The organism is Streptomyces sp. NPDC053542 (assembly GCF_044544685.1).
Lineage (GTDB): Bacteria > Actinomycetota > Actinomycetes > Streptomycetales > Streptomycetaceae > Streptomyces.
This window is the reverse complement of sequence record NZ_JBITXL010000006.1, coordinates 1-113,660: the sequence shown is the minus strand read 5'-3', so window position 1 is coordinate 113,660 and position 113,660 is coordinate 1. Positions and strand designations below refer to the sequence as shown.

The 113,660-nt window shown below is 72.4% G+C and carries 100 protein-coding genes and 1 tRNA gene (1 of these 101 running past the window's edge); 72 read left to right on the top strand and 29 right to left on the bottom strand.

What is annotated here, in order from left to right; all coding sequences use genetic code 11:
- Window positions 1-457, bottom strand: the 5' portion of a protein-coding gene (locus tag ACIGXO_RS18350; RefSeq protein ID WP_399787404.1) for an ABC transporter ATP-binding protein. Its footprint begins 326 nt before the window's first position; only the first 457 of its 783 coding nucleotides appear in the window; the start codon lies at window positions 455-457; its stop codon lies beyond the left edge, outside the window.
- A gap of 427 nt (window positions 458-884) precedes the next feature.
- On the opposite strand from ACIGXO_RS18350, the gene ACIGXO_RS18345 reads away from it, so the two are divergent.
- The 5 genes from ACIGXO_RS18345 (at window position 885) to ACIGXO_RS18325 (ending at window position 6,110) form a co-directional block, all read left to right on the top strand.
- Window positions 885-966: transfer RNA gene (locus tag ACIGXO_RS18345), tRNA-Leu, on the top strand.
- 218 nt (window positions 967-1,184) lie between these two features.
- Window positions 1,185-1,757 carry a MarR family winged helix-turn-helix transcriptional regulator gene (locus tag ACIGXO_RS18340; RefSeq protein WP_399787401.1) on the top strand — a complete coding sequence of 191 codons (573 nt, stop codon included), beginning with the start codon at window positions 1,185-1,187 and terminating at the stop codon, window positions 1,755-1,757.
- Window positions 1,754-4,351, top strand: a complete 2,598-nt coding sequence (locus tag ACIGXO_RS18335; protein ID WP_399787398.1) for an MFS transporter — start codon at window positions 1,754-1,756, stop codon at window positions 4,349-4,351. Before ACIGXO_RS18340 ends, ACIGXO_RS18335 begins: the two co-directional genes overlap by 4 nt.
- Before the next feature lie 230 nt (window positions 4,352-4,581).
- Complete coding sequence (locus ACIGXO_RS18330) at window positions 4,582-5,166, top strand: ScbR family autoregulator-binding transcription factor (protein WP_399787395.1); 585 nt, start codon at window positions 4,582-4,584, stop codon at window positions 5,164-5,166.
- A complete protein-coding gene (locus ACIGXO_RS18325) occupies window positions 5,163-6,110 on the top strand; it encodes an NAD-dependent epimerase/dehydratase family protein (RefSeq protein WP_399787392.1) in 948 nt (315 codons plus the stop codon). Before ACIGXO_RS18330 ends, ACIGXO_RS18325 begins: the two co-directional genes overlap by 4 nt.
- Before the next feature lie 34 nt (window positions 6,111-6,144).
- Here ACIGXO_RS18325 and ACIGXO_RS18320 read toward each other — a convergent pair whose 3' ends face one another.
- On the bottom strand, window positions 6,145-7,278 hold the full coding sequence (locus ACIGXO_RS18320) for an IS701 family transposase (RefSeq protein WP_399787389.1): 1,134 nt from the start codon (window positions 7,276-7,278) through the stop codon (window positions 6,145-6,147).
- A gap of 393 nt (window positions 7,279-7,671) precedes the next feature.
- Between ACIGXO_RS18320 and ACIGXO_RS18315 the strand changes: the two genes are divergently transcribed.
- From ACIGXO_RS18315 to ACIGXO_RS18205, 23 genes are all read left to right on the top strand, one after another.
- Complete coding sequence (locus tag ACIGXO_RS18315) at window positions 7,672-8,259, top strand: TetR family transcriptional regulator (protein WP_399787386.1); 588 nt, start codon at window positions 7,672-7,674, stop codon at window positions 8,257-8,259.
- A 301-nt stretch (window positions 8,260-8,560) separates the two neighbouring features.
- A complete protein-coding gene (locus ACIGXO_RS18310; RefSeq protein ID WP_399787384.1) occupies window positions 8,561-9,562 on the top strand; it encodes a ScbA/BarX family gamma-butyrolactone biosynthesis protein in 1,002 nt (333 codons plus the stop codon).
- 282 nt (window positions 9,563-9,844) lie between these two features.
- The gene (locus ACIGXO_RS18305) at window positions 9,845-10,915 is read left to right on the top strand and encodes a sensor histidine kinase (RefSeq protein ID WP_399787381.1); all 1,071 of its coding nucleotides are present in this window, start codon (window positions 9,845-9,847) and stop codon (window positions 10,913-10,915) included.
- 27 nt (window positions 10,916-10,942) lie between these two features.
- On the top strand, window positions 10,943-11,644 hold the full coding sequence (locus ACIGXO_RS18300; RefSeq protein ID WP_399787378.1) for a response regulator transcription factor: 702 nt from the start codon (window positions 10,943-10,945) through the stop codon (window positions 11,642-11,644).
- 219 nt (window positions 11,645-11,863) lie between these two features.
- Complete coding sequence (locus ACIGXO_RS18295; RefSeq protein ID WP_399787375.1) at window positions 11,864-13,615, top strand: acetyl/propionyl/methylcrotonyl-CoA carboxylase subunit alpha; 1,752 nt, start codon at window positions 11,864-11,866, stop codon at window positions 13,613-13,615.
- Window positions 13,616-13,905: 290 nt separating this feature from the next.
- On the top strand, window positions 13,906-14,505 hold the full coding sequence (locus ACIGXO_RS18290) for a hypothetical protein (protein ID WP_399787372.1): 600 nt from the start codon (window positions 13,906-13,908) through the stop codon (window positions 14,503-14,505).
- Complete coding sequence (locus ACIGXO_RS18285; RefSeq protein WP_399787369.1) at window positions 14,502-15,371, top strand: hypothetical protein; 870 nt, start codon at window positions 14,502-14,504, stop codon at window positions 15,369-15,371. The genes ACIGXO_RS18290 and ACIGXO_RS18285 overlap by 4 nt, the downstream gene beginning before the upstream one ends.
- Before the next feature lie 80 nt (window positions 15,372-15,451).
- Window positions 15,452-16,924 carry an FAD-dependent monooxygenase gene (locus ACIGXO_RS18280; RefSeq protein ID WP_399787366.1) on the top strand — a complete coding sequence of 491 codons (1,473 nt, stop codon included), beginning with the start codon at window positions 15,452-15,454 and terminating at the stop codon, window positions 16,922-16,924.
- 49 nt (window positions 16,925-16,973) lie between these two features.
- Window positions 16,974-17,303 (top strand): TcmI family type II polyketide cyclase, encoded by a 330-nt coding sequence (locus ACIGXO_RS18275; protein WP_030265807.1) that lies wholly within the window; start codon window positions 16,974-16,976, stop codon window positions 17,301-17,303.
- Window positions 17,300-18,571, top strand: coding sequence for a beta-ketoacyl-[acyl-carrier-protein] synthase family protein (locus ACIGXO_RS18270; RefSeq protein WP_399787362.1), 1,272 nt, complete (start codon window positions 17,300-17,302; stop codon window positions 18,569-18,571). Before ACIGXO_RS18275 ends, ACIGXO_RS18270 begins: the two co-directional genes overlap by 4 nt.
- On the top strand, window positions 18,568-19,782 hold the full coding sequence (locus ACIGXO_RS18265; protein WP_399787359.1) for a ketosynthase chain-length factor: 1,215 nt from the start codon (window positions 18,568-18,570) through the stop codon (window positions 19,780-19,782). The genes ACIGXO_RS18270 and ACIGXO_RS18265 overlap by 4 nt, the downstream gene beginning before the upstream one ends.
- 59 nt (window positions 19,783-19,841) lie before the next feature.
- Window positions 19,842-20,105, top strand: coding sequence for an acyl carrier protein (locus ACIGXO_RS18260; RefSeq protein WP_363261464.1), 264 nt, complete (start codon window positions 19,842-19,844; stop codon window positions 20,103-20,105).
- Between the two features lie 104 nt (window positions 20,106-20,209).
- On the top strand, window positions 20,210-20,995 hold the full coding sequence (fabG, locus tag ACIGXO_RS18255) for a 3-oxoacyl-ACP reductase FabG (RefSeq protein WP_399787355.1): 786 nt from the start codon (window positions 20,210-20,212) through the stop codon (window positions 20,993-20,995).
- A 38-nt stretch (window positions 20,996-21,033) separates the two neighbouring features.
- Window positions 21,034-21,969 carry an aromatase/cyclase gene (locus tag ACIGXO_RS18250; RefSeq protein ID WP_399787352.1) on the top strand — a complete coding sequence of 312 codons (936 nt, stop codon included), beginning with the start codon at window positions 21,034-21,036 and terminating at the stop codon, window positions 21,967-21,969.
- Between the two features lies 1 nt (window position 21,970).
- Window positions 21,971-24,274, top strand: coding sequence for an SDR family oxidoreductase (locus ACIGXO_RS18245; protein WP_399787349.1), 2,304 nt, complete (start codon window positions 21,971-21,973; stop codon window positions 24,272-24,274).
- A gap of 123 nt (window positions 24,275-24,397) precedes the next feature.
- Entirely contained in the window at window positions 24,398-25,792 is a 1,395-nt protein-coding gene (locus ACIGXO_RS18240; protein ID WP_399787346.1) for an MFS transporter, read from the top strand.
- On the top strand, window positions 25,789-26,292 hold the full coding sequence (locus tag ACIGXO_RS18235; RefSeq protein ID WP_399787342.1) for an acyl carrier protein: 504 nt from the start codon (window positions 25,789-25,791) through the stop codon (window positions 26,290-26,292). Before ACIGXO_RS18240 ends, ACIGXO_RS18235 begins: the two co-directional genes overlap by 4 nt.
- On the top strand, window positions 26,289-27,035 hold the full coding sequence (locus tag ACIGXO_RS18230; RefSeq protein ID WP_399787339.1) for a 4'-phosphopantetheinyl transferase family protein: 747 nt from the start codon (window positions 26,289-26,291) through the stop codon (window positions 27,033-27,035). The genes ACIGXO_RS18235 and ACIGXO_RS18230 overlap by 4 nt, the downstream gene beginning before the upstream one ends.
- 127 nt (window positions 27,036-27,162) lie before the next feature.
- Complete coding sequence (locus ACIGXO_RS18225) at window positions 27,163-28,668, top strand: acyl-CoA carboxylase subunit beta (protein WP_399788468.1); 1,506 nt, start codon at window positions 27,163-27,165, stop codon at window positions 28,666-28,668.
- A gap of 10 nt (window positions 28,669-28,678) precedes the next feature.
- Window positions 28,679-28,885: an acyl-CoA carboxylase subunit epsilon gene (locus tag ACIGXO_RS18220; protein WP_399787336.1), complete on the top strand. Its 207-nt coding sequence runs from the start codon at window positions 28,679-28,681 to the stop codon at window positions 28,883-28,885.
- Between the two features lie 27 nt (window positions 28,886-28,912).
- Window positions 28,913-29,044 carry a hypothetical protein gene (locus ACIGXO_RS18215; protein ID WP_399787333.1) on the top strand — a complete coding sequence of 44 codons (132 nt, stop codon included), beginning with the start codon at window positions 28,913-28,915 and terminating at the stop codon, window positions 29,042-29,044.
- A gap of 111 nt (window positions 29,045-29,155) precedes the next feature.
- Window positions 29,156-30,067: an alpha/beta hydrolase gene (locus tag ACIGXO_RS18210; protein WP_399787329.1), complete on the top strand. Its 912-nt coding sequence runs from the start codon at window positions 29,156-29,158 to the stop codon at window positions 30,065-30,067.
- Entirely contained in the window at window positions 30,064-31,347 is a 1,284-nt protein-coding gene (locus ACIGXO_RS18205; protein WP_399787326.1) for an MFS transporter, read from the top strand. The genes ACIGXO_RS18210 and ACIGXO_RS18205 overlap by 4 nt, the downstream gene beginning before the upstream one ends.
- A 183-nt stretch (window positions 31,348-31,530) precedes the next feature.
- On the opposite strand, the gene ACIGXO_RS18200 is transcribed toward ACIGXO_RS18205, so the two are convergent.
- On the bottom strand, window positions 31,531-32,307 hold the full coding sequence (locus ACIGXO_RS18200) for a response regulator transcription factor (RefSeq protein WP_399787323.1): 777 nt from the start codon (window positions 32,305-32,307) through the stop codon (window positions 31,531-31,533).
- A 230-nt stretch (window positions 32,308-32,537) separates the two neighbouring features.
- Window positions 32,538-33,206, bottom strand: coding sequence for a TetR/AcrR family transcriptional regulator (locus ACIGXO_RS18195; RefSeq protein WP_399787320.1), 669 nt, complete (start codon window positions 33,204-33,206; stop codon window positions 32,538-32,540).
- Window positions 33,207-33,383: 177 nt separating this feature from the next.
- Here ACIGXO_RS18195 and ACIGXO_RS18190 point away from each other — a divergent pair, with 177 nt between their 5' ends.
- The 7 genes from ACIGXO_RS18190 to ACIGXO_RS18160 all read left to right on the top strand — a co-directional run bounded on the left by ACIGXO_RS18190 (window position 33,384) and on the right by ACIGXO_RS18160 (window position 39,308).
- The gene (locus ACIGXO_RS18190; RefSeq protein WP_051831754.1) at window positions 33,384-33,710 is read left to right on the top strand and encodes a VOC family protein; all 327 of its coding nucleotides are present in this window, start codon (window positions 33,384-33,386) and stop codon (window positions 33,708-33,710) included.
- A 64-nt stretch (window positions 33,711-33,774) separates the two neighbouring features.
- Entirely contained in the window at window positions 33,775-34,464 is a 690-nt protein-coding gene (locus ACIGXO_RS18185; RefSeq protein WP_399787317.1) for a YitT family protein, read from the top strand.
- A complete protein-coding gene (locus tag ACIGXO_RS18180) occupies window positions 34,461-35,717 on the top strand; it encodes an MFS transporter (protein ID WP_399787314.1) in 1,257 nt (418 codons plus the stop codon). Before ACIGXO_RS18185 ends, ACIGXO_RS18180 begins: the two co-directional genes overlap by 4 nt.
- A 40-nt stretch (window positions 35,718-35,757) precedes the next feature.
- Window positions 35,758-36,363: a DsbA family protein gene (locus ACIGXO_RS18175; RefSeq protein WP_399787311.1), complete on the top strand. Its 606-nt coding sequence runs from the start codon at window positions 35,758-35,760 to the stop codon at window positions 36,361-36,363.
- Window positions 36,364-36,550: 187 nt separating this feature from the next.
- Complete coding sequence (locus tag ACIGXO_RS18170) at window positions 36,551-37,135, top strand: NADPH-dependent FMN reductase (protein WP_399787308.1); 585 nt, start codon at window positions 36,551-36,553, stop codon at window positions 37,133-37,135.
- A 102-nt stretch (window positions 37,136-37,237) separates the two neighbouring features.
- On the top strand, window positions 37,238-38,164 hold the full coding sequence (locus ACIGXO_RS18165) for an LLM class flavin-dependent oxidoreductase (RefSeq protein WP_399787305.1): 927 nt from the start codon (window positions 37,238-37,240) through the stop codon (window positions 38,162-38,164).
- Between the two features lie 277 nt (window positions 38,165-38,441).
- Window positions 38,442-39,308 (top strand): Bax inhibitor-1/YccA family protein, encoded by an 867-nt coding sequence (locus tag ACIGXO_RS18160; protein WP_399787302.1) that lies wholly within the window; start codon window positions 38,442-38,444, stop codon window positions 39,306-39,308.
- Window positions 39,309-39,441: 133 nt separating this feature from the next.
- On the opposite strand, the gene ACIGXO_RS18155 is transcribed toward ACIGXO_RS18160, so the two are convergent.
- Window positions 39,442-39,672 carry a DUF4287 domain-containing protein gene (locus ACIGXO_RS18155; protein WP_399787300.1) on the bottom strand — a complete coding sequence of 77 codons (231 nt, stop codon included), beginning with the start codon at window positions 39,670-39,672 and terminating at the stop codon, window positions 39,442-39,444.
- A 98-nt stretch (window positions 39,673-39,770) separates the two neighbouring features.
- Between ACIGXO_RS18155 and ACIGXO_RS18150 the strand changes: the two genes are divergently transcribed.
- Entirely contained in the window at window positions 39,771-40,091 is a 321-nt protein-coding gene (locus ACIGXO_RS18150; RefSeq protein ID WP_399787297.1) for a hypothetical protein, read from the top strand.
- Between the two features lie 69 nt (window positions 40,092-40,160).
- Here the strand turns inward: ACIGXO_RS18150 and ACIGXO_RS18145 are convergent, their stop codons facing one another.
- From ACIGXO_RS18145 to ACIGXO_RS18135, 3 genes are all read right to left on the bottom strand, one after another.
- On the bottom strand, window positions 40,161-41,051 hold the full coding sequence (locus tag ACIGXO_RS18145) for a hypothetical protein (RefSeq protein ID WP_399787294.1): 891 nt from the start codon (window positions 41,049-41,051) through the stop codon (window positions 40,161-40,163).
- Between the two features lie 275 nt (window positions 41,052-41,326).
- A complete protein-coding gene (locus ACIGXO_RS18140) occupies window positions 41,327-42,547 on the bottom strand; it encodes an acetyl-CoA C-acetyltransferase (RefSeq protein ID WP_399787291.1) in 1,221 nt (406 codons plus the stop codon).
- Window positions 42,548-42,729: 182 nt separating this feature from the next.
- A complete protein-coding gene (locus tag ACIGXO_RS18135; protein WP_399787288.1) occupies window positions 42,730-43,758 on the bottom strand; it encodes an SGNH/GDSL hydrolase family protein in 1,029 nt (342 codons plus the stop codon).
- Window positions 43,759-43,961: 203 nt separating this feature from the next.
- Between ACIGXO_RS18135 and ACIGXO_RS18130 the strand changes: the two genes are divergently transcribed.
- Window positions 43,962-45,353, top strand: coding sequence for a cystathionine beta-synthase (locus ACIGXO_RS18130; protein WP_399787287.1), 1,392 nt, complete (start codon window positions 43,962-43,964; stop codon window positions 45,351-45,353).
- Between the two features lie 281 nt (window positions 45,354-45,634).
- On the opposite strand, the gene ACIGXO_RS18125 is transcribed toward ACIGXO_RS18130, so the two are convergent.
- Window positions 45,635-47,074, bottom strand: a complete 1,440-nt coding sequence (locus ACIGXO_RS18125; RefSeq protein WP_399787284.1) for a purine-cytosine permease family protein — start codon at window positions 47,072-47,074, stop codon at window positions 45,635-45,637.
- A 190-nt stretch (window positions 47,075-47,264) separates the two neighbouring features.
- Between ACIGXO_RS18125 and ACIGXO_RS18120 the strand changes: the two genes are divergently transcribed.
- Window positions 47,265-48,137 carry a MurR/RpiR family transcriptional regulator gene (locus ACIGXO_RS18120; protein ID WP_399787281.1) on the top strand — a complete coding sequence of 291 codons (873 nt, stop codon included), beginning with the start codon at window positions 47,265-47,267 and terminating at the stop codon, window positions 48,135-48,137.
- A gap of 33 nt (window positions 48,138-48,170) precedes the next feature.
- Here ACIGXO_RS18120 and ACIGXO_RS18115 read toward each other — a convergent pair whose 3' ends face one another.
- The gene (locus ACIGXO_RS18115) at window positions 48,171-49,562 is read right to left on the bottom strand and encodes an APC family permease (protein ID WP_399787278.1); all 1,392 of its coding nucleotides are present in this window, start codon (window positions 49,560-49,562) and stop codon (window positions 48,171-48,173) included.
- An 86-nt stretch (window positions 49,563-49,648) separates the two neighbouring features.
- On the bottom strand, window positions 49,649-51,001 hold the full coding sequence (locus ACIGXO_RS18110) for a diaminopimelate decarboxylase (RefSeq protein WP_399787275.1): 1,353 nt from the start codon (window positions 50,999-51,001) through the stop codon (window positions 49,649-49,651).
- 132 nt (window positions 51,002-51,133) lie between these two features.
- Between ACIGXO_RS18110 and hutU the strand changes: the two genes are divergently transcribed.
- The 4 genes from hutU (at window position 51,134) to hutI (ending at window position 56,595) form a co-directional block, all read left to right on the top strand.
- The gene (hutU, locus tag ACIGXO_RS18105) at window positions 51,134-52,798 is read left to right on the top strand and encodes a urocanate hydratase (protein ID WP_399787272.1); all 1,665 of its coding nucleotides are present in this window, start codon (window positions 51,134-51,136) and stop codon (window positions 52,796-52,798) included.
- A gap of 17 nt (window positions 52,799-52,815) precedes the next feature.
- Window positions 52,816-54,003: an allantoate amidohydrolase gene (locus tag ACIGXO_RS18100; protein WP_399788465.1), complete on the top strand. Its 1,188-nt coding sequence runs from the start codon at window positions 52,816-52,818 to the stop codon at window positions 54,001-54,003.
- The gene (locus ACIGXO_RS18095) at window positions 54,000-55,340 is read left to right on the top strand and encodes a formimidoylglutamate deiminase (protein ID WP_399788462.1); all 1,341 of its coding nucleotides are present in this window, start codon (window positions 54,000-54,002) and stop codon (window positions 55,338-55,340) included. Before ACIGXO_RS18100 ends, ACIGXO_RS18095 begins: the two co-directional genes overlap by 4 nt.
- An 88-nt stretch (window positions 55,341-55,428) precedes the next feature.
- The gene (gene hutI, locus ACIGXO_RS18090) at window positions 55,429-56,595 is read left to right on the top strand and encodes an imidazolonepropionase (RefSeq protein WP_399787268.1); all 1,167 of its coding nucleotides are present in this window, start codon (window positions 55,429-55,431) and stop codon (window positions 56,593-56,595) included.
- 155 nt (window positions 56,596-56,750) lie between these two features.
- Here hutI and ACIGXO_RS18085 read toward each other — a convergent pair whose 3' ends face one another.
- Window positions 56,751-57,683: an RNA polymerase sigma factor SigF gene (locus ACIGXO_RS18085; RefSeq protein WP_399788459.1), complete on the bottom strand. Its 933-nt coding sequence runs from the start codon at window positions 57,681-57,683 to the stop codon at window positions 56,751-56,753.
- 264 nt (window positions 57,684-57,947) lie between these two features.
- Here ACIGXO_RS18085 and ACIGXO_RS18080 point away from each other — a divergent pair, with 264 nt between their 5' ends.
- From ACIGXO_RS18080 to ACIGXO_RS18055, 6 genes are all read left to right on the top strand, one after another.
- A complete protein-coding gene (locus ACIGXO_RS18080; protein ID WP_399787265.1) occupies window positions 57,948-58,319 on the top strand; it encodes an STAS domain-containing protein in 372 nt (123 codons plus the stop codon).
- Window positions 58,320-58,515: 196 nt separating this feature from the next.
- Window positions 58,516-59,013: an ATP-binding protein gene (locus ACIGXO_RS18075; protein ID WP_399787262.1), complete on the top strand. Its 498-nt coding sequence runs from the start codon at window positions 58,516-58,518 to the stop codon at window positions 59,011-59,013.
- A gap of 182 nt (window positions 59,014-59,195) precedes the next feature.
- Complete coding sequence (locus tag ACIGXO_RS18070; protein ID WP_399788456.1) at window positions 59,196-59,876, top strand: LPXTG cell wall anchor domain-containing protein; 681 nt, start codon at window positions 59,196-59,198, stop codon at window positions 59,874-59,876.
- Between the two features lie 6 nt (window positions 59,877-59,882).
- Window positions 59,883-60,773: a FixG Ig-like domain-containing protein gene (locus ACIGXO_RS18065; RefSeq protein ID WP_399787259.1), complete on the top strand. Its 891-nt coding sequence runs from the start codon at window positions 59,883-59,885 to the stop codon at window positions 60,771-60,773.
- A complete protein-coding gene (locus tag ACIGXO_RS18060; protein ID WP_399787256.1) occupies window positions 60,770-61,780 on the top strand; it encodes a hypothetical protein in 1,011 nt (336 codons plus the stop codon). The genes ACIGXO_RS18065 and ACIGXO_RS18060 overlap by 4 nt, the downstream gene beginning before the upstream one ends.
- Window positions 61,780-63,192, top strand: coding sequence for a hypothetical protein (locus ACIGXO_RS18055; RefSeq protein WP_399787253.1), 1,413 nt, complete (start codon window positions 61,780-61,782; stop codon window positions 63,190-63,192). The genes ACIGXO_RS18060 and ACIGXO_RS18055 overlap by 1 nt, the downstream gene beginning before the upstream one ends.
- A gap of 56 nt (window positions 63,193-63,248) precedes the next feature.
- Here ACIGXO_RS18055 and ACIGXO_RS18050 read toward each other — a convergent pair whose 3' ends face one another.
- Window positions 63,249-64,223: an alpha/beta hydrolase gene (locus tag ACIGXO_RS18050; protein WP_399787250.1), complete on the bottom strand. Its 975-nt coding sequence runs from the start codon at window positions 64,221-64,223 to the stop codon at window positions 63,249-63,251.
- A 130-nt stretch (window positions 64,224-64,353) separates the two neighbouring features.
- Complete coding sequence (locus tag ACIGXO_RS18045; protein WP_399787246.1) at window positions 64,354-65,877, bottom strand: peptide MFS transporter; 1,524 nt, start codon at window positions 65,875-65,877, stop codon at window positions 64,354-64,356.
- Between the two features lie 440 nt (window positions 65,878-66,317).
- On the opposite strand from ACIGXO_RS18045, the gene ACIGXO_RS18040 reads away from it, so the two are divergent.
- Entirely contained in the window at window positions 66,318-66,998 is a 681-nt protein-coding gene (locus ACIGXO_RS18040; protein WP_030265943.1) for a response regulator transcription factor, read from the top strand.
- 38 nt (window positions 66,999-67,036) lie between these two features.
- Window positions 67,037-68,317, top strand: coding sequence for an ATP-binding protein (locus tag ACIGXO_RS18035; protein ID WP_399787243.1), 1,281 nt, complete (start codon window positions 67,037-67,039; stop codon window positions 68,315-68,317).
- Here ACIGXO_RS18035 and ACIGXO_RS18030 read toward each other — a convergent pair.
- Both ACIGXO_RS18030 and ACIGXO_RS18025 read right to left on the bottom strand, forming a co-directional pair.
- Window positions 68,303-68,821: a GtrA family protein gene (locus ACIGXO_RS18030; protein ID WP_399787239.1), complete on the bottom strand. Its 519-nt coding sequence runs from the start codon at window positions 68,819-68,821 to the stop codon at window positions 68,303-68,305. The genes ACIGXO_RS18035 and ACIGXO_RS18030 overlap by 15 nt on opposite strands.
- Window positions 68,822-68,972: 151 nt before the next feature.
- Window positions 68,973-69,410 carry a protease inhibitor I42 family protein gene (locus ACIGXO_RS18025; protein ID WP_399787237.1) on the bottom strand — a complete coding sequence of 146 codons (438 nt, stop codon included), beginning with the start codon at window positions 69,408-69,410 and terminating at the stop codon, window positions 68,973-68,975.
- Between the two features lie 137 nt (window positions 69,411-69,547).
- On the opposite strand from ACIGXO_RS18025, the gene ACIGXO_RS18020 reads away from it, so the two are divergent.
- From ACIGXO_RS18020 to ACIGXO_RS18005, 4 genes are all read left to right on the top strand, one after another.
- Complete coding sequence (locus ACIGXO_RS18020) at window positions 69,548-70,687, top strand: 5-(carboxyamino)imidazole ribonucleotide synthase (RefSeq protein ID WP_399787234.1); 1,140 nt, start codon at window positions 69,548-69,550, stop codon at window positions 70,685-70,687.
- The gene (gene purE, locus ACIGXO_RS18015) at window positions 70,684-71,226 is read left to right on the top strand and encodes a 5-(carboxyamino)imidazole ribonucleotide mutase (RefSeq protein ID WP_399787230.1); all 543 of its coding nucleotides are present in this window, start codon (window positions 70,684-70,686) and stop codon (window positions 71,224-71,226) included. The genes ACIGXO_RS18020 and purE overlap by 4 nt, the downstream gene beginning before the upstream one ends.
- Window positions 71,223-72,443 carry a dipeptidase gene (locus tag ACIGXO_RS18010; protein WP_399787227.1) on the top strand — a complete coding sequence of 407 codons (1,221 nt, stop codon included), beginning with the start codon at window positions 71,223-71,225 and terminating at the stop codon, window positions 72,441-72,443. Before purE ends, ACIGXO_RS18010 begins: the two co-directional genes overlap by 4 nt.
- Window positions 72,444-72,568: 125 nt before the next feature.
- Window positions 72,569-73,822, top strand: a complete 1,254-nt coding sequence (locus ACIGXO_RS18005; protein ID WP_399787223.1) for a dipeptidase — start codon at window positions 72,569-72,571, stop codon at window positions 73,820-73,822.
- Between the two features lie 82 nt (window positions 73,823-73,904).
- On the opposite strand, the gene ACIGXO_RS18000 is transcribed toward ACIGXO_RS18005, so the two are convergent.
- On the bottom strand, window positions 73,905-74,273 hold the full coding sequence (locus ACIGXO_RS18000) for a VOC family protein (RefSeq protein ID WP_399787220.1): 369 nt from the start codon (window positions 74,271-74,273) through the stop codon (window positions 73,905-73,907).
- A gap of 74 nt (window positions 74,274-74,347) precedes the next feature.
- On the opposite strand from ACIGXO_RS18000, the gene ACIGXO_RS17995 reads away from it, so the two are divergent.
- Window positions 74,348-74,896 (top strand): CGNR zinc finger domain-containing protein, encoded by a 549-nt coding sequence (locus tag ACIGXO_RS17995; RefSeq protein WP_399787217.1) that lies wholly within the window; start codon window positions 74,348-74,350, stop codon window positions 74,894-74,896.
- Between the two features lie 129 nt (window positions 74,897-75,025).
- Here the strand turns inward: ACIGXO_RS17995 and ACIGXO_RS17990 are convergent, their stop codons facing one another.
- Window positions 75,026-76,366 carry a UDP-glucose dehydrogenase family protein gene (locus ACIGXO_RS17990; protein ID WP_399787214.1) on the bottom strand — a complete coding sequence of 447 codons (1,341 nt, stop codon included), beginning with the start codon at window positions 76,364-76,366 and terminating at the stop codon, window positions 75,026-75,028.
- A 178-nt stretch (window positions 76,367-76,544) separates the two neighbouring features.
- Here ACIGXO_RS17990 and ACIGXO_RS17985 point away from each other — a divergent pair, with 178 nt between their 5' ends.
- Window positions 76,545-77,702, top strand: coding sequence for an acyl-CoA dehydrogenase (locus tag ACIGXO_RS17985; RefSeq protein WP_399787211.1), 1,158 nt, complete (start codon window positions 76,545-76,547; stop codon window positions 77,700-77,702).
- Between the two features lie 75 nt (window positions 77,703-77,777).
- Here ACIGXO_RS17985 and ACIGXO_RS17980 read toward each other — a convergent pair whose 3' ends face one another.
- Entirely contained in the window at window positions 77,778-79,073 is a 1,296-nt protein-coding gene (locus ACIGXO_RS17980) for an LCP family protein (RefSeq protein WP_399787208.1), read from the bottom strand.
- Between the two features lie 277 nt (window positions 79,074-79,350).
- Between ACIGXO_RS17980 and ACIGXO_RS17975 the strand changes: the two genes are divergently transcribed.
- Window positions 79,351-79,905, top strand: coding sequence for an acyl-CoA thioesterase (locus tag ACIGXO_RS17975; protein ID WP_399787205.1), 555 nt, complete (start codon window positions 79,351-79,353; stop codon window positions 79,903-79,905).
- 18 nt (window positions 79,906-79,923) lie between these two features.
- Here ACIGXO_RS17975 and ACIGXO_RS17970 read toward each other — a convergent pair whose 3' ends face one another.
- Window positions 79,924-81,366 carry an LCP family protein gene (locus tag ACIGXO_RS17970; RefSeq protein WP_399787202.1) on the bottom strand — a complete coding sequence of 481 codons (1,443 nt, stop codon included), beginning with the start codon at window positions 81,364-81,366 and terminating at the stop codon, window positions 79,924-79,926.
- A gap of 143 nt (window positions 81,367-81,509) precedes the next feature.
- Between ACIGXO_RS17970 and ACIGXO_RS17965 the strand changes: the two genes are divergently transcribed.
- Window positions 81,510-82,556 carry a glycosyltransferase family 2 protein gene (locus ACIGXO_RS17965; protein ID WP_399787199.1) on the top strand — a complete coding sequence of 349 codons (1,047 nt, stop codon included), beginning with the start codon at window positions 81,510-81,512 and terminating at the stop codon, window positions 82,554-82,556.
- 73 nt (window positions 82,557-82,629) lie between these two features.
- Here the strand turns inward: ACIGXO_RS17965 and ACIGXO_RS17960 are convergent, their stop codons facing one another.
- The 4 genes from ACIGXO_RS17960 to ACIGXO_RS17945 form a co-directional block, all read right to left on the bottom strand.
- On the bottom strand, window positions 82,630-84,279 hold the full coding sequence (locus ACIGXO_RS17960) for an LCP family protein (protein ID WP_399787195.1): 1,650 nt from the start codon (window positions 84,277-84,279) through the stop codon (window positions 82,630-82,632).
- A 99-nt stretch (window positions 84,280-84,378) separates the two neighbouring features.
- Window positions 84,379-86,139, bottom strand: coding sequence for an LCP family protein (locus tag ACIGXO_RS17955; protein WP_399787192.1), 1,761 nt, complete (start codon window positions 86,137-86,139; stop codon window positions 84,379-84,381).
- A 218-nt stretch (window positions 86,140-86,357) separates the two neighbouring features.
- Window positions 86,358-87,617, bottom strand: a complete 1,260-nt coding sequence (locus tag ACIGXO_RS17950; protein WP_399787190.1) for an LCP family protein — start codon at window positions 87,615-87,617, stop codon at window positions 86,358-86,360.
- Between the two features lie 222 nt (window positions 87,618-87,839).
- A complete protein-coding gene (locus tag ACIGXO_RS17945) occupies window positions 87,840-88,592 on the bottom strand; it encodes a TIGR03089 family protein (protein WP_399787187.1) in 753 nt (250 codons plus the stop codon).
- A 128-nt stretch (window positions 88,593-88,720) separates the two neighbouring features.
- On the opposite strand from ACIGXO_RS17945, the gene ACIGXO_RS17940 reads away from it, so the two are divergent.
- From ACIGXO_RS17940 to ACIGXO_RS17930, 3 genes are all read left to right on the top strand, one after another.
- Window positions 88,721-90,073: a peptidoglycan recognition protein gene (locus ACIGXO_RS17940; protein WP_399787185.1), complete on the top strand. Its 1,353-nt coding sequence runs from the start codon at window positions 88,721-88,723 to the stop codon at window positions 90,071-90,073.
- Window positions 90,074-90,233: 160 nt separating this feature from the next.
- A complete protein-coding gene (locus ACIGXO_RS17935) occupies window positions 90,234-91,316 on the top strand; it encodes a sugar phosphate nucleotidyltransferase (protein WP_399787182.1) in 1,083 nt (360 codons plus the stop codon).
- A gap of 58 nt (window positions 91,317-91,374) precedes the next feature.
- Window positions 91,375-92,283, top strand: coding sequence for a DNA-3-methyladenine glycosylase family protein (locus ACIGXO_RS17930; RefSeq protein ID WP_399787179.1), 909 nt, complete (start codon window positions 91,375-91,377; stop codon window positions 92,281-92,283).
- Window positions 92,284-92,453: 170 nt separating this feature from the next.
- Here ACIGXO_RS17930 and ACIGXO_RS17925 read toward each other — a convergent pair whose 3' ends face one another.
- From ACIGXO_RS17925 to ACIGXO_RS17915, 3 genes are all read right to left on the bottom strand, one after another.
- Window positions 92,454-93,854 (bottom strand): coenzyme F420-0:L-glutamate ligase, encoded by a 1,401-nt coding sequence (locus ACIGXO_RS17925; protein ID WP_399787176.1) that lies wholly within the window; start codon window positions 93,852-93,854, stop codon window positions 92,454-92,456.
- Window positions 93,851-94,807: a 2-phospho-L-lactate transferase gene (gene cofD / locus ACIGXO_RS17920; protein WP_399787173.1), complete on the bottom strand. Its 957-nt coding sequence runs from the start codon at window positions 94,805-94,807 to the stop codon at window positions 93,851-93,853. The genes ACIGXO_RS17925 and cofD overlap by 4 nt, the downstream gene beginning before the upstream one ends.
- Window positions 94,808-94,871: 64 nt before the next feature.
- The gene (locus tag ACIGXO_RS17915; RefSeq protein ID WP_399787170.1) at window positions 94,872-95,408 is read right to left on the bottom strand and encodes a cysteine dioxygenase; all 537 of its coding nucleotides are present in this window, start codon (window positions 95,406-95,408) and stop codon (window positions 94,872-94,874) included.
- 677 nt (window positions 95,409-96,085) lie between these two features.
- Here ACIGXO_RS17915 and ACIGXO_RS17910 point away from each other — a divergent pair.
- From ACIGXO_RS17910 to ACIGXO_RS17900, 3 genes are all read left to right on the top strand, one after another.
- Window positions 96,086-96,349, top strand: coding sequence for a WhiB family transcriptional regulator (locus ACIGXO_RS17910; RefSeq protein WP_030266018.1), 264 nt, complete (start codon window positions 96,086-96,088; stop codon window positions 96,347-96,349).
- Between the two features lie 382 nt (window positions 96,350-96,731).
- A complete protein-coding gene (locus ACIGXO_RS17905; protein ID WP_399787167.1) occupies window positions 96,732-100,532 on the top strand; it encodes a glycosyltransferase in 3,801 nt (1,266 codons plus the stop codon).
- Entirely contained in the window at window positions 100,529-102,052 is a 1,524-nt protein-coding gene (locus tag ACIGXO_RS17900; protein WP_399787164.1) for a DUF5719 family protein, read from the top strand. Before ACIGXO_RS17905 ends, ACIGXO_RS17900 begins: the two co-directional genes overlap by 4 nt.
- 51 nt (window positions 102,053-102,103) lie before the next feature.
- On the opposite strand, the gene ACIGXO_RS17895 is transcribed toward ACIGXO_RS17900, so the two are convergent.
- Window positions 102,104-102,586 carry a metallopeptidase family protein gene (locus ACIGXO_RS17895; RefSeq protein WP_399787162.1) on the bottom strand — a complete coding sequence of 161 codons (483 nt, stop codon included), beginning with the start codon at window positions 102,584-102,586 and terminating at the stop codon, window positions 102,104-102,106.
- 282 nt (window positions 102,587-102,868) lie between these two features.
- On the opposite strand from ACIGXO_RS17895, the gene ACIGXO_RS17890 reads away from it, so the two are divergent.
- The 7 genes from ACIGXO_RS17890 (at window position 102,869) to ACIGXO_RS17860 (ending at window position 110,594) form a co-directional block, all read left to right on the top strand.
- A complete protein-coding gene (locus ACIGXO_RS17890; RefSeq protein WP_078601067.1) occupies window positions 102,869-103,297 on the top strand; it encodes a DUF3499 domain-containing protein in 429 nt (142 codons plus the stop codon).
- A gap of 276 nt (window positions 103,298-103,573) precedes the next feature.
- Window positions 103,574-105,190, top strand: a complete 1,617-nt coding sequence (locus ACIGXO_RS17885; protein WP_399788453.1) for an L-lactate permease — start codon at window positions 103,574-103,576, stop codon at window positions 105,188-105,190.
- 164 nt (window positions 105,191-105,354) lie between these two features.
- Window positions 105,355-106,713 (top strand): phosphomannomutase/phosphoglucomutase, encoded by a 1,359-nt coding sequence (locus tag ACIGXO_RS17880; protein WP_399787159.1) that lies wholly within the window; start codon window positions 105,355-105,357, stop codon window positions 106,711-106,713.
- Window positions 106,714-106,848: 135 nt separating this feature from the next.
- A complete protein-coding gene (locus tag ACIGXO_RS17875) occupies window positions 106,849-107,031 on the top strand; it encodes a Trm112 family protein (protein WP_030266038.1) in 183 nt (60 codons plus the stop codon).
- Window positions 107,032-107,098: 67 nt separating this feature from the next.
- Window positions 107,099-108,244, top strand: coding sequence for an SIS domain-containing protein (locus ACIGXO_RS17870; RefSeq protein WP_399787155.1), 1,146 nt, complete (start codon window positions 107,099-107,101; stop codon window positions 108,242-108,244).
- 96 nt (window positions 108,245-108,340) lie between these two features.
- Window positions 108,341-109,555, top strand: coding sequence for a mannose-6-phosphate isomerase, class I (gene manA / locus ACIGXO_RS17865; RefSeq protein ID WP_399787151.1), 1,215 nt, complete (start codon window positions 108,341-108,343; stop codon window positions 109,553-109,555).
- A 91-nt stretch (window positions 109,556-109,646) separates the two neighbouring features.
- Window positions 109,647-110,594: a cation diffusion facilitator family transporter gene (locus tag ACIGXO_RS17860; RefSeq protein ID WP_399787149.1), complete on the top strand. Its 948-nt coding sequence runs from the start codon at window positions 109,647-109,649 to the stop codon at window positions 110,592-110,594.
- A 107-nt stretch (window positions 110,595-110,701) separates the two neighbouring features.
- On the opposite strand, the gene ACIGXO_RS17855 is transcribed toward ACIGXO_RS17860, so the two are convergent.
- Window positions 110,702-112,690 carry a fructose-specific PTS transporter subunit EIIC gene (locus ACIGXO_RS17855; protein ID WP_399788450.1) on the bottom strand — a complete coding sequence of 663 codons (1,989 nt, stop codon included), beginning with the start codon at window positions 112,688-112,690 and terminating at the stop codon, window positions 110,702-110,704.
- A 786-nt stretch (window positions 112,691-113,476) separates the two neighbouring features.
- On the opposite strand from ACIGXO_RS17855, the gene ACIGXO_RS17850 reads away from it, so the two are divergent.
- Window positions 113,477-113,660: adenosylhomocysteinase (locus ACIGXO_RS17850; RefSeq protein ID WP_399788447.1), on the top strand; the 184-nt coding region annotated here is incomplete at its 3' end.

The window sequence follows — 113,660 nt, the reverse complement described above, 5'->3', positions numbered from 1 at the left end:
GGTGCTTGAGCCGCCCGGAGAGGCCGACCGTTTCCACGACCCGGTCCACCCACTGCTTGTCGGGCTTACGGCCCGCGATGTCCATCGGCAGGGTGATGTTCTCCAGCGCGCTGAGCGTCGGCAGCAGGTTGAACGCCTGGAAGATGAAGCCGATCTTGTCGCGCCGCAGCTGGGTGAGCTTCTTGTCCTTCAGGCCGGTCAGCTCGGTCTCGCCGATCCGGGCCGAGCCGCGGGAGATGGTGTCCAGCCCCGCCATGCAGTGCATCAGCGTGGACTTGCCGGAGCCGGAGGGGCCCATGATCGCGGTGAACTCGGCCTGCCGGAATTCGACGCTGACGCCGTCCAGGGCGACCACCTGGGTCTCGCCCTGTCCGTAGACCTTGGTGAGATCCGTGGCGCGGGCGGCCACCGCGGTGGCGCGGGTGGCGGTGGGAACGCCGGAGTGGAGGGTGGTCACGGGATGGTGCTCCTGTCGGATGTAGGGGCCGTGTGAACGGTCGGATTCCATCGTCGGGGAGCGGATCGGGCCGGACGTCAGTCCCTGCGCCGGTCTCTCGGGGGGCCTGCGGTCGGACCCGGGGCGCCCCGGGTCCTCCTTGGGGATGAGGGCGACCCCGAGGCGCTGACGCGGCGGCGGGAGCGGCGGGAGGCCGCGGTGCGGGGCTCGGGAGGCATCGAGTTTCCGTCAATCCGGGGGTTGCGGCGCCGGTGGGGCGTGAGCGGGGCGGTTCGGCCCTGGGCATGTGCCGAAGGCCAGTACCACGTGCTGATGCACCCTCAGTTGCCAATAAAATAAGACAACCTCGTGCCTACCTGCCGCTGTTCGAGTGGCGCTGCGGGCTAGGCTCGTGGTGCCGTCTTCGTGACGGCGTGGGGGGTTTCGGGCCCGGATGGTGGAATGCAGACACGGCGAGCTTAAACCTCGCTGGCCTTCGGGCCGTGCCGGTTCAAGTCCGGCTCCGGGCACGCTCCCGGCCCCGCCCCCTCGTGATCGCCGAGCGGCGACGTACTCTCCGTGGCCCCGCCGACGCGCCTCGTGAGGCGCGATCCTGCCTGACGGGCCGTCACAGTAAAGGTTTCACCAGTTGTGCCCGGGCGGTCCCGAATCGACTTGCTGCATACAAGCAATATCCCCGACACTCTATTGGTAGCTGCAAGCAACCAATGAACAGGGCAACGCAGACATGACTGGGGGAAGGGCGACGGGTACCGACACCCACGCCCGGGAGAGCGCCGCCGCCGTGGGCGGCGCCGCGTCGAAGCTGAACGAGGCGGCCGCCGAGCTGGGCACGCAGATCGTACGTTTCGGACGGCTGATCACCACCTGGCGGCGGAAGGCCAAGACGGACGCGGGAGCCGCGGACCGGGTACTGCTCGCCAAGCTCGTGAACCACGGGGACCGGCGCGCCACCGACCTGGCCGCCGATGCCTTCCTCGATCTCTCGACCGTGAGCCGCCAGGTGCGCTCGCTGGTCGACCGGGGACTGGTCGAGCGGTATCCGGACCCCGAGGACCGCAGGGGGACGCTGCTGCGCGCCACCGACGCCGGGCACGCGGCGTTCCAGGTGTACCGGCAGCAGCGCGACAGCAAGCTGGCCGCCCTCCTGGAGCGCTGGCCCGAGGAGGACCGGGACCATCTGGTCCGCCTGCTGGGCCGGCTCAACGACGACCTGGAAGAGGCCCGGCACGCCGGCCTCCCGCCCCATCCCCCGGAAAGCCGGGACACCGCCGTGAAGCAGAAAGACACACCAGCGTGAGTAGCACGAAAACCCCCGAGATAGCGGGGACGGCGCCGACAGCCGGGACGGGGGCCCTCAGTCACCGGCAGATCCTGACCATCCTCAGCGGACTGATGCTGGGCATGTTCCTGGCGGCGCTCGACCAGACCATCGTCAGCACCTCCATCCGGACCATCGCGGACGACCTGCACGGCCTCAGCCAGCAGGCGTGGGCGACCACCGCCTACCTGATCACCTCGACGATCGCCACGCCGCTCTACGGCAAGCTGTCCGACCTGCACGGCCGCAAGCCGTACTACCTGGCGGCGATCAGCATCTTCGTCGTGGGCTCGGTGCTGTGCACCTTCTCCACCTCGATGACCGAACTGGCCGTCTTCCGGGCGGTCCAGGGCCTCGGCGCCGGCGGCCTGATGTCGCTGGCCCTCGCGATCATCGGTGACATCGTCCCGCCGCGCGAGCGCGCCCGGTACCAGGGCTACATGCTCGGTACGTTCGCCACCTCCAGCGTGGCCGGGCCGCTCATCGGCGGCGCGCTGGCCGGCCAGGCCACCCTGCTGGGCATCACCGGCTGGCGCTGGGTCTTCCTGGTCAACGTGCCGGTCGGCATCATCGCGCTGTTCGTGGTCGGCAAGGTACTGAACATTCCGCACACCCGCCGCGACCGGCGCATCGACTGGTGGGGCGCGCTCACCATCGCCATCGGCGTGGTCCCGCTGCTGCTCGTCGCCGAACAGGGCCGCGAGTGGGGCTGGGACTCGACGCGGTCGCTCTCCTGCTACGTCATCGGCGCGCTGGGCATCATCGCCTGGATCTTCGTCGAGCGGCGGATCGGCGACGACGCGCTCATCCCGATGCGGCTCTTCCGCAACGGCACCTTCAGCAAGACCAGCCTGCTGTCCGTGTTCATCGGCATGGGCATGTTCGGCGGGATGATGATGATCCCGCAGTACCTGCAGATCGTGAAGGGATCCAGCCCCACCAAGTCGGGCCTGGAGATGCTGCCGCTGATGGCGGGCATGATGATCGCCTCGATCGTCACCGGCCAGATCACCTCCAAGACCGGCAAGTACAAGATCTTCCCGATCATCGGCACGGCCCTGATGGTGGCGGCGCTGCTGCTCTTCCACTTCCGGGTCCAGTGGGACACCCCGCTGTGGCAGACCATGGTCTACATGGTCGTCTTCGGCCTGGGCCTCGGCTCCTGCATGCAGACGCTGGTCCTCGCGGTGCAGAACGCGGTGCCGCCGGGCGACATGGGCGTGGCGACCGCCTCGTCCACCTTCTTCCGCCAGATGGGCGCCACCGCCGGTACCGCGATCTTCCTCTCGCTGCTCTTCAGCACCGTCGGGGACAAGATCGCCTCGGCGTTCCGGACCGCGGCCTCCACCGACCGCTTCCAGGCGGCGCTGCACGACCCGGAGGTGCTGCGCGACCCGGCCAGCAAGCCGGTGCTGGACATGCTCCAGCACCCGGGCGGGGGCGGCGGTTCGACCTCGGTACTGAGCGACTCCTCGTTCATTCAGCAGCTCGACCCGCGGCTGGCCGAGCCCTTCCAGCGCGGCTTCACCGACTCGATGCACGGCGTGTTCCTGCTGGGCGCGATCATCATCGCGGTGGCGTTCGTGCTGGTGCTCTTCGTCAAGGAGGTGCCGCTGCGGCAGGTCTCCGGCCTCCAGGCACGCGCCTCCGAGGAGGAGGCCGCGACGGCCGGCCCGGCGGAGAACGAGGCCGCGGCCGCGGCGGCGGCCGCGCCGGTGGACATGGCGAAGGACGCGCCGGCCGCCGCGCCCGGTACGCAGACCGCGGACACCGGTACGGACCTCGCGGACCGTGCCGAACCCGTCGCGGGCCCCGGCATCAGCGGACAGGTGCGCGACGGCCAGGGCCTCCCGCTGGCGGGCGCCGCGGTGACCCTGATCGACATCGGCGGCCGGCAGCTCGGCCACGCCCGTACCGCGCGGGACGGCAGCTACGCCCTCGCCGCGCCGGGGGCCGGGACGTACGTGCTGATCGCGGCCGCCGGTACCCGGCAGCCGCAGGCGGCGACCGTGGTCGTGGGCGACGAGGTGGTCCCGTACGACCTCGCGCTCAAGGGCGCGGCCGGGCTGACCGGTCAGGTGCGCGACAGCCGGGGCGCCGTCCCGGTGCCGGGCGCGCTGGTCGTGGCGACGGACCTGCGCGGTGACGTGGTGGCCTCGGCCGTGGCCGGCCAGGACGGCGAGTTCGCCTTCGGCGACCTGGTCCCCGGCAGCTACACGCTGGCCGTCAGTGCGGCGGGCCACCGCCCCGCCGCACTCCAGGCCGAGGTCGGCTCCGGCGAGGCCAATTGGTACGAGGCGCGGCTCGCGCCCTGCGCCCGGATCTGCGGCACCGTACGGACCGGGCAGGGCGAACCGCTCGCCGACGCCCGGGTGACCCTGCTGGACCCGGCGGGCAACACGGTGCTCTCCGTCATCACCGGTGAGGACGGTGCGTACGCCTTCACGGACCTCGACGGCGGCCAGTACACGATCATCGCCAGCGGTTACGCGCCGGCGGTCGCGTCGCTGCGGCTGGAGGACGGCGGCCGCACCGGCTTCGACATCGATCTGGCGCACGACACCGTGTCCTGACGCGCGGGACCGGCAACGCTCCGGCCCGGCACGCTCCTTCAGGGGCGTGCCGGGCCGTGTTGCTGTGTTCCGGCAATTGTGCGGGTGTGGTGTGGAGCGTCCCGGCGGGGATTTCGGGTAAGTGGACGGGCGGTAACATAGAGGTCAGTCGTTTTCTTTGCTCAAGTGGGCTGGAGTACCGCGTGGCACGAGTGAGGCAGGACCGGGCGATCCGTACGCGAGGTGTCATCTTGCGTGCAGCCGCCCAGGTGTTCGATGAGTACGGTCTTGCCGGTTCGAGCATCAGCAAGATCATGACGCGGGCCGGCACGACCCAGGGGGCGATGTACTTCCACTTCAAGTCCAAGGAGAACCTCGCCCGCGCGGTCATCAACGAGCAGGCCGCCGACCTGTCGCTGCCGGAGCGGCCGGACGGGCTGGCGCAGCTGATCGGGCTGACGTTCTTCCTGGCCCGCGAGATGCAGAGCAATGTGCTCTTCCGCGCGGGCGTGACGCTGGCGGTCGAGCAGGGCCAGGTCGGACTGCGGGACTTCAGCCCGTACGACATGTGGGCGGACCTGTTCCGCGGTGAGCTGGAAGCGGCCCGCAGCAAGGGCGAGTTGCAGGACGACGTGGACGTCGCCGAGGTCGCGCAGCTCCTCGTCGCGGCGTACACCGGCTCCCAGGTCATGTCGAACCTGCTCACCGGCCCCGACCGGGCCGACCTGCCCGAGCGCATCGGCCGGATGTGGCGCTACATCCTCCCGGGCATCGCCCAGCCGGAGCGGCTGGCGGAGCTGCGGGAGGTCGCCGAGCGCACCGGGCCGGCGGCGTGACGCCGCGCACGGTGCTGCTGAGCGGGGCGAGCGGCTTCATCGGCTCCGCCGTGCTGGCCGCGCTCCGGGAGCACGGTGCGGACATCACCGTACGGGCGCTGTCCCGTACGGACGGCCCGGACTCGGTGCGCGCGGACCTGACCGACCCGGACTCCCTGCGGGGCGTGGCCGAGGGCGCCGACGTCCTCGTGCACCTGGCCTCCAAGGTGTCCGGCGAGGAGGAGGCGTGCCGGGCGGTGAACATCGTCGGTACGCAGGCGCTGATGCGGGAGGCGCGGCAGGCCGGGGTGGAGCGGATCGTCCACCTCTCGACCGCCGCGGTGTACGGGCTGGGGCCGCACCGCGGGATCGCCGTGGACGAGATCGCACCCGCCCCGGTGTCGGCCGCGAGCCGTACCCGGCTGGCGGGGGAGCGCACGGCGCTGGACGCGGGCGCCGTGGTCCTGCGGCCGTACCTGATCACCGGCGCCGGCGACCGCTGGGTCGTGCCCGCCCTTGCCGAGCTGGTCCGCCGGGTCCCGGCGCGGTGGGACGGCGGGCAGGCGCGGCTGTCGCTGGTCGACGTGCGGGACCTCGCGCGGCTCGTCGCGGAACTGGCATGCGGCGAGGCGGAGGTGGCGAGCGGTGTGTACCACGCGGCGCACCCCGAGCCGGTGCGCCTCGACGCCCTGCTGGACACGCTCGCCGGGCACGGCGTGCTCCCCGAGGTGCCGCGGGAGGCATGGGACTGGCAGCGGTGTCTGGACCGGCTGCGGGAGTACCCGGGCGCCATGAGTGAGCGTCAGTTCGAGCTGATGGCACGCGAACACTGGTACCGCAGCGAGGAGATCTGGCGGCTGGCGGGCGTGCCGGCCGGCCCGGGCCCGCTGCACCGGCTCGCGGAGTCGGCTCCTTGGTACGCGGAGTACCTGGCGGGGGCGGCGGCCGGCGCCGGCGGGGCCTGAGCCGCCCGGCGATGCCGGGCGGCCCCGCGGCCGTTCAGGCCGCCTGCTGCCAGGTGGCGGCCATCCGTACATGGTGTGCGTGCGCCGCGGAGACGAGCGTCATGTGGCGGTGCCAGCCCGGGTAGGAACGGCCCTCGAAGTCGTGCAGCCCGTGGTCCAGCAGCGTGTCCGGAGCGGGCGCGAGGGGGACGGTCAGCAGGTCGGCGAGGGCGGCGAGCCGCGCGGCCGGCAGGTCGGTGAGCCAGATGTGGCGCGGTCCGCCGTCGGCCGGCCACGTGACGACGGGCTGCAGCGGGCGCGGGCTGCCCGGAACGTGCACCAGCGCGGGCGCGAGGCGCAGTTGACCCGCGGCCGGGCCCAGCGGCGTGGTGGCCGCCCGCCCGAGGCGCTGCAGCAACTGCCGGGCGGGGAGCGCCCGAGTGGGCTGCGGCCCGCGCACGTGGCGGGTCGGGCGCAGCAGGCCGATGGTGACCGGCGTGGTGGACGGGACGCGCAGCGCGAAGCCGTGGCCGCGCGCGGTGAGCGCGGTCAACAGGGGCTGCACGCCGGTGTGGTGGGCGGCGGTGGCCAGGACCGGCACCTCGTGGGCGACGGGGAGGCCGAGCAGGTCCAGCGTGAGGTCGTGCGGTGCGCGGGCGCGTGCGGACTCGGGCACGCAGACGCGGGCGCGCAGCCGCGCGTCCTCGCTCCAGCGGCCCGGCAGGTGCAGCCGCCAGTCGAGCGGCGTGGTGCCGTACTCGGTGGCCAGGAACAGCCCGAACGCCCACTGACAGCCCACGGTCCGGCCGCTGGCGGGGTCGAAGCGCCGGTGCACTCCGACGGAGTGCTGGCCGCGCTTCGGGATCAGGACGGGCGCCGGGATGAGGGCGCGCGGCGGAAGCTGCCGCGCGCACCAGTCGGCGAGGCGCCTGCGGACCGGCTCCCACCGCCAGGTGCTTGCGTTGACGATCTGGTGCAGGGACTGCCACGCGGTGTCCGAAGTGCTCACCGTCCAGGCCATGTTGCGTACGGACTTCTTGCCCGGGGTCGAGCAGAGCCCCCTGAGATAGGCGGTGGCCCACCGGCGCTGGTCGGCGCGCGGGAGGTCCTGGAACAGGTGCCGAGCCAGGTCGTCGGCCGGGTGGTGCGGCACCGGCCGTACCGGGCCGCTCCCGTGAAGCTCGGTCATGGCGGCTCCCTTCGAACATGCGGGCAGGGGTGTCGGTGAAAAAAGAATAGCGAACAACCTCTATGTTTTTGAAGAGGCGGTCCGCCGGGACGTCCGTCGGGCAGTCGGTCGGGTGGTTCGCCGGGGGATGTCGTGGTGGTCCGCCACGCCCGGCGGTGCGCCGTCCCGGTGGCCGGTGACCTGCCAAAGACGTCACGGGGCCGCGTAGTTGGGTGCTCGTTGGCGTGTACAGCCGGTTAACGTCTCTTTCCACGGGGATTGCGGTGAGGACGTGTGACCGGCCGGCCGGCCGGTGTACTCAGCGGCACCCCGTCCGAAAGCCCCCGATCCCCCTTCAGGCCCGGCCCGCCGAGCGGCGGCCCCGGGTGAGGTTTGTCGAATTGGTGGCATCAGATGAAGCAGGAACGCGCCGTGGTCACCCGGGGACGTCTGACGCGTGCGGCGGCCGGGGAGTTCGCCAGGCAGGGTTACGCAGGTACCTCACTGCAGGTCGTGTGCAAGGAGGCGGAGGTCTCCATGGGCGCGCTGACCTTCCATTTCCGGGCCAAGAGCGAGCTGGCCGAGGCGGTCGCCGAGGAGGCGGTCGCCGAGACCGGCGCCGTGGTGGCCGAGGCGAAGGGCTGCGGCGGCGATCCGCTGGCGGCCATGTCGGGCCTCGCCTGCGACCTGGCGGATCTGCTGGCCCGCAGCCCCGCCGTCCGCGCGATGGTGCGGCTGGAGGAGGAGCGGGTCATCGCCGCCGGCGGGTGGCAGGCGGCCTGGGAGCCGGCCGTACGCGCCATGCTGGAGTGCGCGCGGCAGCGCGACGACCTGACCGCCGAGATCGAGGTGGAGACCGTGGTCCAGCTCGCCGCGCACCTGCTGAACGGCACCGCCGTCACCCTGCACGCCCGCCCCGAGTCCGACGAGGTGGCGGCGCTCGCGCACATCTGGGCCGCGGTCATGCGGGGCATCCGCGCGTCAGCGGCGGCGGCGCACTGACGGTGCGCGCGGTGGCGCGTCGACGGTGCGGCGCCCGCGCGCTGACGGTACGTCATCGGGCCTGGTGGCGGGCGCATTTCAGCGCGATTTTTCCGTCGGACGACCGGAGTGTTCCCTTCCGGAAGTAGGCCACAGAAAGTCTTGATGTGGCAGGGACGCTGGTCACGGATGGTGCGCGCGGGAGAGCGGGTCATCGGTGAGGCGGCCGGTGGTCGACAAAAAAAAGAATGCCCTCTATGTTATGCCGTGCCACGGCCCAGTGCCTTGTGCGGCCACGCACAACGAGGGAAAGGATGCTGACGTGCCCCGATTTGCCACCGTCCCGGACGCCACTGCTCGCTACGAGGTCATCCCGCAGCAGTTCGTGCACAAGCTCGACGCGGACGAGGTGCTGCTCACCGGTTGGCGGAAGACCGGACCGGACACCTACGAGGTGACCGCCCGCCTGCCCCACGTCCACAGCTTCTACCTGAGCGGCAACGGCGGGTACGACCCGCTGCTGTTCGCCGAGACCGTCCGCCAGCTCCTTCCCCTGCTCTCCCACGCCGCCTACGGCGTGCCGCTGGGACACCAGCTGATCTGGGACGACTTCACCTACAGCATGGATGCCGCCGCCCTGGACTCGGTCGTCGCCGGGATACCGGTCCGGCTGGTCGTCCGCTGCGCCGCCGTCACCCGCCGCGGCAGCGGCCACGCGTCGGCCATCGTCCTGCACGCCGAGGCGTACCAGGGCACCCGCCGCCTGGGAGAGGCCCGCACCCGCTTCACCGTGCACAGCCGCGCTGTTTACCAGCGGCTGCGCGGCGCCTACGGTGACGCGCAGCGCGCCATGGCCAACGCCGTGCTTCCCGGACTGCCCCTGCCGGCCCGGCGGGTGGGCCGCGTCTCGCCCTACGACGTCGTCCTCTCCCCGGATGCCGCGACCGGACGGTGGCAGCTCTGTGTCGACACCGGCCACCCGGTCCTCTTCGACCACCCGGTCGACCATGTGCCCGGCATGCTGCTCCTGGAGGCCGCCCGCCAGGCGACGCAGGCCATGGCCGACCCGCTGCCGGTCGTCCCGGTGACGATGCACACCGAATTCCACCGCTACATCGAGCTGGACGCCCCTTGCTGGGTCGAGGTCGAGGCGCTGCCCGCCGACCCGTCGGGCCGCTGCCGGGTGCGGGTGAGCATGCGTCAGCACGAGACGGTCTGCTTCGTCGCGGACGTCTCCGTGGAGCGTGCCCCGGGCGCCTTCCCGCTGCCCGTGCTCGCCTCGCGCGAAGCGCGGGCGCACGCGCCCGCCCCCGCCCTCGTCTGACCGGCGGGCCCCTCGCGCGGACACCGTCGGCGTCGTCCCTCTCCCACCCTCACCGGGCCGTCCCGGACCCTTCACCGTGCGCCCTCTTTTCCTGTGCCCTTTCCGTGGTGAAAGGGGTGCGCGGCAGTGTGCACCAGGACGCCGCCACCCCTGCCCGGCCGGTGCTGCGCCCCCCTGTCCGGGGCGCGCACCGTCCTGGGCGTTTTTTTCTCTCCCGAAAACATAGAGGTTGTTCGCATTGTTTCGCGAGCGTTAACAACCCGTCGTGCAAGAGGAGTAGCCATGACCGCCGCCTCCACCCTGCTGGCGGACGTCTTCACCCACGCCCTCACGGAGGGCCTCAGCCGCGCGTCCGCCCCTCGCGTGCGCCCGGTCGCCGCCGTACCCGACGACATCGGCGCCCCGCGCCGGGGGCCCCGGCGCGGGGGCCCGGCGCCGGACCCCGTCGACGCCGCGCTGCACCGCTTCACCGGCCTGCTGGGCTCCCGCTCGGCCCAGCTGCCCGGGGGCCGGCCCGACGAGGAGGAGGCCCGGTACCTGCGGGAACTGGCCGGGCACGCACTCGGACGGACCGCGAGCCGGCCCGCCGCACCGGCCGCCGGCCGCCCCGCGCCGGACCAACTGCTCGTCGCCGCCCTGCTGTTGACCGAATGCCTGCTCCTTCAGGGGCTGGACGCCGGTGCGGCGCTCCCGCTCCTGCACGCCGTCCGGGAGACCTTCGCCGCCGCGGCGGGCCCGCACCCGCGGGCCGTCGACGCCTGGCAGGGCCGCCGGGCGCTCGCCCGGGACGTCCACGACCGCGTCGCCACCCCGCTGGCCGCCGCCCTGGACCGGCTCGGCGCGGAAGCCGGTACCGTACGCGCCTCCGAGCAACTGACGGCGGCGCGCGACCTGTTGGTACAGGCAGCCGAGAGCAGCCGCGGCATCGTGGCCGGACTGCACGAGCGCACGCCGGTACCCCGCCTGCGCGAAGCCCTGGAGGAGTTCCTGCGCGGCCTGCCCGAAGGGCCGGCGGTGCGTTGGCACCAGTCCGGGGACGAGACCACCCTGCCCGAACTCTTCCGGCGTGAACTGCTGCTCGTCCTGCGGGAGGCGGTGCTCAACGCCCGTACCCACGCCGCGGCGGACACGGTGTCCGTCACCGTCCGGACGACCCGCAGATGGGCCCACGCCCAGGTCTGTGACGACGGACGGGGCTTCGACGTCGCGCACACGCTCTCCGCGCGGCCCGCGTACGGCCTGCGGGCCATGTCCGAGCGCATCGAGTCGGTGGGCGGCCGGCTGGCCGTCACCAGCCGCGCCGGCGACGGCACCCGCGTCGACGTCCACCTGCCCCGCTACCAGGCCGGCTGAACCGCCGAAAGAGAAGGGGAAACGACCATGCCACGTATCACCGCCGTCATCGCCAGCGAGAACGCCCTGCTGCGCGACGCCCTCACCGCGCTGCTGCACGCCCAGCCCGGCATCCGCCTCCTCGGCCAGGCCACCGGCGAGCACGAGGCGCTGCGCAAGGCCGTCGCGCTCCACCCCCAAGTGATCCTCCTGGAGCCCTGGTCGGTGCCGGGCGCCACCGTGCGCACCGTACGTTCGCTGCGCCGCCTGGCACCCGAGACCGCCGTACTGGCCCTGCCGGGCGGCAGCACGCGGACCGACCACCACGCCCTGCGCGCCGCCGGTGTGCACGGCTACCTGCCGCGGCACGCCGGAAGCGAGGCGCTGCTCGCCGCGCTCGGCGCGCTCTTCCCCGCGGCGGTGCAGGGCGCCGGACGCGTACCGTACGCCGCCCTGTCCCGGCGCGAGCGGGAGGTGCTCAGCGGCGCGGCCGCCGCCATGACCAACCAGCAGATAGCCCGCGGGCTGGGCATCACCACCGGAACCGTCAAGCGGCATCTGCACACCACCTTCCGCAAGCTGGACGCCGTCTCCCGGCTCGACGCGGTGGCCAAGGCGCTCGCCGCCGGACTGATCAGCGCGCCGGGCCCGGCCCGGCCACTGGAGCCGGACGGGCCGTCAGACCCGGCCGCGCCACCGGAGCCGTCCGGTGGCGCGGCCGGCCGGCAGTGGGCGGCCCGGGCGGCGTGACCGGCCGTGGGCCTGCATTTGTCATTCCGCTGACATTCCCCGCGCTTTCTTGAGATCCCTTACCGAACCCTTCAAATGCATGCCTTGTGCGGCGGGCTTTCCGTGCAGAAAGGTGGTGGCACGACCCGGTGCATTGATGCGGAACCGCTTGGATGCGGAACCGCTTGCCAGGAAGGCGCGGAGCACCGGTACGAGAATTCCTGTCGAGGGGGAGCCATCGTGCGCAAGGTGCTCATCGCCAACCGTGGCGAAATCGCTGTCCGCGTGGCCCGGGCATGCCGGGACGCCGGAATCGGGAGCGTAGCCGTCTACGCCGACCCGGACCGGGACGCTCTGCACGTCCGTGCCGCGGATGAGGCATACGCCCTGGGCGGTGACACTCCTGCCACCAGCTACCTGGACATCGCCAAGGTCCTTGCGGCCGCCGCCGATTCGGGCGCGGACGCCATCCACCCCGGCTACGGCTTCCTCTCCGAGAACGCCGAATTCGCCCAGGCCGTCCTCGACGCCGGGCTGATCTGGATCGGCCCCCCGCCGCAGGCGATTCGCGACCTGGGCGACAAGGTCGCCGCCCGCCACATCGCCCAGCGCGCCGGCGCCCCGCTGGTCGCCGGCACCAAGGACCCGGTCTCCGGCGCCGCGGAGGTCGTGGCCTTCGCCGAGGAGCACGGCCTGCCCATCGCCATCAAGGCCGCCTTCGGCGGCGGCGGCCGCGGCCTCAAAGTCGCCCGCACCCTCGAGGAAGTCCCCGAGCTCTACGACTCCGCGGTGCGCGAGGCGGTGGCCGCGTTCGGCCGCGGCGAGTGCTTCGTCGAGCGCTACCTGGATCGCCCGCGGCATGTGGAGACCCAGTGCCTGGCCGATAAGCACGGCAACGTGGTCGTCGTCTCCACCCGCGACTGCTCGCTGCAGCGCCGTCACCAGAAGTTGGTGGAGGAGGCTCCGGCGCCGTTCCTTTCCGAGGAGCAGAACGCCGAGCTGTACCGGGCGTCGAAGGCGATTTTGAAGGAGGCCGGTTACGAGGGCGCCGGGACGTGTGAGTTCCTGGTCGGCCAGGACGGCACCATCTCCTTCCTGGAGGTCAACACCCGTCTGCAGGTGGAGCACCCGGTCACCGAGGAGGTCACCGGCCTGGACCTGGTCCGGGAGATGTTCCGCATCGCCGACGGCGAGGAGCTGGGCTACGACGACCCGCCCGTGCGCGGCCACTCCTTCGAGTTCCGCATCAACGGCGAGGACCCCGGCCGCAACTTCCTCCCCGCCCCTGGCACCGTCACCAAGTTCGAGGCCCCCGCCGGCCCCGGCGTGCGCCTGGACGCGGGCGTCGAGTCCGGCTCGGTCATCGGTCCGGCCTGGGACTCCCTGCTGGCCAAGCTCATCGTCACCGGCGCGACGCGGCAGCAGGCCCTGGAGCGGGCGCGGCGTGCGCTGGCGGAGTTCACCGTCGAAGGCATGGCCACCGCCATCCCCTTCCACCGCGCCGTGGTCGAGGACGAGGCGTTCACCGCGGACCCGTTCGCCGTGCACACCCGCTGGATCGAGACCGAGTTCAAGAACGAGATCGCCCCGTTCACCGCACCGGGCACGGATGAGACCGAGGGCGACAGCCGCGAGGCCGTGGTCGTCGAGGTCGGCGGCAAGCGCCTGGAGGTCTCCCTCCCGTCTTCTCTCGGCATGCCGCTGGCCCGTGCCGCGGTCGCAGGCGGCGCCAAGCCCAAGCGCAAGGCGGCCAAGAAGTCCGGCTCCGCCGCCTCCGGCGACGCCCTCGCCTCGCCCATGCAGGGCACCATCGTCAAGATCGCGGTCGAGGACGGCCAGGAGGTCAAGGAAGGCGACCTGGTCGTCGTCCTGGAGGCCATGAAGATGGAGCAGCCGCTGAACGCGCACCGCTCCGGCACCGTCAAGGGCCTGACCGCCGAGGTCGGCGCCTCCCTCACCGCCGGCGCCGTCATCTGCGAAATCAAGGACTGACCCGAAAACAACGGATGAAAAGCCGGCCCGTCGGTGTCGCGAAGACCTGACGCAAGTTGACATTCATCTGACACGGAATGCCTTGAGCGGCACGGCTCGGGCGGCGAAAATAGAGATATCAGCCGCCAGGGAAACGCAGGAAATGCCGCGGGCCGCTCGAGAAGAATTAACCCGGTATTTTCCCGGGAAATCCGGAGCGAATTTCCGAGGCCGTTACTCCCCGCCAAGAGAGAGGGCAGCAAAAAATGCTGTGTCACCCGACCCTCCCGGACATACGCCACGCCGGGGCCGTGGCGGTGTTCGTCAGCCACTGGTACACCGCTGACCGCACCACGGCCCTGAAGGACCTGGACGAGGTCACCGCCCAGTGGGAGACCGCCGAGTGGCCGGACGGCATCCTCTCCTTCAGCAGCTACCTCAGCGTCGCCGGCGACACCGTACTGACCTACGCGCAGTGCGCTTCCCCCGCCGTCTATCGCCCCTTCACCCGGGCCCTGGCCGGGCCCGCGGCCGCGGAGGCGGTGGAGTACCGGCTGCACCGCAGCTACGTACCGGACGGCGCCGCCGCCGAGCCCCCCGGCTGCATGGTCGCCGCGTCCTTCGACACCGACGGCCCGCTCCGTCAGCGCCATGTGATCGAGGAGATCATCGGCACCGTCGGGCGCGAAGGCCCGCACGCGAAGGACGGGTTGCTCGGTACGCACTTCCACACCAGCGTGGACGGCACCCGGGTGCTCAACTACGCGGAGTGGACCACCGACGAGGCCCACGAGGTCTTCCTGCGCGACGCCTGCTCCGGCCGGGCCCGCGCGTCCTACGAGGCCATCCCCGGGGTGCGGCCCATCGGCTACACCCGCTACCACCTCCACCACAGCGCGGTGCGCCCGTGACCGCCGACGCCACTCCCGCCAACCGCTGCCAGTTCTACCTCAACTCCCTGCACTCGCTGTACTACTTCACCCCCGACCTCGACGAGAACCTGGCGGCGCACGGCGTCGACGACCCGATGGCCGGGTACTTCGCCGCCCGCACCGCCGCTCTGGGCCCGGTCGGCCCCGGTGCCCTCACCGCCGTCACCAACGGCTTCCACCACGGGCTGATCGCCGGGCACTTCCCCGCCCTGTGGGAGCGCGTGGCCCCCGCCAAGGTGCTCGCGGAACGGCTGCGCGCCGCCGACACGACGCTGCGCCGCTGCCTGGGCGAGGAGATCGCCGAGGCGCCCGAGGTCGCCGAGGCCGCCGAGCTGGCCCTGCGCGCCGCGGAGGGCTGCGAACGGGCCGGCCGCCCGCTGTACGCGGCCCACGCCGACCTCCCCGTACCGGACCAGCCGCACCTGGCCCTCTGGCACGCCGCGACCCTGCTGCGGGAGTACCGGGGCGACGGGCACTTCGCGGTGCTGAGCCACGCGGGACTGGCCGGCCTGGACGGGCTCGTCTCGCACTCCGCCGGGCCCGGGGGCATGCCCCGTGCCTTCGTGATGACCAAGCGCGGCTGGACCGACGAGGACTGGTCCGCCGCCGAGGAACGGCTCCGCGACCGCGGCCTGCTGGACGCCGCGGGCGCACTGACCGCCCGCGGTCTGGAACTGCGCGCACAGGTCGAGCGGGACACCGACCGCCTGGACGCCGCTCCGTACGCACACCTGGGCGCCGAAGGCGTCGCCCGGCTCACCGCCCTGTGCCGCCGCCTGGTGAACACCGCCGCCGGCACCGGGGTCTTTCCCGCCCCGCTGCTGCCGGTCTTCGCCGACGCGTGACCGCGGCCGCCCACCGCCGTACCCCGGCGCGAACCGTCGCGCGCGACGGGACAACCCGCCCACCCAAGGAGAAAGAGGCAATGGACGCTGCAGTGATAGTTGTGGGGGCCGGCCCGGCCGGCCTCATGCTCGCGGGAGAGCTGCGGCTCGCCGGGGTCGACGTGATCGTCCTGGAGCGCCTGCCCGAGCGGACCGGTGAGTCCCGCGGGCTGGGCTTCACCGCGCGCACCATGGAGATCTTCGACCAGCGGGGGCTGCTGCACCGCTTCGGCGACATCGAGACCAGCAACGTCGGCCACTTCGGCGGCCTGCCCGTCGACTTCGCCGTACTGGAGGGCGCGCACCAGGCCGCCAAGACCATCCCGCAGTCCCAGACCGAAGCGGTCCTGGAGGCGTGGGTGAACGAGCTGGGCACCGACCTGCGCCGCGGCCACGAACTGGTCTCCTTCGCCGACAAGGGCGACGCGGTGGAGGTCACCGTCCGCACGCCCGGCGGGGACACCCAGACGCTGCGCACCGGCTACCTGGTCGGCTGTGACGGCGGACGGAGCACCGTCCGCAAGGCGGCGGGGTTCGACTTCCCCGGCACCGCGTCGACGCTGGAGATGTTCCTCGCCGACGTCAAGGGCCTGGACCTGGACCCGCGCATGATCGGCGAGACCTTCGACGGCGGCATGGTGATGGTCGGGCCGCTGCCCGGCGGCATCACCCGCCTCATCCTCTGCGAGCGCGGCACCCCGCCGCAGCGCCGCACCAGCGCCCCCTCGTACGAGGAGATCGTCGCCGGCTGGAAGCGCGTCACCGGCCAGGACATCTCGCACGGTGAGCCGGTCTGGGTCAGCTCCTTCGGGGACGCCACCCGCCAGGTCACCGAATACCGCCGCGGCCGTGTCGTGCTCGCCGGCGACGCGGCCCACATCCACCTGCCGGCCGGCGGCCAGGGCATGAACACCAGCATCCAGGACGCGGTCAACCTCGGCTGGAAGCTCGCCGCCGTCGTCCAGGGACGCGCCCCCGAGAGCCTGCTGGACACCTACCACGAGGAGCGGCACGCGGTGGGCCGGCGGCTGCTGATGAACACCCGGGCCCAGGGCCTGCTGTTCCTCTCCGGCGCCGAGATCCAGCCGCTGCGCGACGTCCTGAACGAGCTGATCGGCTACGAGGACGTCAGCAAGCACCTCGCCGCGATGGTCAGCGGGCTGGAGATCCGGTACGAGACCAGCCGCGGCACCCACCCGCTGCTCGGCCGCCGGATGCCCGACCTCGAACTGACCCGCCCCGACGGCCGCACCACGGGCAGCACCGCGCTGCTCCACGCCGGCCGCGGCGTCCTGCTCGACCTTGCCGACAACGCCGTCCTGCGGGGCCGCGCGGCCGGCTGGTCGGACCGCGTCGACATCGTCACCGCCACCGCCACCCCGGCCGAGGGCAGCGACCTGGCCGGCACCACCGCCGTCCTGGTCCGCCCCGACGGCTACGTCGCCTGGGCCGCGCCCGGCAGCCACGACGACCTGCCCATGTCCCTGGAGCGGTGGTTCGGCCCCGCCCGCTGAGCCACGCCCACAGCGCCGGATCCCACCGGCCGACAAGGAGATCCCACCAATGCACAGCACCCTCATCGTCGCGCGGATGAACCCGCAGTCCGCCGAGGACGTCGCCCGCCTCTTCGGGGAGTTCGACGGCACCGAGATGCCCCACCGCATGGGCACGCGGCGCCGCCAGCTGTTCTCGTACCGCGGCCTCTACTTCCACCTCCAGGACTTCGACACCGACAACGGTGGCGCGCTCATCGAGGAAGCGAAGACCGACCCCCGCTTCGTGCAGATCAGCGACGACCTCAAGCCCTTCATCGAGGCGTACGACCCGGCCACCTGGCGCTCGCCCTCCGACGCGATGGCGACCCGCTTCTACAACTGGGAGGCGTCCGCGTGAGCGCCCGCCGCGTAGCCATCACCGGCATCGGGGTCCTCGCCCCGGGCGGTGTCGGCACCAAGAACTTCTGGAGCCTGCTGAGCGAGGGCCGCACCGCGACCCGCGCCATCACCTTCTTCGACGCCTCCTCCTTCCGCTCCCGGGTGGCGGCGGAGATCGACTTCGACCCCGAGCTGCACGGCCTGTCTCCCCAGGAGATCCGCCGGATGGACCGGGCCGCCCAGTTCGCCGTCGTCGCGGCCCGCGAGGCCCTCGGCGACAGCGGCCTGGAGTTCGCGGACCTCGACCCGTTCCGCACCGGTGTCACGGTCGGCAGCGCCGTCGGCGCCACCATGGGCCTCGACACCGAGTACCGCACCGTCAGCGACGGCGGCCGGCTGGACCTGGTCGACCACACCTACGCCGTACCGCACCTGTACGACTACCTGGTCCCCAGCTCGTTCGCCGCCGAGGTCGCCTGGGCGACCGGCGCGCAGGGCCCGGCCACCGTGGTCTCCACCGGCTGCACCTCCGGCATCGACTCGGTCGGCCACGCCGTCGAGCTGATCCGCGAAGGCAGCGCCGACGTCATGATCGCTGGCTCCTCGGACGCCCCGATCTCGCCCATCACGATGGCGTGCTTCGACGCGATCAAGGCGACCACGCCCCGCCAGGACAGCCCCGAGACGGCCTCCCGGCCCTTCGACAACACCCGCAACGGCTTCGTACTGGGCGAGGGTTCGGCCTTCTTCGTCCTGGAGGAGCTGACCGCGGCGCAGGCGCGCGGCGCGCACATCTACGCCGAGATCGCCGGCTACGCCACCCGCTCCAACGCGTACCACATGACCGGCCTGCGCCCGGACGGCGCGGAGATGGCCGAGGCCATCCGCGTGGCCATGGCCGAGGCGCGGCTGAACGCCGAGGACATCGACTACATCAACGCGCACGGCTCCGGCACCAAGCAGAACGACCGCCACGAGACCGCCGCGTTCAAGCGGAGCCTGGGCGACCACGCCTACGCCACGCCGGTCAGCTCCATCAAGTCCATGGTGGGCCACTCGCTGGGCGCCATCGGCTCCATCGAGATCGCCGCCAGCGCGCTGGCCATGGAGCACCACGTCGTGCCGCCCACGGCCAACCTGCACACCCCCGACCCCGAATGCGACCTGGACTACGTCCCGGTCACCGCGCGCGAGCAGCGCACCGACGCCGTGCTGACCGTGGGCAGCGGCTTCGGCGGCTTCCAGTCCGCGATGGTGCTCGCCCGGCCCGAGAGGAGCGAGGCATGACCACCTCCGTGGCAGTGACCGGCCTGGGAGTCGCCTCTCCCAACGGCCTCGGCACCCAGGACTTCTGGGCGGCCACCCGGATCGGCAAGAGCGGCATCGGCCGCGTCACCCGCTTCGACGCCTCGTCCTACCCGGCGACGCTGGCCGGCGAGGTGCCCGGATTTGACGCCGCCGCGCACCTGCCGAGCCGGCTGATCCCGCAGACCGACCACATGACCCGCATGGCGCTGGTGGCGGCGGACTGGGCGCTGGCCGACGCCGGCATCGTCCCCGGTGAGCAGCCCGAGTTCGACATGGGCGTGATCACCGCCAGCTCCTCCGGCGGCTTCGAGTTCGGCCAGAACGAGCTCCGGAAGCTGTGGAGCCAGGGCAGCCAGTACGTCAGCGCGTACCAGTCCTTCGCCTGGTTCTACGCCGTCAACAGCGGCCAGATCTCCATCCGCAACGGCATGAAGGGCCCCAGCGGCGTCCTCGTCAGCGACCAGGCCGGCGGGCTCGACGCGCTCGCCCAGGCCCGCCGCCAGATCCGCAAGGGCACCCCGCTCATCGTCTCCGGCGCCGTGGACGCCTCGATCTGCCCCTGGGGCTGGGCCGCCCAGCTCACCAGCGGACGCCTGTCCACCAGCGACAACCCGGACCGCGCCTACGTGCCCTTCGACGCGGCCGCGAGCGGCCACGTGCCGGGCGAGGGCGGCGCCCTCCTCGTCATGGAGGACACCGAGGCGGCCCGCGCCCGTGGCGCCCGTATCTACGGCGAACTCGTCGGCTACGCCGCGACGTTCGACCCCAAGCCGGGCACCGGCGGGGAGCCCGGGCTGCGCCGCGCCATCGAGCAGGCCCTCAGCGAGGCCGACTGCGCCCCGCAGGACGTGGACGTGGTCTTCGCCGACGCCGCCGGGACCGTGGAGCTGGACCGGGCCGAGGCGGACGCGCTGCGCGCCGTCTTCGGCGCCCGGGGCGTACCGGTGACCGCGCCGAAGACCATGACCGGCCGGCTGTACTCGGGCGCCGCTCCGCTGGACGTGGCCGCCGCCCTGCTCGCGATGGACGAGGGCCTCATCCCGCCCACCGTGCACACCGACCCCGATCCCGCCTACGGCCTCGACCTGGTCGTCGGCCAGCCGCGCACCGCCGAGGTCCGCACCGCGCTGGTGCTGGCCCGCGGCCACGGCGGCTTCAACTCCGCCGTGGTGCTCCGCGCCGACGGCTGACCTCCCACCGTGTCCCGCAACGGCGCGGGACACCCGTGAACCGAACCGAAGGAACGCACATGTCTGCTGCATTCACCCTGGACGACCTCAAGCGCATCCTCCTGGAGGGCGCCGGCGCCGACGAGGGCGTCGACCTGGACGGCGACATCCTCGACACCGACTTCGAGGAGCTGGGCTACGAGTCCCTGGCCCTGCTGGAGACCGGCGGCCGCATCGAGCGCGAGTGGGGCATCACGCTGGACGACTCCGCGCTGACCGACGCCGCCACGCCGCGCGCGCTCATCGAGACGGTCAACGCCCACCTGGCCCTCTCCGCGGCCTGACGCCGCTCCCGGGGCGGCCGCGCTCGCCCGCGGCCGCCCCGGACCCGGCCCCTTCTCCCTCTCCACCCGGCACCGCCCGGGCACTGACACAAGGAGTCCCTCTCATGTCCCGTACCAACGGACGCCTCGCCCTCATCACCGGCGGCACCAGCGGCATCGGTCTGGCCGCGGCGCGCCTGCTGGGCGAGCAGGGCCACACCGTCTTCCTCGGCGCCCGCAACGCCGAGAACGTGGCGCGGACCGTCAAGCAGCTGCGCGAGGACGGCATCGAGGCCGACGGCGCCGAGCTGGACGTCCGCGACGACGCGAGCGTGCACGCCTTCGTGCAGGCCGCCGTCGACCGCCACGGCAGCGTCGACGTCCTGGTCAACAACGCCGGCCGCAGCGGCGGCGGCGTCACCGCCGACATCGCCACCGAGCTGTGGCACGACGTCATCGACACCAACCTCAACAGCGTCTTCCGCATGACCCGCGAGGTGCTCAACACCGGCCGGATGCGCCACAAGAGCCGCGGCCGCATCATCAACATCGCCTCCACGGCGGGCAAGCAGGGCGTCGTCCTCGGCGCCCCGTACTCGGCCTCCAAGCACGGCGTCGTCGGCTTCACCAAGGCCCTCGGCAACGAGCTGGCCCCGACCGGCATCACCGTCAACGCCGTGTGCCCCGGCTACGTCGAGACCCCGATGGCCCAGCGCGTCCGCCAGGGCTACGCCGCGGCGTACAACGCCACCGAGGACGCCATCCTCGAGAAGTTCCAGTCCAAGATCCCGCTCGGCCGCTACTCCACCCCGGAGGAGGTCGCGGGCCTGGTCGGCTACCTCGCCTCCGACACCGCCGCCTCCATCACCTCGCAGGCGCTCAACGTCTGCGGCGGCCTCGGCAACTTCTGATCCCGCTTTTTCCCGAGCCTCTTCCCAAGGAGTTCCACATGACGGTCCGTGAGGTCGAGCACGAGATCACCGTGCAGGCCCCCGCCGCCGAGGTCTACCGCCTGCTCGCCGAGGTGGAGAACTGGCCCCGCATCTTTCCGCCGACCCTCTACGTCGACCACGTCGAGCAGGGCGGCAACGAGGAGCGCATCCGGATCTGGGCCACCGCCAACGGCGAGGCCAAGAACTGGACGTCGCGCCGCACCCTCGACCCCGAGGCGCTGCGCATCACCTTCCGCCAGGAGGTGTCGGCGCCGCCGGTCGCGGCGATGGGCGGCACCTGGATCATCGAGCCGCTCGGCGCGGACGAGTCCAGGATCCGGCTGCTGCACGACTACCGCGCGATCGACGACGACCCGGCCTCCCTGGAGTGGATCGACCAGGCCGTCGACCGCAACTCCCGCTCGGAGCTGGCCGCGCTGAAGACCAACGTCGAACTGGCCCACGCCTCGGCGGAGCTGACCTTCTCCTTCGAGGACACGGTCCACATCGCCGGCTCCGCCAAGGACGCGTACGACTTCATCAACGAGGCCCACCTCTGGCAGGAGCGGCTCCCGCACGTGGCGTCGGTGCGCCTGGAGGAGGACACCCCGGGGCTGCAGAGCCTGGAGATGGACACCCGCGCCAAGGACGGCTCCACGCACACCACGAAGTCGTACCGGGTCTGCTTCCCGCACTACAAGATCGCCTACAAGCAGGTCACGCTCCCGGCGCTGATGACCCTGCACACCGGCCGGTGGACGTTCGAGGAGACCGCGGACGGCGTGGCCGCGACCTCGCAGCACACCGTCGTCCTGAACACCGAGAACATCACCAGGATTCTCGGCCCCGAGGCCGGCGTCGCGGAGGCCAAGGAGTACGTGCGCACCGCGCTCAGCACCAACAGCCGGGCCACGCTGGGGTACGCCAAGGACCACGCCGAGGCGCGTCGCTGACATGGCCGCACTGGACACCCAGGTCATCGTCGTCGGGGCGGGTCCCGTAGGGCTGATGCTCGCCGGGGAACTGCGGCTGGGCGGTGCCGAGGTCGTCGTGCTGGAAGCGCGCACGGCCCCCACCACCGAGTCGCGGGCCTCGACCCTGCACGCCCGCACCATGGAGATCCTCGACTCCCGCGGTCTGCTGGAGGAGCTGGGCACCCCGCCCAACGAACCGCGCGGCCACTTCGGCGGCATCCCGCTGGACCTGACGCTCGACAGCACCCACCCCGGCCAGTGGAAGGTCCTCCAGCACCGCACCGAGGAACTGCTGGAGAAGTGGGCCCGGTCGCTCGGCGCCGACATCCGCCGCGGGCACGAGGTCCGCGGCCTGTCGGTCCTCGACGACCGCGTCGAGGTCGAGTCGGTGAAGGGGGACGGCACCACCGTCACCCTGTCGGCGCTGTGCGTGGTCGGCTGCGACGGCGAGAACAGCACGGTGCGCCGGCTGGCCGGATCGGAATTCCCCGGCCGGGACGCCACCCGCGAGCTGCTGCGCGCGGACGTGGCGGGTCTGGACATCCCCAACCGGCGCTTCGAACGGCTGGAGAAGGGGCTGGCCATCGCCGCCCGGCGGGACGACGGCGTCACCCGCGTCATGGTGCACGAGTTCGGCCGGCCGGCCGGCACGCGCACCGGCGACCCGGACTTCGCCGAGGTCGCGGCGGTCTGGGAGCGGGTCACGGGGGAGGACATCAGCGGCGGTACCCCGCTGTGGGTGAACTCCTTCGGCGACGCCGACCGGCAGGCCACCGCCTACCGCGACGGGCGCGTCCTGCTGGCCGGTGACGCCGCGCACCAGCAGATGCCCATCGGCGGGCAGGCGCTGAACCTGGGGCTCCAGGACGCGGTCAACCTCGGCTGGAAGCTGGCCATCCAGGTCCGCAGGCTCGGCAGCGAGGGCCTGCTGGACAGCTACCACGACGAACGGCACGCGGTCGGCGCCCGCGTGCGCTCCAACATCCAGGCGCAGGCGTTGCTGCTGCTGGGCGGCCCCGAGGTGGAGGCGGTGCGCTCCGTACTGGCCGAGCTGATCGCCCAGGAGCCGGTACGCGCCCACCTCGCGGGGATGATCTCCGGCCTGGACGTCCGGTACGACGTCGGTGCCGACGGCCACCCGCTGCTGGGCGCCCGGCTCCCGCACACCCCGCTGCTCCGCGCCGACGGCAGCACCACCGCCGCCGCTGCCCTGCTGCGCACCGGCCGCGGCCTGCTGCTGGACCTGTCCGGCGCGCAGGACGCCGAAGCGCCGCTGCGCCGGGCGGCCGAGGGCCGCGAGGACCGGGTCACCGTGCTCGCCGCCCGCCTGGCCGGCGACGCGGACGGCCACCCGCTGGCCGGGGCCGGCGCCGTCCTGGTCCGGCCCGACGGCCACCTCGTGTGGACGGGACGGACGACCGACGGCCTGGACGCCGCGCTGTACCGCTGGTTCGGCCTGACCGGGCCGGCCGCACCACTGACGAACCCGGCCGCGTCCGCGGCCGCGCACGGAGGGAACACCATGGGCAGGCTCAACGGAAAGACGGCACTGGTCACCGGCTCCAGCCGCGGCATGGGGCGGGCCACCGCCGTGCGGCTGGCGCGCGAGGGCGCGCTGGTCGCCGTGCACTACACGAGCAACAAGGAGGCGGCCGCCGAGACCGTCGCCGCCATCGAGACGGAGGGCGGCCGGGCCTTCACGGTCCGCGCCGAGCTGGGCGTGCCCGGCGACGTGCACGAGCTGTTCCTCGCCCTGGAGGCCGGCCTCAAGGAGCGGACCGGCGGCACCGACCTGGACATCCTGGTCAACAACGCGGGGGAGATGGGCGGCGTCTCCGTCGAGGACACCACCCCCGAGAAGTTCGACCGGCTGGTCGCCGTCAACGCCAAGGCGCCGTTCTTCCTCATCAAGCGCGCGCTGAAGAACATGCCGGACGGCGGCCGCATCATCAACATCTCTTCGGGGCTCACCCACTTCGCCAACCCCGAGGAGATCGCCTACGCGATGACCAAGGGCGCGGTCGAGCAGCTCGCGCTGCACTTCGCCAAGCTCCTGGGGCCGCGCAACATCACCGTCAACAGCGTCGCGCCGGGCATCACCCGCAACGGCAACCCGGTGTTCGACATCCCCGAGGCGGTGGAGCAGATGGCACAGCTCTCCGCGTTCAACCGGGTCGGTGAGCCCGAGGACGTCGCCGACGTCGTCGCCTTCCTCGCCAGCGACGACGCCCGCTGGGTCACCGGCGCCTTCCTCGACGCCAGCGGCGGCACCCTCCTGGGGTGAACCGGACGGGCCGGCGCGGCCGCCCTCTTCGGCCGCGGGGTCCGGACGCCGGGCGTCCGGACCCCGCCCCAGGACCAGCCACCTCTCCCAGGGAAGACCACCATGACGTCTACGACTCCTTCCGTGCCCCGCCCCGCAGCGGCCGCCGCCGGCACCCGGCCGTGGGGCCTGCTGACCGTCCTCGCCGGCAATATGCTCATCGACGCCCTGGAGGTGTCCGTACTGGTCGTGGCGGCGCCCGCCATCGGCGCCGAGCTGCACCTGGCGGCGGCCGGAACGCAGTGGACCATGAGCGGTTTCGCCCTGGGCTTCGCCGGTCTGCTGCTGCTCGGACCGCGGCTGGCCGCCCGCTGGGGCAGGCGGCGCCTGTACTTGGGCGCGCTGGCCGTCTTCGCCGTCGCGTCCCTCGTCGCGGGGATCGCCACCGATCCGGTACTGCTGGTGGCCACCCGTTTCGTCAAGGGCGGCTGCGCCGCGCTGACGGCGCCGATGGGGCTGGCCATCATCATGTCCGTCTTCCCCGAAGGCCCGGTGCGGCGGCGCGCGATCTCCGTGTACACGCTCTTCGGGGCCAGCGGCTTCGCCACCGGTCTGCTGCTCTCCGGGCTGCTGACCGGCTGGGACTGGCGGTACACCCTGGCCTTCCCGGCCCCGGTGGTGGCCGTGCTGTTCGTCGCCGGGCTGCGCCTCATCCCCGCGCAGGACCCCGCGGCGCCGCGGCAGCCGCTGCCCCTGGCGCGGGTCCTGCTGCTCACCGCGGGCACCGCGGCCCTCGTCGGCGGGATCGCTTGCGTACCCACCGACGGCTGGACCGGCCCGCGCACGGCCGGCCTGCTGCTGACGGCCGCGGTCCTCTTCGTCCTGCTGGCCGTACGGGAACGCCGCTCGGCGGCCCCGATACTGCCCGCCTCCCTACGCACCAGCGCCGCGCTGCGCCGGTCGGCGCTGGGCGCCGCCTGCCTCAACGGGTCCTACCTGGGCATGCTGTTCATCGCCACGCTCCAGCTCCAGGACGAGCTCGGCTACAGCCCCCTGGGGACCGCCCTGGCCTTCCTGCCCGCGAGCCTGCCGCTGGCCCTGACCGCCCTGCACTCCGGGGCGATGGTCGAGCGCTTCGGGGCCCGGCCGCTCATCGCCCTCGGGTCGCTCGCCGCGTTCGCCGGGTACCTCCTGCTGCTGCGGGAGGACACCTCGTACGTCACCGGGCTGCTGCCCAGCCTGCTCCTGGTGGGCGCCGGCTTCGTGCTGGCCTTCACCGCCCTGAACACCCAGGCCGTCTCCGAGGCGGCCGGCGGCGACAAGGCCGTCGCGGGCGCCGCGTACCAGACGGCCGTCCAGGCCGGTGCCGCGCTGATGCCGGCGCTGGCCGCCGCGCTGCTGACGACCGGCAGCGGAACGCCGGACCACCGCGCAGCGCATCTGCTCGTCGCCGCCGTCGGCCTGCTCGGCGTGGTCACGGCACTGGCCGGCCTCGCCCGTCCCACCACCGTCCGCCACTCACCGAAGGAATCCGGATGACTGTCCAAGACAGCCGTATGGCCTGGGACGTCGACACCTGGGACCTCGACGCCTGGGACGTCGATGCCTGGGACGTCGACGGCTGGGAGTTCGACGACGACGCCGACGACTCGCTGCTCGGGCCGGAGGTCGCGGTGCCCGGCCGGTCCGTGATGGTGACGCTCTCCCTCGAAGAGCGCACCCGCATCATCGACGCCTACATCCGCCGGGAACTCGCCCGCGTCCTGCTGGTACCCCCGCGGGACATCGAGGTCTCCGGCCGCACGATGAACAGCCTCGGCGTCGGCTCCGTCGCCGGCCTCCAGCTGCAGAACCGCATCGAACGCGCGCTGGACGTGGAGGTCAACCTCCAGATGCTGCTGCTGGCCAACAGCGCCCAGGAGCTCATCGACTGCCTCGCAGGGCAGCTCGGCCCCGAGGGCCACCGGGGCGGTCACGACAACGGTCACGGCAACGGTCACGGCAACGGTCACGGCCACCGCGTCAGGCAGCACGCATGAACGGTTTCCTCGACGCCTGGCTGCTCCGCCTGCCCCGCCCCGACCAGCTCGGACCGCTGCTCGACCACTCGGAACTGGACGCGCGCGAACAGGCCCGCGGCCGCTCCTTCACCCGGCCCGACGACGGCGTGCTGTACGCCTCGGCACACATCGCCCTGCGCCGGGTCCTCGGCCACTACCTCGGACTCGCCCCGGAACGGGTGCCGTTCGTCCGTGAACCGTGTCCCGGCTGCGGCGAGCCCCACGGGCGCCCCGCCGTGGCCCACCCCGACCCGCCGCTGCACTTCTCGCTCTCGCACAGCAGCGGCATGGTGCTCGTCGCCGTCGCCTCCGAGACCGTCGGCGCCGACGTGGAGCGCCGGCCCCGCCCCGGCACCGTCGAGGTGTGCACCCCCTCGCTCCACCCGGCCGAACGCGCCGAGATCGAGGAGGTGCCGCCTCCCGGACACTGCGCCGCCTTCGGCCGTGTCTGGACGCGCAAGGAGGCGTACCTCAAGGCCCTGGGCACCGGGCTCAGCCGCTCGCCGGCCGCCGACTACCTCGGCGCCGACGTCCAGCGGCGCCCGCCGGGCTGGTCCGTCCTGGACCTCGACTGCGGCCCGCACCACGACGGTGCGATCGCCTACCGGGGCGCGGCCGAAGCGCCCCGCGCCGTGCACCGGCTGCCCGCCGCCGTACTGCTGCCCGGCGGTGCGTCCGTGCCGGCCGCCACCGGCATCCCGGCCCTGGAGCCCGCCGCCTGACCGGCGCGCCCACGGCCCGACGTACCCCACCGACCCGCAAGAGGAGATCTCAGTGACCGTCACCGATGTCACCCCGACCGTGCTGCCGCCCGAGGCCCACCTGGCGGAGCTGGAAACGCTCAAGGAGATGGCCCGCCAGGGACCGGATCCGGCCGCCACCGAGCGGCAGCACGCCCGGGGCAAGCTCACCGCGCACGAACGCATAGAACTGCTCCTGGACGAGGGCTCGTTCACGGAGGTCGAGCCGCTGCGCCGGCACCGCGCGACCGGCTTCGGCCTGGAGGACAAGAAGCCCTACACCGATGGCGTGATCACCGGCTGGGGCACCGTGCACGGCCGTACCGTCTTCGTTTACGCGCACGACTTCCGGATCTTCGGCGGCGCGCTCGGCGAGGCCCACGCGCAGAAGATCCACAAGATCATGGACATGGCCCTCCAGGCCGGTGCGCCGCTGGTGTCGCTCAACGACGGTGCCGGCGCACGTATCCAGGAAGGCGTCTCCGCGCTCGCCGGGTACGGCGGCATCTTCCAGCGCAACACCAAGGCGTCCGGCGTCATCCCGCAGATCAGCGTCATGCTGGGCCCCTGCGCCGGTGGCGCGGCCTACTCGCCGGCCCTCACGGACTTCGTCTTCATGGTCCGCGACACCTCGCAGATGTTCATCACCGGGCCGGACGTGGTCCGCGCGGTGACCGGCGAGGAGATCACCCAGAACGGGCTGGGCGGCGCCGACGTGCACGCCGAGACCTCCGGCGTGGCCCACTTCGCGTACGACGACGAGCGGACCTGCCTCGAAGAGGTCCGCTACCTGCTCTCGCTGCTGCCCTCCAACAACCGCGAACTGCCGCCCTCCGCACCGGCCACCGACCCCGTCGACCGGACGTGCGAGGAGCTGCTGGACGTGGTGCCGGCCGAGCCGGGCCGTACGTACGACATCCGCCAGGTCATCGAGGCGATCGCCGACGACGGCGAGTACTTCGAGGTGCACCCGGGGTGGGCGGGCAACATCGTGTGCGCCCTGACCCGCTTCAACGGCGAGGTGGCCGGCATCGTCGCCAACCAGCCCGCCCACTTCGCCGGCGTGCTGGACATCGAGGCCAGCGAGAAGGCGGCGCGCTTCGTACAGTTCTGCGACGCCTTCAACATCCCCCTCGTCACGCTCGTGGACGTGCCCGGCTTCCTGCCCGGCGTCGACCAGGAGCACAACGGCATCATCCGGCGCGGCGCGAAGCTGCTGTACGCGTACTGCAACGCCACGGTCCCGCGGATCTCCCTGGTACTGCGCAAGGCGTACGGCGGCGCGTACATCGTCATGGACTCCCGCTCGATCGGCACCGACCTCGCGCTCGCCTGGCCGAGCAACGAGATCGCCGTGATGGGCGCAGAGGGCGCCGCCAACGTCATCTTCCGCCGGGAGATCGCCGCCTCCGACGACCCGGAGGCGACCCGCGCCCAGAAGATCCGCGAGTACCGCGAGGAGCTGATGCACCCCTACTACGCCGCCGAACGCGGCCTGGTGGACGACGTCATCGACCCGCGCAGCACGCGCCAGGTCATCGCCCGGTCGCTGGCGATGCTGCGCAGCAAGCACGCCGGCCTGCCCTCCCGCAAGCACGGCAACCCGCCCCAGTAAGGAGTACCGAGTGAGCGAAGCACGCGATGTGATCCGCGTGGAGAAGGGCTCGCCCACCCCCGAGGAGCTGGCGGCCGTCACCGCCGTCCTGCTCAGGGTCATGGCCGCCGCTCCCGAAGACCCCGCGCCGCTCCGGCCCGCCGCCGCGCGCTGGCGCCGGCTGGAGCGCGCCGAGCGCGGCCCCGGCCCGCGCAGCTGGCAGGAACTGGCCGCGTAGCGCCGAGCCGTACGAGGAGGAAACACCGTGACCGTGACCCAGGAAGCTCCCGGCACCGTCGAGGACAGCGGCCCGCAACGGGCCGGGTGGCAGCTGCCGCCCCTCGAGGCCGAGGACGACTTCGACGCTGAACCGCACATCATCCGCGGTACGGACTGACCGGCCGCATCCCGGGCGGGCGCCGCTACCCCGGCGCCCGCCCGCGCACGTCCGCCTCCCCTCCCCCTTCCCTGCCACCGCCGGGCACCCCACCCGACTTGGAGTACTGCCATGCCCCAGCTGCTGCCGTCCGAGGCGCCGCCCACCCCGCCGGACGATCCGGTCCGGGCCGTCGAGGTCGAGGCGGGCCCGCTGCGCCTGTCCGGCCTGCTCGCCCTGCCCACAGGAGTCCCGCCGCGCGCCGTGCTCGTCGCGCTGCACGGCGGCGGCATGCGGGCCGGCTACTTCCACGGCCGGGCCGACCCGGCCACCTCGATGCTCTCGCTCGCGGCCTCCTGCGGGTACGCGGCGCTCGCGCTGGACCGGCCCGGGTACGGGAGTTCGGCGGCCGCGCTGCCCGACGGCCTGCCGCTGGCCGAGCAGGCCGGATACGTCCTGGCGGCCCTGGAGAGCTATGCGCGCGAGCACCCGGTGGGCGCCGGCTTCTTCCTGCTGGGGCACTCGATGGGCGGGAAGCTCGCCCTGATGACCGCGGCCCGGGACGGCGGCGACGGCGACGGCCAGCGGCTGCTCGGCATCGACGTGTCCGGCATCAGCGACCGCTGGGCCGTCGGCTCCGACCGGCTGGCGGACCCCGCCGGCCGCCGCAGCCACCGGCTGCACTGGGGCCCGCTGGCCCTCTATCCGCCGGGCACCTTCCGGATGGCCGAGCCGCTGGTGGGCCCGATACCCCGCAACGAGCTGCGGGACGTGCCGTGCTGGCCGCGCACCTATCCGTCGGTGGCCCGCGAGGTCCGGGTGCCGGTGCGCTTCACCTTCGCCGAGCACGAGCAGTGGTGGCGGTCCGACCGGTGGACGGTGGAGGCGATGACGGCCCGGCTGGCCGCGCCCCTCGTCCGCGTCGACCGGCTGGCCTGCGCGGGCCACAACATCAGCCTGGGGCGGACGGCGCGCGGCTACCACCTGGGCGTCCTGGCGTTCCTGGAGGAGTGCGTGGCGCGTGCCGAAGGGGGCGCACCGTGAGCGGCGGCGCCGTACTGCGCGGCATGACCGCGTCGCTGCGGGTGCGCAACTTCCGGCTGTTCACGCTGGGGCAGCTGGCCTCGGTGACCGGCACCTGGATGATGTTCACCGCGCAGGACTGGCTCGTGCTGCGGCTGACCGGGAATTCGGCCGCCGCGCTGAGCGCCGTCACCGCGGCCCAGTTCGCCCCCGTCCTGCTGCTGACGCTGCTGGGCGGCCGGCTGGCGGACCGGTACGACAAGCGCCGGCTGCTGCTCGCGGCCAATCTCGCCTCCGCGGTACTGGCCTGCCTCCTGGCGGCCGCGGCACTCAGCGGCGGCCTGCGGCTGTGGCACATCATCGCCTGTGCCGCGGGCCTGGGCGTGGTCAACGCGGTGGAGATACCGGCGCGGATGTCCTTCGTCAGCGAGATGGTCGGCGGTGAACTGCTGCCGAACGCCTCGGCTTTGAGCGCCGCGTACTTCAACACGGCCCGGGTGCTCGGGCCCGCCGCCGCGGGCGCGCTCATCAGCGTGTGGGGCGCCCCGGCGGTGATGCTGATCAACACCGTCAGCTACCTGGGCACGGTGGTCGCGCTGGCGCGGATGCGCCCGCAGGAGCTGCACCGGGGCACCGCCCGCGCGGCCCGCGGCGGCGTCGTGGCCGGGCTGCGGTACGTCGCCGCGCGGCGCGACCTGCTGCTGCCGCTCGCGCTGGTGGCCCTGGTGGCGCTGGTCGGGTTCAACTTCCAGGTGACGCTGCCGCTGCTGGCCAGAACGGTCTTCGGCACCGGGGCCGGCACCTTCGGGCTGCTGACCGCGGCGATGGCGGCCGGCTCGCTGGTGGCGGCGCTGGTCACCACCGTGCGCCGGGGACGGCCCCGGCAGCGCGTCGTGCTGGCCGCCGCGGTGGCCTTCGGCGTCGCGGAGATCGCTTCCGGGCTGGCGCCGACCTTCCCCGTCGCGCTGCTGTCCCTGGCCGTCACCGGCTTCGCCATGATGGTCTTCTCGCAGGCGGCCAACCACCGCGTACAGCTGGGCACCGAGTCCGCCTACCGCGGCCGCGTCATGGCGCTCTACACCGTCATCTATCAGGGCACCACCCCGATCGGCGCCCTGCTCATCGGCTGGCTGGCCGGCGCCGCCGGCGCGCGCAGCGGCCTGTGGGTGGCCGGCGTGGTCTGCCTGGCGGGGGCGCTGGCCGCCTGCGCCCTCGCCGCCCCGCGCGGCCGGCGGCCCGGCGCCCGGCCCGTCCCCGTCCGCGAGGAAGCGGACGAACGGGCCTCCGCTTCCTCGGGATAGGCGGCTTCGCGGTCCGGTCCGCCGCGGGGCCGGCCGCCCGCTGTGCCGCGTGGCCGGCGCCGCACCGTGCTCGTCAGGGGCGTACGGGCGGCGCTCACGCATGCGCGGACGGGTGCCGTGGCGGGCCGGCGGCAACAGCGGCGGGCGGTGCGGCCGGTACCGGTAGGGGTCATGCGGGTGTCCTCACTTCGCCGGGGAGGGGGAGTTCCAGGGCTGGCCGAGCCGGAAGCCGACCCCGCGCACGGTGACGATCCAGTCGCCCGAGCCGAGCTTGCGGCGCAGTCCGTTGACGTGGGTGTCCAGCGTGCGGCTGCGCGGGGTGTCGGTGTCCTGCCAGACCTGCTGGAGGATCTGCCGCCGGGTGGCCACGGCGCCGGGCCGGGAGGCCAGGAGCAGCAGCAGGTCGAACTCCTTGCGGGTGAGCGGGACCGGCCGGCCGTGCAGCCGTACGGTGCGGGTGGTCTGCTCGACGACGAGCGGCCCCAGCTGCAGCACCGCGCCGGCCGTGGCGGCGGGGCGCGCCCGGCGCATCACTGCGCCCATTCGGGCCAGCAGTTCGCGGAATCCGTAGGGCTTGACCAGGTAGTCGTCGGCGCCGGCCTGGAGCCCGAGCACCCGGTCGACCTCGCTGTCCCGGGCGGTGACCGCGAGCAGCGGGGTGTCGCACACGGCGGTGATGGACCGGCAGATCTCCAGCCCGTCCACGTCGGGCAGTTCGAGGTCGATCAGTATCACGTCGGCGTGGTGGTGCTCGCGCAGCGCCGCGGCGCCGGTCGCGGCGGTCCTGACCTGGTGGCCGTGGCGTTCAAGACTGCGGGTGAGGGTCTGGGCCGTGCGGGCGTCGTTCTCGACGACGAGCACCCGCCACGGCCCGGCCGGCTGCGCGGTGAGCGGCGGCGGGCCGGGGCGGGCCGGTGACGCGGGTGACGGGTGGGTGAGTGACCTGACCGTCTGTGACACGGGCTCCTCCTGGAGTTCGCGGGTGGACGCGGGCTGCGAGGAGGGTGCGGACGGCGGCCGCGGCGCTGCGGTACCGCCCGTGCGCATGACGGAGTACGGGCATGATTCCCCCGTCGATGCGCCCCTCGGGCGCTGCCCAGAGCACAGTGGCACGCGAGCGGCCGCGCGGAACGGTTGATAGCACCTAGGTTGAGTCCGCCCGGAGCTCGCCCCGCGGCTCGTCCCGCCGCTCAGGAAGCGGGGCCGTGCAGCGCGAGGAAGGCCGCGACGCCGGACTCGACCAGGGCCTCCGTCTCGTCGGCCGCCAGCGGCAGCGCACCGTGCAGCGAGCGCTCGTACACCTCCGAGGTGACCAGCTGGGTGAAGTGGACGGCCAGCGTCTCCGGGGTGTCGCGGTCGCGCAGGGCGCCGGCCCTCACCAGTCCGCCGAGCCGCTCGGCCAGCCGGGCCCGCACCCGGCCCGGACCGGTGCCGCGCCAGCTTTCGATGACGTGCGGCGGCAGGTGCGGGGCCTCGGCGAAGATCACGCGGACCAGCGCGAAGTGGCTCTCGAAGTCGGTCTGCGGGACGGCCAGCGCGCGGCCGAGGGCGGTGAGCGCGGCGGTCAGGTCGGCGTCGGGGCTGCCCAGGTGGTGGTCGATCAGCTCTTCCTGGTGTGCGGCGACGGCCTGGGAGCTCTGCTGCACGACGGCGAGGAAGAGGTGCTCCTTGTCCTGGTGGTGGTTGTAGATCGTGCGCTTGGAGACCCCGGCCTCGGCCGCGATGGCGTCGACGCTGGCACGGCTGTAGCCCTCCCGCCCGAAGACGGTGCGGGCCGCGCAGTCGATGGCGGCGCGCTTTCCGGGGCGGCCGGTCGGGGCGGTTTCGGGGGTCGTGAGGGGGGCGGGGGAAGGCGTCATGGCAGGCCGGACTCCTCAAATTGCACTGAGCGGTTTACAAGGGGGAACTGCACGGTGTAGTTTACTTCGTGTCGGAGCCGCCGGGGAACCCCGCGGATCTCCGCTTCCTGTACCGCCTCCTCTCCGCCGGCAGCCCCACGCCACCGGCCGCCAGGAACCCCACGAAAGGACCCCGCCATGTTCGGCAAGCTCACGGTCACCAAACTCTTCTGTGACGACCTGGACGCCATGGTCGCCTTCTACCGCGACCGGCTGGGCCTGAAGGTTCTCCAGGAGTACCCGGGCACCACCTTCGTCTTCGACACCGGGCACGGCGGCGAGCTGATCGTCACCAACACCAAGGGCGACCAGCCCATCAGTATCGCCTTCACCGAGGTCGACATCCCGGCGGCCCACCAGGCACTGGCCGACCTGGGCGCCACCGACATCGCGCCGCACAAGACCGGCGAGCGGTTCGAGATCACCGACCCGCAGGGCAACAACCTCATCTTCGTCAACGCCTGAGCGCCCGCCGCCCGCCGCAGCGGGCGGCAGCGCGGACCTCCTCACCTCGCCCAGGGAGACCGTCGTGCCCCACACCTCCGCCCCCACGCGCCCCGATGCCGAAACCGCCCACCGCAGCCGGCTCGCTCGCTACGCGCTCTATCTCGTCGGCTGTGTCGTCTTCGCCGCCGGAGCCACGCTCTTCATCCATGCCGGGATGGGTGTGGACCCCCTCGACGTCCTCTCCCTCGGCCTCCTGGAGCACCTGCCGGGAACGATCGGGCTGGCCCAGGCCGCCATCGCCGCCGTCTGCATCCTGCTGTGGTCCGTGTGGAACCGCCGCCGCCCGGTCGTGATGCCCTTCGTGACCTTCCTGCTCTGCGGCTCCCTGATCGACCTGATGCGCCTGGCGGACCTCGGCTGGCTGGCCGCGGTGCCCGCGCTGATCGCGGCGATCCTGCTGTGCGCCTACGGCTCCGCGCTGATCATCATGAGCGGCACCGGCATCCGCGCCATGGACCTGCTCGTCATCAGCCTCAACCAGCGCCTGCACGTGCCCTTCTGGCTCGCCAAGGTCGGCATCGAGGGTGTCCTGCTCACCCTCGGCTGGCTGCTCGGCGGCCCGGTCGGCGTCGGCACCCTCGCCTTCCTCGTCTGCGTCGACGGACTCATCCAGCCCTTCATGGCCTTCAACGCCCGCGTCCTGCGCCTGACCAACCACGGCCTGCCCACCCGCGCCCCCGTGCGCCCCCTCGCGATCGGAGTGGCCCGATGAGCGCCGCCACCACCACGCCCCGCACCGGCGTGTTCCCCCTCCTGCTGTTCGCCTCCACCCTGACCGTCATGGCCGGCTCGGTACTCTCCCCGGTCATCGAGGTCCTCCGCGGTGACCTGGGCGTGAGCGGCACGGCGGCCGGCCTGGTCGTCACCGTCCACAGCCTCGGGATAGCCCTCGTCAGCCCGTTCGCCGGGCGTCTGCTGGACCGCTTCGGCACCCGCGTGCCGCTCGCCGCCGGCCTCCTGGTCTACGGCGTGGCCGGCGGCGCCGGAGCCCTCCTCGACAGCTACCCGGCGCTCATCGTCGCCCGCCTCGTCTTCGGCGCCGGCGCCTCCTTCGTCTTCGCCGGCACCACCGTCGCGCTGCTCTCGCTCTACCAGGGCCGCGCCAAGGACCGCGCCATGGGCTGGCGGTCCACCGCCACCAGCCTCGGCGGCGTCCTGTGGCCGCTGGCCGCCGGTGCCGTGGGCGGCATCTCCTGGCACCTGCCCTTCGCGATCTACCTCATCGCCATCCCGCTCGGCATCGCCACCGTCCTGGTCCTCCCCAAGCACGCGGCCCCCGCCGGCGGTCCGGCGGGCAAGCCCATGGGCGCCGTGGCCCTGCTGCGCCGCCACCGTGTCCTCCTCGCCTGGTACGGCCTGCAGTTCCTCTCCTCGCTGCTGCTGTACGCGCTGATGGTCTTCCTGCCCCAGCAGCTGGCCGCCGCGGGCGTCACGAGCCCGATGCTGGTCTCCCTGTACACCGTGGCCATGTCCGCCGTGATGAGCCTGATCGGCCTGGGCTACGCCCCGCTGCGCGAACGGCTGGGCGAGCGCACCCTGCTGCACGTCGCCGTCGCCCTGTGGGTCGTCTCCTTCGCCCTCCTCGCCGTGACCAGCCAGCCGGTGCTGCTGTTCCTGGTCCCCGTCCTCTTCGGCATCGGCCAGGGCGTGTTCTTCCCGGTCGTGACCGTACTGATCGGTGAGGGCGTCCCCGAGGCCGTCCGCGGCCAGGCCACCTCGCTGTCCGGAACCGCTACCTTCGCGGGGCAGTTCGTCTCGCCGCTCCTGGTCGGCCCGCTGCTGGCCGCCACCGGCTTCGAGGCAGGCTTCTTCCTGGTCGCCGGGGTCCCGGCACTCGCCCTGGCCGCCCTCCTGTTCACCCGCAACGCCCGCCGCGGCACCCGCACCGCCCCGCCCGCCGACACCACTTCGGCTGTTGGCACCACCGAGGCCCCGGCCGCGTCTCACACCGCGACCGTGCGCTGACCCGCGCCGCTCTTCCCGAACCACGCCCCGGAGGCTCCCGATGAAGATCACCATGGTCCTGGACGTCATCTGCGCCCACTCCTACCTCGCGTACCACCACCTGCAGCAGGCCCTGCAGACGCATCGCGCGGCCGGCGGCAGTGCCGAGGTGACCTTCCTCCCCTTCCAGCTCGACCCCGCGGCGCCGCCGGCCCCCGAACCGCTCAAGACCGTCCTGCAGCGCAAGTTCGGCCCCGCGGCGCTGGACTCCGCGGCCGCGATGGCGAAGAAGGCGGCGGGCGAGGGACTCGTACTGGACTACGACCGCGCGGTGAACGCCAACACCCGGCCCGCGCACCTGCTCATCACCCACGCCGAGCGGCACGGCCGCGCAGAGGAGGTGGCCGAGCGGCTCTTCCGCGCCCACTTCACCGACGGGCTGGACATCGCCGACGCCGCCACGCTCGGCCGGCTGGCCGCCGAAGCGGGCCTGCACAGCACCCCCGACGCCACCGACGAGGCCGAACTGACGCGCCGTCTGGAGCAGACCCGGGCCCTGAACGTACGCGCCGTACCGGTCTTCCTCGCCGACGGCACCGCCCCCCTCGTCGGCGACCAGAGCCGGGCGGCCTTCGAGAAGCTGCTGGCCGGCGCCCCGACCGCGTAACCCACCGGAACTCCAAGTGACTTGCCAAAGCCGCTGAGGGCGACGGCGCGAGCCGCCCGGGCGGGACATCCCGCCAGTAGCGTGGCCGGCAGACAGCGGCAGCACCGGGCCCCGCCCTGTGCGAACCGGCCACGCACCTGCCTTACGCACCCACTCTGACCGCACCACTTCGAAGCATGGAGAACCCATGAGTACTGCACCCCTCAAGCTCGCCGTCGTGATCGGGAGCGTGCGCGAGAACCGCCTGGGCGCCAAGGTCGGCGACTGGTTCGTCCGCCAGGCCACCCAGCACCCCGACGTCGAGGTCGACGTCATCGACGTGATCGACCACCCGCTGCCGCTGGCCATCCCCGGCTTCGGCCAGGAGCTGGACGCCGCCACCCAGCAGATCAAGGACGGCATCACCCCGCGCATCGAGGCGGCCGACGCCTTCGTCGTGATCACTCCGGAGTACAACCACTCCTTCCCCGCCTCGCTGAAGAACGTCATCGACTGGCACCTGAGCGAGTGGGCCGCCAAGCCCGTCGGCCTGGTCTCGTACGGCGGCATGGGCGGCGGCCTGCGCGCGGCCGAGCACCTGCGCCAGGTCTTCGCCGAGGTCCACGCCATGACCATCCGCGAGATGATCAGCTTCCACAACCCCTGGGGTGCCTTCGAGGACGGTGCCGGGCCCGAGGGCGCCGAGGCGGCCGCCAAGAAGTTCCTGGACCAGCTGTCCTGGTGGGGCAACGCGCTGCGCACCGCCCGCACCGAGACCCCGTACCAGGCGTAAGAGCCTGCGTACCCGCCCGTACCGAACCCGACAGCACCCGGCCCGTGCCCCGCTGTGCCCCGCCGCACGGCGGGGCACAGCCGGCCGCCGCTTGGAGGCCCCGTGAACATCCCCCGGATCGGCATCACCCTCCCCTCGATCGGCGCGCCCGGCGATGTCCTCCCCGACGTGGCGCAGGCCGCCCGCCGGGCCGAGGAAGCCGGGCTGGACGGCGTCTGGGCGGGCGACCACCTCACGCTCGGCGAGGCCCCCGCGCTCGACTCCGGCCTCGTCCTCGCCACGGCGGCCGCCGCCACCCGGACCCTCGGCATCGGCTGGTCCGTCTACCTCCCGTCGCTGCGCAGCGTCTCCTGGGCGGGCCGCCAGATCGGCACGCTGCAGTACCTCGCCGGCGACGGCCGCCTCGACCTCGGCATCGGCGTGGGCGGCGGGGGAGCGGAGTGGCACGCGGCGGGCACCACCGACGCCGACCGGGGCCACCGCACGGACGCCTTCCTCCGCCTCCTCCCGAAGCTGCTGGGCGGCCGCCCGACCCCGCTCCCCGACGTCCCCGGCACCCCGGAGTGCGTCCTGGCCCCCGCGGTGCCCGTCCCGCCGGTGTGGATCGGCGGCTTCGCCACCGCGGCGCTGCGCCGCACGGTGCGGTACGGCACCGGCTGGCTCGGCGCCCTGCGGACTCCGGAGGCGTTCCGGGCCACGGGTGACCGGCTCCGTGAGCTGGCCGCCGAGGAGAAGCGCCCCGCGCCCCGGCTGGCCACCATGATCCACGGCGCGCTCGCCCCGCGCGGCGCCACGGACGGCCTGCGCGACCGCTACGCGACCACGCTCGCCGCGTCGTACGGCATGGACCACGACACGGCCCGCACCCTGGCCGTCACCGGCGACCCCGAGCAGGTCGCCGAGCAGCTCACGGACTTCGTCCGGGCGGGCGCCGAGAGCCTGGTGTTCACCACGCCCGTGCCGGACTGGCACCGCAGCGCCGAGCTGCTCGGCGAGGCCCGGCAGCTGGTCCTGCGCGAGATCTCCTGACCCTCCTCCCGCAGGCGTCCCCCAGCGCCTGCCGTGTCCCGCCGACGGCACCCCCGGCCCGGCGGGACACGCCCCGGAAGGCAGGCCGGCGCCCCCGTCCGGCCTGCCTTCCCGCGCGTCCGCCCCCTACGGTGGGACTGTTCCGAGGCACAGCACCGTTGTGCACCACAGCGATGAGGGATTTACGTGAAGATCCTGCCTGAGGAGTAGGGACGTGGCTTTGCCAAGCCATTACCCTTGAGGCCAAGGCCGCGCAGGGCGGCCATGGAGGAGTGAGATGAGGAGCAGCAACCCGGTCTTCTCGCGACGGGGGTTCAGCCGAAACGGCTACGCCGGCTTCAATGCGCCGCCGCAGGCCGGGGCCGCCGCCAACCCTTACGCGGGGACGAACCCGTACGCCGGACAGGCCCCCTACGCGGACACGAACCCGTACGCCCAGGGCCAGCAGGAAGCGACCCAGGCCCCGCCGTACGTCCCGCAGACCCGCCCGATGACCATGGACGACGTCGTCGTCCGTACGGGCCTCACGCTCGGCACCGTCGTCGTCGGCGCCGCCGTGGCATGGATCATGGACCTCTCCATGGGCCTGGCCATCGGCGCCGCGCTGGTCGCGATGGTGCTCGGCCTGGTCCAGTCGTTCAAGCGCAAGCCCTCGCCGCCGCTGATCCTGGCGTACGCCGCCTTCGAGGGCCTCTTCCTCGGCGCGATCAGCAACGCGATCAACCAGTGGGTGGCCCCCGGCGCGCCCATGCAGGCGGTGCTGGGCACCATGGCGGTCTTCGTCGTGATGCTCGTCGCCTACAAGACCCGCCTCGTGCGGGTGAACGCACGCTTCACCCGCTTCGTGATCATCGCCGCCATGGGCTTCCTGCTGCTGCAGGTGGTCAACCTGCTGTTCATGGCGTTCGGCGGCGGTGACGGCCTCGGCTTCCGCAGCGGCGGCCTGGGCATCGTCTTCGGCATCGCCGGCGTGCTGCTCGGCGCGCTCTTCCTCGCCCTGGACTTCAAGCAGGTCGAGGACGGCATCGCCTACGGCGCCCCGCGCGAGGAGTCCTGGCTCGCGGCCTTCGGCCTCACCATGACCCTGGTGTGGATCTACCTGGAGATGCTGCGCCTGGTCGCCATCCTCAACGGCGACGATTAGTACGACCCGTGACCCCGGCGCCGCTGAGGCGCCGCGGACGCGGCGAAGGGCCCGCGGGAGGTTTCCTCCCGCGGGCCCTTCGGGTTTCCGGCGCGGTCCGGTCACGGGACCGGGCCGGGCGCGGGAACGTCCGCTAGAACAACTTCCGGGCCGCGCGCCGCAGGTCGTACTCGTGGACGATCGCCTTGGCGTGACCGTAGGCGAGGTTGTGCTCGCCACGCAGCCAGCTGACCTTCTCCTCGAAGCGGAAGAGAGCGGGGCCTTCCTCGACCGTGCGAAGCCAGTCGGAAACTTCGCGGCCGGTGCAGTGGGGGATACGGGAGAGCAGGTTCCGGTGGGTCTCTTCGGAGAAGACTTGGGACATCGGCGCCTCCGGACGCGTTCGATGCTGGTCCTTCAGCACACCGTGCCTGAGCGTTCCGGCGTTGGCAACCACCCAGGAGTGGCGCATAGGCTCACAGCGTGCTTGACGTAATGCCTTTGCAGACCGCCGTTGACACCCTCGCCGACCGGCTCAGGGCGCTGCCGCAGAGCGCCCTCGCGCGGGGCGCGGCGGCCGAAGGACTGGCGCTCGCCAGGGAATTCGCGCTCCGCGCCCAGCGCCTGGAGGCGCCCGGAACGGAGCCGCGCGAGCTGCCGGACGCCGGGCTGTTCGCGGTCGGTGACCAAGTCGCGGTGGCCGGTCATGATTTGGCGTACGCGCTGCGGGACGCGGAAACGGCCCGTGCCGAGGATGTGGCACAGGCCGTGGAAGAAGTACGGAGGACCGCGGCGCGCTGCTGAGCGGTCCGGGACCGGGCGGGTGCTGGGCCCGGTCCGAAGGAAGGCCGCCCCCGGAGGGGGAAGGCTGCCTCAGAGGGAGGCGATGACCCGGTCGGCGAGGACGTAGACGCTGTCGTCGCGTCCCTCGCCCCAGGCGAAGGTCAGCGCGTACGCGCCGGCGACGCCCGAGCCGCCGAGCAGCACGGTGGTGTGGCCCTCGCGGAGCGCCTCGGCGACCCGCTCGGCCGTCTCGCGGTGGCCCGGCGTCATGCAGACGGTCGTGCCGTCGGCGAAGACATAGACGTCGAGGGTGCCCAGCGGGCCCGGCCGGACGTCGGCCAGCGGCGTGCGGTCCTCGGCCAGCTCCTCCAGGCGCGCCACGGTGCGCTCGTGGTCGCCGATGGCGGGGGAGGGCGAGAAGTCCGGGTGCGAGGGGTGGCGCCGGCGGGCGGCGGCCAGCTCGGCGGACTCGGTCTCCTCGACGGCCCCGTCGGTCGGGGCGTCCACCGGCTCGAGATCGACCTCGTCCATGCCGAACAGCGGCTCGGAGCCCAGCACGTCCGGGTCCAGGCCCGCGAAGTCGGCCTGGCGCGGCAGGTAGAAGCGGTCGAAGCCGTCACCGGTCGCGGTGTCGTCGCCCGCCGCGGGGTGGCCCGGCAGCAGCGACGAGGGCGACTCGGCGTCGCGCGCCTCCTGCGCGGCCCAGAAGGCACGCGCCTCGGCGAGCTCCCGCTCCCGCTCCTCGGCCAGCGCGTCGGCCACCGCGGCACGTATGTCGTCCAGCGGGGTCTCGGCGGCGGGTGCCGGGCGGGCGGCGGGAATGGCGGCGAGGGCCGCGGCACCGTCCTCACGGGCGGTGCTGAGTTCGGCCCGCAGTCCGGCGACCTCGCGGCGCAGGGTGCGAGCGGTGTGCAGGGAGGCTGCTCCCAGCGCCACGGCGATGGCCGCGGCCGGCAGCAGTGCATAAGCGATGGCGGTCACTGACGTACTCCCGGTAGCAGAATGTCCCCCGGAGAACTTCCTACATCAGCCTGCCGGAGGTCGGCGACCGTTCGCAGTGCGCCACGTCTCTTGACGACCGGCGGCAGGGGTCCCGTCCGGCCCTATGGCCCCTCGCCGACCTGGGGAAACGTAACTCCCCCAGGGTGTTGGTCACAATCCTGGGGGAGTCGGTACAACGATCTTGTCACGCGGTGACGTGGGCCACTGATCGTCGCCGTACGTAGTTCAGTTGGTACGTACCGTGGTGAACTGGCTCAGCTCAGCCGCTCGATGACCATCGCCATGCCCTGGCCGCCGCCGACGCACATGGTCTCCAGGCCGAACTGCTTGTCGTGCCACTGCAGGGAGTTGATCAGCGTGCCGGTGATGCGGGCGCCGGTCATGCCGAAGGGGTGGCCGACGGCGATCGCGCCGCCGTTGACGTTCAGCTTGTCGAGGTCGATGCCCAGTTCCCGGTAGGACGGGATGACCTGCGCGGCGAACGCCTCGTTGATCTCGACCAGGTCGATGTCGCCGATGGACAGGCCCGCGCGCCGCAGCGCCTGCTTCGACGCCTCGACCGGGCCCAGGCCCATGATCTCGGGGGAGAGGCCGGAGACGCCGGTGGAGACGATGCGGGCCAGCGGGGTCAGGCCCAGCTCGCGCGCCTTGGTGTCGGACATGATCACGAGCGCGGCAGCGCCGTCGTTGAGCGGGCAGCAGTTGCCCGCGGTGACCAGGCCGTCGGGGCGGAAGACCGGCTTGAGGCCCTGCACGCCCTCCAGGGTGACGCCCGCGCGCGGGCCGTCGTCCTTCGAGACGACCGTGCCATCGGGGAGGGTGACCGGGGTGATCTCCCGCTCCCAGAAGCCGTTCTTGATGGCCTGCTCGGCGAGGTTCTGGGACCGCACGCCGAACTCGTCCATGTCCTGGCGGGTGACGCCCTTGAGGCGCGCGAGGTTCTCCGCGGTCTGGCCCATCGCGATGTACGGGTCGGGGACCAGGCCGTCCTCGCGCGGGTCGTGCCAGGTCGAGCCCTCGGTCTGCGCGACCGCCTCGGTGCGGGCCTCGGCCTCCGCGAAGAGCGGGTTGTGGGTGTCGGGCAGGCTGTCGGAGTTGCCCTTGGTGAAGCGGGAGACGGTCTCCACGCCGGCCGAGATGAAGACGTCGCCCTCGCCCGCCTTGATGGCGTGCAGCGCCATCCGCGAGGTCTGCAGCGAGGAGGAGCAGTACCGGGTGATCGTGCAGCCGGGGAGGTGGTCCATCCCCATCTGCACGGCCACGATGCGGCCCAGGTTGTTGCCCTGCTCGCCGCCGGGCAGGCCGCAGCCGAGCATCAGGTCGTCGATGTCCCTCGGGTCCAGCTCGGGGACCTTGGCCAGCGCGGCCTTGATGATCTCGGCGGTCAGGTCGTCCGGGCGCAGATCCTTCAGCGAGCCCTTGAAGGCGCGGCCGATCGGGGAGCGGGCGGCAGAGACGATCACGGCTTCGGGCATCACGCGGCTCCAGACGAGAGAAAGATGAGGACTGTGAGGGAAGCTACCTGCACGTACAGCGAAGGTCACGGTTCCTGCGCTGTGATGCGGACCTCTTTTCTAAGCGGCTGCTTACCTCCGTACTGAGCGGATGCTCACCCATCGGGCGGGTGCCGCGCAAGGGGGCGGCACCCGCCCGCCCGCTACGGCGCCCGCTCCTCGGTCTCCGCAGCCGGCTCCTCGGCCTCCTGCACCGCGATCCGCTGCCGCCTGCGGTGCTTGAGCAGCGCCCATGGCGCCCGGCTGCCCGCGACCTCGGTACCGCCCTCGGACGCCGCCTGCGCCGCCGCCTCCTCGACCGGCAGGAAGCCCTCGCGCCGCGCCGGCTCCGGACGCTCCTCGTCCTCCGGCCACAGGCCGAGCGCCGCGCACAGCGTGGGCAGTACGGCCATCGCCGCGGTCGCGTACCCCTCGGCGGACGGGTGGTAGTTGTCCGAACTGAACAGCTCCCGCGGGTTCGCCTCGAACTCCGGGCCGAGCAGGTCGCCCAGCGACACCGTCCGCCCGCCGTGCTCCACCACCCCGATGGTCTGCGCCGCCGCCAGCTGCCGGCTCAGCCGCCGGGCCACCCAGCGCAGCGGCTGGTACACCGGTTCGATCGTGCCGAGGTCGGGGCAGGTGCCCACCACCACCTCGCAGCCCGCCGAGCGCAGCCGGGCCACGGCCTCGGACAGCATGCGGACGGAAGTGGCGAACGGCATCCGGTGCGTGACGTCGTTCGCGCCGATCATGATGACGCAGACGTCCGGCGCCGGGCCGTCCGCCAGCAGCAGCGTCACCTGGCGCTCCAGGTCGTCGGACTGGGCGCCGGGCAGCGCGACGTTGCGCAGGTCGACCGGGCGTTCGGCGACCGCCGCCAGCCCGGAGGCCAGCAGCGCCCCCGGCGTCTGGCGGGCCCGCGTGACGCCCTGCCCGGCGGCCGTGGAGTCGCCGAGGAAGCCGAGCCGCAGCGCGGGCCGGTCGGTGCGGTACCAGAGGGCGGCGCCGTAGCGGCCGTCGGCGGGCGGCGGCAGTTCGGTGGCGCCGCCGCCGACCGTCCGGCGGGCGAGCCGCACCTCGGTCAGGAGCAGGCCGACCGCGGCGACGCCGAGCAGCCCGGCTCCTCCGCCGCCGACCGCGGCGGCCGTGGCGATCCGGCGTGCCACCCTCGCCCTGGACATGGTCATCGGCATCGGCCGGGCACCTCCCCGCAGTGCGTACACGGGGCGTGCGAAAGGAGTGAATCCCGGCGCGCGCTCCGCGGACTCGCGAAACTCGTGACAAGAACGTCTTGCCCCGCAGGGCCTTCGCCGCAACGCGCCTGCCCTGTGGGGGTGAGCGCAATAGGCTGGCCGGACGGGCGCAGGACAGCGCGCCCCCTACCGCGGAGACCACCGTGCAGGTTTATGAATCCATGATTGAGCTGGTCGGGAACACCCCGCTCGTGCGGCTCAAGAACGTGACCGAGGGAATCCGGGCGACCGTCCTGGCCAAGGTCGAGTACTTCAACCCGGGCGGGTCCGTGAAGGACCGGATTGCGGTGCGCATGATCGAGGCCGCCGAGCGGTCCGGAGCGCTGAAACCGGGTGGCACGATCGTGGAGCCGACCTCGGGAAACACCGGCGTCGGCCTGGCGATCGTGGCCCAGCAGAAGGGCTACAAGTGCATCTTCGTCTGCCCCGACAAGGTGTCGACGGACAAGATCAATGTGCTCCGGGCCTATGGCGCCGAGGTCGTGGTCTGCCCCACGGCCGTCGACCCCGACCACCCCGATTCGTACTACAACGTCTCCGACAGGCTGGTACGCGAGACGCCCGGCGCCTGGAAGCCGGACCAGTACAGCAATCCGGACAACCCGCGCTCGCACTACGAGTCCACGGGGCCCGAACTGTGGGAGCAGACCGACGGCCGAATCACGCATTTCGTGGCGGGCGTGGGCACCGGCGGCACCATCAGCGGGACCGGGCGGTACTTGAAGGACGTCAGTGACGGCAAGGTCAAGGTCATCGGCGCCGACCCGGAGGGCTCGGTCTACAGCGGCGGCTCGGGGCGCCCGTATCTGATCGAGGGCGTCGGCGAGGACTTCTGGCCCACGGCCTACGACAGGACCGTCGCCGACGAGATCATCGCGGTCTCCGACAAGGACGCCTTCCAGATGACCCGGCGGCTCGCCAAGGAGGAGGGCCTGCTGGTCGGCGGCTCCTGCGGGATGGCCGTGGTGGGCGCGCTGAAGGCCGCCGAGGGGCTCGGCGAGGACGACGTGGTGGTGGTCCTGCTGCCGGACAGCGGCCGCGGCTACCTCTCGAAGATCTTCAACGACGACTGGATGAACGACTACGGCTTCCTGGAGACCGGGGACACCGACCGGGTCGCCGACGTCATGCACAACAAGCACGGCGGCATCCCCGAACTGGTGCACATGCACCCCGAGGAGACCGTCGGCGAGGCCATCGAGGTGCTGCGCGAGTACGGCGTTTCCCAGATGCCGATCGTGAAGCCGGGCGCCGGGCACCCGGACGTGATGGCCGCCGAGGTCATCGGCTCGGTGGTGGAACGCGAGCTGCTGGACGCGCTGTTCACCCAGACCGCCTCGCTCGACGACCCGCTGGAGAAGCACATGTCGCCGCCGCTGCCGCAGGTCGGCGCGGGTGAGCCGGTCGCCGACCTGATGGCCGTACTGGAGCGGGCGGACGCGGCGATCGTCCTCGTGGAGGGCAAGCCGACCGGGGTCGTCAGCCGGCAGGACCTGCTGGCGTTCCTCGCCGGCAGCGCGCGGAGCGCGCAGTAGGGCCGAGAAGTCGGGTCAACTCCCCGTCGACGCAAGGTGTACGTATGTGTCACGCGGAGGCAGCACGGACTTAACACTCGTCAGGCAGATTAATCCGTGCGGCGACAAGGACTTCGGAGCGGCTCCCGGACTCCCGGTCGCCAGGACGCGTCCGACCGGTTCTGACACGGTCCGCGTCCTTCGCGGGGACCGCCGTCGTCCCGCCCCTGGCGCGCTTGCGCGCCGGGGTGCGGCGGTCCCCGCGCCGTTTTCTCCCGGGGGGTGGTCGATTCAGCGCCGTTTCAGTCGGCGTGAGTTGTCGACTGCGGCGTCGTCGTGGTTGCTCGCGCAGTTCCCCGCGCCCCTGACGGGGCGCCCTCGGCGGGGACACCGGATCCACCACGGCATGTCAGCCAGTACAGGAACGCCGGGACCGCCAGGCCCACCAGCCAGGAAACGTCGGCGCCGCCCAAGGGGGCCACCAGGGGGCCCGTGTAGAAGTGGGTTACCAGGAACGGGAGCTGGGCGAGGACGCCGAGGGTGTAGACGGCGAGGGCCTTGCCGTTCCAGGCGCCGTAGCGGCCCGTGGGGTCGTGCAGCGCGGCCAGGTCGTAACGCTCCTTGGAGATCAGGTAGTAGTCGACCAGGTTGATCGCGGACCAGGGCGTGAAGAACGTCAGCAGGAAGAGCAGGAAGTCCTTGAAGGCGGTCAGGAACGAGTCCTTGCCGAGGAGGGCCACCGCGCTGCCGACGACCATGATCCCGGCGAAGTAGAGGCTGCGGCCGCGCGGCGAGAGCGTGCGCTGGCCGCGGAAGCCGCTGATGCTCGTCACCATCGACATGAAGCTGCCGTAGGTGTTCAGGACGTTGATCGTCAGCTTGCCGAGGGCGATGACGAAGTAGAGCACCGCGGCCATCAGGCCCGTGCCGCCCAGCCCGACGATGTACGAGACCTCGTGGCCGACGAAGGCCGCGGGCGCCGCGGCCGCGGCCAGCGCGCCGAAGGTCATCGACCACTGCGAGCCGAGCACCGAGCCGGAGAGCGTCCACCAGAAGGTCGCGCGGGCCGAGGTGTCGCGGGGCAGGTAGCGCGAGTAGTCCGCGACGTACGGGCCGAAGGCCAGCTGCCAGGACGCGGAGAGCGAGACGGCCAGCAGGAAGACCGGGAAGTCGAAGGCGCGGTCGTGCAGCAGGAGGGCCAGGTCGGTCCGCTCCAGCAGGCGTACGCCGAGGTAGACGAAGGCCACCGCGCAGACGAGCCCGGCGATCCGGCCGAGCACGTGGATCAGGCGGTAGCCGACGGCCGCGGCGAAAGCGGTGACCGCGGCGAAGGTGATGATGCCGGTGGTGTCGCCGAGGTGGGTCAGATGGCCGACCGCCTGCCCGGCGAGCACGGTGCCGCTGGCGAAGAAGCCGATGTACATGATGATGACCAGGACTAGCGGCACGACCGCGCCGCGCACCCCGAACTGGGCCCGCGAGGAGATCATCTGCGGCAGGCCGAGCCGCGGCCCCTGCGCCGAGTGCAGGGCCATCACCGCGCCGCCCAGCAGGTTGCCGATCAGCAGTCCGATCAGCGACCAGAAGGCGTTCGCGCCGAACACGACGGCGAGTGCGCCGGTGACCACCGCGGTGATCTGGAGGTTGGCGCCCAGCCAGAGCGTGAACTGGCTGAAGGCGGTGCCGTGCCGTTCGGAGTCCGGTACGACGTCGATCGAGCGTTGTTCCACCACGCCTGCCATGGGCCGTCCCTCTCTCGCTGAATGGACCCATGCAGCATCAAGTGCGAGTGAATGAAAATGCAATAGGCTGAGAGTAAATCGCTGGTTACGGCCAGGGCACGCCCTGGGTCCGGGCAGGTCACGCCCGGGGATTACGTAGAGTCGGGCAGCACACGCGGAGCAGACGCCCGGACCGGACCGAGAGGACACGATGAGCGGGGACAACGGGGGCGAGGGCGCCACCGAGGCGGCCGCCGGTGCGGCGGCGCGGCTGCAGAAGCTCTTCGAAGGGCACCGGCTCACGCCGACCCAGCGCCGGATCGCGCACTGCATGGTGCGCCGGGCCGCCGACGCGCCCTTCCTCTCCAGCGTGGAGCTGGCCGAGCTGGCCGGCGTCAGCCAGCCCTCGGTGACCCGCTTCGCGGTCGCCCTCGGCTTCGACGGCTACCCGGCGCTCCGCCGCCACCTGCGGGATGTGGCCCCCGAGCGCGCCGCGGCGGCCCCCGACTCCCTCAACGAGTACCAGCAGGCCGTACAGGAGGAGATCGGCAACCTCCAGGAGCTGTCGGCGGCGCTCGCCGACCCCGCGCCGATAGAGGAGGCGGCCCGCCTGTTCGCGGCCTCCCCGGTGCTGCCGGTGCTCGGCCTGCGCGCCGCGATGGGCCAGGCCGCGGGCTTCGCGTACTTCGCGAGCAAGGTCCACCCCGACGTGCGGCTGCTGGACGAGGGCGGCTCGATGCTCGCCGACCGGATCGACGGGGCGGTGCGCGCGGGCGCGAGCGTCCTGCTCTGTTTCGCGCTGCCGCGCCATCCCCGCGAGGTGATCGAGGCGCTGGCGTACGCCCGTGCCGCCGGGCTGACCGTCGTCACCGTCGCCGACAGCGCGTTCGCGCCGGTCGCCCGCCACACCGACCTCATGCTGCCCGCCGCGGTCGGCACGGGGCTGGCCTTCGACACGGTCTGCGCCCCCATGCTCCTCGGCCGCGTCCTGCTGGAGGCCATGTGCGACGCACTCCCGGACGCCCAGGCCAGCCTGGAGGCATTCGACGCCCGGGCGGCGGCACGCGGCCTGTTCGCGGAGTGACGCGCGGCCAGGCCCCGGCATCAGTCGCCGGCCTCAGCCCTTCCCGGCCGTCGTGACCTCCGGGGGCTCCTCGCCGCGCACCTTCATCACCAGCTTGTTGAGTCCCCACAGCGCCACGCCGATGGCCAGCAGGACGCCGGCCCGGATGTAGACCTCGGCCGGGCGGTCGGCCAGCGGGCTGGCGAGGATCAGGGCGGTGAGCGCGCCGAGTACCGGCAGGACCGTCGGCGTACGGAAGTGCCGGTGCGCCACCCGGTCCTTGCGCAGCACCAGGACCGCGACGTTGACCACCGCGAAGACGCAGAGCAGCAGGAACGCCGTGGTGTCGCCGAGCCCTTCGATCTCGCCCGTGGAGACCAGGCCGATGGCCAGCAGCGAGACGAAGACGATGCCGGTGACGGGGGTGCGCCGCTTCGCCAGCACCCGGCCCATCGCCCGGGGCAGGATGCGCTCGTTGGCCATGCCGTAGCAGAGCCGTGAGGCCATCATGATGTTGATCAGCGCCGAGTTGGTGACGGCGAAGAGCGCGATCAGCGCGAAGAGCTTCGGCGGGAAGTCCAGGCCGCCGGCCTTGACCACCTCCAGCAGCGGCCCGCTGGACTTCTCCAGCGTGCGGTGGTCCACCAGCAGCGACGAGACGAGCGCGACCAGGACGTAGATCGTTCCGGTCACGGCCACGCCGGTGAAGATGGCGCGCGGGAAGGTGCGGACCGGGTCCCGGGTCTCCTCGGCCATGTTCACCGAGTCCTCGAAGCCGACGAACGCGAAGAAGCCCAGCGCCGTGGCGCCCAGTACGCCGGTGACCAGGGCGTACCCGCCGCTGCTCGACGCCTCGAAGTCGGCCAGCCGGGCCGGCTCCCCGTCCCCGGTGAGCACCGCGTACGCGCCGATCGCCAGGATCACCAGCAGCCCGGTCACCTCGACCAGGGTCAGTACGACGTTCGCCTTCACGGACTCCGAGACGCCGCGCAGGTTGAGCGCCGCGAGCGCGAGGACGAAGAGGATCGCCACGGCGGTCGGCGGCACCGCGTCGGTGAACTCCGCGAGGTAGTCGCCGCCGAACGCGCGGGCCGCCGCGCTCGCCGAGGACAGCCCCGAGCACATCACCATGAAGGCGACGATGAAGGTCAGGAAGGGGACCTTGAACGCCTTCTGGGTGTAGAGAGCGGCACCGGCCGCCTTCGGGTACTTGCCGACCAGCTCCACGTACGAGGCCGCGGTCAGGATCGCCACGACGAAGCCGATCACGAACGGCAGCCAGACCGCGCCGCCGACCTTGCCCGCGACCTTGCCGGTGGTCGCGTAGATCCCGGTGCCGAGGATGTCGCCGATCACGAAGAGGATCAGCAGCTTCGGACCGATGGCGCGCTTGAGGCCGGTCTCCTCGGGCGGTGCGGTGGAGCTCGGATCGGTGGTGTCCGTCATCAGGTACCTCCCCCGAGAGTCGATCGAAGTCGATGTGGGGGAGGTACTGCCCGCCACCGCTGTCCCGAAGCGGGAGTTGAGCAAGTTCAGAGCTGGGCGAGGCCGTCCCGCTCCGCGCCGCCGCCGGCCTCCGCGACGATCTCCTCCAGCGTCTGGGCCCGGCGGACCGTGGCGAAGCCGACCGAGCCGTCCGCGCCCTCGGCGAAGCCGTGCACGGCCGGCCGGGCCAGGCTGTTGTAGGCGTAGTGGTGGGCGAAGTAGTACGCGCCGGTGTCCAGCACCGCCACGTAGTCGCCCTGCGCCAGCGGCGGCAGCGTGCGGTTCTCGGCGAGCAGGTCGCCCGCGAAGCAGGCCGGGCCCGCCACGTCCTGCGCGACCTCTCCGCCGCTCTTCGGCAGCCCCTTGGCATCGAACGCGGCGATCCGCAGCGGCCAGGCGGCGGGCGCGTAGACGGTACGCGTGGCGACCTGCACGCCCGCGTGGGTGACCGCGATCGGCCGGCCGCCGGAGCTCTTGGCGTACTCCACCCGGGCGAGCACCGTGCCGTGCTTGGCCAGCAGCGACCGGCCGAACTCGGTGACCAGGCCGTACCGCCCGTCCAGCAGCCCCGGCACCTGCTCCTTCAGGGCCTGCGCGTACGCCGCGTGGGTGGGGTCGTCGGCGTCGGAGGCGAAATTGACCGGCAGGCCGCCGCCGATGTCGATCGTGTCGATCTGCTGCCGGCCCACCGCCTCGTTGATCTCCTCGGCCAGCCCGTACACCGCCCGTATGCCCTGCGCCATCAGCTCCAGCGGCACGCCCTGCGAGCCGGAGTGGGTGTGCAGCCGGGTCAGCCAGGGGCGCGCGCGGTAGGCGTCGATCACCCACTGCCGGGCCCCCTCGTCACGCAGCGCGACGCCGAACTTCGATGTCGCGGTCGCGGTGGACAGCGCCTCGATGCTGCCCCCGCCGACCTGCGCGTTCACCCGCAGGCCCAGCGGCGACCGGGTGGGCGCCGAGGAGACCAGCGCGTCGATGCGGGCCAGCTCCTGCGGGTTGTCGGCGTTGACCGCGATGCCCAGCGCGAGCGCCTCGCGCAGCTCGGCGGGGGTCTTGGCGGGCGAGTCCAGGACCGTGTGCGCGGCATGCACCCCGGCGGCTCTGGCCAGCGCCAGCTCGCCGGGGCTCGCGACCTCGACACCGATGCCCGCCTCGTGCAGCAGCCGCAGAACGGGGACCAGCGGAGCCGCCTTGACGGCGAAGGCGTGCAGCACCGGCGCGTCGGTGACCGCGGCGAACGCGGCCCGCAGCGCCTCGGCGCCCGCCCGGATGCCGGCCACGTCCAGCAGCCCGATGATCGGGACGTCGGGGCCGACCAGCCCCTGCGCCACCGCCGCCGCGACGGCGCGTTCCCGGCGTTCGGTCCGTTCGGTCCGTTCGGTGAAGCCCGTGATGGTCATGACGCCACTCCATCACCTGACGGGCGGCTCCGCCATGGCGCCATTGACTAGCTATATTCACTGGATACAAGATGTGAATATATCGATCCAGTGCCGTGGGGTGCTGGTACCGCCGAGTGCAGGAGGCAGCGCATGTCAGGACCGCGACCCGTGCGAGCATCGCGTGGTACGGAACTGAGCGCCCAGGGCTGGCAGCAGGAGGCCGCCCTGCGGATGCTCCAGAACAACCTGGACCCGGAGGTGGCCGAGCACCCGGACAAGCTGGTGGTCTACGGCGGCACGGGTAAGGCCGCGCGGGACTGGCGCTCGTTCGATGCGATGCAGCGCACGCTGCGGACGCTGAAGCAGGACGAGACGATGCTGGTGCAGTCCGGCCGTCCGGTGGGCGTCATGCAGACCCACGAGTGGGCGCCGCGCGTGCTGATCGCCAACTCGAACCTGGTGGGGGACTGGGCGAACTGGGAGGAGTTCCGGCGGCTGGAGCAGCTGGGGCTGACGATGTACGGCCAGATGACGGCCGGGTCGTGGATCTACATCGGCACCCAGGGCATCCTGCAGGGCACGTATGAGACCTTCGCGGCGGTGGCGGCGAAGAAGTTCGGCGGCACCCTCGCCGGGACGATCACGCTGACCGCCGGCCTGGGCGGCATGGGCGGTGCCCAGCCGCTGGCCGTGACGATGAACGACGGCGTGGCGATCTGTATCGACTGCGACCCGCGCGCCATCGAGCGGCGCATCGAGCACCGGTACCTGGATGTGAAGGCCGACAATCTGGCGCACGCGCTGCGGCTGGCCACCGAGGCCCGCGATGCGCGCACGCCGCTGTCCATCGGCCTGCTGGGCAACGCGGCGGAGCTGCTGCCGCAGATGCTCGCCGAGGGCGCGCCGATCGACATCGTCACCGACCAGACCTCGGCGCACGACCCGCTGTCCTACCTGCCGGTGGGGGTGGCGTTCGAGGACATGGCGGATGCGGCGGCGAAGGATCCGGCCGGGTTCACCACCCGCGCCCGTGAGTCGATGGCTCGCCACGTGGAGGCGATGGTCGGCTTCATGGATGCCGGGGCGGAGGTGTTCGACTACGGCAACTCCATCCGCGGTGAGGCCCAGCTGGCCGGTTACGACCGGGCCTTCGCCTTCCCCGGCTTCGTCCCGGCCTACATCCGTCCGCTGTTCTGTGAGGGCAAGGGCCCGTTCCGCTGGGCGGCGCTGTCCGGAGACCCCCAGGACATCGCCAAGACGGACAAGGCGATCCTGGACCTGTTCCCGGAGAACGAGTCGCTGCACCGCTGGATCAAGATGGCCGGCGAGCGGGTCCACTTCCAGGGCCTGCCCGCGCGCATCTGCTGGCTGGGCTACGGCGAGCGCGACAAGGCCGGTGAGCGCTTCAACGAGATGGTCGCCGACGGCACCCTCCAGGCCCCTCTCGCGATCGGCCGTGACCACCTGGACTGCGGCTCGGTGGCCTCCCCGTACCGGGAGACCGAGGCCATGCTCGACGGCTCGGATGCGATCGCGGACTGGCCGCTGCTGAACGCCATGGTGAATGTCGCCTCGGGTGCGTCCTGGGTCTCCCTGCACCACGGCGGCGGCGTCGGCATGGGCCGCTCCATCCACGCCGGCCAGGTCTCCGTCGCCGACGGCACCAAGCTCGCGGGCGAGAAGATCCGCCGCGTGCTGACCAACGACCCGGGCATGGGCGTCATCCGGCACGTCGACGCCGGATACGACATCGCCGAGTCCGTCGCGGCCGAGCGCGGCGTCCGCGTCCCGATGCGCGAAGGCGGCGACCAGTGAGCACTTCGTTCCTCGAGATGTGGCGGGACCTGCTCCCCATCGGCCAGGACGCCGACAGCAAGGGGTACCGCCGCTACGCCTGGACCGGCGCGGACGCCGACTGCCGGGCCTGGTTCCAGGGGCAGGCGGAGGCCCGCGGGCTGACGTACGAGGTCGACCGGAACGGCAACCAGTGGGCCTGGCTCGGTGATCCGAACGCCGGGGACGCCGTCGTCACCGGGTCGCACCTGGACTCCGTACCGGACGGCGGCGCCTTCGACGGCCCGCTCGGCGTGGTGTCCTCCTTCGCCGCGCTGGACGAACTCCGCGGGAGGGGAGTGGAGTTCACCCGCCCGCTGGCGATCACCAACTTCGGTGACGAGGAGGGCGCGCGCTTCGGGCTGGCCTGTGTCGGCTCGCGGCTCGCGGCCGGGCAGCTGACCGTGGAGAAGGCCCATCAGCTGACGGACGCCGACGGGATCAGCCTCCCGCAGGCCATGGAGCGGGCCGGGTACGACCCGGAGGCGATCGGCGCCGACGACGAGCGTCTTGCCCGTATCGGCGCGTTCGTCGAGCTGCACGTGGAACAGGGCCGCGCACTGGACCTGTCCGGCGACCCGGTGGGCGTCGCGTCCGCGATCTGGCCGCACGGCCGCTGGCGCTTCGACTTCCGGGGCGAGGCCAACCACGCCGGTACGACGCGCCTCGAAGACCGCCGCGACCCGATGCTGACGTACGCACAGACGGTGCTCGCCGCGCGCGAGTACGCCGCGCGGCACGGCGCGCTGGCCACCTTCGGCAAGGTCGGCGTCGAGCCCAACGGCGTCAACGCCATCCCGTCCCTGGTCCGCGGCTGGCTGGACTCGCGCGCCGCCGACCAGGAGACGCTGGACGCGGTGGTCGGCGGGATCGAGCGGGCCGCCGCCGAACGGGGCCGGACCGACGGGGTGGACGTGAGCGTCACCCGGGAATCCTTCACGCCGGTCGTGGAGTTCGCGCACGACCTGCGGGACCGGCTCGCCAAGACACTCGGCGGCGTACCCGTGCTGCCGACCGGGGCGGGACATGACGCGGGTATTTTGTCCGCGACTGTCCCGACCGCCATGCTGTTCGTACGCAACCCCACCGGCGTCTCGCACTCGCCCGCCGAGCACGCGGCGGAGGACGACTGCGTCGCGGGGGTCCGCGCACTCGCCGACGTACTGGAGGGTTTGGCGTGCAACTGACGCCGACGACGTACTGGCTGGAGCACGCCTGGCTCGACACGCACGTCGAGCCGGGGGTGGTCGTCGAGACCGGGGACGGGCGGATCACCGCCGTCCGCACCGGCGCCGAGACCCCGCCGCCCGGGGCCGAAATACTGCGCGGGCTGACGCTCCCGGGCCTGGCCAACGCGCACTCGCACGCCTTCCACCGCGCGCTGCGCGGCACCGTGCAGGTGGGCAGCGGGACGTTCTGGACCTGGCGCGAGGTCATGTACGCGACCGCCGCGCAGCTCACGCCGGACAGCTATCACGAGCTGGCCCGCGCCGTGTACGCGGAGATGGCGCTCGCCGGGATCACCTGTGTCGGGGAGTTCCACTACCTGCACCACGCGCCCGCCGGCGGCCGTTACGAGGACCCGAACGCGATGGGCGAGGCGCTGATCGCCGCGGCCGGTGAGGCGGGCATCCGCATCACGCTGCTGGACACCGCGTACCTGTCGTCGGGCTTCGGTGAGCCGCCCAACCGGCAGCAGCTGCGGTTCAGCGACGGCGACGCGCACGGCTGGGCCGAGCGTGCCGGGCTGCTCAAGGAGGGCCGCGCGCACGCCCGTATCGGCGCCGCCGTGCACTCCGTACGGGCCGTGCCCGCGGATCAGCTCCGTACGGTCGCGCAGTGGGCACAGGACCGCGAGGCCCCGCTGCACGTCCATCTCTCCGAGCAGACCGCCGAGAACGACGCCTGTCTGGCCGCGCACGGCTGCACGCCGACCCGGCTGCTCGCCGACCACGGCGTGCTCGGGCCGCGTACGACGGCCGTGCACGCCACGCACCTGACGGACGAGGACATCCAGCTGCTCGGCGGCTCGGGCACCGGCGTCTGCATGTGCCCCACCACCGAGCGGGACCTCGCCGACGGCATCGGCCCGGCCACCACCGTCCAGGAGGCGGGCTCCCCGCTCTCGCTGGGCAGCGACAGCCACGCCGTCATCGACCTGTTCGAAGAGGCGCGCGGGATGGAGCTGAACGAACGGCTGCGCACCCGTACGCGGGGCCACTGGACGGCCGCCGCGCTGCTGCGCGCCGCGTCCGCCGACGGCCACCGGGCGCTCGGCTGGGACGACGCGGGCGCGCTGCGCACCGGCGCGCTCGCCGACTTCACCACGATCGCCCTGGACAGCGTCCGTACGGCGGGGCCGCTGCCCCGGCTGGGCGCGGAGACCGCCGTCTTCGCGGCCAGTAACGCGGATGTGCGGCACACCGTCGTCGGCGGCCGCCAGGTCGTCCGGGACGGCGCGCACACCCTCGTCCCCGACGTCCCCGCCGCGCTGGCCGCCGCGATCGACGACCTGCGCGCCTGATCACGTGGGCCCCGTGTCCCCGCCCTGGGGACGCGGGGCCCACGTGCGTAACAGGAGCACCCACCTCCGAGAGGAACCGGAACCCAGCATGTCCACCGCCATCACGCACATCGGCAGCCTGGTCACCAACGATCCGGAGCTCGGCGCCGGCCCGATCGGCCTGATCGAGGACGCCGCCGTCGTCATCGAGGGCGAGCGCGTCGCCTGGGTGGGGCCCAGCGGCCGCGCACCGGCCGCCGACACCGTCCACGACGCGGGCGGCCGGGCCGCCATCCCCGGCTTCGTCGACTCCCACTCCCACCTGGTCTTCGGCGGCGACCGCACGCAGGAGTTCAACGCCCGGATGTCCGGGCGGGCCTACTCGGCCGGCGGCATCCGTACGACGGTGGCCGCGACCCGGGCCGCCACCGACGAGGAGCTCTCCGCCAACGTCGCGCAGTACATGGCGGAGGCGCTGCGCCAGGGCACCACGACCTTCGAGACCAAGTCCGGCTACGGCCTCACCGTCGAGGACGAGGCCCGCGCGCTGCGCATCGCCGCCTCGCACACCGACGAGGTCACCTACCTCGGCGCGCACATCGTCTCCCCGGACTACGCCGAGGACCCGGCCGGATACGTGGACCTCGTCACCGGCCCGATGCTGGACGCCTGCGCCCCGCACGCCCGCTGGATCGACGTCTTCTGCGAGAAGGGCGCCTTCGACGGCGACCAGGCCCGCGCGATCCTCACCGCGGGCAAGGAGCGCGGCCTGCTGCCCCGCATCCACGCCAACCAGCTCTCCTACGGGCCCGGCGTGCAGCTGGGCGTCGAGCTGGACGCGGCCTCCGCCGACCACTGCACGCACCTGACGGACGCGGACGTGGACGCGCTGGCCCAGGGCAACACCGTGGCGACCCTGCTCCCTGGCGCGGAGTTCTCCACCCGCGCCGAGTGGCCCGATGCCCGCCGGCTGCTGGACGCGGGCGCCACGGTCGCGCTCTCCACGGACTGCAACCCGGGCTCGTCCTTCACGTCCTCGATGCCCTTCTGCATCGCGCTCGCCGTCCGTGACATGAGGATGACCCCCGACGAGGCGATCTGGTCCGCGACGGCGGGCGGCGCGCAGGCCCTGCGCCGCACCGACGTGGGCCGCCTCACCCCCGGCTCCCGCGCCGACCTGGCCCTCCTGGACGCCCCGTCCCACGTCCACCTCGCGTACCGCCCGGGCGTGCCCCTGGTCACAGAGGTGTGGCGAGCGGGCGTACGCGCGGCCTGAGGGGCTCAGGAGCAGCGGGCGGCGGAAAACCCCCACGGTGCCGCTGAACGTCCCGCAGAACGTCGTACAAAAGCGAAAGGGGGCCCGCCCCGAGGTACTCGGGGCCGGCCCTCCTCCGCGCGGTCAGCCGTGCGGGACGCCGTGACCGCGGCAACTCACTCCTCGATCATCAGGCCCTTGCGGAGCCGGACCAAGGTGCGGGACAGCAGGCGGGAGACGTGCATCTGGGAGATGCCCAGCTCCTCGCCGATCTCCGACTGCGTCATGTTCGCGACGAAGCGGAGCGAGAGGATCTTGCGGTCGCGCGGCGGGAGATCCGCGATCAGCGGCTTCAGGGACTCGACGTACTCGATGCCCTCGAGCCCGTGGTCCTCGTAACCGATGCGGTCCGCCAGCGCACCTTCGGTGTCGTCCTCCTCCGGCTGGGCGTCCAGCGAGCTCGCGGTGTACGCGTTGCTCGCGGCCATCCCCTCGACGACCTCGTCCTTGGTGATGGACAGGCGCGCGGCCAGCTCGCTCACGGTGGGTGCGCGGTCGAGCTTCTGCGCCAGTTCGTCACCGGCCTTGGCCAGGTCCAGGCGCAGCTCCTGAAGGCGCCGCGGGACCCGCACCGACCAGCTGGTGTCGCGGAAGAAACGCTTGATCTCGCCGACGATGGTCGGCATGGCGAAGGTGGGGAACTCTACGCCGCGGTCCAGTTCGAAGCGGTCGATCGCCTTGATCAGCCCTATGGTGCCGACCTGGACGATGTCCTCCATCGGTTCGCTGCGGGAGCGGAACCGCGAGGCCGCGAACTTCACCAGGGCGAGATTGAGCTCTACCAGGGTGTTGCGGACGTATGCGTACTCGTGCGTGCCCTCTTCCAGGGTCTCCAGGCGCCCGAAGAGCGTCTTGGAGAGCGCCCGCGCGTCCACCGGTCCGACCTCGTCGTACGGCGGGATCTCGGGCAGTCCGTCGATCTCCGGCATCCCGGGGAATCCGGTTGCATCGATCGGCAGGTGCTGGGCAGGGATGTGTTCGGACAGGGATGTCGACGACGCGTTGTCCGTGGTTTCGTCGGTGCGCACTTCGTCGAGCCGGGGTGACATGGTGTCCTCCATGGTTCTCGGCATATGGCTGCCGATGCCTTGTACGTGAAGCTGCGGTCTGCGGCGCCTCCCAAGCGCGGCTGTTTCGAATGTGTCCCTACTACGCCTACCCGGGTTCACCTGAAGATGGCAAGTGCGTGTTGTCCGTATTTGTGTTAGTACGCGTACTGTTCGGGTACCAGCCCGCGTATCTAAGGCGTAGGCTTCGACGTGCGCAGTCGTAAGCAAATCCAGACGCCGAGACAGCAAGAGGGGTGCGCGCGCATGGACCGTGGGACGGTCGGCAGTGCAAGCCGGGGACGGCTCCACGTCGGGGTCCGCCATCACGGCGCCAGTGCGGTCGTCACCGCGGCGGGTGAGTTGGATCACCACACCGCGGAATTGTTGCGCGAGTCACTCGACAGTTGTGCGGACGATGGCTATGTGCGACTGGTCGTGGACTGTTCGCAACTGGAGTTCATGGATTCCACGGGGCTGAACGTTCTGCTGGGGGCCCGGCTGAGGGTGGAGGCCGAAGGCGGCGGGGTGCACTTGGCGGCGATGCAGCCGATGGTGGCCCGGGTCTTCGAGATCACCGGTGCCGAAGCGGTCTTCACGGTGCACGACACGGTCGACGCGGCGCTGGCCGCCGGCTGAGCCGGATGTACCGGGGGCGGCCAGTGACGGACGGTCTGCGGAAGGCCCGTTTTCGATCACGTTGGCTCCATCACAACTTCCGTCCCCAAGAAGTGGGTGTTCTCACGGTCCGGCCGGGCAGGAGACATCTGAATCTTCTTGAACCCGTCAGGTATCCGTCATCCGTGAAAAGGCGAATCGGTGAGGTGAAGCGCTGATGAGCACCACCCGGCCGTATCCGCCGGGCGATCTGGGCCCGGACGCGGGGAGCGCCGGTGCCGCTGCCGCCCCGGCCACCGTCCCGGCCGGTCAGGTCCGCAGGCTGCGTCTCGCAGGCGCCCGTGGCGCTGTCGCCCGTGGTCGTGACTTCGCCCGGCAGGCGCTGCACGACTGGGGCTGGCTGCCGGCCGCGGGCGCCGATCAGCGCGCCGCCGCCGAGGACGTCCTGCTCGTCGTCTCCGAGCTGGTCACCAACGCCTGTCTGCACGCCGAGGGCCCCGAGGAGCTGCGGCTGCGCTGCAACGCCAAGGTGCTGCGCCTGGAGGTCACCGACCTGGGCACCGGCTCGCCGGCCCCGCGCAACCCGCACCGCGCCGGCCGCCCCGGCGGCCACGGCATGTTCATCGTGCAGCGGCTCTGCCTGGACTGGGGGGTCGTCCGCAACCCCGATGGCACGGGCAAGACCGTGTGGGCGGAGCTGGCCGCTCCGTCGTAGGGAATGTGTGCTGCCCCAGATCCCGGCAGCCGCCTTCCCGTTCCGCTCGGCCGCCCCGTGGGGCGGCTTTCGTTGTGTGCTCTCTCTTCCCTCTCCACGGCCCCCGGCGTACCTTGACGCCCGATCTGATGTGCCGTCAGTAACTTCCGGCGGTGCGCTCACCGGGAGAAGGGGAGATCGAGGTGGCCCGCTTCAACGCCCAGCGCAGCCGGCGCCGCACGGGCCCGGCAGGACCGGCGGCCGTGCTGCTCACGGCGGCGGCGTCGGTGCTCTTCGCGGCCCCCGCCGCGCACGCCGAAGTCGTCGACGTCGACTACCAGTGCAAGACCCCGATCGGTAACAAGGGCGCCGTCTCGCCCATCGACATCAAGTCCACCAAGTCCGGCGACGGCTACAAGCTCGTGATGTCCTTCCAGAAGGGCGTCTCCTCCAGCCCCGTCGAGCTGGGCAAGGGCGCGATGAAGCCGACCGCGCTGATCAAGCTCGGCGGCGCGGAGACCGGTGACGTGCCGGTGAGCGGCCCGTCCAACGACAAGGCGATCCCCGCCAACACCCCCATCAAGATCAGCGATCTGAGCGGGACGTACACCCCGAAGAAGAGCGGCAAGGTCACCTTCACGGCCTCCACGCTCACCATCAAGGCGCTGGGCACGACCACGACGTGCACGCCCGGCAACGACCCCAAGCCCTCGCTCAGCCTCGACGTGAAGGGCGCCGGCGGCGCGCCCCCGCCCGGCGGTGAACTGCCGCAGACCGGCCCCGCCGACGACGCCATCGCGCTGGGCACGCTCGGCGGCACGGTACTGCTCGCCGGGGCCGCCGGGACGCTCTGGCTGACGCGCCGTCGGCAGCAGCGGGCCTGAGCGCCGGTGGGCTGCCGTATCCGTGCCGTGGCCGCGGGCGCGGCCGCGCTGACCGCCGCGACGCTGCCGTGCGCGCCACCGTCCGCGGCCGCGCCGAGCGGCTGGCGCGCGGCGCCCGCGGGAGCCCACGCGCGCCCGTACTTCTACCTGGAGGGCGCCCCCGGCAGCGTCCTCACCGACCGGCTCGCGCTCACCAACCGCGGGCGGCAGGCCCGTACGTTCACGGTGTCCGGGAGCTCCGGGTCCGGCGCGGGGGCCTGGATCGCCACGGCTGCCAGGACCGTGCGGGTGCCGGCCCGTACCCGCGCGGAGGTGCCGTTCACGGTCACCGTGCCGGCGGGTGCGGCACCGGGCGACCACCCGGCCGCGCTCCGGGTGCGCGACCAGCGCGGGGCCGAGCGCGCCGTACGCGTCCACCTGCGGGTCAGCGGCCCCATGCTGGCCGCCCTCACCGTGGAGAACGTGTCCGTCGCGGACCGCGGCGGCGCGGCCGTCATCCGGTACGACCTGGTCAACCGCGGCAATACGACGCTGGACCCGCGGGTCGTGGTGCGCGCCGACGGGCTGCTCGGCGGGGAGCTGCACCGCCCCGCGCACGCCGCGTCCGGTGACCTGCCGCCGGGACAGCGGATCACCCGCACCGAGAACTGGGCCGACCCGCCCGCGCTGGACTCCGTGGATGTGGCCGTCACGGCCACCGCCGCGGGCGGCGCGCACGGCACGGCCCGCGCCAGGTACACGGCGGTGCCGTGGGGTGCGGTCGGTTGGGCGGCGGCCGGGGGCGGCGCCGCGGTGGGCGGGTGGTTCCTGCGGCGCCGGCGCCGGGCGGGTGCGGACGACTCACCGGTTCAAGAGGGCGACCCGGTACGGGAGTTGACGACGGGGGTGACGGCGTGAGGGGCGTACGTACGGACCGGGCGGCGGGTGGCCGGTGGCGAAGTGCTCCCTGGGCGGCCGCCGTTGCCGCCCTGCTCCTCGTCCTTCCGCCGGCCGGGACGGCCCGCGCCGCCGACGACGGCCGTCCCGCCGTCGAGCTCTCCCAGCGGCAGGCGGGCAAGGGCGGCTCGATCACGGTCACCGGCGCCGGATGGCGCCCCAAGGCGCTGCTCACCCTGCTGATCTGCGGCCAGAACATGATCGGCGGCACCAACGCCTGCGCCAACGCCGACGGCCGTGCCGTCACCACCGGCAAGGATGGCCGCTTCCGGATCGAGCTGCCGGTCGCCGAGCCGCCCAAGCCGTGCCCGTGCGTCGTGCACGTCGCCACCGTGACCGGCCAAGCTGCGGCGGCGGACGCCCCGTTCACCGTCGCCGGACACCCCGTGGCCCCGCTGCCCGAGCGGACCGGCGGCGGGCGGCTGGCCGTACTGGCGCCCGCCCGGCTGCGCGGCAGTTCGTCGCTGCTGACCTGGTTCGGCGCGCCACCGCAGCGGGAGCTGGTGCTCACGGTCGGCAACCTCGGTGCCGAGCCCGCGAGGAACCCGGTCTTCCAGGTCGGCACCCGGCACGGCGTCCTCGCCCCGCAGTGGGAGGACCAGCAGTGGCGGGGCACGCTGGAAGCCGGGAGGAAAGCCCAGGTCACGCTGCCCGTCGAGCTGGCGGCCGGCGCGTACGGGGACTACACGGTCGCCGTGCGGTACGGCGGCAAGGTACTGGCCGAGCAGCCCTGGCAGGTGGGCCGGCCGTGGGGCGTGACGCTCTTCTGGATCCTGCTGTGCGTCGTGGTGCCGGCCGCGGTCTTCCGCATCGGCATGGCGATCGTCGACAAGGTACGGCCGCGCGACCGCCCCGCCCAGGGCGGGGCGGCGGACGAAGCACCGGCCGGCCTGCCCTGGTTCACCCCGGACACCGCACCGTCCGTCACCACACTCACCGAGCGACCGACGTCGAAAGGTTCCCTGTGATGAGGCAACGGAGGAGAGCGGCCGCGGCCGGGAGCGCGCTGATGCTCGCGGGAGCGGGCCTGGTGGCGGTGTCCGGCACCGCGGCGGCGGCCCCGGTACCCGACCCGGCGACCACCGTGTCGTACCTGACGGAGTGCATCCCGCCGCCGATCTCCGGCCTGGATCCGGTGCAGGGCACCACCAAGGTCGAGATCACCGCGCCCGCCACGGCGAAGGTGGGCGACACGGTCGAGGTGGTGTGGACGACGGTCGCCGCCGCGTCGAAGAACCCGGACGTACTGGACCTGGGCAAGGACACGGTGAAGCCGACCGGCGTGCTCAAGGCGAGCGGCGCGCAGACCGGCGAGGTCCCGATGGAGGGCCCCCGGCAGAACCCGCCCATCCCGAAGAACAGCCCGATGCAGCTGCCCGCCATGAAGGGCAGGCTCACGCTGGAGAAGCCGGGCGAGGTCACGCTGACCCCGGGCGCGTACACGATCAACGTCAACAAGCCCGTCTCGACGGACACCAAGTGCGCGCCCAAGGGCGAGGTGAAGCCCGCGCTCACGATCAAGGTGACGGACGGCAGCGGGTCGGACTCGGGCGGCACGTCGTCGTCGGGCGGCTCTTCGTCAGGCGGTTCGTCCTCGTCCGGTGGCGCCTCGGGCGGTGACTCCGGTGGTACCGGCGGGAGTACGGGTGGCAGTTCCGGCGGCGGCTCCGGCGGCTCCTCCGGAGGCGGCAACGGCGACCCCGACGGCACCGCGTACAAGGGCAAGGAGGTGGACGTCCCGTACGCCTGCAAGACGCCCATCGGCGACAAGAAGGCGACCTCACCGGTGCAGATCAACGGCACCAAGAAGGGCGGCGCCTTCGACCTCACCGTCAAGTTCCGCAAGTCCGTGATGGACAGCCCGGCCGACATCCCCAAGGACTCGGTCAAGCCGTCGATGGAGGTGAAGCTGGGCGGCGCGGACAAGGGGACGGTGCACGTCGAGGGCCCGGCCAACAAGGAGCCGATCAAGTCCGGCGACCCCATCGAGATCCCCGACCTCAAGGGCACGTACAAGCCCGGCGCGAGCGGTAAGGCGACGCTCACGCCCGGCGTCCTGACGGTCAAGGCGATGGGGACGACCACCACCTGTACCCCCGAGAAGGACCCGGGCGTCTCGCTGGAGCTGGACACCAGCGCCCAGCCGGGCGGCGCGAGCGGCGGTACGTCCTCGGGCGGCTCCGCGGGCGGCGGGGACGCCTCCGGCGGTACGGCGGGTACGGGCGGTACGTCCGGTTCCGCGGGTGCCGCGGGCGGGCTCGCCGACACCGGCGCTGCGGACCACGGCGGCCTCCAGGCGCTCGGCCTGATCGCCGGCACGGTGATCCTGCTCGGCGGCGCCGTCTTCACCTTCATGCCGCGCCGCTACCTGCGGCGCTGACCGGCCGGGGCGTCCGGCGGCTCCGCGCCGGGCGTACGGATCTCGGTCCCGTACGCCTACCCGCGGTCCGCCGGCCGCCCCACCCGCGCCATGAGCCAGGCCAGCACCCGGCGCTCGACCCCGGGCCGGGTGAGGGCCGCCATGCCGTGCCCGGTGCCCGGCAGGACCGACACCGTGGCCCGCGGCTCGGCCTTCGCGAGGCCCCGGGAGTGCGCCACCGGGACGAAGTCGTGCGCGAAGTGCATCAGCAGCATCGGCATACCGGGCCCGCCGGGCCGCCGCGGTCCACCGGGCGCCCAGGTCCGCGCGGCCATGTCGTCCCATACGGCGCGGCACTGGGCGGCCGCGGCGGCGGCCGCGATGTCCGCGGGCCCCGGCGCGGCCTTCTTCTCCGCCTTCACCGGGGCGCACCCCGCCAGCTTCTGCGCCTCGCGCCGCAGCCGGCGCTGGGCGGCCGAGGCGCCGGAGCGCGCGCCCGCCCGCCAGGCCAGATAGGGATCGGCCACCGGCGAGAGCGCGATCACCCCGGCCGGCCGCTCGGCCGTGCCGGCGGTGTACTCCGCGGTGTTCGCCGCGATCTGCCCGCCCGCCGACGAGCCGAGCAGCACGACCCGCCGGGGATCGGCCCGGAAGCGGCCGGCCTGCGCGCGGATCCAGCGCAGTGCGGCGAGCGCGTCGGCGCGCTGGGCTTGCCAGTGCGCGTCGGTGTTGAGCCGGTAGTCCACGTCGAAGACGACGAACCCCCGGGCCGCCAGCTTCCGGGCCCACCCGCTCCAGTCGGAATCCTGCGCCCAGTACCCGCCGTGCAGAATCATCACCACGGGCCGGACACCCTGACCGGGTGCCCGGTAGGCCCCGATGGTCTGCCGCTTCGCCGTGCCGTAGGAGTACGTCCCCAGATACGCGTCCCGGACGTCCGCCGCGACGCGCGGCCCCTCGGCCGCGGCGGCCCGCCCCGCATGCGGGGCCACCGTCAGACAGGCGGCGGCCAGCCCCCCGCACAGACCGGCCCACACAGTTCCTCGACGCACACCGGGATGATTACCGCACCGCACCCCGGCCCTCCCGGCCCCTCGCGCACCCCACCCGAACGGCCGCGCACGCGAAGGGCCCCGGCGCCATGGCGCCGGGGCCCTTCGCGTGCGCGTGGCAGCGGGTCCGTCAGTGGATCTCGCCCATGCGGGCGCGGACCTTCTTGCGGAACATGTAGACCGCGAAGCCCGCGAGGGCCGCGAGGATCGCCTCGACGAGGACCGCGCGCGAGCCGCTCATGTCGACGTTGCCGATGGACAGCAGGCTGGTGACCGAGTCACCCGCGGTGTTGGCGAGGAACCAGATGCCCATCATCTGGCTGGCGTACTTCACCGGCGCCATCTTCGTGGTCAGCGACAGGCCGACGGGGGAGAGGCACAGCTCACCGATGGTCTGGATGAAGTAGATGCCCAGCACCCACATCGGGCTGACCTTCGTGCCGTCGGACGCGACGGCCAGCGGCAGCAGGAAGAAGAAGAACGAGACGCCGATGAGGAAGAGACCGGCGGCGAACTTCAGGATCGTGCTGGGCTCCTTGCCCTTCCGGTTCAGCCACAGCCACAGCCAGGCGAAGACCGGGGCCAGCGCCATCACGAAGATCGGGTTCAGCGACTGGAACCAGGTGGTCGGGAAGGCGAGACCCAGCAGCTCGCCGGAGGTCTTGGTGGTGCCGAACGCCTGGACGGTGGAGCCGCCCTGGTCGTAGATCATCCAGAAGGCCGCGGCGGCGATGAAGAACCAGATGTATGCCGAGACCTTGCTCTGGTCGTCGCCCGAGAGCTCCTTGTCCCGCTTGATGCGGAAGAGGACCGCGGCCGGGATGACGATGCCCAGCACGCCCAGCGGGATCATCGCCCAGTTCAGGGTGAAGTGGCCGGTGAAGGTCACCACACCGTAGAAGACCACGGCGATGATGAGCCAGATCAGGCCCTTGCGCAGCCAGGAGTTGCGCTCCTCGACGGTCAGCGGGGTGGGGACCTTGTTGCTCTCCGGGCTCAGGTGCTTGGTGCCCAGCAGGAACTGGGCCAGGCCGATGCCCATGCCGACGGCGGCGAGGGCGAAGCCCAGGTGCCAGCTGTAATTCTCACCGACGGTGCCGATGACGAGCGGGGCGAGGAAGGCACCGAGGTTGATGCCGATGTAGAAGATCGTGAAGCCGCCGTCACGGCGCGGGTCGTTCGGCCCGTCGTAGAGGTGGCCGACCATCGTGGAGATGTTGGCCTTCAGCAGACCGGAACCGAGCGCCACCAGTGCCAGACCGGCGAAGAAGAAGCCCTGGCCCGGGCCGGCCAGCGAGAGGTGGCCGAGCATGATGATCGAGGCGGCGATGGCGACGGTCTTGCGCGGGCCCCAGACGCGGTCGGCGAGCCAGCCACCGGGCATGGCCAGGAGGTAGACCATCGCCATGTAGATGGAGTAGATGGCCGTGGCCGCGGCGGCGTTGAACGCCAGACCGCCTTCACGGATGCCCGATCCGTCCGGACCGCCGGACAGCAGGTAGATCGTCAGCAGGGCCCGCATGCCGTAGAAGCTGAAGCGCTCCCACATCTCGGTCATGAACAGGGTGGCCAGTCCGCGGGGGTGGCCGAAGAAGGTCTTGCCGCCGGCAGGGGTTCCCTGCCCTGGAGAATCCTTCGTCAGGCTGGACGCCATGGTCGATCCTTGGGTGATCGGGACGCGCGGGTGGGGCCGCGCGCCCGGGTCGGCTGACCGGCACCGGCGCAGTGCCGTCCGCCCGCCCACGCCCGGTAGGAGGGTGCGACACCACTGTGGAGAGAGGAATCGACAGGACGGCCGTACACCGGAATCCACGCCCCCGTGTATGTGCGATGGACCCGGTCTAGGAGGTCATTTGCCCGCGGGCCCGGTCGTGCCGGTCCCGCACACAACAGGGACCGTGGCGTCACATGAGCGCCAAGGTCCCGGGTTGTACGACGGACGTTTCAGCCACTGTACGACGCGCGTAGCTGCGGTTGGGCCGAGTGAGACAACGGTCACACCCGGAGCGGGAACCGGGCGGGCGCCCCCACCGCCGCCGCCCGGGACCCCCGGAGGGGCATCGTGGCCGTGACCTGTCGGACTACCATCGGGCCATGACCCGTGTACTGCTCGCCGAGGACGACGCGTCCATCTCGGAGCCGCTGGCTCGCGCACTCCGCCGTGAGGGTTACGAAGTCGAGGTGCGTGAGGACGGCCCCACGGCGCTCGACGCCGGTCTGCAGGGCAACATCGACCTGCTCGTGCTCGACCTGGGCCTGCCCGGCATGGACGGCCTGGAGGTCGCCCGCCGGCTGCGGAACGAAGGCCACTCCTTCCCGATCCTGGTCCTCACGGCCCGCGCCGACGAGGTGGACACCGTGGTCGGCCTGGACGCCGGCGCCGACGACTACGTCACCAAGCCCTTCCGGCTGGCGGAACTGCTCGCGCGGGTCCGGGCCCTGCTCCGCCGCGGCACCACCGCCGAGCCCCAGCAGCCGCCGGCCACCCACGGCGTGCGGATCGACGTGGAGTCCCACCGCGCCTGGATGGGCGAGGAGGAACTGCAGCTGACGGCGAAGGAGTTCGACCTGCTGCGGGTGCTGGTGCGGGACGCCGGCCGGGTGGTGACCCGCGATCAGCTGATGCGCGAGGTCTGGGACACCACCTGGTGGTCCTCGACGAAGACGCTCGACATGCACATCTCCTGGCTGCGGAAGAAGCTGGGCGACGACGCGGCCAATCCGCGGTACATCGCCACCGTGCGCGGGGTGGGCTTCCGCTTCGAGAAGAGCTGAAGCTCCCCCCGGAACCACCACCCGCCCCGGAGGGCACCGTGCGCCGCCGACTGATCAACTCCACCCTCGCCGTGGTGCTCGTCGTGATCGCCGTCTTCGGCGTCTCGCTCGTCATCGTGGAGACCCGCACCATCCAGGCGGGGGCCCAGGAGAGCGTGGGGGCGGAGGCCGTGCGCCTGGTGGGCATGGTCGAGAGCCGGCTGAGCGGCGGCGAGAAGATCACCGCCGAGGTACTGGCCGAGCAGATCACCACTGACCGGTACGCGCTGATCGAGGTCCCGGGCCACGCCCCCGTACAGATCGGCAGCCGCCCCTCCGGCGACGTCATCGCCTCCACCGTCCACGGCGAGCAGGGCGAGACCGTCACCGTGCAGGAGCCCCGCTCCGCCGTCAGCGCCGAGATCGGCCGCACGCTGCTGATCATCCTGGCGGTCGCGGCGCTGGCCATCCTCGCCGCCGTGGGCCTCGCGGTACGGCAGGCCCGCCGGCTGACCGCGCCGCTCACCGACCTTGCCGAGACCGCCGAACGGCTCGGCTCCGGCGACCCCCGGCCGCGCCACCGCCGGTACGGCGTGCACGAGCTGGACCGGGTCGCCGACGTGCTGGACGCCTCCGCCGAGCGGATCGCGCGGATGCTGACCGCCGAGCGCCGGCTCGCCGCCGACGCCTCCCACCAGCTCCGTACGCCGCTGACCGCGCTGTCCATGCGGCTGGAGGAGATCACCCTCACCGACGATCCGGAGACGGTGAAGGAGGAGGCGACGATCGCGCTGGGGCAGGTGGACCGGCTCAGCGACGTCGTCCAGCGGCTGCTGACGAACTCCCGCGACCCGCGTTCCGGCTCCGCCGTCGCCTTCGACCTGGACGAGGTCGTCAAGCAGCAGATCGAGGAGTGGCGCCCGGCGTACCGCAGCGCGGGCCGGGCCATCGTCCGCTCGGGCAAGAAGAACCTGCGGGCGGTCGGCACGCCGGGCGCGGTCGCCCAGGTCCTCGCGACCCTGATCGAGAACTCGCTGATGCACGGTGACGGCACGGTGGCGCTGCGTACCCGGGTCACCGGCAACCAGGCCGTCGTGGAGGTCACCGACGCGGGCCCCGGCGTGCCGCCCGACCTGGGCTCCCGGGTCTTCGAGCGGACGGTGAGCGGCCGGAACTCCACGGGCCTGGGGCTCGCGGTGGCCCGCGACCTGGCGGAGGCCGACGGCGGGCGGCTGGAGCTGCTCCAGCAGGAGCCGCCGGTCTTCGCGCTCTTCCTCAGCCGGGAGTCCGAGCAGTACGGGCCGGCGTCGGCGGAGGGGGCCGGGTCAGGACCCCGATGAGCCGCGCCGGGACGCCTCGGAGCGGGTCCCGTCCGTGAGGAAGGACTCGGCGGTCTCCACGGCCTCGCGGGCCGGCAGCGCCCGGAAGACCCAGGAGCGGTAGGACCAGAAGCGGAAGAGCGTGGCGATGCCGATGCCGAGGAACTTGAAGACGTTGTTCTGCAGCGGGGTGTCCCAGCCGCACCAGTACGTCGCGGCGTAGAGGATGCCGTTCTCGATCACCAGGCCGACCGCGCTGAAGAAGACGAAGAGCGCCAGCTCCTTGGTGCCGCGGCTCTTGTCGCGGTCGCGGTACGTGAAGTAGCGGAAGCCGACGTAGTTGAAGAGGATCGCGACGACCGTCGCGACGATCCCGGCCCGCACCACGGGCAGCTCGGTGACGTGCCGTACGAGGTTGAAGACCACGAGGTTGACCAGCACACCGGCTCCGCCCACCGCGCCGAACTTCACGATCTCGCGGCCCAGCAGCTCCAGCCGCGAACGCAGCGGGCTCGGTCCAGACATATTGGCGGTTCAGCTCCCCGTGAGGCGTCGAGTCCGGCGGGCCGTGGTCGGCGGCCGGCCGCTCACTCATGCTAACGAGCGCGCTTGCGGGCCGCCCGTGCCCAGCTGGTTGTGCCGGTGCGAAGGCGCGTCACTCGGTCATCGGGGCGCGTCACTCGGTCACGGTGACGCGGAAGGCGAGCCGCTCGCCGCCGCTGTCGGCGCGCTCGGTGCCGCACTGGAAGCAGTGCCGCAGCTCCAGTTCGGTCCGGCCTGCGCGGACGGCCTGGAACTCCAGGTAGCGGGTGCCGCCGGAGCCCGCGATCACCGGCTCGTCGGCCTCGTAGTGGCTGCCGGCCGGCTTGAGCACCTGCGGGTCGGGCGGCGGGGGCGAAACGGTCCAGCGGTAGCCGGTGCTCGGGTTGTCGTCCAGCTCTATCGAGAAGCGCTCGCCGGGGGCGACGGATATGACGGTGTCCTGCGGCCCGTACACCTGCGGACCGGCGGTGAGCAGCGAGATCAGGGAGTACACCGTCACCAGCAGGGCCGCCACCGCGACTGCTATGCCGATCTTGCGGGACGGCGTCGATATGCCGTCGGTGGCGTCCATGCGTCCTCCCCCTGGTCCGCGGTCCGGACGAGCCTATCGCCCGATGGCAGCTCGTACAGAGGTGCGGAACGTCCGGATTCAGAGGATCGTCCAAGGGGTGGCCGGGACTAGTCGGTCGGAGCGGATACCCTGAAGGCGTGACGTTTCCGGTAGTCGGCATGGTCGGTGGCGGACAGCTCGCTCGTATGACACACGAGGCAGGCATCCCCCTCGGCATCAGGTTCAAGCTCCTCAGTGACACCCCGCAGGACTCCGCGGCGCAGGTCGTCGGCGATGTCGTCATCGGCGACTACCGCGATCTGGCCACTCTGCGGGACTTCGCGCGCGGCTGTGACGTGATCACTTTCGATCACGAGCACGTCCCCACCGAGCATCTCCGGGCCCTGGAGGCGGACGGCATCCCCGTACGCCCCGGTCCGGACGCGCTGGTGCACGCCCAGGACAAGGGCGTGATGCGCGCGAAACTGACCGAGATCGGTGCCCCGTGCCCGCGTCACCGCATCGTTTCGGACCCGGCCGATGTGGAGCGTTTCGCGGCCGAGGGCGACGGTTTCCCCGTCATCTTGAAGACCGTTCGCGGCGGCTATGACGGCAAGGGCGTCTGGTTCGTACGATCCGCCAAGGACGCCGAGGAGCCGTTCCGCGCCGGGGTGCCCGTCCTCGCCGAGGAGAAGGTCGACTTCACCCGCGAGCTGGCCGCCAACATCGTCCGCTCCCCGCACGGCCAGGCCGTCGCGTACCCGGTCGTGGAGTCCATCCAGGTCGACGGCGTCTGCGACACGGTCATCGCGCCGGCCCCCGGCCTCTCCGATGAGCTCTCCGCGCAGGCCCAGGAGCTGGCCCTGCGCATCGCCAAGGAGCTGGACGTGGTCGGCCACCTCGCGGTCGAGCTGTTCGAGACCGCCGACGGGCGCATCCTCGTCAACGAGCTGGCGATGCGCCCGCACAACTCCGGGCACTGGACCCAGGACGGCGCGATCACCTCGCAGTTCGCCAACCACGTCCGCGCGGTACTGGACCTCCCGCTGGGCGACCCGCGGCCGCGCGCCGAGTGGACCGTGATGGCCAATGTGCTCGGCGGCGACTACCCGGACATGTACAGCGCGTACCTGCACTGCATGGCCCGGGACCCGCAGCTGAAGATCCACATGTACGGCAAGGACGTGAAGCCCGGCCGTAAGGTCGGGCACGTCAACACCTACGGCGACGACCTGGCCGACGTGCGTGAGCGCGCCGCGCACGCCGCCGGCTACCTGCGAGGAACGATCACCGAATGAGCTCCAGCTCCCAGGCACCTGTCATCGGCATCGTCATGGGCTCCGACTCCGACTGGCCCGTCATGGAGGCCGCGGCGCAGGCCCTCGACGAGTTCGAGATCCCCTACGAGGTCGACGTCGTCTCCGCGCACCGGATGCCGCGCGAGATGGTCGCGTACGGCGAGGAGGCCGCGGGCCGCGGCCTGAAGGCGATCATCGCGGGTGCCGGGGGAGCGGCCCACCTGCCGGGCATGCTGGCCTCGGTCACCCCGCTGCCGGTCATCGGCGTGCCGGTCCCGCTGAAGTACCTCGACGGCATGGACTCGCTGCTGTCCATCGTGCAGATGCCGGCCGGCGTGCCGGTCGCCACGGTCTCGGTCGGCGGCGCCCGCAACGCCGGTCTGCTCGCCGCCCGGATGCTCGCCGCGCACGACGGCGAGCTGCAGGAGCGGATGCGTGAGTTCCAGCAGGAGCTGAACGAGCAGGCCACCGAGAAGGGCAAGCGGCTGCGGAACAAGGTCGGAGGGAACGAGGGCTTCGGCTTCGGGAGCGGCAAGTGAGCGAGGCTGCCCGCGAGGGCGGGGCGGCGGGCCCCGCCGGCACCGAGACCGCCCGCGACCTGCTCGCCCGCTGGCCCGTCGTCGACGGCCACAACGACCTGCCCTGGGCGCTGCGCGAGCAGGTCACCTATGACCTGGACCAGCGCGACATCGCCACCGACCAGTCCGCGCACCTGCACACCGACATCCCCCGGCTGCGGGCCGGCGGCGTCGGCGCGCAGTTCTGGTCGGTGTACGTCCGCTCCGACTACGACGGCGACCGGGCGGTCAGCGCCACCCTGGAGCAGGTCGACTGCGTGGCGCAGCTGATCGACCGGTACCCGGGCGACCTGCGGCGCGCGCTCACCGCCGACGACATGGAGGCGGCCCGCGCCGAGGGAAAGATCGCGTCCCTGATGGGCGCCGAGGGCGGGCACTCGATCCACTGCTCGCTGGCCACCCTGCGCGCCCTGTACGCGCTCGGCGTGCGGTACATGACGCTGACGCACAACGACACCATCGCCTGGGCGGACTCGGCGACCGACGAGCCGCGCCACGGCGGCCTCACCGCCTTCGGCGAGGAGGTCGTGCGCGAGATGAACCGGCTCGGCATGCTCGTCGACCTCAGCCACGTCTCCGCCGACACGATGCGGGACGCGCTGCGGGTCACCGAGGCGCCGGTGGTCTTCTCGCACTCCTCGGCGCGCGCCGTCTGCGACCACCCGCGCAACATCCCCGACGACGTACTGGCACAGCTGCCCGCCAACGGCGGCGTCGCGATGGCCACCTTCGTACCGAAGTTCGTGCTGCCCGAGGCCGGGGAGTGGACCAAGCGCGCCGACGAGAACATGCGCGCGCACGGCCTGCACCACCTCGACACCACCGAGGCCGGCATGAAGGTGCAGCGCGCCTTCGAGGCAGCGCACCCGCGCCCGGTGGCCACCGCCGCCACTGTCGCCGACCACCTCGACCACATGCGCGAGGTCGCCGGCGTCGATCACATCGGTATCGGCGGCGACTACGACGGCACGGCCTTCACCCCGGACGGTCTGCGCGACGTCGCGGGCTACCCGAACCTGATCGCCGAACTGCTGGACCGCAAGTGGTCCGAGGCCGACCTCGCCAAGCTCACCTGGCAGAACGCGGTGCGCACGCTGCGGGCGGCGGAGGACGTGGCCCGCGACGTCCAGAAGCGCCGCGGCCCGTCGAACGCGACGATCGGTCAGCTGGACGGCTGAGAGCGGCAGTACGGGTCATCCACCGCGTGGCGCGCGGCGGGTGACCCGTACGGATCATCCACCGCGAAGAAGTGGATCTCCCGTGTCACCGTGGCCCTACTGCCACCGATCCAGGAGTTCCGACCATGGCCGACCTCGCCCCCGATCTGGAAGCCGCAGACCTCACCGGTGCCGCCGGGGTTCTCGGCGCCGCCGAGGACGCCCACTCCCCGTACGGATCAATCGGGCGTCCCGCCGACCCGCCGCTGCGCCGCGACCCGCTCTCCCGCGCGCAGGCGCTGCTCGCCGCGCACCCCGTCTTCGACGGCCACAACGCCCTGCCCTGGGCGCTGCGGCTGCACCACGGCGACGACCTGACGCCGGGTCACTACTACGACCTCGACTACGGCGAACCCGCCGTCAGCACCGACATCCCCCGGCTGCGGCAGGGCCGTGTCGGCGCGCAGTTCTGGTCCGTGCAGGTGCCCACCGCGCTCAGCGGTGACCACGCCATCAGCGCCACCCTCGAACAGATCGACTTCGTGTACCAGCTGGTGCGCGCCTACCCCGAAGCGCTGCGCCTGGCGATGTCCGCCGACGACGTCACCGAGTGCCGCAATCGCGGCCGCATCGCCTGTCTGCTCGGCTCGGCCGGCGGCCAGATCATCGACAGCTCGCTCGGCGCGCTGCGCGCCCTGCACACGCTGGGCGTGCGCTCGATGCTGCTCACGCCGGACCGCAACACCCCGTGGGCGGACGCGGCGGCCGACACCCCGTGCGCGGGCGGCCTCACCGCCTTCGGCGAGGAGGTGGTCCGGGAGATGAACCGCCTCGGGATGCTCATCGACCTCTCGTACGCCTCGACCGACACGATGCGCCACACGCTGGCGATCACCAAGGCGCCGGTCTTCCTGAACCGCTGCGCGGCCCGGAACCTGACGAACCACCGGCACAACGTGCCCGACGACGTGCTCGCGCAGCTGTCCCGCAACGGCGGGATCTGCATGGTCACCTTCGCCCCGCAGCGGGTCACCGGGCCGGTGGGCGCGGCGACCGTGGAGGACGTCGCCGACCACCTCGACCACGTACGGAACGTGGCGGGCGCGGCGCACGTCGGCCTCGGCGCCGGCTTCGACACCGACCCGGCCGAGGGCCGGCCGCAAGGGCTGGAGGACGTCTCCGGCTATCCGCGGCTGATCGCCGAACTGATCACCCGCGGCTGGTCCTTCTCCGATCTGGCCGGGCTGACCTGGGGCAACGCCCTGCGTGCGATGCGCGGTGCGGAGTTCGCCGCGCGCGAGGCCCGACACCGCCGCGGGCCGTCGACGGCGACCATCGACCGGCTGGACCGGGCGGACCGGCGGGACCGGATGACCAAGCTGCACTGGGCATGGACCTGAGAGCGGTGACACGGACGAGGGGCGGGCGGGGTGTTCCCGCCCGCCCCTCACCGGAGCTGTTTCTCAGTGCAGCACAGGCAGATCAGTGCAGGCACAGACAGAACGGGTGCCCCTCCGGGTCGAGGTAGACCCGGAAGTCGCGCTTGCCCTCGTCGTGCTGGACCAGCTTCGCGCCGAGCTCCAGTGCCTCGCGCTCGGCCTCGTCGATCCGGTCCCGCGGCACCCGGAAGTCCAGGTGCAGCTGCTGGGAGCGCTCACCGCTGGGCCAGTCCGGCGGCACCAGGTCGGGCGCCGTCTGGAACGCGAGCATCCGCCCCTGCGGCCCGGCCACCTCGATCCAGTCGCCCTCCAGCTCGCCCACCTGCCAGCCGAGCAGACCGGCGTAGAACTCGGCGAGGGCCTGCGGGTCGCGGGCGTCGAGCACGACGACGCCGAACTGAGCGATGGCCATGGTGTTACCTCCTGCGACGGTGTAGCGGTAACTGCGTTACTGCATCATGGCGCGCAGCCGGTAACGTGGCAAGGGTGGCCGACCGTAGCGCGCCGCCTTCCCTGGCCCTGGCCCAGGATCTGGCGAACACCCTGGACATCGAGAGCGGGCAGGACGCGCTGGCCGCGCCCGGCGGCCTGGCCGCCTTCCTGCGCGACCACGGGTTGCCGTCGGCTCCCACCGGGAAACGTGCGCTCTCCGCCGTCCAGCGGCTGCGCGAGGCGCTGCGAGCGGCCTGTCTGGCGCACACGGGGACCGACCTGACCGAGGAGACCGAGCGCGAACTGGGCGCGCTGCTCGCCGAGGCGCCACTCGTCCTCACGATCGACGCACAGGGCGGGGCCGAGCTGCGCCCGGCGCCCGGGCTGACGGGCCTCCCCGCGCTCACCGCCCGGATCGCCGCCGGCATCGCCACCGCCGCCGCGGACGGCACCTGGCCCCGCCTGAAGGCATGCGAGGCCCACGACTGCCAGTGGGTGTTCTACGACCGCAGCCCGGCGGCACGCAGCCGCTGGTGCACGATGGCGGTGTGCGGCAGCCGCGCGAAGATGCGTACGTACCGGGCCCGGAAGGCCGAGGGCTGAGGCTGAGCAGGCCCGCGCCCTGAAGGGGCGCGGGCCTGTGACACTGTGCGGCTTCGCCGCGTGGGCGCGACCAGCCACGATGAGGCCGCGGACGACCGACGGCAGCTCGCGGCACTTCCAGCGGAGCGCTTACGCGCGCGGGCGCCCCAGTGCGCGGTACGTCCAGCCGGCCTTGCGCCACAGCTCCGGGTCCAGCGCGTTGCGGCCGTCCAGGATGCGGCGGTGCGCCGTGACCTCGCCCAGCGTCGCCGGGTCCAGCTCGCGGAACTCCCGCCACTCGGTCAGGTGCAGTACGACGTCGGCGCCGCGCACGGCGTCCAGCGCGGTCGGCGCGTACCCCAGCGTCGGGAAGACCCGGCGGGCGTTCTCCATGCCCTTGGGGTCGTACACGGTGACCTGGCCGCCCTGGAGGTGGATCTGGCCCGCGACGTTCAGCGCGGGGGAGTCCCGCACGTCGTCGGAGTCCGGCTTGAAGGTCGCGCCGAGGACGGCGACCCGCTTGCCGAGGAAGCCGCCGCCGACCGCCTCGCGCGCCAGCTCCACCATGTGGCCGCGGCGGCGCATGTTGATCGAGTCGATCTCGCGGAGGAAGGTCAGCGCCTGGTCGGCGCCCAGCTCGCCGGCGCGCGCCATGAAGGCGCGCAGGTCCTTCGGCAGGCAGCCGCCGCCGAAGCCGACCCCGGCGCGCAGGAACTTCTTGCCGATCCGCTCGTCGTGGCCGATCGCCTCGGCCAGCTTCACCACGTCGCCGTCGGCCGCCTCGCAGATCTCGGCCATCGCGTTGATGAAGGAGATCTTGGTCGCCAGGAAGGAGTTGGCGGCCGTCTTGACCAGCTCGGCGGTCGGGTAGTCCATCACGACCCACGGCGAGCCCTCGGCCAGCGGCTTGGCGTACACCTCGCGCAGCAGCGACTCGGCGCGCTCGCTGGCGACGCCCACCACGAGCCGGTCGGGGTGCAGGGTGTCCTCGACGGCGAAGCCCTCGCGCAGGAACTCCGGGTTCCAGGCCAGCTCCGCCTCCTCGCCGGCCGGCGCCAGCTCGGCCAGCCGCTTGGCGAGCCGGGCCGCGCTGCCCACCGGCACGGTGGACTTGCCGACGACCAGCGTGGGCCGGGTCAGGTGCGGCGCCAGCGACTCGAAGGCGCTGTCGACGTAGGACATGTCACAGGCGTACTCGCCGTGCTTCTGCGGGGTGTTCACGCACACGAAGTGCACATCGCCGAAGGCGCCGGCCTCTTCCCAGGACGTGGTGAACCGCAGCCGCCCGCTGGAGCCCGGAAGCCCGGCGACGTGCTTGCGCAGCAGCTCCTCCAGCCCCGGCTCGTACAGCGGCACCTCGCCCCGGCTGAGCATCTCGATCTTCTCGGGGACGATGTCGAGCCCCAGCACCTCGAAGCCGAGCTCGGCCATGGCGGCGGCGTGCGTGGCGCCGAGGTAGCCGGTGCCGATCACGGTGATCTTGAGGGGCATGGACGCTCCAGGTGCGAACGAAGTCTGTTGCGGGGCCGAGCATAGCTGGGACAAGGGGTGTGCCGATCCGGTCGTTGTCGGCAACCTCACGTACCCCGCAAGGTGCTCCGGCTCTAGAATTCGGGGAAACGCGACTGGTTACTTAACGGTAGTTAGCACTCAGGGGAGATGAGAGACCTTGGCGGGAAACGCCGATTTCGATCTGTACCGGCCGGCCGAGGAGCACGACATGCTCCGTGAGTCGGTGCGTGCGCTCGCCGAGGCGAAGATCGCACCGTTCGCCACTCCGGTGGACGAGGAGGCCCGCTTCCCGCAGGAGGCGCTGGACGCCCTGGTCGCCAATGACCTGCACGCCGTGCACGTGCCGGAGGAGTACGGCGGCGCCGGCGCCGACGCCCTCGCGACCGTCATCGTCATCGAGGAGGTGGCCCGTGTCTGCGCCTCCTCCTCCCTGATCCCGGCGGTGAACAAGCTGGGCTCGCTGCCGGTGATCCTCTCCGGCTCCGAGGAGCTGAAGAAGAGGTACCTGGGGCCGCTGGCCAAGGGCGACGCGATGTTCTCGTACTGCCTCAGCGAGCCCGACGCGGGCTCCGACGCGGCCGGCATGAAGACCAAGGCGGTCCGCGACGGCGACTTCTACGTCCTCAACGGCGTGAAGCGCTGGATCACCAACGCGGGCGTCTCGGAGTACTACACGGTGATGGCGGTCACCGACCCGGAGAAGCGCTCCAAGGGCATCTCCGCCTTCGTGGTGGAGAAGGGCGACGAGGGTGTCTCCTTCGGTGCCCCGGAGAAGAAGCTGGGCATCAAGGGCTCGCCGACCCGCGAGGTCTACCTCGACAACGTGCGCATCCCCGCGGACCGCATGATCGGCGCCGAGGGCACCGGCTTCGCCACCGCGATGAAGACCCTGGACCACACCCGCATCACCATTGCGGCCCAGGCGCTGGGCATCGCCCAGGGCGCGCTGGACTACGCCAAGGGCTATGTCCAGGAGCGCAAGCAGTTCGGCAAGCCGATCGGCGACTTCCAGGGCGTGCAGTTCATGCTCGCCGACATGGCCATGAAGATCGAGGCCGCCCGTCAGCTCACCTACGCCGCGGCCGCCAAGTCCGAGCGCGGCGACGCCGACCTGACCTTCCAGGGCGCCGCCGCCAAGTGCTTCGCCTCGGACGTCGCGATGGAGGCCACCACCGACGCGGTCCAGCTGCTCGGCGGCTACGGCTACACCCGGGACTACCCCCTGGAGCGCATGATGCGCGACGCGAAGATCACCCAGATCTACGAGGGCACCAACCAGGTCCAGCGCATCGTCATGGCCCGCAACCTGCCGTAACGGCGCGGCACAGGGCAGACGAGAAGGCCCCGGCTCCCTTCCAGGAGCCGGGGCCTTCGCGCGATCAGGGGCGGGTCACTGGTCCGCGGTGACCGTGACCGGGTCGTCGTTCTTCAGCTCGCCGACCAGCTGCTTGACCTTCGGCATGTCCCACTGGAGGTTGCCGCCGACGCTGCCGGAGACCGGCATGTTCATCGACTTGCCCTCGCCGCCCTTGCCGGTGACGTCCTTCAGCGCGAAGAACATCTTGCCGAGCGAGTAGGGGCCCATGTCCTTGTCCACGATCAGGGTGTCCAGGCCCGCGCCCATGGCCGGGTAGAGCGCGAAGGGGTTCAGGATCGTGCCCGGCGAGGCCACCTGGTGGGCCAGCGTCGAGAGGAACTTCTGCTGGTTCTTCGTGCGGTCCAGGTCGCTGCCGGTGAAGGCGTGCCGGGTACGGACGTACGCCAGGGCCTGCTGGCCGTTCAGGGTCTGCTCACCGGCCTTGAAGTCGGCGCCGGACCACTTGTCCTTGAAGCCCTTGTCGAGCTTCATGTCGACGCCGCCGATGGCGTCCACGATGTTCGCGAAGCCGGCGAAGCCGATCTCGGCGTAGTGGTCGATGTGCAGCCCGGTGTTGTACTCCACGGTGCGCACCAGCAGCTGCGGGCCGTCGATGGAGTACGCGGCGTTGAGCTTGTTGGCCCCCATCGCGGGCTGCATCTTGCCGGACTCGGAGCCGCGGAACTGCGGGATCGTGATGTTGGAGTCGCGCGGCAGCGAGATCAGCGTCGGGCCGTTGGACCCGGTGTGCAGGATCATCATCGAGTCGGTGCGCTTGCCGTCGGCGGAGCCCGTGTGCAGGTCCTTCTTCTGCTGGTCGGACATGCCCTCGCGGCTGTCGGAGCCGACGATCAGGTAGTTGGTGCCGTCGCCCTCCTCGGGGCGGTCGATCACCTTGCTGAGGTCGACTTCCTTGCGCATCTTGGAGTCGGCCCAGAAGTACGTGCCGACCGAGACGACGAGCAGCACCACGACGAGCGTGAGAAAGACCCGCTTGATGCGGCGGCCCCACTGGGGGCGGGGGCGGTAGCCGTCGTCACCGTATCCGCCGCCGTGCCCGCCCTGGCCGCCGCCGTAGACCTGACCGGTGTTGTACCCGTCGTCGTAGCGGCCGCCGCCATGCCCGCCGTCGTACCCCGGCTGCGGCGGGACGCCCTGCCGGCGGCGCGGCGACATGCCGGGCGGCAGCGGCGGCTCGTTGTAACCGGCGGTGGGCTCCCGGCGCACCTGTCGCATGGCGCGCACGCCCTCCGGCTGGGTGCTGCTGCTGCCGCGCCCATACCGGTCTCTGTCGTCGTCGCGGGGGTACCCGTCGCGCCACTCGTTCATGGAGCAAAGTGTGCCTGCCGGTACACCTCGCCATACAGGGCGGGGACCGGATCGGACCGCGGCTGTTGCAGAGCTGATGCAAAACGGTGCGGCATAAAGGGGAGGGCGCGACGATTGGGCCGCGTGGGACAGGAGACGACGATTCGGGACAGGCGGGACGCACGTTTGCCCGTGATTGCACTTGTAATGGGGCGAAAAGGGAGCAAAGCGGACCGGTTGGTGGGCTCCGTGACCGTCTCGGGCAGAAGGCGTCCGACGGGGTGCATAGGGTGGACGTATGACCGACCTCGTCACCGACGGCACGGAGGGCAGCCTTCCGGGCAAGCCCACCTCCGTCTCGCGTACGACGCTCAGCCACATCATGGACGCGAGCCACACCAATCTGCTCGGCACCGTCCACGGCGGCGTGATCATGAAGCTGGTGGACGACGCGGCGGGCGCGGTGGCCGGCCGGCACTCCGGCGGCCCCGCCGTCACCGCCTCCATGGACGAGATGGCGTTCCTGGAGCCGGTCAGGGTCGGTGACCTCGTCCATGTGAAGGCGCAGGTCAACTGGACCGGCCGGTCCTCCATGGAGGTCGGCGTGCGGGTCCTGGCCGAGCGCTGGAACGAGTCCACGCCCGCCCAGCAGGTCGGCTCCGCCTATCTCGTCTTCGCCGCCGTCGACGAGAACGGCAAGCCGCGCCGGGTCCCGCCGGTGATCCCCGAGACCGAGCGCGACAAGCGGCGGTACCAGGAGGCGCAGATCCGCCGCACGCACCGGCTGGCCCGGCGCCGCGCCATCATGGAGCTGCGCGAGCGCCGCGTCGCCGACGGCGTCGACGAGAACTGAGCCGCCCGCTCGGCGCGGTCACCGGCACTCCTCCTCGTCCCCCGTGACCGCCGGCACATCGCCGGAGTCGGGCGCGGGGACCTCGGCGCGCACCTTGTGGACGGCCTTGTGGTCGGGGCCGAGGGTGACCCGCAGCACCGGGCCCTGGCCCTGTACCGGGCGCAGCTCCGCGCCGGGCAGCGCGGCGGCCAGCGTCCGTACCGAGCGGTTCCAGCGCGGGTCGTAGCTGATCACGGTGCGCTCGGCGGGGGCCGCGGCGTTGCGGGGCGTGCCGGTGGTGTCGAAGCCGGTCGCGCGCAGCGCCTTGTCGGCCCGCGCCGCGTGCCCGCGGACGCGGGTGCCGTTCTCGACCTGCACCCGGATCTCGTCCGGCGCCACGTCCACCACGGTCGCGCGCTCCTTGCGCTTCTTGTGCACGGCCAGCGGGCGGTCGGCGCGGACGGCCGCGAAGAGCTTCTCCGCGCGCTTCTCGTCCCACTTCACCGTCGAGCCGACGTTCGGCACGGAGTAGCTGATGTCGCTGACGGGGACGGAGGCGAACTCCGAGGAGGAGGGCTTGAAGCCGCGCAGCGCCTGCCCGAGCGCGACCATCTCGCGCGTGCCGAAGCCCGCGTCGGCGCGCAGCGAGTCCAGCAGGGTCGAGGTGATCCGCTTGAACGTCACGGGGTTCACCAGCGCGTCCGAGTCGGTGATCTTGTGCAGCAGGGCGACCAGGAAGCGCTGCTGGCGCTGCATGCGGCCCAGGTCGGAGCCGCCGTCGAGGTGCCGGGCGCGGACGTACTGGAGCGCCTGGCCGCCGTTCAGCTCGCTGGTCCCCTTGGGCAGGTCCAATCCGGAGTAGCGGTCCCGCAGTGGCCGGGTGGTGCACACCTGAACGCCGCCGACCGCGTCCACGGTCTTCATGAAGCTGGTGAAGTCGACCTCCAGGTAGTGGTCGATGTGCACCCCGGTCATGTGCTCGACGGTGCGAACGGTGAGGCTGGGGCCGCCCTCCGCGTACGCCGCGTTCAGCTTGATCGGGTGGGCCGGCGTGGTCCGCCCGGTCTTCTCGTCCTCGCGCGCGGGCGCCTCCACGAGGGAGTCGCGGGGCAGGCTGATCACGCTCGCCCGGTCCCGGGCCGCCGAGAGGTGGACGAGCATGACCGTGTCGGTGCAGTGACAGGGCGCGCCGCCGAGGTGGTACCGCTCCTTCTCCGCCGCCGACAGCCGGTCCCGGCCGTCGGTGCCCGCGACCAGGAAGTTCATCCCGTTCCCGGAGGCGGCCCTGGGCCGCTTGCCCATGTCCTTGAAGGCGTCCACCCGGGAGATGCCCTCGTTGACCCCGGTCACCATCGCGTGGCCGACGCCGCTCGCGGCCAGCAGGACGACCGAGACGCCGGCGGTCGCCCGCACGATCCACCGCGCTCTCCGGCGCCGCCTGCCGGGTGCGGGGAGGGGGAGGGTGCGGGGCGGCTCGGGCATAGAGGGCACCTCCTCGTAGACGCGGAGAAAGAGTGACAGTACGTCCGTATGATCGGCTGACTGTCATCACACGCCGCACCGGTCCATCGCGCCACTCGGCTGCCGTCGGCCCCGTACGCCCGTTCGCGGTAACGTGAACTCTGATGAACGCGACCCACGCCACGCCGAGCCGGCCCCCCGCAGTCTCCGTGATCATGCCGGTGCTCAATGAGGAACGTCATCTGCGCGACTCCGTGCGCCACATCCTGGAGCAGGAGTACGAGGGCGAGATGGAGGTGGTGATCGCGCTCGGGCCGTCCACGGACCGCACCGACGAGATCGCCGCCGAGCTGGTACGGGAGGACCCCCGGGTCCACACCGTGCCCAACCCGACCGGGCGTACGCCCGCTGCGCTGAATGCCGCGATCAACGCGTCCCGGCACCCCATCGTGGTGCGGGTGGACGGCCACGGAATGCTGTCGCGCAACTACATCGCGACGGCCGTGCGCCTCCTGGAGGAGACCGGCGCGCAGAACGTCGGCGGCATCATGAACGCCGAGGGCGAGACGCCCTGGGAGGAGGCCGTCGCGGCCGCCATGACCTCGAAGATCGGGGTGGGCAACGCGGCCTTCCACACCGGCGGACGGGCGGGCCCCGCCGAGACCGTCTTCCTGGGCGTCTTCCGGCGCGAGGCGCTGGAGCAGCAGGGCGGGTACAACATCGAGTTCATCCGCGCACAGGACTGGGAGCTGAACTTCCGCATCCGCGAGGCGGGCGGCCTGATCTGGTTCTCGCCCGAGCTGAAGGTGCAGTACCGGCCGCGGCCCAGCGTCAAGGCGCTGGCCAAGCAGTACAAGGACTACGGCAAGTGGCGGCACGTCGTCGCGCGCTACCACTCCGGCTCGATCAACGCCCGTTACCTGGCCCCGCCGACCGCGCTGTGCGCGTTCGCCGCGGGCCTCGTCGTCGGCGCGGCCGTGACGCCCTGGGGCTTCGTCGTCCCCGGCGCCTACCTCGCCGCCATCCTGGCGGGCTCCGTCCCGGCCGGGAAGGGCCTGTCGCTCAAGGCCCGCGCCCAGATCCCCGTCGCGCTGGCGACCATGCACTTCTCGTGGGGCTGGGGCTTCCTGACCAGCCCCCGCTCGCTGGCCAGGAAGGTCATCGCCAGCCGCCGCCCGGCGGTGACGAAGGCCCCGGCGGAGACCGCCTAGCGGTCCCTGCGCAGTACAAAGTGGCGCCCGTATCCCTGGGGGATACGGGCGCCACTCCGCTTGGAGCCTGTGCTCACCAGGTGTAGTCCGGGTTCACCTTCATGCACGCCTTCTTGTCCTCGCCGTTGAGGGCGTCCGCGCTCTCCGGGGCCTTCTCCGCCTGCTGCTTCCCGCCGGCCGTCTCCGGATACGCGGTACCGGTGCGCCAGTCGTTGCCGACGACCAGCCGGATGCCCTGCGCCGAACTGGACTCCTTCACCGCGCTCTTGGGCAGCCCGAGCGCCTTGGCGACGGCCAGCGCGTCGCCCTCGGCGTCCTTGCCCCCGTACGTGATCGTGGTGTCCGCCTGGGCGATGAGCGTGGCGTCGGTGCCCGCCGCCGTGTAGCCGAGCGTGGCGAGCTGCCCCTGGACGGCGCTCGCGCGGCCGACCACCGGGCCCTGGATGGCGCCGTTGGTGCCGTTCTGCACGGTGACCTGGAGCTCTTCCTTGGGCGTGGTGGGCTTCGGGTCCGCGGCGGGCTTCTTCTTCTTTTCCGCGTCCTTGCCGTCCAGCGCGGTGTCGTTGCGCAGCATCGCGAAGACCTGCTCGGCGTCGCCCGGCTTGGGCATGACGTAGGACTCGCCGGGGCCGTAGCTCCACGGCATGGTCGCCATGGTGACGCGCTTGACCGGTACCCGGTTCAGGTCGCCGCCGAGGTCGTACAGCTTCTTCACGCTGCCGAGGCCCTCGTCCACGGTCAGCGCCTTGGTGGCGGCCTCCGCCAGCGCCTGGAGCTTGCCCGGGTCGGTGAGCTTGGTGCCCGCCTTGAGCTGACGGATCATCGAGTTCATGTACATGTGCTGGGCCTTGGCCCGGCCGATGTCGGTGTTGTCCTCGAAGCCGTAGCGGGTGCGCAGCCACTGGAGCGCCTGGACGCCCTTGATGTTGTGCTCGCCCTCGGTCAGCTTCAGCCCGCTGCCGTGGCCCTTGCTGTCGTGCGAGTAGATGTTGTCGTCCACGCAGACCGGGACGCCGCCCACCGCGTCGGCCATCTGCACCACACCCGCGAAGTCGATCATCATGAAGTGATCGATGTAGATGCCGGTCAGCTCTTTCCAGGTGGCGACCGTGCAGCCCGGGCCGCCGTGCTGGAGCGACTGGTTGATGGGCGCGGTGGTCTGCGGGTACTTCTCGCCGGACTTGGGGTCGGTGCACTCGGGGATGGTCACGCGGGTGTCGCGCGGTATCGAGAGCACCGACATGCTGGAGCGGTCGGCGGAGACGTGCAGCAGCATCTGCACGTCCGCCAGCGGCTTGCGGCCCACGTCCGCCTTGGCGCCGCCGAGCTTGACGTTCTCCTTGCTGTTCCGGCTGTCCGAGCCGAGCAGCAGGATGTTCATCGGGGTCTGGCCGAAGGCGTTGGGCTCGGGCTTCTTCAGCCCGCCGTCGCCGAGGTCCAGGAGGCCCTTGCGGAGGTTGCCGTTGAGGTGCTCGTAGTAGAGATACCCGGCGCCCGCCGTGCCGAGGACGAGGAGCGCGGCGATGCCGGCGGTCCACTTCAGGACCCGGCGGCCTCTTCGGCGCTTCCGCCGGCCCCGCCCGCCGGAATCCGCGGGGACGGCCGCGCCGCCGTCCCCGCCCCCGTCGCTGCGGCCCTCGTACAGGCTGTCGTCCCAGCCCAACTCCTGGGCGTCGGGCTGGTGTCGACGTGATCGGTCACCACGCACACTGCTCTGCCGCATCGGCTGCCCCTCCCCGTTTCCTTCATCCGGTGGTGCGCTCGGCGGCCTGGCAGGGCGGCCGGTCGTTCTTCACTTGGGTACTGCTGGTCCCGCGCGGTCCTACTTGGCGCAGACGTTCTTGTCGTCGGCGTTGACGTTCTGGACCCCGTCGGGCGCCTTGTCGGGCGCCGCTATCGGCTCCCCGGCACCGGTGAAGTCCTTGCCGAGGATGAGCTTCATCGGCACCTTGGGACCGGCGTCGCCGTTCGTCTGCTTCATCGCGGACTTGGGCAGGCCCATCCATTCGGCCAGGGTGGCTGCCTGGCCCGCCTGGTTGGGCGCGTACTCCAGGCGCGTCGTGTCCAGCGTCGTCGTCGCGTTGCCGGCGTTCGTGGTCAGCGGCGCGCCCTTGTCGTTCTGCAGCCAGTCGACGGTCTCCTGGGCGGCGCCCAGCGGGCCGCCACCGTTGGAGATGTCGACCCGGACCTCGGCGGCAGGCGCCTTGGTGACCGGCTTGGGCTTCTTCTTGCTCTTTTCCTTCTTTGTCTTCGTCAGAGAATGATCGGCCTGGACCATCTTGAAGAGCGGTTCGGCCTTGGGCTTGTCCAATATGACTGTCGCGGGGTCGTCAGGGTTGTCCAGAACCGGCACGGTGGCGAAAGTGACGTTCTTGACGTCCACCCGGCTGAGGTCCTTGGCCAGGTCCATCAGCTTGCTCGCGCTGCCGATACCCGTGTCGACGGTGAGCGCCTTGGTCGCCGCGTTGCTCAGGCTCCACAGCTTGCTGGGGTTGCTGAGCGTGCCGCCGGACTTCATCTTGCGGATCATCGAGCTGAGGAACTGCTGCTGCAGCTCGATCCGGCTCAGGTCGCTGCCGAAGCCGACGGTGTGCCGGGTCCGGACGAACGCCAGCGCCTGCTCGCCCTTGACGATGTGCCGGCCGGCCTTGAGCTTCAGGTGCGACTTGGGGTCGTTGATGTCCTTGCCGGCGCACACCTCGACGCCGCCCACCGCCGTGGACAGCTCCTTGACGGCGTTGAAGTCCGCCATCATGAAGTGATTGATCTTCAGCCCGGTCAGCTTCTCCACGGTCCGCCAGGTGCAGCCCGGGTCGCGGTCCTCCTGGCCGAGGCTGGTGTTGAAGCGCACCCCGGTCTCGCCCGGGATGGTCTTCTTGGTCCCGTCCTTCATCGTGGTCGGGCAGTCCGGGATGTCCGTGACCATGTCGCGCGGGATGCTGAGCGCGGTGGCGTTGGTGCGGTCCGCGGAGACGTGCATGAGGATCGTGGTGTCGGCGTGGCCGACGCTGCCCATGTCGCCGTAGCCCTCGTTGCCCTTCCCCTCGCGGGCGTCCGTCCCGATGATCAGGATGTTGACCGGGCCCTCGGTGACCGCGTCGTTGTTGATGCCGACGTCGACCTTGGAGATGTTGCCGTCGAGGTGCTGGTACATGAAGTACGCGCCGGTGCAGCCGGCGACCAGCACGAAGCCCATCACGCCCGCGCCCCAGTACAGCGCCTTCTTCTTTTTCGTCGCCTTCGGCTTCGGCTTGCGCCGGCCGGTGCTCGCGGCGGGCGCCGCCGCCGCTGCCGCGCGGTGTCCCGCCCGGCCGCCGGCCCGGCGGTTGCGCTGGGCGGGCAGCTCGCGGGTCGCTGTGTCACGGTCGGCTTCCGCCGTCCGGCCGCGCTCCTGGAGCCGCCGCTCCCGGCGGCTGCTTCCCGGGGCGGTCGCGGAGGGGGCGGCGGCTCTCCGGCTTGCCTGCCTGGGGGCTGACTTTGAGCCAGCATCCAGTCGCAGTTCGTAGTTGCCGGTGTTCGGGTCGAACACCCACTGATCGGCGGGGTCCATGTCCCCCGCCTGCCCACGGCCTTGCGCGTCCACGGTGCTGTGAGTCCTCCGTCGGTGCCACGCGGCGCCTGCCCCCTCAAGGCGCTCGGTCGGTCGGATTGCAGTGCGCGGTCAGCCAGTCGTGCGGACCGGATCGCTCACACTATCCGCCCAGTTCAGCGTCAAGCGACGCCCGTGACAAATTCCACGTCCCTACAACTGGGCAATCCACCCGATACTTTCGTGTCCTTGATCCACCCTTTGCGGAGGCTTTATTGGCAGATGCCCCGATCTGCTGTGGTTCCCCGGAAGGCCGTCGAGGGCCCCGGCGTGGCCGATTCGTGATGGCCGGGCTTGTCAGCTTCGTCCCGGCTGTTCGAATGGCTCCCCCCGCGGGCATCCGTCTGTCCGGTCTGCGGGTCTTTGGCCGGGTCGTCGTATTCGGTGGTGTCCGTCCGTTCCGCCGGGGCCGGGCGGACCGGGACCGGGCGGTCGGCACGCAGCCGCGCGAAGAGCCGGCCGGCGTCCGGCTGCACCAGTTCGTCGCGGTTCAGGTTGTACGCGTACGCCTGCCGGGGAACGGTCAGGAAGTGGATCTTGTCCGTGGGGATGTCGCGGACGCTGCGCACCAGATTGAACAGATCCTTCAGCGACGCCAGCCCCTCGTCGGTGGTGAGGGAGCTCGTCGCGGCGTCCAGCAGCGGGTACAGGCGCGTGGGATTGAGCAGTACGCCGTTGCCCTGCACCTTCTTCACCAGCGCCGCCAGGAACCGCTGCTGGCGCTCCATCCGCTGGGTGTCGCTGCCGTTGCCCAGCGCCTTCCGGGTCCGTACGTACCCCAGCGCCTGCTCGCCGCGGAGCAGATGGCGCCCGGCCGCCAGATTCAGGTGCGCGTCCTGGTCGGCGACGGCCTGCGGCAGACAGACCTCCACGCCGTCCACCGCGTCCACCATCTTCTTGAAGCCGGTGAAGTCCAGGATCATGTGGTGATCGATGCGGATGTCGGTCATCCGCTCGACCGTGCGGATCGTGCAGGCCGGCCCCGCCGCCTCGAAGGCGTAGTTGAACTGGGTGAAGAGCGGCTGCGTACGACTGCCGTCCGGCTTCATGCACTGCGGCACCTGCGTCATCAGGTCGCGCGGGATGCTGACCGCCGTCGCGCTCTTCCGGTCCGCCGCCAGGTGCAGCAGGATCGTGGTGTCCGAGCGCTGGGTGCCGTCGTCGGCGCCGTACTTCCGGTTCCCGCCGCCGCGGTTGTCCGAGCCGATGAGCAGGATGTTCTGCACGTTCTTCGCCGAGGCGGGCGGCCGCTCCGCCTCGTACTCGCGCAGCTGGGCCGCGGTGCCGGAGTCGGCCGTGATGTTCCCGTTGAGCTTGTCGTACGCGAGCCAGCCGACGGCCGCCGTGCCCAGCACGGCGGCACCGCCGCCCAGCGCGGTCCAGCGCAGCCACCGGCGCCGGGGCGGGCCGCCACCGGCCGCCGGCTCGTTGCAGCGCTGCAGTTCCTCGGGGATCTCCGGCCTGTCGTCCACGGCTGCGTCCACCCCTCGTGCGTCGGCCGCACGGGATACGGCCGTCTCACTCGGTGCCGCGGCCCGGACGGCGTGCCCGGGCCCCGGTACTCAGGCAGACGGCCGAGTCCCGCGCAGGGTTGTACCTCCACACGATCATTGACCGCGCCGGACGGATCGGCTCCCGCAGCGGGTGCCGGCTGGGCCGGTCGGGCGACGGACGCGAACTGCCTGGCAGCGGGCTCAGGACGCGGCGGGCGCCGTGAGCGTGACCTGCTCGGCCTCCTTGCGCCGGGCCAGTCCGTCCGCGTCGAGCCGGTCGGCGTTGCGGCACAGGACGACCGAGCCGCCGGTCGCCAGCGGTGCGTACAGCCCGTACGCCAGCCCGTCCCACGTCCCGTACGGCAGAGCGGAGAGCACCCGCTGCCGCTCGGGCAGCCCGGTCAGCTCCACCGCGGCCGCGCCGATCTCCGCGCCGGTGAACTCGCGGCCGGCCACGGCGAGCGCGGGCGCGTGCGGATCGACCGGCACGTACGGCGCGAAGCGGTCGCCCTGGCCGGGCACCTCGGCGGCGTAGTCGGCGAAGCCGGCCGGCGGCTCGGGGAAGCGGCCGCCCAGCGGGCGCAGCGCGAGCGCCACCCGCTCCCCGGAGCAGGCGCGCGCCGCCTCCAGGGTGTCCGGGCCGCTGACGACGAGGTCCGCCGCGGCCGGGTCGCCGCCGACGTCCGCGACCACGCCGACGGACGAGCAGGCCACCAGCCAGACGGCGGTCTGCCAGTGCGCCGGCAGCAGCAGCGCGAGCCGGTCGCCCGGCTCGGCGGAGAGCTCGTCCTGGAGGTAGTTGGCGGTCTTGGCCACCCAATTGGCGAAGGTGGCGACGGACAGTTCGACGCGCTCGCCGGTGGCGTCGTCGTAGAAGGTCACGAGCGGCCGCGCCGGGTCCGTGGACAGCGCGGATCCCAGCAGGTCGGCGGGGGTTCGGTCGGTGGCGTTCATTCCTGGAAGCCTACGTGGGCCGGGTGCCGCCGTACGGCGTACCCGCGGCTCCCGCGGTGCCGTGCCGCACCGATGAGGCGTCAGGTGCCAAATGGCGGATTTGCCCTACTAAGTACATGATCGCTGCCATGCGTGCCTTTGTTGCCACTTCGCTCGGCGCCGCGACCTTCGCGGCCCTCGTCGTACCGCTCGCGCTGCCGGCCGGAGCGAACCCCGCCCCGGCCCGGACAGCCGCCGCTCCCGGGCCCGCCTCGGCGGACGTGCCCGGCAGCACCCAGTCCCTGCCGCTCGTCCGGCTCGGCGACCGCGACCGTGTGCTGCCCGGCCGCGGGACGGGCCGGGCCGGCCGCGCCGCGCCCTTGGGAATGCCCGTCAAGGACGTACGGCCCTTCTCACTCGTCGGCGTCGTGTGGAACGACGCCAAGGCCGAACTGCACGGCCAGCCGCAGGTCCGCACCCGTGCCACCGGCAGCCACCGGTGGGGTGCCTGGCAGGACGTGCAGACGCACTACGACGACGCGCCCGACCTGGACGCGGCCGAGCGCCGCGGCGACAAGCCGCGCGGCGGCACGGCCCCGCTGTGGGTGGGCGACTCCGACGCCGTGCAGATGCGGATCGCCCCGGAGCAGGGCCGGCAGGCGGTGACCGAACTGCCCGCCGGGATGCGCCTGGAGCTGGTCGACCCCGGCCGGCCCGCCAAGCCGCGCGATCCCGCGCCGAACGCCGCCGGGCAGGAGGCGGAGGGCGCGAACCTCAACGCCGGGCTCGCGCCTCCCGGAGCCACCACCATCCCGGCGGCGCCCGCGAACGCGCTGCAGGCCGACCTCGCGGCGGCCGGCGAGGAGGAGCGCGGCCAGGCGCCCGCGGCGCAGCCGCAGATCGGGCCGCGGCCGCAGATCATCACCCGGATCGGCTGGGGCGCCGACGAGCAGCTGCGGGAGGCGAAGCTCGAGTACACCAAGACCGTCAAGGCGGCCTTCGTGCACCACAGCGCCACCGGCAACGGCTACAGCTGCAACCAGTCCGGGGCGATCGTCCGCGGGATCTACCGGTACCACGTCAAGAGCAACCACTGGCGGGACCTCGGGTACAACTTCCTGATCGACAAGTGCGGCGCGGTCTTCGAGGGCCGGGCCGGCGGCGTCGCCCGACCCGTCATGGGCGCCCACACCCTCGGCTTCAACAACGACACCACCGGCATCGCCGTCATCGGCACCTTCGACAAGGCCAAGCCGCCGGCCCCCGCGCTCGACGCGCTCGGCAAACTCACCGCCTGGAAGCTGGGGCTGCACGGCCGTGACCCCGCCGGAAAAGCCACTCTGACCTCGGCGGGCAACAACCGTTACAAGAAGGGAACCAAAGTCCGGCTGAATGTCATCTCCGGACACAGGGACGGATATGTGACGAGCTGCCCAGGGGCCGCGCTGTACGGCACACTCGGCTCGGCGCGCACCGCCTCCGCCCGCTTCCAGGGGCGCTGAGGGCCCGGGGTCGGCGCCCGTGACCTGCACGGGCGCCCAGGCCGGGCGGCGCCGGAAAATCCCGTCTACTGGCGGGTAAGCCCGTTGGCAAAGCGGGCAAACCGTCTGCCTACACTGGTCCGCCGTCCGGCCGACCCCAGCAGGAAGCAGAGAACAAAAGGTGACTGAAGCGATCCTTCTGGTCGGCGGCAAGGGCACCCGGCTGCGCCCGCTGACGGTGCACACGCCCAAGCCCATGGTCCCGGCCGCGGGAGTGCCGTTCCTCACCCATCAGCTGGCCAGGGCGCGCGCCGCGGGCGTGGAGCACATCGTGCTCGCCACTTCCTACCTCGCCGAGGTTTTCGAGCCGTATTTCGGTGATGGGGCGGAATGGGGGCTTCATCTCGAATACGTCACCGAGGAGGAGCCGCTCGGCACCGGCGGCGCCATCCGCAACGTCGCCCACCGGCTGCACTCGGGCCCCGACGACCCGGTATTGATCTTCAACGGCGACATCCTCACCGGGCTGGACATCGAGGCCCTGGTGCGCACCCACCGGGAGACCTCCGCGGACGTCTCGCTGCACCTCACCCGGGTCGAGGACCCGCGCGCGTACGGCCTCGTCCCCACCGACGGCACCGGCCGGGTCACCGCCTTCCTGGAGAAGCCGCAGACCCCCGAGGAGATCGTCACCGACCAGATCAACGCGGGCGCGTACGTCTTCAACCGCTCGGTGATCGACGCCATCCCGCAGGGCCGCCCGGTCTCCGTCGAGCGCGAGACCTTCCCCGGGCTGCTGGAGTCCGGCGCCCACCTCCAGGGCATGGTCGACTCCACCTACTGGCTGGACCTCGGCACCCCGCAGGCGTTCGTCCGCGGCTCCGCCGACCTGGTCCTCGGCCACGCGCCCTCCCCGGCCGTCCCCGGCCGGCGCGGTGAACACCTCGTACTGGACGGCGCCGACGTCGCCGCGGACGCCAAGCTCAGCGGCGGCACGGTCGTCGGCGCCGGCGCCCGGGTCGGCGCGGGCGCGCGCATCGTGGGCAGCACCGTCCTGGCGGACGCGGTCGTCGAGCCCGGCGCGCAGATCCACGACTCGCTCATCGGGGCCGGGGCGCGCATCGGCGCCCGTACGGTCTTGCACGGCGCGGTCATCGGCGACGGGGCCACCGTCGGCGCGGACAACGAGCTGCGCGACGGCATCCGCGTGTGGTGCGGCGCGGACCTGCCGGCCGGCGCGGTCCGCTTCTCCTCGGACCAGTGACGACTGCCACGGGATGACGGGCGGCAGGCGGGCCGCCCGGCTCCCGTAGGCTGAATGGATGCCCCGCACCCGCACCTGGGCCCCGCCCGGCCCGTACGACCTTCTGCGCACCCTCGGTGTGCTGGGGCGCGGACCGGGCGATCCCGCGTACCGGGTGGAGGGCGGCGCCGTCTGGCGGGCCACCCGCACGCCCGACGGGCCGGTGACGCTCAAGGTCGCGGCGCGCCCCTCGGAGGCGTGCGTCGTGGCCGAGGCGTGGGGCCCGGGCGCGGACTGGATGCTGGAACAACTCCCTTTGTTGTTGGGGGGTTTGGACGAACCGTCGGCCTTCGTGCCCCGCCATCGCATCGTCCACGAAGCGCACCGCCGCAACCCGGGGCTGCGGCTGGCCCGCACCGGCCTCGTCCTCGAGTCGCTGATCCCCTCGATCCTGGAGCAGAAGGTCACCAGCGACGAGGCGTACCGGGCCTGGCGGCTGCTCCTGCAGCGGTTCGGCGAGCCCGCGCCGGGCCCGCACGAGCGGCTGCGGGTCCTGCCGGACGCGCGCGGCTGGGCCATGATCCCGTCCTGGGAGTGGCACCGCGCGGGCGTCGACGCCAAGCGCTCCGACACGATCGTGCGGGCCGCCCGGGTCGCCCGCCGCCTGGAGGAGGCGGCGGCCATGGACCTCCCGGCCGCACTGCACCGCCTCCAGCTGGTCCCCGGCATCGGCCCGTGGACCGCCGCCGAGGCCCTGCAGCGCTCCAACGGCGCCGCCGACGCCCTCACCCTCGGCGACCTGCACCTGCCGCGCATCGCGGTCTACGCACTGACGGGCCGCCGCGGCGGCACCGACGACCAAATGCTCGACCTACTGGCCCCCTACGAGGGCCAACGCCACCGCGCGACCCGCTACCTCCTCCTGTCAGGCCGAGTCCCACCCCGCCGAGCCCCCCGCTACTCCCCGAGGGACATCGCCCGCATCTGAGCGCTTCTGCCGCGGGCATTCGCCCCGCTGCCGCTCTCCCCCCACCCAGCTGTGGGCAATCGTGCCGCAGGGCGATGGGGGTCCCCCCCTGCTCGAGCGAAGCCGAGAGCTTGGGGGAGGGTGGGCACAGCGGCACCCACCGGCGGGCAGCCGGACCCCGCCGAAGGCGCCTACCGCACCACGACGAAGTCCGACGCCTCCCGAGCCGGCCGAGGCTTCGGCGCAGACGCCGGCCGCCCAATCGCCACCGCCCCCATCGGGTCCCAGGAGTCCGGCAGCCCCAGAACCTCCCGCACCACATCCCGGCAGAACATCGTCGAGGAAACCCAGGCGGAGCCCAACCGCTCCCCGGCCAGCGCCACAAGAAAGTTCTGCACCCCGGCCCCCGCCGCGACCACGAACATCTCCCGCTCGGCCGCGTTCCGCCGCGCGTCCGCCGCCGCGTCCGGCCCCTCGTACGTGTGCGAGCCGTCCATGACCAGGCACGGCACCGCCAGATACGGCGCGTTCCGCAGCACGTCCCCGCGCCGCACCCGCTTCGCGACCGACTCCTCGGACTTCCCGTCGCCGCGCAGATCCGCGAGCCACGCGTCCCGCATCGCGTCCAGCAGCCGGGTCCTGGACTCCTCGGACTCCAGCAGGACGAACCGCCACGGAGTGGTGTGGTGCGGTGCGGGCGCGGTCACGGCCGCCGCGACGGCCCGCCGCACGGCGCCGCCGTCCACCGGGTCGTCCGTGAACTCCCGGACCGTACGGCGCAGCGTCACCGCTTCCCGTACGGCTTCGGACGTACCGAGCCGGAACATGTCGTCGGCGGCGGAGCGCACCAGCGCCCGCGCGCCGGTGTCGTCTCCGGCCTCCTGAGGGGCGGCCACCACGTGCGGCAAGCCGCGCACCACCGCGACCGGCAGCCCGCCCGCCTTGCCCTTGACCAGGTCGCCCGCGCTCGCCAGCTCATCTGCCGTGGCGACGACCGTGACGCCGAGCGGATTGCCGTGGCCGTCGGTGCTGCCGCGCAGGTCCTCCAGGACCCGCACGCCGGCCGCGCCGATGGCCACGTCGGTCAGCCCGCTCCGCCAGGGCCGCCCGAAGGTGTCGGTGACGATCACGCCGACGTCCACGCCGAGCGTCTCGCGCAGCCCGGCCCGGATGGCCCGCGCCGAGGCGTCGGGGTCCTCGGGCAGCAGCAGCACCGTGCCCTGCGGGGTGTTCGAGGCGTCGACCCCGGCGGCGGCCATGACCAGGCCGTTCCGGTTCTCGACGATGCGCAGCGTGCCGCGCCGCGCCACGACCCGCACGGTCTCCCGGTCGATGGCGGCCTCGCGGTCGTCGGCCCGCACGATCCGGTCCTCGGCCTTGCTGACGATCTTCGAGGTGACCAGCAGCACGTCGCCGTCGGCCAGCCCCGGCATCCCGGCCCCGGTGGCCGCGGCGGCGATCAGCTTGGCGAGGTCGTCGCCGGGGCGCACCTCGGGGATGCCGGGCAGCGCCCAGACACGGTACGAGGGGGCCTCCTCGGCGGGCGCGTCGTACGGGGCGCGCGCGGCCGCGTCCTGCGGTCCGGCGGTCACGCCCGTACCTCTTCGGCCAGTGCCAGCGCCTCGCGGGCCATCGTGGCGGTCGCCTCGATGTCGGTCATCATCAGCGGCACCGCGCGGCAGCGGATCCCGGCTTCCTCCACCTCGGCGGTCCTGTCCGCGTCGGCGGTGTCCACCAGCCAGCCGTCCAGCAGCCCCGCTCCGTAGTGCGCGGCCACGGCCGAGGCCGTCGACTCCACGCCGACCGCGGCCAGCACCTTGTCGGCCATGCCGCGCACGGGCGCGTCGCCGACGATGGGGGAGAGGCCGACGACCGGCGCGCCGGCCTCCGCGATCGCCTCGCGGATGCCGGGGATCGCCAGGATCGTGCCGACGCTGACGACCGGGTTGGACGGCGGGAAGAGGATCACGTCGGCGGAGCCGATGGCCTCCAGTACGCCGGGCGCGGGCTTGGCCTGCTCGGCGCCGACCGGGACGACGGCCTGCGCCGGCACGGAGGCGCGCAGCCGGACCCAGTACTCCTGGAAATGCACGGCCTTCTTCTCGCCGTCCTCCTCGATGGCGACGTGGGTCTCGACCCGGTCGTCGGTCATCGGGAGCAGCCGGACGCCGGGCTGCCAGCGGTCGCAGAGCGCCTCGGTCACCGCGCTGAGCGGGTAACCGGCGCTCATCATCTGTGTCCGGACGATGTGCGTGGCGAAGTCCCGGTCGCCGAGCCCGAACCACTCGGGTCCGACTCCGTAGGCGGCCAGCTCCTCCTTCACGCGGAAGGTCTCGTCCGTACGCCCCCAGCCCTGTTCCTCGTTGATACCGCCGCCGAGCGTGTACATCACGGTGTCCAGGTCGGGGCAGACCTTCAGCCCGAACAGATGGATGTCGTCACCGGTGTTGCCGATGACCGTGATGTCCGCGTCCGGAGCCGCTGCCTTCAGTCCCCGCAGAAAGCGGGCGCCGCCGATACCGCCGGCGAGAACCACAATGCGCATGGCGGTAAGTGTCTCAGCCGAAGGCCGATTCCATGAGGGGTGGCGGTCGGGCGACGGGTGGGCGTCAGGAGGAGGCCGCCTTGTGCTGAGCGGGCGAGCACTGCGAGGTGGGGGTCCCCCCGGTCGAACGAAGTTGAGACTGGGGGAGCATCGGCATGTCCGTCAGCCCCGGGAAGTAGACGTGCAGGCTGACCGCGGGCGTGAGCGTGTCGTTGGTGACCTCGTGGACGTAGCCCGGCGCGAAGACCCGCTGCGCGCCGGGCGTCAGGCCGCGGCTGCCGCTCGCGCTGTGTTCGGTCAACTCGCCGTCCAGGACGGTCAGTACACCGGAGGACGGGCCGTGGTCGTGCCGGCCGCTGCCCTGGCCGGGCAGCCAGCTCAGCAGCCAGACCTCGTAGCCCGGTCCCGTCCGCAGACGGTGGTACCAGCGAGTGGTGGCGTCGTACTCGACGAGATGCGCCCACTGGGCGCGGTCCGCGGCGATCGAACGGGCGAGCCCGGCGAATTCGGCCACGGTCGCGGGGTGCTCTCGTGCGGGCTGGAGGAGATGGCTGACCTCGAAGATGTCGCCGGCGATCTGGAGGTCACTGTCGCTGTTCATGGACTTCTGGTTCCTCGGAAGAAGAAGAGCTGGTGCGCGAAGGGAAGTGCGGTGCGGCGCGGCGCGTCGTACAGCCGCGCCGGGCGGCACTCAGCAGTGGTGCGGGAGAAGAAAGCTGGAGCTCGGAAGCGTCAACAGCTGCAACAGCGACAGCGAGCCTGGACAGCGCAGCGGGACCCGTAGGAACGGGTCAGGCGGGGCGCGGGCTTCACTGGCATGGAAACAAGAAGAGCGGGTACTTGGCGGCCGTGTCAACCGGATGTCGTGAATGTGGCAAATGTTTCACCTCATCCGGTTAACTGCGACCGACGAAAGGTTTGTGCACCCGATGGGTGGGAGAGGTGGCCCATCAGTTGCGCCGCCAAACGCCGTTGCGGTTCCGTGATCTGAATGTGATCAAGCCCGCTTCTGGTACAGGAGTGCAACGTGATCGCTGCCCGTTGAGTCCTTCAGAGGAAGAAGGGGGGTGCGGGGTGCGTGAGGCGAATGTTTGTCCTGGTTTTTGCCGATTTGAACACTTACCGCATACCCTTGGTTCCGCAGAGTGAATAAGGGGCCCAATAGCAGATCTCGGCTTGACTGGCCCGGATCGGCACACTTGTAATTTCACTCGTGTCGTTCAGCCGTCATCGGTAACGGCAACATCACGGGGACGCAATGACAGACGAGGGGCGCACATGACCGAGCTGTTCGAAGAATTGCTGGTCGAGGAGGCGGACGAGGAGCTCGGCTGGCAGGAGCGCGCGTTGTGCGCACAGACCGATCCCGAGTCCTTCTTCCCGGAAAAGGGCGGCTCCACCCGCGAGGCGAAGAAGGTCTGCCTCGCCTGTGAGGTCCGTTCCGAATGTCTTGAATACGCTCTTGCCAATGACGAACGCTTCGGTATCTGGGGCGGTCTGTCCGAGCGCGAGCGGCGCCGGCTGAAGAAGGCCGCGGTCTGAAGCCCGACGGCGACGGTCCCGGCGGCAGACGCCCGGTACCGCCCGGCACAGCGTACGCACGCCGGTCCACGGACCGGCACCGCCACAGCGGAAGACGGCGAGCAGGAAGACGGCGAGCACCCACTCCGCCCCCGGCATCCCACTGCCGGGGGCGGAGTGCTGTTTGCGCAGCCAGGAGGGCACCGCGTACGGACCCGGCGGGCGCGCCCGCGAGAACCATTAGTGTGGGGCTCCGTCCGAGACGCACCAACACCCGCATGGTGAGCGCGCGTCCAAGCGCAGTCCATCGCAGTCCATCGCAGTGTCTTCCGGGGGCCACACCCCGCAGCGGCCCGGCCGCCGCGGGAGACGGCAGCCCCGGGTCCGGAGGGCCCGTACCTCGATGTCCGTGCACAGCCAGTCGGCGGCCCAGGCCGCCTCATACGAAGCCGCCGCGCCACAGTTCCCGCGGCATGTCGTCACCGCCGTGATCGTCTCGCACGACGGGGCGCGCTGGCTGCCCGACGCGCTCGACGGCCTGCTCGGCCAGGAGCGCCCGGTGCAGAACGTCATCGGCGCCGACACCGGCAGCGCGGACGACTCCGCCCGGCTGCTGACCGAAGCCCTCGGCGACGAGCGGGTGCTGCACCTCGCCCGCCGCTCCGGCTTCGGCACCGCCGTCGACGAGGCCGTCCGCACCGCGCCGGTGCTCACCCCCGACGACCTGCCCTACCTCAAGCGCCCCAGCGGCTGGGACCCGGTCACCCGGACCTGGCACGACGAGGCGTACGACATGCCGGACCTGCCGCACGGCGAGCCCGTGCAGTGGCTCTGGCTGCTGCACGACGACTGCGCGCCGGCCCCCGACGCGCTCGCCGAACTGCTGCGCGTCGTCGACGCCAGCCCCTCCACCGTGATCGTCGGCCCCAAGCTGCGCAGCTGGTACGACCGCAGGCAGCTCCTCGAAGCCGGCGTCAGCATCGCCCGCTCCGGCCGCCGTTGGACCGGCCTGGACCGCCGCGAACAGGACCAGGGCCAGCACGACCAGGTGCGCGCGGTGCTCTCCGTCTCCACCGCCGGCATGCTCATCCGCCGCGACGTCTACGAACAGCTCGGCGGCTTCGACCGCCGGCTGCCGCTGATGCGCGACGACGTGGACCTGTGCTGGCGCGCCCAGGCCGCCGGACACCAGGTGCTCATCGCGCCGGACGCGGTGCTGCGGCACGCCGAGGCGGCGTCCCGCGAGCGCCGCCCCATCGACTGCGTCGGCCGCTCGGTGGCCGGCCCGCACCGCGTCGACAAGGCCGGTGCCGTCTACACCCTGCTGGCCAACACCCGCGGCGCGATACTGCCGTACGTCCTGCTCCGCCTCGTCCTCGGCACCTTCCTGCGCGTCCTCGCCTACCTCGTCGGCAAGGTGCCGGGCCAGGCGCTGGACGAACTCGCGGGGCTCTTCGGCACCCTGCTGCGGCCCGGCAAGATCATGGCCGCGCGGCGCAGACGCGGGAAGCCGGCGGTCGAGGCGAGCGAGCTGCGCCCGCTCTTCCCGCCGCCCGGCGCGACCGTACGGGCCACCGCCGAACAGGTCGCCAGCAACTTCGCCGGGCGGGCCGCGCCCGACGCCTCCGCCGGCGGCCGGCACGGCGCCGTGGAGTCCGGGCCCGGCGGCGACGACGCGGACTTCCTGGAGGTCGAGCAGTTCGCGCGGCTGAAGCGGATCGCCCGCCGGCCCGCGCCCGTCCTCTTCGTCGTCCTGCTCCTGGTCTCCGTGGTCGCCTGCCGCGGCCTGCTCGGCGGCGGCGCGCTGACCGGCGGCGCCCTGCTGCCCGCGCCCGGCGACGTCTCCGACCTGTGGGCGCGCTACTTCCACAGCTGGCACGACGTCGGCATCGGCTCCACCGCCTCGGCGCCGCCCTACCTCGCGGTCCTCGCCCTTGTGGCGAGCGTCTTCTTCGGCAGCACCGGCTTCGCCGTCACCCTGCTGCTGGTCTGCTCCGTGCCGCTGGCCGGGCTGACCGCGTACTTCGCCTCCCGGCCGCTGGTCGCCTCGCGCCTGCTGCGGGCCTGGGCCGCCGTGGCGTACGCCTTCCTGCCCGCCGCCACCGGCGCGCTGGCCGGCGGCCGCATCGGCACCGCCGTCCTGGCCATCCTGCTGCCCCTGATGGCCCGCGCCGCGATCGCCGCGAGCGGGCTGCGGCTCGCGCCGGGCGTGCGGCCGAGCTTCCGCGCCGCCTGGGCGTACGCGCTGCTGCTGACCTTCACCACGGCCTTCACCCCGATCGTCTGGCCGATCGCCGTGCTCCTCGGCCTCGGCCTGCTGGTCCTGCGCTTCCTGGACGGCAACCGCGACAAGATCGTGGCGTACGTGCTGCGCTTCCTCGCCGTCGTCGTCTCCCCGATCGTCGTGCTCGCGCCCTGGTCGCTGTCGCTGCTGACCGAGCCGTCCCGCTTCTTCCTGGAGGCCGGGCTCGCCAACAAGCCGGGTGCCGCGTCCTGGCTGGACCTCGTCGGGTTCAGCCCCGGCGGCCCCAAGGCGTACGGCAGCGTCCTGCTGCTCGGCGTCGTGCTCGCCGCCCTGGGCGCGCTGCTGCGCGACGAGCGGCAGCGCACCATCCGCACCGCCTGGGTCGCCGGCCTGGTCGCGCTGCTCTTCGCGGGCCTGGCCAACGGCTCCGGCTGGGCCGGTCCGCCCGCGCTGATCTACGGGCTGGCGCTGCTGTGCGCCGCCGCGGTCGGCGCCGAGGGCATCCGCACTCGCATGATGGCGCTCGGCTTCGGCTGGAAGCAGCCGGTGGCCGTGCTGATCGCGCTGGCGGCCGCGCTGGCCCCGGTGTGGGCGGCGGTCAGCTGGATGCTCGGCGGCGCCGCGGGCCCCGTGGAGCGCCGCAACCCCGAGCAGGTACCGGCGTTCGTCGCCGAGGAGTCCGGCAGCGCCGACCGCCCCCGCACCCTCGTCCTGGACGGCGATGCGGGGCACGTCGCGTACTCCCTGGTGCGCGGCTCCGGCGCGCGCCTCGGAGACGCGGACATCGCCGCCGAGGCCGGCGAGGACAGCCGCCTGAACGACATCGTCGCCAACCTGGTCGCGGGCTCCGGCGCCGACCAGACCGACCGGCTCGGCGGCTACGCCGTGCGGTACGTCCTGGTCAAGAACGGTGCCCCGCGCGAGATGGGCCGCACCCTGGACGCCACGCCGGGCCTGACCCGGATGAGCCAGGAGGACGGCAGCGCCCTGTGGCGGGTGGACCGCCGGGTCTCCCGCGTCTCCATCGTCAGCGGTACGAAGAGCGGCGCCCCGCAGGCCGGCACGGCCGCCGCGCCGGTCGCGGTCGCCGCCGACCCGGTCGACGCGCACACGAAGGTGCCCGCCGGACCCGAGGGGCGGGTGCTGCGCCTCGCCGACGCCGCCGACGAGGGCTGGCAGGCCACGCTGGACGGCAAGCCGCTGAAGCCGGTCACGGTGGACGGCTGGGCGCAGGGCTTCGAGCTGCCCGCCGCGGGCGGCCGGCTGGACCTCACCCACGAGAGCCCGCTCACCCACACCCTCTGGATGACGGCACAGGGCCTGCTCGCCGTCGTGCTGGTGGTCATGGCCCTGCCGGGCCGCCGCCGGGACGTCGACGACGACCTGCCCGAGGAGGGCCTCGCGGCGGTGCCCGCGCAGCCCATCGAGGGCGAGGGCCGCCGCGCCCGTAGGCTGCGCGCCGCGCAGGAGGCGGCGGCAGCGCAGAAGCCCGTCCCGGAGGCGGCCGTGCCCGGTGCCCGGGACGGCGCGGACCCGGTGGCCGACCCGTACGCGGCCGCGCAGGGCGGCATCCCGTATCCCGCCGATCCGTACGCGGCGGACCCGTATGCGGCCGCGGCTCCCCAGGGGGCGCCGCAGCAGCAGGCGGCGCCCGGGATGCCGCAGCAGCCCCCGTACCAGGACTGGCAGGCCGGTCCCGGCGCCGATCCGTACCAGGGCGCGCAGTACGACCAGCAGTACGGGCAGCAGTACCAGTCCGCCGACCCGTACCAGCCCGATCCGTACGCCCAGCAGCCCTACGGGGCCGGCGTCTACGACCCGTACGGCTACGGGCAGCAGCAGCCCTACGGGGACGGCACGGCGTACGAGGGCATGCACCACGGCGGCACGCCGTACGACGGCACCACGCACGACGGCTCGTACCGCGAGCCCCGCCGCGACGGGAGCGACCAGCAGTGAACCGCACCACCATGTCCCTGATCGGCGCGGTCGTCGCGCTCGCCGCCGTCACCGGTGTCGCCGCCGTCGCGGCTCCCGGAGACGGCGCGGAGCCCGCCGCCTCGAAGGCCGCCAGGCTGCCCGTACAGCGCTCCGCGCTGATGTGCCCGGCCCCGACCTCCTCCGAGGTCGGCGAGACGACGTACACCGCCTTCACGCCCAAGGGCGCCGGTTCCGGCAAGGGCAGCGCGAGCCTGGAGCCCGCGGCGGACGGCCGGGCCGACGACACCGGCAAGGGCGGCAAGGACAAGAAGAAGGCGGCGGACGCGAAGCCCGTCGCGCCCCTGAAGGCCCCCGGCACGCCGGTCACCGCGACCACCGACAGCTCCGCCGCGCCCGCCCTCATCGGCGCCGCCGACGGCGGCCTCGCGCCCGGCTGGAGCGTCCAGCAGACCACCGAGGTCGGCGCGGGCATCGGCCGCGGCCTGCTCGGCACGTCCTGCACCGCACCGGACACCGACTTCTGGTTCCCCGGCGCCAGCACCTCCCCGGACCGCCAGGACTACGTCCACCTCACCAACCCCGACTCCACCGCCGCCGTCGTCGACCTGAAGCTGTACGGCAAGGACGGCCCCCTGAAGGCGGCGTCCGGCGAGGACATCCAGGTACCGCCGCACTCCAGCGTCCCGGTACTGCTCTCCACGCTCTCCGACACCCGCGCCGCCAACGTGTCGCTGCACGTCATCGCCCGTGAGGGCCGGGTCGGCGCGGCCGTGCAGGCCGGCGACGAGAAGATCGGCGGCGACTGGCTGCCGGCCGCCGCCGACCCGGCCTCCGGCGCCTCCGGGCTGGTGCTCCCGGGCATCCCGGCCGACGCCACCTCCGTACGGCTGGTGGCCCTCGCGCCCGGCTCCGCCGACGCCGACCTGAAGGTGCAGCTCGCCACGCCCACCGGCTCGATCGTGCCGGCCGGGCTGGAGACGCTGCACCTGAAGAGCGGGATGACCACCGCGGTCGATCTGAAGGACCTCACCAAGGGGGAGGCGGGTTCGCTGCTCCTCACGCCGGCCGAGGGCTCCAAGGCGCCCGTAGCCGCCGCGCTGCGGGTCACCCGCGGCAAGGGCGCGGACCAGGAGATGGCGTTCATCCCCGCGACGAAGCCGGTCGGCGACCGCGCCACCGCGCCCGACAACCGCGCCAAGGGCAGCACGCTCTCGCTCGTCGCCCCGCGGAAGGGCCAGGACGCGCGGGTGAAGGTCACCGCGTCGGCGGGCAGCGGGGGCGGCAGCCCGGTCACCAAGACGTACACGGTCAAGGGCGGCACCACGCTCGCCGTCGAGCCGCCCCGTCCGAAGGGCCTCAAGGGCTCCTACGCGCTCACTGTGGAGCCGGAGAAGGGCAGCGGGCCCGTCTACGCGGCCCGCACGCTCGCGCTGCCGCACGGCGGCGTCCAGAGCTTCACCGTCCAGCCCCTGCCGGACGACCGCGGCACGGTCGAGGTGCCGACGGCGGGCTGGAACATGTCGGTACTGAACGACTGACCGGCCGAACCGGCCCGGGCCTCTCAGGAGATGACTCCTGAGAGGCCCGTTTCAGTCCTGCCCGTACCGGGGGTCGACCGACTCCGGGGCCAGCCCCAGCAGCTCCGCGACCTGTTCGACGACGACCTCATGGACGAGGAGCGCCCGCTCCTCGCGGTTCTTCGTACGGATCTCCACCGGGCGCCGGTAGACCACGATCCGGTCCCGGTGGCCGGCCTCCGAGGGCAGCACGCTGCCCAGGGGCACCGTGTCCTCGTCCGCCGCGATTCCCTCGTCCCCGCCGGGCCCCAGCCGGGGCACCTCGCGCACCGAGAACTCCACCTCCGAGAGTTGCGGCCAGCGCCGCTCCAGACGCTCCACGGAGTCGTGCACGAGGTCCACGAAGGCGTCGGCACGGCTCACCGAGAGCGGCACCTGGGGCGGCGCGATCGGACCGCGCATTCCGCGGCCGTGGCGGTCGCGGCGGCGCGGACGCGGCTCCGTCGGGCTGGGGTTGCCCCCGGCGCCGGCCGGGGGAGGTACGGGGCTGTCCATCAACCACGAGCGTAGCCGCCGAGGGCCGAGGACGGCCGAACTCTTGCCCCGTCCGCCTCATGTCGCTCACTGATCGGTACGAGTTCTGTTCCGTTCGTTCATCTAAGGCCATGTGACCGCCGAACGCTCGCGTAACGCCCGCGAAATGACACGAATTGACTGGAGTACGGAGGGGAATCATCGCCCCCACTCGGGCGGCAACGGGTTCTCGACGCAGGTCAGGCCGAGCGTGCGCAGGTCAGACAGGTCGGGCGAACCGGGACGACACGGCCGGGTGAGGTCGTGGAGAGTCGTCGCGGCCCGCTCAAGAGTGCGGTACCGTCCAACGTCGTGAGCCCTGTACGTCGCTGTTCGCGCACTGCGTGCGGCCGTCCCGCCGTCGCAACGCTGACGTACGTCTATGCGGATTCGACCGCTGTGCTCGGCCCGCTCGCCACCTACGCGGAACCCCACTGTTACGACCTGTGTGCCGAGCATTCCGAGCGCCTGACCGCGCCGCGCGGCTGGGAGGTCGTCCGGCTGGCCGCCGATCCCGGCGCGGTCCAGCCGAGCGGTGACGACCTCGAAGCACTCGCCAACGCGGTGCGGGAAGCGGCGCGTCCGCAGGAACGTACGGTCGGCGGTCCCGAGGCGGCAGGCCCCCGTGAGGCCGACCCCATGGAGGTCGCCCGCCGCGGTCATCTCCGCGTGCTCCGCTCCCCGGACTCCTGAGCGCCCGCGCGTTGGGGGCGCCACGCCCCAACGACCGCCGATTTCCAGCCGTTTCCGGGGCGCATTCGTTTCTGCCTTCCGGTCGCATCCCTTCCTGACGCGCGATCACCTCTGATCGGCAGTCAGTTCATGACGGACCGTTCAGTGAGTTCATGACGGCCCATTGACTCCGGCTTGGCGCGGACACGACCATTCCTCCACTCCTGCGAGATCGCCTTCCGCATGCCGGAAGGTGCGGGGGAGCCGCCACGCCGCCGGGGAGGCCGCATGTCCGGAGTGTTCGTCCAGCAGCTTCAGCCGATCGCCGATTCCCTCGCCCTGTCCGCGCTCGTCGCGGCCCTGCCGCTGATCACCGTCCTGGTCCTGCTCGGCGCCGTACGGATGCGCGCCCACCACGCGGGCCTCATCGGCCTCGCCGTCGCCCTGCTCACCGCCTGGTTCGGCTCCGGGATGCCCGTGACGCAGGCGCTGTCCAGCGCCGTGCAGGGCGCCGTCTTCGGGCTCTTCCCCATCATGTGGATCGTCGTCAACGCCCTCTGGGTGTACCGGATGACGGTCCGCACCCAGCACTTCGACGTCCTCCGCCGCTCCTTCTCCCGGCTCTCCGACGACCCCCGCATCCAGGCCCTGGTCATCGCCTTCTGCTTCGGCGCCCTCCTGGAGGCGCTCGCGGGCTTCGGCGCCCCGGTCGCCATCAGCGCCGTCATGCTGGTCGCCCTCGGCTTCGACCCCGTCAAGGCGGCGGTCGTCGCCCTCGTCGCCAACACGGCCCCCGTCGCGTTCGGCGCCATGGGCACCCCCGTCGTGACCCTCGCCCAGGTCACCGGCCTCCCGCTGGACTCCGTCGCCTCCGTCGTCGGCCGCCAGACCCCGCTGCTCGCGCTGATCGTCCCCCTGCTGCTCGTCGCCCTCGTGGACGGCCGCCGCGGCCTGCGCGAGACCTGGCTGCCCGCGCTCGCCTGCGGCATCGCCTTCGCCGCCACCCAGTTCGCCGCCGCCAACTACGTCTCGGCGCAGCTCGCCGACATCGGCGCGGCGCTGATCGGCGCCGCCGCGCTGGTCGCGGTGCCCGCCGCCCGGCGCCCCGCCACCGCCTCCGTACGCGCCGCCGTCCTGACCGGCGCCCGCAGCGAGGACCTGGACGTGCGCGACAGCCGCCGCGAGACGGTCCGCGCGTACGCCCCGTACGGCCTGATCATCGTGATCTTCTCGCTCGCCCAGATACCGCCGTTCAAGGACTGGGCGGCGGCCGCGACCCGGTCCTTCGACTGGCCGCTGCTGGACGTCGCGGGGCCCGACGGCAAGCCGGTCGGCGGTAACGTCCTGACGCTCCCGCTGGTCGCCACCGGCGGCACGCTCGTCCTCCTCGCGGGCCTGGTCACCGCGGCCGTCCTGGGCGTACGGGCGCGCGCCGCCGCCAAGGAGTGGCTGGCCACGGTCCACGAACTGCGCTTCGCCATCCTGACCGTGACGTCCGTCCTCGCCCTGGCCTACGTCATGAACCTCTCCGGCCAGGCCGCCACCATCGGCCACTTCGTCGCCGCGGCCGGCGCCGGGCTGGCCTTCCTCTCGCCCGTACTGGGCTGGTTCGGCGTCGCCGTCTCCGGCTCCGACACCTCCGCGAACGCCCTGTTCGGCGCCCTCCAGGTCACCGCGGCCCAGCAGTCCGGCCTGTCGCCCGAACTCCTCGCCGCGGCCAACAGCTCCGGCGGCGTCCTCGGCAAGATGATCTCCCCGCAGAACCTCACCATCGCCTGTGCCGCCGTCGGCCTCGCGGGCCGCGAGGGCGATCTGCTCCGCAAGGTCCTGCCCTGGAGCCTGCTGCTGCTCCTCGTGATGTGCCTGATCGTGCTGGGGCAGAGCACGGCGGTACTGGGCTGGATGCTGCCCTGAGAGCCCACGGCCGGGCCCGCTCGGGGCCCGGCGGACCGGCTTCCGACCGTCGGTTTCGGGCCGGAAGCCGCCCTACGGGCCGCCGTTCACCGATGGTTCACACCGGGTCCACAGATCTTCCCGGTAGCTTGGGGTTCCCGAAGAAGAACCTCAGGAGGGTGGCTGTGGCTGATCTGTCGCAGATCGTGAAGGCGTACGACGTGCGCGGCGTGGTCCCCGACCAGTGGGACGAGACCCTGGCCGAGCTGTTCGGTGCGGCGTTCGCCCAGGTCACCGAGGCGGAAGCGATCGTCATCGGGCACGACATGCGGCCGTCCTCGCCGGGCCTGGTCCGCGCGTTCGCCCGCGGCGCCGCCGCGCGCGGGGCCGACGTCACCGAGATCGGGCTGTGCTCCACCGACGAGCTGTACTACGCGAGCGGCGCGCTCGGCCTGCCGGGCGCGATGTTCACCGCCTCGCACAACCCGGCCCAGTACAACGGCATCAAGATGTGCCGGGCCGGCGCGGCCCCGATCGGCCAGGACACCGGCCTCGCCGAGATCCGGGCGCTGGCCGAGGAGTGGCTGGAGAAGGGCGCGCCCGAGCCCGTCGCCGAGACCGGCTCCGTCACCCAGCGCGACGTCCTGGGCGACTACGCGGCGCACCTGCGCTCCCTCGTCGACCTCTCCGGCATCCGCCCCCTGAAGGTCGTCGTGGACGCGGGCAACGGCATGGGCGGCCACACCGTCCCCACCGTCTTCGAGGGCCTGCCGATCCAGCTGGACCCGATGTACTTCGAGCTGGACGGCACGTTCCCCCACCACGAGGCCAACCCGCTGGATGCGAAGAACATCGTCGACCTCCAGGCCCGCGTCCGGGAGACCGGCGCGGACATCGGCCTGGCCTTCGACGGCGACGCGGACCGCTGCTTCGTCGTCGACGAGAACGGCGACCCGGTCTCCCCGTCCGCGATCACCGCGCTGGTCGCCGCCCGCGAGCTGGCCAAGCACTCCGGCGGCACGGTGATCCACAACTGCATCACCTCCTGGTCCGTCCCCGAGGTCGTCAAGGAGAGCGGCGGCAAGCCCGTCCGCACCCGCGTGGGCCACTCCTTCATCAAGGCCGAGATGGCCAGGACCGGCGCGATCTTCGGCGGCGAGCACTCCGCGCACTACTACTTCCGCGACTTCTGGAACGCCGACACCGGCATGCTCGCGGCCATGCACGTACTCGCCGCGCTCGGCGGCCAGCAGGGCCCGCTCTCGGGCCTGGTCGCCCAGTACGACCGGTACGCGGCCTCCGGCGAGATCAACAGCACCGTCGACGACCAGGCCGGCCGGCTCGCCGCCATCAGGACGGCCTACGAGGGCCGCGCGGGCGTGGAGCTGGACGAGCTGGACGGCCTCACCGTCACCGCCGCCGACTGGTGGTTCAACGTCCGCCCCTCCAACACCGAGCCGCTGCTGCGCCTGAACGTCGAGGCGCGGGACGCGGACACGGTCGCGCGCGTACAGGACGAGGTCCTGGCCGTCGTCCGCGGATAGCCCCGCCCGGCCCCCCCGAAGGGCGGCCGGCGGCGGCCCGCAGACCGCCGCCGGCCGCCCAAAAGCACCCCTCACCGCCACCCGGCGGTACGCTGACGAGGGGAAACACATCATCACCCTGAAGGGGTCGCCTCCATGCCGGTCGAAGCCAGCCTCCTCGAGATCCTCGCCTGCCCGGCGTGCCACGCCCCCCTGGCGGACAAGTCCTCGGACGACCCCGCCGAGCTGGTGTGCACCGGCAGCGACTGCGGCCTCGCCTACCCCGTACGCGACGGCATCCCCGTCCTCCTCGTGGACGAGGCCCGCCGACCGGCCTGAGCGCCCCGCCCCAGGCCGGCAACCGCCGCTCCGCCCAGCCAACCCGGCGACCGGAAGGCAGCACACGATGCTCGACGAGTCACTCCTCGACGCCCCCGAAGCACTGGCCGAGGCGGACCGGTACGGCCTGCTGCGCGCCGTGGCCGAGTCCGGTGCCCGCGTGCGCACCGCGGCCCGTAACGCCACCGAGGCCGGCATACCGGATCTCACGCCCGACGGCCGCCCCCGCACGGTCCTCGTCGCGGGCCCCGGCCCCGCAGCCCCCTGCGTCGCCGACCTCTTCGGCGCCCTCGGCGGCGGCAGCTGCCCGGTGACGCTGATCCGGCCCACCGGCGTGGCCCCCGCCCCGGGCGCGCTGCGCTGGACCCTGCCGGGCTGGACGGGCCCGCTGGACCTGCTGCTGGTCGCGGGCCCCGACGGCGCCGACGCGGGCCTGGCGGAGCTGGTCGAGAACGCCTACCGCCGGGGCTGCTCCATCGTGGGCGTCACCCCGGCCGGCAGCCCGCTCGCCGACGCCATCGGGCAGGCCCGGGGCCTCGCCGTACCGCTCGCCGTCACTCCGTACGACGGCGAGTTCGACGTCGAGGGCGCGCCGCCCGCCGCGCCCGGCACCCTCTGGTCGCTGCTCACCCCGCTGCTCGCGCTCGCCGACCGGATCGGCCTGCTCGACGCCCCGGCCGACGCGCTGTCCCGGCTCGCCGACCGGCTCGACCAGGTCGCCGAGCACTGCGGCCCGGCCATCGCCACGTACGGCAACCCGGCCAAGACCCTCGCCGCCGAGCTCGCCGACACCCTCCCGCTGATCTGGACCGAGGGCCCGGTCGCCGGGGCCGTCGGCCGGCACTTCGCCGCCGTACTGACCGGCCTCGCGGGCCGCCCCGCGCTCGCCGCCGAGCTCCCCGAAGCGCTCACGGCGCACGGCATGCTGCTCGCCGGCGCCCTCGCGGCCGGTGCGGATCCGGACGATTTCTTCCGCGACCGCGTCGAGCAGCCCGGCGCGCTGCACGCCCGCGCGCTGCTGCTCCGGGAGGGCTCGCCGGGCCCGCTGTCCGCCGCGCCCGCCGCCCGTGACCTGGCCCTGGAGCGGGACACCCCGGTCAGCGAGCTGGAGGCGGAGACCGACGGCAGCCCCCTGGAGAACGCCGCACAGCTCCTGGCCACCACGGATTTCGCCGCCGTTTACCTGGCGCTCGCCGGAGCCGAGGGATCATGAGGCGGGGCGGTGCGCGGCGCCCCTGCGGACCGCCGCGGCGCCGCTCCGCCGTCGCCATCCACAACCCCTACTGACCACTACAGGAGTCCGCCCGCCATGGACCGCCTCACCAACACCGTGCGCCCCTACGCCTGGGGTTCCACGACCGCGATCCCTTACCTCCTCGGCGTCGAGCCGACCGGTGAGCCGCAGGCGGAGATGTGGATGGGCGCCCACCCCGGCGCGCCGTCCCGCGTCGACCGGGGCCTCGGCCCCCAGTCCCTGGCCGAGATCATCGACGAGGACCCCGAGCACGAGCTCGGCGCCGACTCGGTACGCGCCTTCGGTCCCCGGCTGCCCTTCCTGCTGAAGCTGCTCGCGGCCGGCTCCCCGCTCTCCCTCCAGGTCCACCCCGACCTCGCGCAGGCCAAGGAGGGCTTCGCCGACGAGGAGCGGCGCGGCGTGCCGCTGAACGCCGGGCACCGCAACTACAAGGACGCCAACCACAAGCCCGAGCTGATCTGCGCGCTCACCCCCTTCGACGGCCTGTGCGGCTTCCGGCACCCCGAGGAGGCCGCCGAGCTGCTCGCCGGGCTCGGCGTCGACAGCCTCAAGCCGTACGTCGACATCCTGCGCGCCGGGCCCGAAGAAGACGCGCTCCGCGAGGTCCTCACCGCCGTCCTCACCGCGGACAAGCACGCCATGGCCGAGACCGTCGGCGAGGCGGCGGCGCACGCCGAACGCCTCGGCAAGGCCGGCGGCCCGCACGCCGAGTCCTACGCCGCGTACGCCTCGATCGCCCACCACTACCCGGGCGACCCCGGCGTGATCGCCGCGATGCTGCTCAACTACGTGACGCTGCAGCCCGGCGAGGCCCTCTTCCTCGGCGCCGGCATCCCGCACGCCTACCTCAACGGCCTCGGCGTCGAACTGATGGCCAACTCCGACAACGTGCTGCGCTGCGGCCTCACCCCGAAGCACGTGGACGTCCCCGAACTGCTGCGCATCGTCCGCTTCGAGGCGGGCGACGCGGGCGTGCTGCGCCCGGAGGCCGGCCCCTCGGGCGAGGAGGTCTACGAGACGCCCATCGACGAGTTCCGGCTCTCGCGCTACGTCCTGGCCCCCGGCTCCGCGGCGGTGCCCCTGGACGCCCGTACGCCGCAGGTCCTGCTGTGCACGGCGGGCTCGGTCGTCCTGCGGGACGCGCCCGGCGCGGCGTCCGCGGGGCGGGAACTGGCACTCGCGCCCGGTGAGTCCGCGTTCGTCCCGGCCGGGGAGGAAATCACCATCGACGGCGAGGGCACGCTCTTCCGGGCCACAGTGGTGGCCTGATGCAGGCCCCTGGGGCGGGCTGCAAGAATGACCTTTCCAGTTGCTTAAAGGGGCGGTAAAGCCCGGTCGACGGAAGGGACATGCGGCACTCATGAGTGCATCAGGTGGCACCAAGGCCATCGTCGCGGCGCTGGGCGCCAATCTGGCCATCGCCGCAGCGAAGTTCGTGGCGTTCGCCTTCAGCGGTTCGTCCTCCATGCTGGCCGAGGGCGTGCACTCGATCGCCGACTCGGGCAATCAGGGACTGCTGCTCCTGGGCGGCAAGAAGGCCAAGCGCGAGGCGACGGCCGAGCACCCGTTCGGCTACGGCCGCGAGCGGTACATCTACGGCTTCCTCGTCTCCATCGTGCTCTTCACCATCGGCGGCGTCTTCGCGCTGTACGAGGGCTGGGACAAGATCCAGCACCCGCACGAGCTGGAGCACTGGTACTGGCCCGTGGGCGTCCTCGTCTTCGCGATCGTCGCCGAGGGCTTCTCCTTCAGCACGGCCATCAAGGAGTCGAACTCGCTGCGCGGCGAGCAGTCCTGGCCCCAGTTCGTCCGCCGCGCCAAGGCCCCCGAGCTGCCGGTCGTCCTCCTGGAGGACCTGGGCGCGCTGGTCGGCCTGATCCTCGCGCTGCTCGGCGTCTGCCTCACCCTCATCACCGGTGAGGCGGTCTGGGACGGCATCGGCACGATGTGCATCGGCGCGCTGCTCGTACTGATCGCCCTGGTACTGGCCGCCGAGACCAAGTCGCTCCTCCTGGGCGAGGCGGCCGGCGCCGACCAGGTCGCCAAGATCCGCGCGGCCATCGTCGACGGCGACACCGTCACCCGCGTCATCCACATGCGCACCCTCCACCTCGGCCCGGAGGAGCTGCTGGTCGCCGCGAAGATCGCGGTCCAGCACGACGACACGGCCACGGAGGTCGCCGACGCGATCAACGCCGCCGAGGACCGCATCCGCGCCGCGGTCCCGATCGCCCGCGTCATCTACCTGGAGCCGGACATCTACAGCGCGGAGGCCGCGGCCTCGGGCGAACCGGTACCGGGCGCCTGACCTCGCGGGCTCTTGTGAAGCGGGCCCCGCACTCAGTGGTGCTGAGTGCGGGGCCCGCTTTTCTTCTCTGCTGCTGTTCGTCGCTGCCGTTCGTCTACTGGATCCCGTTACTGGATCTCGGCGAGTACGGTCATGATCGCGTCGCTGTCCGGCGCCGCCTGCAGCCGCGCCCGGAAGTCCGCGTCCATCAGCTTCCGCGAGAGCAGCGCGAGAATCCGCAGGTGCTCGTCGCCCGCCGCGGCCGCCGGTACCGAGATCATGAAGACCAGCTTCGCGAGCGTGCCGTCCAGCGACTCCCAGTCGATGCCCTCGGCGGACCGCGCGAACCCGACGACCGGCGCGGTGACCGCGTCCGTCTTGGCGTGCGGGATCGCGATCTCCTCGCCGAGCCCGGTGGTGCCCTGCGCCTCCCGGGCCAGCGCCACCCGCACCAGCTCGTCCACGTCCGCGACCCGCCCGGTCCCGGCCGCCAGCTCGGCCATCTCCCGGATGGCCGCCTCCTTCTCGGTGGCGTCGAGCTGGATCTTGACGGTGACGGGGGTGAGGTAGCCGGAGAGGACTTCTTGGGGCGTACTGGACTCTGTACCGGTCGCGGTGGCACCGGCCGTGGTGGCGTCGGCCTCGGCCGCGGCCGCGCCGACCACCTCCGCCCGAGGTTCCGCCTCGGCAATCGGTTCCGTCTCCGTACGAGCTGCTGCCTCCGTACGGGCTTCCGTACCGTCACGCCGCTCGGCCATCGATATCAGCGTCACCGTGCACAGCGCCGTGACGACCGTTCCCGCCGCGACGGCCACGAAGAACATCGCGACGCCGCCCACCGCGCCCAGTACGGCGACGATCGGCCCGCCGTGCGGCACGTTGTCCGTCACCCCGGCCAGGCCGGCCAGCGCACCGGCCACCGCGCCGCCGATCATGTTGGACGGGATGACCCGGGCGGGCCGCCCCGCCGCGAACGGGATCGCGCCCTCCGTGATGCCGAAGCACCCCATGAACAGCGCCGCGAGCCCGGTCTCCCGCTCCTGGTCGTCGTAGAGCCGGCGGCGCAGCAGCGTCGCCAGCCCCTGCCCGAGCGGCGGCACCGGAATGGCGGCCGCGCACATGCCCATGATCTCCGGGTTCTTGGAGACCAGCCCCGCGCCGAAGAGGAACGCCGTCTTGTTGACCGGCCCGCCCATGTCGAACGCGATCATCAGCCCGAGGATGATGCCGAGCAGCGCCGCGCTGGACCCCGTGAGGCCGCCCAGCCAGCTCGTCAGATGCTCGAACACCCACGAGATCGGCTGCCCGATGACGTAGAGGAAGAACAGTCCCAGCGCCGTCGTGGCCACGATCGGGATCACGATGATCGGCATGATCGGCTGGACGAACTTCGGGACCCGGACCTTCTTGATCCACAGGACCAGATACCCGGCCAGGAAGCCGGTGACGATCGCCCCGATGAAGCCCGCGCCCGACTTGGAGTCGTACAGCGCGCCCGTATTGGCGATCCAGCCGCCGATCATGCCCGGTACCAGCGCGGGCCGGTCCCCGATCGCGTACGCGATGTACCCGGACAGGATCGGCACCATCAGCGTGAAGCCGATCGTCCCGATGTCGTTGACGTGCTTCCAGAACGAGCCGTCGGGGATCACGAGCCCGCCGTCGGCCTGCGGATGACCGCCCAGCGCCAGCGAGACGGCGATGAGCAGTCCGCCCACCACCACGAACGGGATCATGTAGCTGACGCCGTTCATCAGCGCCTTGTACGCGACGCTGCGCTCCTTGCCGCCGCCCTTCCCTGTGGATGCCGCATCGGTACCGGACGCGCCGCCGCTCCCGGCACCCGCATCCGCGTCCGCGCCGTACACGGGCGCGCTCCGCACCCGCTCGATCAGCTGCTCGGGATGGTGGATCCCCTCCGCCACGCCGACCACGATGACGCGCTTACCGACGAACCGGGCGCGGTCGACGTCCTTGTCCGCCGCGATGATGATGCCGTCAGCACGTCTGACATCGTTGTCAGACGGTACGTTCTCGGCCCCGATCGACCCTTGCGTCTCCACCTTCATCTCGTGCCCGAGCGCCTCGGCGGCCTGCGCCAGCTTCTCGGCGGCCATGTAGGTATGGGCGATACCGGTCGGGCAGGCGGTCACGGCGAGCAGCCGCAGCCGCTGCTTCTGCTCGCCCTTGTCGGCGCGCGTTGCTGTGCTCGTTCCGGTGCTGGTGCTGGTGCTGGTGCTGGTGCTGGTGCCGGTGCCGGTGCTCGTTCCGGTGCGCGCGACCCCTTCGGACGCTGCGCCCCGGGGGCCTGTGCTCTCCGGGCCCGGGGGCCCGGCGCCCTCGGGGGGCACCGCTGAACTGCTGGTCACGTCTCTCTCCTCACGATGTGCCGCGCAAGAGCGTGCAAGTGTTCCCGCGCACCCCGCATCCTGCAACAAGAACCCCACCCCTCCAACCCACCCACACAGCCCCCACGCGCCACGACCACTCGGCGTCACACCTCTGCTCGGGACACACCTCCACTCGGGGTCATATGCCCCGGCCGCGGCAGTGCCGCTCCCCACCCGGACAGCCGCGCCGAAGCCGCCCGCGACCGCGTGTGTGACGCGCCGCACCGCCCGGGAGGGGCTGGGGTTCACTGGGCCGATCGGTGTAGATTCGTGCCCAGTGCCAGACGTCGCTGCTGATGGCGGTCGGGCGGCCCGCAGCGCGGACCGGCCGAGGGAGAGAGGGCCTCCGACGGACTGCGTGCTGCGGCCAGGGGACAGGTATGTCCCGGTGGCGGACACATCCGAGCGATACGTCCGCGCCGGCGACGATCAGGTCCACACGACCGGGCAACCGGTCACAGGATTGTCCGGGGCCGGGCGTACCGCATCGCGTACCCCGCCCGTGCACCCCGCCTGCCCGCGCCGCAGACTGCCGACCGCAACCACCCTCCGACCTCCGGGGAGCAGCCCGACATGACGACAGCAGCCACCGGTCAGGACTTCAAGGTCGCCGACCTGTCCCTGGCCGCCTTCGGCCGCAAGGAGATCACCCTCGCCGAGCACGAGATGCCCGGTCTGATGGCGATCCGCAAGGAGT

What these genes read in the sequence shown, in the direction of transcription:
- ACIGXO_RS18175 (WP_399787311.1), top strand. Translation starts at nt 35,758, where the DNA reads ATGAAGATCACCATGGTCCTGGACGTCATCTGCGCCCACTCCTACCTC.
- ACIGXO_RS18180 (WP_399787314.1), top strand. Translation starts at nt 34,461, where the DNA reads ATGAGCGCCGCCACCACCACGCCCCGCACCGGCGTGTTCCCCCTCCTG.
- ACIGXO_RS18235 (WP_399787342.1), top strand. Translation starts at nt 25,789, where the DNA reads ATGACTGTCCAAGACAGCCGTATGGCCTGGGACGTCGACACCTGGGAC.
- ACIGXO_RS18025 (WP_399787237.1), bottom strand. Translation starts at nt 69,410, where the DNA reads ATGGACGCCACCGACGGCATATCGACGCCGTCCCGCAAGATCGGCATA.
- hutI (WP_399787268.1), top strand. Translation starts at nt 55,429, where the DNA reads ATGTCCACCGCCATCACGCACATCGGCAGCCTGGTCACCAACGATCCG.
- ACIGXO_RS18230 (WP_399787339.1), top strand. Translation starts at nt 26,289, where the DNA reads ATGAACGGTTTCCTCGACGCCTGGCTGCTCCGCCTGCCCCGCCCCGAC.
- fabG (WP_399787355.1), top strand. Translation starts at nt 20,210, where the DNA reads ATGTCCCGTACCAACGGACGCCTCGCCCTCATCACCGGCGGCACCAGC.
- purE (WP_399787230.1), top strand. Translation starts at nt 70,684, where the DNA reads ATGAGCTCCAGCTCCCAGGCACCTGTCATCGGCATCGTCATGGGCTCC.
- ACIGXO_RS18115 (WP_399787278.1), bottom strand. Translation starts at nt 49,562, where the DNA reads ATGACGGACACCACCGATCCGAGCTCCACCGCACCGCCCGAGGAGACC.
- hutU (WP_399787272.1), top strand. Translation starts at nt 51,134, where the DNA reads ATGTCAGGACCGCGACCCGTGCGAGCATCGCGTGGTACGGAACTGAGC.
- ACIGXO_RS18265 (WP_399787359.1), top strand. Translation starts at nt 18,568, where the DNA reads ATGACCACCTCCGTGGCAGTGACCGGCCTGGGAGTCGCCTCTCCCAAC.
- ACIGXO_RS17875 (WP_030266038.1), top strand. Translation starts at nt 106,849, where the DNA reads ATGCCGGTCGAAGCCAGCCTCCTCGAGATCCTCGCCTGCCCGGCGTGC.
- ACIGXO_RS17930 (WP_399787179.1), top strand. Translation starts at nt 91,375, where the DNA reads ATGCCCCGCACCCGCACCTGGGCCCCGCCCGGCCCGTACGACCTTCTG.
- ACIGXO_RS17915 (WP_399787170.1), bottom strand. Translation starts at nt 95,408, where the DNA reads ATGAACAGCGACAGTGACCTCCAGATCGCCGGCGACATCTTCGAGGTC.
- ACIGXO_RS17965 (WP_399787199.1), top strand. Translation starts at nt 81,510, where the DNA reads ATGAACGCGACCCACGCCACGCCGAGCCGGCCCCCCGCAGTCTCCGTG.
- ACIGXO_RS18000 (WP_399787220.1), bottom strand. Translation starts at nt 74,273, where the DNA reads ATGGCCATCGCTCAGTTCGGCGTCGTCGTGCTCGACGCCCGCGACCCG.
- ACIGXO_RS18160 (WP_399787302.1), top strand. Translation starts at nt 38,442, where the DNA reads ATGAGGAGCAGCAACCCGGTCTTCTCGCGACGGGGGTTCAGCCGAAAC.
- ACIGXO_RS17970 (WP_399787202.1), bottom strand. Translation starts at nt 81,366, where the DNA reads ATGCCCGAGCCGCCCCGCACCCTCCCCCTCCCCGCACCCGGCAGGCGG.
- ACIGXO_RS18225 (WP_399788468.1), top strand. Translation starts at nt 27,163, where the DNA reads ATGGCCCGCCAGGGACCGGATCCGGCCGCCACCGAGCGGCAGCACGCC.
- ACIGXO_RS18340 (WP_399787401.1), top strand. Translation starts at nt 1,185, where the DNA reads ATGACTGGGGGAAGGGCGACGGGTACCGACACCCACGCCCGGGAGAGC.
- ACIGXO_RS18040 (WP_030265943.1), top strand. Translation starts at nt 66,318, where the DNA reads ATGACCCGTGTACTGCTCGCCGAGGACGACGCGTCCATCTCGGAGCCG.
- ACIGXO_RS18140 (WP_399787291.1), bottom strand. Translation starts at nt 42,547, where the DNA reads ATGCCCGAAGCCGTGATCGTCTCTGCCGCCCGCTCCCCGATCGGCCGC.
- ACIGXO_RS18195 (WP_399787320.1), bottom strand. Translation starts at nt 33,206, where the DNA reads ATGACGCCTTCCCCCGCCCCCCTCACGACCCCCGAAACCGCCCCGACC.
- ACIGXO_RS17980 (WP_399787208.1), bottom strand. Translation starts at nt 79,073, where the DNA reads ATGAACGAGTGGCGCGACGGGTACCCCCGCGACGACGACAGAGACCGG.
- ACIGXO_RS18190 (WP_051831754.1), top strand. Translation starts at nt 33,384, where the DNA reads ATGTTCGGCAAGCTCACGGTCACCAAACTCTTCTGTGACGACCTGGAC.
- ACIGXO_RS18280 (WP_399787366.1), top strand. Translation starts at nt 15,452, where the DNA reads ATGGACGCTGCAGTGATAGTTGTGGGGGCCGGCCCGGCCGGCCTCATG.
- ACIGXO_RS18320 (WP_399787389.1), bottom strand. Translation starts at nt 7,278, where the DNA reads ATGACCGAGCTTCACGGGAGCGGCCCGGTACGGCCGGTGCCGCACCAC.
- ACIGXO_RS18210 (WP_399787329.1), top strand. Translation starts at nt 29,156, where the DNA reads ATGCCCCAGCTGCTGCCGTCCGAGGCGCCGCCCACCCCGCCGGACGAT.
- ACIGXO_RS17960 (WP_399787195.1), bottom strand. Translation starts at nt 84,279, where the DNA reads ATGCGGCAGAGCAGTGTGCGTGGTGACCGATCACGTCGACACCAGCCC.
- ACIGXO_RS18005 (WP_399787223.1), top strand. Translation starts at nt 72,569, where the DNA reads ATGGCCGACCTCGCCCCCGATCTGGAAGCCGCAGACCTCACCGGTGCC.
- ACIGXO_RS18260 (WP_363261464.1), top strand. Translation starts at nt 19,842, where the DNA reads ATGTCTGCTGCATTCACCCTGGACGACCTCAAGCGCATCCTCCTGGAG.
- ACIGXO_RS18315 (WP_399787386.1), top strand. Translation starts at nt 7,672, where the DNA reads ATGAAGCAGGAACGCGCCGTGGTCACCCGGGGACGTCTGACGCGTGCG.
- ACIGXO_RS17990 (WP_399787214.1), bottom strand. Translation starts at nt 76,366, where the DNA reads ATGCCCCTCAAGATCACCGTGATCGGCACCGGCTACCTCGGCGCCACG.
- ACIGXO_RS18085 (WP_399788459.1), bottom strand. Translation starts at nt 57,683, where the DNA reads ATGTCACCCCGGCTCGACGAAGTGCGCACCGACGAAACCACGGACAAC.
- ACIGXO_RS18120 (WP_399787281.1), top strand. Translation starts at nt 47,265, where the DNA reads ATGAGCGGGGACAACGGGGGCGAGGGCGCCACCGAGGCGGCCGCCGGT.
- ACIGXO_RS17975 (WP_399787205.1), top strand. Translation starts at nt 79,351, where the DNA reads ATGACCGACCTCGTCACCGACGGCACGGAGGGCAGCCTTCCGGGCAAG.
- ACIGXO_RS18055 (WP_399787253.1), top strand. Translation starts at nt 61,780, where the DNA reads ATGAGGCAACGGAGGAGAGCGGCCGCGGCCGGGAGCGCGCTGATGCTC.
- ACIGXO_RS17855 (WP_399788450.1), bottom strand. Translation starts at nt 112,690, where the DNA reads ATGGCCGCCGAGAAGCTGGCGCAGGCCGCCGAGGCGCTCGGGCACGAG.
- ACIGXO_RS18170 (WP_399787308.1), top strand. Translation starts at nt 36,551, where the DNA reads ATGAGTACTGCACCCCTCAAGCTCGCCGTCGTGATCGGGAGCGTGCGC.
- ACIGXO_RS18155 (WP_399787300.1), bottom strand. Translation starts at nt 39,672, where the DNA reads ATGTCCCAAGTCTTCTCCGAAGAGACCCACCGGAACCTGCTCTCCCGT.
- cofD (WP_399787173.1), bottom strand. Translation starts at nt 94,807, where the DNA reads ATGCGCATTGTGGTTCTCGCCGGCGGTATCGGCGGCGCCCGCTTTCTG.
- ACIGXO_RS18275 (WP_030265807.1), top strand. Translation starts at nt 16,974, where the DNA reads ATGCACAGCACCCTCATCGTCGCGCGGATGAACCCGCAGTCCGCCGAG.
- ACIGXO_RS18080 (WP_399787265.1), top strand. Translation starts at nt 57,948, where the DNA reads ATGGACCGTGGGACGGTCGGCAGTGCAAGCCGGGGACGGCTCCACGTC.
- ACIGXO_RS18110 (WP_399787275.1), bottom strand. Translation starts at nt 51,001, where the DNA reads ATGACCATCACGGGCTTCACCGAACGGACCGAACGGACCGAACGCCGG.
- ACIGXO_RS18030 (WP_399787239.1), bottom strand. Translation starts at nt 68,821, where the DNA reads ATGTCTGGACCGAGCCCGCTGCGTTCGCGGCTGGAGCTGCTGGGCCGC.
- ACIGXO_RS18125 (WP_399787284.1), bottom strand. Translation starts at nt 47,074, where the DNA reads ATGGCAGGCGTGGTGGAACAACGCTCGATCGACGTCGTACCGGACTCC.
- ACIGXO_RS18135 (WP_399787288.1), bottom strand. Translation starts at nt 43,758, where the DNA reads ATGCCGATGACCATGTCCAGGGCGAGGGTGGCACGCCGGATCGCCACG.
- ACIGXO_RS18045 (WP_399787246.1), bottom strand. Translation starts at nt 65,877, where the DNA reads ATGGCGTCCAGCCTGACGAAGGATTCTCCAGGGCAGGGAACCCCTGCC.
- ACIGXO_RS18245 (WP_399787349.1), top strand. Translation starts at nt 21,971, where the DNA reads ATGGCCGCACTGGACACCCAGGTCATCGTCGTCGGGGCGGGTCCCGTA.
- ACIGXO_RS18100 (WP_399788465.1), top strand. Translation starts at nt 52,816, where the DNA reads ATGTGGCGGGACCTGCTCCCCATCGGCCAGGACGCCGACAGCAAGGGG.
- ACIGXO_RS17860 (WP_399787149.1), top strand. Translation starts at nt 109,647, where the DNA reads ATGAGTGCATCAGGTGGCACCAAGGCCATCGTCGCGGCGCTGGGCGCC.
- ACIGXO_RS17905 (WP_399787167.1), top strand. Translation starts at nt 96,732, where the DNA reads ATGTCCGTGCACAGCCAGTCGGCGGCCCAGGCCGCCTCATACGAAGCC.
- ACIGXO_RS18250 (WP_399787352.1), top strand. Translation starts at nt 21,034, where the DNA reads ATGACGGTCCGTGAGGTCGAGCACGAGATCACCGTGCAGGCCCCCGCC.
- ACIGXO_RS17910 (WP_030266018.1), top strand. Translation starts at nt 96,086, where the DNA reads ATGACCGAGCTGTTCGAAGAATTGCTGGTCGAGGAGGCGGACGAGGAG.
- ACIGXO_RS17940 (WP_399787185.1), top strand. Translation starts at nt 88,721, where the DNA reads ATGCGTGCCTTTGTTGCCACTTCGCTCGGCGCCGCGACCTTCGCGGCC.
- ACIGXO_RS18305 (WP_399787381.1), top strand. Translation starts at nt 9,845, where the DNA reads ATGACCGCCGCCTCCACCCTGCTGGCGGACGTCTTCACCCACGCCCTC.
- ACIGXO_RS17945 (WP_399787187.1), bottom strand. Translation starts at nt 88,592, where the DNA reads ATGAACGCCACCGACCGAACCCCCGCCGACCTGCTGGGATCCGCGCTG.
- ACIGXO_RS17870 (WP_399787155.1), top strand. Translation starts at nt 107,099, where the DNA reads ATGCTCGACGAGTCACTCCTCGACGCCCCCGAAGCACTGGCCGAGGCG.
- ACIGXO_RS17895 (WP_399787162.1), bottom strand. Translation starts at nt 102,586, where the DNA reads ATGGACAGCCCCGTACCTCCCCCGGCCGGCGCCGGGGGCAACCCCAGC.
- ACIGXO_RS18300 (WP_399787378.1), top strand. Translation starts at nt 10,943, where the DNA reads ATGCCACGTATCACCGCCGTCATCGCCAGCGAGAACGCCCTGCTGCGC.
- ACIGXO_RS18075 (WP_399787262.1), top strand. Translation starts at nt 58,516, where the DNA reads ATGAGCACCACCCGGCCGTATCCGCCGGGCGATCTGGGCCCGGACGCG.
- manA (WP_399787151.1), top strand. Translation starts at nt 108,341, where the DNA reads ATGGACCGCCTCACCAACACCGTGCGCCCCTACGCCTGGGGTTCCACG.